98 protein-coding genes, 1 pseudogene and 2 other annotated features (2 of these 101 only partly in view) are annotated in these 115,343 nt (G+C 43.7%); of the genes and pseudogenes, 73 read left to right on the top strand and 26 right to left on the bottom strand.

What is annotated here, in order from left to right:
• The 4 genes and pseudogenes from tnpB to A8708_RS09310 form a co-directional block, all read left to right on the top strand.
• Positions 1–113 (top strand): annotated as a pseudogene (gene tnpB, locus A8708_RS09325) (IS200/IS605 family element RNA-guided endonuclease TnpB) (it extends 991 nt beyond the left edge of the window).
• Between the two features lie 91 nt (positions 114–204).
• Complete coding sequence (locus A8708_RS09320) at positions 205–1,716, top strand: sensor histidine kinase (RefSeq protein WP_239696614.1); 1,512 nt, start codon at positions 205–207, stop codon at positions 1,714–1,716.
• Positions 1,713–2,402, top strand: coding sequence for a response regulator transcription factor (locus A8708_RS09315; protein WP_068663206.1), 690 nt, complete (start codon positions 1,713–1,715; stop codon positions 2,400–2,402). Before A8708_RS09320 ends, A8708_RS09315 begins: the two co-directional genes overlap by 4 nt.
• 145 nt (positions 2,403–2,547) lie before the next feature.
• Positions 2,548–3,234, top strand: a complete 687-nt coding sequence (locus A8708_RS09310; protein WP_068663384.1) for an MgtC/SapB family protein — start codon at positions 2,548–2,550, stop codon at positions 3,232–3,234.
• A gap of 120 nt (positions 3,235–3,354) precedes the next feature.
• Here A8708_RS09310 and A8708_RS09305 read toward each other — a convergent pair whose 3' ends face one another.
• Positions 3,355–3,807 carry a flavodoxin gene (locus A8708_RS09305; protein WP_068663205.1) on the bottom strand — a complete coding sequence of 151 codons (453 nt, stop codon included), beginning with the start codon at positions 3,805–3,807 and terminating at the stop codon, positions 3,355–3,357.
• 175 nt (positions 3,808–3,982) lie between these two features.
• On the opposite strand from A8708_RS09305, the gene A8708_RS09300 reads away from it, so the two are divergent.
• The 6 genes from A8708_RS09300 (at position 3,983) to A8708_RS09275 (ending at position 10,557) form a co-directional block, all read left to right on the top strand.
• Positions 3,983–5,095 carry a helix-turn-helix domain-containing protein gene (locus tag A8708_RS09300; RefSeq protein WP_068663204.1) on the top strand — a complete coding sequence of 371 codons (1,113 nt, stop codon included), beginning with the start codon at positions 3,983–3,985 and terminating at the stop codon, positions 5,093–5,095.
• The gene (locus tag A8708_RS09295) at positions 5,092–5,742 is read left to right on the top strand and encodes an HD domain-containing protein (RefSeq protein WP_068663203.1); all 651 of its coding nucleotides are present in this window, start codon (positions 5,092–5,094) and stop codon (positions 5,740–5,742) included. Before A8708_RS09300 ends, A8708_RS09295 begins: the two co-directional genes overlap by 4 nt.
• Positions 5,743–6,613: 871 nt before the next feature.
• Positions 6,614–7,861 (top strand): DUF445 domain-containing protein, encoded by a 1,248-nt coding sequence (locus A8708_RS09290; RefSeq protein WP_068663383.1) that lies wholly within the window; start codon positions 6,614–6,616, stop codon positions 7,859–7,861.
• 120 nt (positions 7,862–7,981) lie between these two features.
• Complete coding sequence (locus tag A8708_RS09285) at positions 7,982–8,821, top strand: ABC transporter ATP-binding protein (RefSeq protein WP_068663202.1); 840 nt, start codon at positions 7,982–7,984, stop codon at positions 8,819–8,821.
• Positions 8,754–9,518, top strand: coding sequence for an ABC transporter permease (locus tag A8708_RS09280; protein WP_068663201.1), 765 nt, complete (start codon positions 8,754–8,756; stop codon positions 9,516–9,518). The genes A8708_RS09285 and A8708_RS09280 overlap by 68 nt, the downstream gene beginning before the upstream one ends.
• A 13-nt stretch (positions 9,519–9,531) precedes the next feature.
• Positions 9,532–10,557, top strand: a complete 1,026-nt coding sequence (locus tag A8708_RS09275) for an ABC transporter substrate-binding protein (protein WP_068663200.1) — start codon at positions 9,532–9,534, stop codon at positions 10,555–10,557.
• 167 nt (positions 10,558–10,724) lie between these two features.
• Here A8708_RS09275 and A8708_RS09270 read toward each other — a convergent pair whose 3' ends face one another.
• On the bottom strand, positions 10,725–12,140 hold the full coding sequence (locus A8708_RS09270; protein WP_068663199.1) for a HAMP domain-containing sensor histidine kinase: 1,416 nt from the start codon (positions 12,138–12,140) through the stop codon (positions 10,725–10,727).
• Positions 12,137–12,832, bottom strand: coding sequence for a response regulator transcription factor (locus tag A8708_RS09265; protein ID WP_068663382.1), 696 nt, complete (start codon positions 12,830–12,832; stop codon positions 12,137–12,139). The genes A8708_RS09270 and A8708_RS09265 overlap by 4 nt, the downstream gene beginning before the upstream one ends.
• Before the next feature lie 178 nt (positions 12,833–13,010).
• On the opposite strand from A8708_RS09265, the gene A8708_RS09260 reads away from it, so the two are divergent.
• Entirely contained in the window at positions 13,011–17,021 is a 4,011-nt protein-coding gene (locus A8708_RS09260) for an S-layer homology domain-containing protein (protein ID WP_068663198.1), read from the top strand.
• Between the two features lie 138 nt (positions 17,022–17,159).
• Here A8708_RS09260 and A8708_RS09255 read toward each other — a convergent pair whose 3' ends face one another.
• Both A8708_RS09255 and A8708_RS09250 read right to left on the bottom strand, forming a co-directional pair.
• On the bottom strand, positions 17,160–17,612 hold the full coding sequence (locus A8708_RS09255) for a bactofilin family protein (RefSeq protein ID WP_068663197.1): 453 nt from the start codon (positions 17,610–17,612) through the stop codon (positions 17,160–17,162).
• Positions 17,609–18,625, bottom strand: a complete 1,017-nt coding sequence (locus A8708_RS09250; protein WP_239696612.1) for a peptidoglycan DD-metalloendopeptidase family protein — start codon at positions 18,623–18,625, stop codon at positions 17,609–17,611. Before A8708_RS09250 ends, A8708_RS09255 begins: the two co-directional genes overlap by 4 nt.
• 190 nt (positions 18,626–18,815) lie before the next feature.
• Between A8708_RS09250 and A8708_RS09245 the strand changes: the two genes are divergently transcribed.
• Positions 18,816–20,018 carry a YCF48-related protein gene (locus A8708_RS09245; protein ID WP_068663380.1) on the top strand — a complete coding sequence of 401 codons (1,203 nt, stop codon included), beginning with the start codon at positions 18,816–18,818 and terminating at the stop codon, positions 20,016–20,018.
• A 489-nt stretch (positions 20,019–20,507) separates the two neighbouring features.
• Here the strand turns inward: A8708_RS09245 and A8708_RS09240 are convergent, their stop codons facing one another.
• From A8708_RS09240 to A8708_RS09225, 4 genes are read right to left on the bottom strand one after another with little or no spacing between them, the layout of a single operon-like run.
• Positions 20,508–21,002 (bottom strand): hypothetical protein, encoded by a 495-nt coding sequence (locus A8708_RS09240; protein WP_068663196.1) that lies wholly within the window; start codon positions 21,000–21,002, stop codon positions 20,508–20,510.
• Positions 21,003–21,029: 27 nt separating this feature from the next.
• Positions 21,030–22,208, bottom strand: a complete 1,179-nt coding sequence (locus A8708_RS09235) for an MGDG synthase family glycosyltransferase (RefSeq protein ID WP_068663195.1) — start codon at positions 22,206–22,208, stop codon at positions 21,030–21,032.
• Between the two features lie 36 nt (positions 22,209–22,244).
• Positions 22,245–22,820 carry a thymidine kinase gene (locus tag A8708_RS09230; protein ID WP_068663194.1) on the bottom strand — a complete coding sequence of 192 codons (576 nt, stop codon included), beginning with the start codon at positions 22,818–22,820 and terminating at the stop codon, positions 22,245–22,247.
• Positions 22,821–22,846: 26 nt separating this feature from the next.
• Positions 22,847–23,824 carry an HD domain-containing protein gene (locus A8708_RS09225; protein ID WP_082927387.1) on the bottom strand — a complete coding sequence of 326 codons (978 nt, stop codon included), beginning with the start codon at positions 23,822–23,824 and terminating at the stop codon, positions 22,847–22,849.
• A 378-nt stretch (positions 23,825–24,202) separates the two neighbouring features.
• Between A8708_RS09225 and gltB the strand changes: the two genes are divergently transcribed.
• The 3 genes from gltB (at position 24,203) to A8708_RS09210 (ending at position 31,093) form a co-directional block, all read left to right on the top strand.
• A complete protein-coding gene (gltB, locus tag A8708_RS09220; RefSeq protein ID WP_068663193.1) occupies positions 24,203–28,795 on the top strand; it encodes a glutamate synthase large subunit in 4,593 nt (1,530 codons plus the stop codon).
• Between the two features lie 25 nt (positions 28,796–28,820).
• Positions 28,821–30,305, top strand: coding sequence for a glutamate synthase subunit beta (locus A8708_RS09215; protein WP_068663192.1), 1,485 nt, complete (start codon positions 28,821–28,823; stop codon positions 30,303–30,305).
• 311 nt (positions 30,306–30,616) lie between these two features.
• Positions 30,617–31,093: a hypothetical protein gene (locus A8708_RS09210; protein ID WP_068663191.1), complete on the top strand. Its 477-nt coding sequence runs from the start codon at positions 30,617–30,619 to the stop codon at positions 31,091–31,093.
• 355 nt (positions 31,094–31,448) lie between these two features.
• Here A8708_RS09210 and A8708_RS09205 read toward each other — a convergent pair whose 3' ends face one another.
• Together A8708_RS09205 and A8708_RS09200 are read right to left on the bottom strand one after the other, a co-directional pair.
• Positions 31,449–32,132: a response regulator gene (locus tag A8708_RS09205; RefSeq protein ID WP_068663190.1), complete on the bottom strand. Its 684-nt coding sequence runs from the start codon at positions 32,130–32,132 to the stop codon at positions 31,449–31,451.
• 69 nt (positions 32,133–32,201) lie between these two features.
• Positions 32,202–33,404 (bottom strand): sensor histidine kinase, encoded by a 1,203-nt coding sequence (locus A8708_RS09200; protein ID WP_068663189.1) that lies wholly within the window; start codon positions 33,402–33,404, stop codon positions 32,202–32,204.
• A gap of 216 nt (positions 33,405–33,620) precedes the next feature.
• On the opposite strand from A8708_RS09200, the gene A8708_RS09195 reads away from it, so the two are divergent.
• Together A8708_RS09195 and A8708_RS09190 are read left to right on the top strand one after the other, a co-directional pair.
• Entirely contained in the window at positions 33,621–34,556 is a 936-nt protein-coding gene (locus tag A8708_RS09195) for an ABC transporter ATP-binding protein (protein ID WP_068663188.1), read from the top strand.
• A gap of 19 nt (positions 34,557–34,575) precedes the next feature.
• A complete protein-coding gene (locus A8708_RS09190) occupies positions 34,576–35,487 on the top strand; it encodes an ABC transporter permease (protein WP_204787497.1) in 912 nt (303 codons plus the stop codon).
• Between the two features lie 77 nt (positions 35,488–35,564).
• Here A8708_RS09190 and A8708_RS09185 read toward each other — a convergent pair whose 3' ends face one another.
• The 3 genes from A8708_RS09185 to A8708_RS09175 form a co-directional block, all read right to left on the bottom strand.
• Positions 35,565–36,299, bottom strand: a complete 735-nt coding sequence (locus A8708_RS09185) for an HAD family hydrolase (RefSeq protein WP_068663186.1) — start codon at positions 36,297–36,299, stop codon at positions 35,565–35,567.
• Between the two features lie 83 nt (positions 36,300–36,382).
• Positions 36,383–36,835: a bactofilin family protein gene (locus tag A8708_RS09180; protein WP_068663185.1), complete on the bottom strand. Its 453-nt coding sequence runs from the start codon at positions 36,833–36,835 to the stop codon at positions 36,383–36,385.
• Between the two features lies 1 nt (position 36,836).
• Positions 36,837–37,973: a peptidoglycan DD-metalloendopeptidase family protein gene (locus A8708_RS09175; RefSeq protein ID WP_167355869.1), complete on the bottom strand. Its 1,137-nt coding sequence runs from the start codon at positions 37,971–37,973 to the stop codon at positions 36,837–36,839.
• A gap of 198 nt (positions 37,974–38,171) precedes the next feature.
• Between A8708_RS09175 and A8708_RS09170 the strand changes: the two genes are divergently transcribed.
• Complete coding sequence (locus tag A8708_RS09170) at positions 38,172–39,263, top strand: ParM/StbA family protein (protein WP_068663184.1); 1,092 nt, start codon at positions 38,172–38,174, stop codon at positions 39,261–39,263.
• Between the two features lie 83 nt (positions 39,264–39,346).
• Here A8708_RS09170 and A8708_RS09165 read toward each other — a convergent pair whose 3' ends face one another.
• From A8708_RS09165 to A8708_RS09150, 4 genes are read right to left on the bottom strand one after another with little or no spacing between them, the layout of a single operon-like run.
• Entirely contained in the window at positions 39,347–40,765 is a 1,419-nt protein-coding gene (locus tag A8708_RS09165; RefSeq protein ID WP_082927385.1) for a GerAB/ArcD/ProY family transporter, read from the bottom strand.
• Entirely contained in the window at positions 40,738–40,968 is a 231-nt protein-coding gene (locus tag A8708_RS09160; protein WP_068663183.1) for a hypothetical protein, read from the bottom strand. The genes A8708_RS09165 and A8708_RS09160 overlap by 28 nt, the downstream gene beginning before the upstream one ends.
• Before the next feature lie 3 nt (positions 40,969–40,971).
• On the bottom strand, positions 40,972–42,144 hold the full coding sequence (locus A8708_RS09155; RefSeq protein WP_239696611.1) for a Ger(x)C family spore germination protein: 1,173 nt from the start codon (positions 42,142–42,144) through the stop codon (positions 40,972–40,974).
• Positions 42,131–43,702 (bottom strand): spore germination protein, encoded by a 1,572-nt coding sequence (locus tag A8708_RS09150; RefSeq protein WP_157264649.1) that lies wholly within the window; start codon positions 43,700–43,702, stop codon positions 42,131–42,133. Before A8708_RS09150 ends, A8708_RS09155 begins: the two co-directional genes overlap by 14 nt.
• Before the next feature lie 305 nt (positions 43,703–44,007).
• Here A8708_RS09150 and cls point away from each other — a divergent pair, with 305 nt between their 5' ends.
• A complete protein-coding gene (gene cls, locus A8708_RS09145) occupies positions 44,008–45,435 on the top strand; it encodes a cardiolipin synthase (RefSeq protein WP_068663182.1) in 1,428 nt (475 codons plus the stop codon).
• A gap of 26 nt (positions 45,436–45,461) precedes the next feature.
• On the opposite strand, the gene ligD is transcribed toward cls, so the two are convergent.
• From ligD to A8708_RS09125, 4 genes are all read right to left on the bottom strand, one after another.
• The gene (gene ligD / locus A8708_RS09140; RefSeq protein WP_068663181.1) at positions 45,462–46,352 is read right to left on the bottom strand and encodes a non-homologous end-joining DNA ligase; all 891 of its coding nucleotides are present in this window, start codon (positions 46,350–46,352) and stop codon (positions 45,462–45,464) included.
• 91 nt (positions 46,353–46,443) lie between these two features.
• Positions 46,444–47,736, bottom strand: coding sequence for an arsenic transporter (locus tag A8708_RS09135; protein ID WP_068663180.1), 1,293 nt, complete (start codon positions 47,734–47,736; stop codon positions 46,444–46,446).
• Positions 47,737–47,817: 81 nt separating this feature from the next.
• Entirely contained in the window at positions 47,818–49,872 is a 2,055-nt protein-coding gene (locus A8708_RS09130; RefSeq protein WP_239696610.1) for a methyl-accepting chemotaxis protein, read from the bottom strand.
• Between the two features lie 192 nt (positions 49,873–50,064).
• Positions 50,065–51,015 carry an ATP-dependent DNA ligase gene (locus A8708_RS09125; RefSeq protein WP_204787504.1) on the bottom strand — a complete coding sequence of 317 codons (951 nt, stop codon included), beginning with the start codon at positions 51,013–51,015 and terminating at the stop codon, positions 50,065–50,067.
• 173 nt (positions 51,016–51,188) lie between these two features.
• On the opposite strand from A8708_RS09125, the gene A8708_RS09120 reads away from it, so the two are divergent.
• Genes A8708_RS09120 through A8708_RS09110 form a run of 3 tightly spaced genes read left to right on the top strand, consistent with a single transcriptional unit; the run spans position 51,189 to position 55,017 of the window.
• Positions 51,189–52,715, top strand: a complete 1,527-nt coding sequence (locus A8708_RS09120; protein ID WP_068663179.1) for a spore germination protein — start codon at positions 51,189–51,191, stop codon at positions 52,713–52,715.
• A gap of 18 nt (positions 52,716–52,733) precedes the next feature.
• On the top strand, positions 52,734–53,885 hold the full coding sequence (locus tag A8708_RS09115; RefSeq protein WP_068663178.1) for a Ger(x)C family spore germination protein: 1,152 nt from the start codon (positions 52,734–52,736) through the stop codon (positions 53,883–53,885).
• Between the two features lie 22 nt (positions 53,886–53,907).
• Positions 53,908–55,017: a GerAB/ArcD/ProY family transporter gene (locus A8708_RS09110; protein WP_068663177.1), complete on the top strand. Its 1,110-nt coding sequence runs from the start codon at positions 53,908–53,910 to the stop codon at positions 55,015–55,017.
• A 619-nt stretch (positions 55,018–55,636) separates the two neighbouring features.
• Here the strand turns inward: A8708_RS09110 and ku are convergent.
• A complete protein-coding gene (gene ku / locus A8708_RS09105; protein WP_068663176.1) occupies positions 55,637–56,524 on the bottom strand; it encodes a non-homologous end joining protein Ku in 888 nt (295 codons plus the stop codon).
• 158 nt (positions 56,525–56,682) lie between these two features.
• Between ku and A8708_RS09100 the strand changes: the two genes are divergently transcribed.
• The 7 genes from A8708_RS09100 to A8708_RS09065 all read left to right on the top strand — a co-directional run bounded on the left by A8708_RS09100 (position 56,683) and on the right by A8708_RS09065 (position 62,830).
• On the top strand, positions 56,683–56,868 hold the full coding sequence (locus tag A8708_RS09100) for a hypothetical protein (RefSeq protein ID WP_057315037.1): 186 nt from the start codon (positions 56,683–56,685) through the stop codon (positions 56,866–56,868).
• On the top strand, positions 56,865–57,047 hold the full coding sequence (locus A8708_RS09095) for an H-type small acid-soluble spore protein (RefSeq protein ID WP_068663174.1): 183 nt from the start codon (positions 56,865–56,867) through the stop codon (positions 57,045–57,047). The genes A8708_RS09100 and A8708_RS09095 overlap by 4 nt, the downstream gene beginning before the upstream one ends.
• A gap of 199 nt (positions 57,048–57,246) precedes the next feature.
• Positions 57,247–57,744 (top strand): tRNA (adenosine(37)-N6)-threonylcarbamoyltransferase complex ATPase subunit type 1 TsaE, encoded by a 498-nt coding sequence (gene tsaE / locus A8708_RS09090; protein ID WP_068663173.1) that lies wholly within the window; start codon positions 57,247–57,249, stop codon positions 57,742–57,744.
• Positions 57,725–58,534 carry a tRNA (adenosine(37)-N6)-threonylcarbamoyltransferase complex dimerization subunit type 1 TsaB gene (gene tsaB, locus A8708_RS09085; protein ID WP_068663172.1) on the top strand — a complete coding sequence of 270 codons (810 nt, stop codon included), beginning with the start codon at positions 57,725–57,727 and terminating at the stop codon, positions 58,532–58,534. Before tsaE ends, tsaB begins: the two co-directional genes overlap by 20 nt.
• Before the next feature lie 2 nt (positions 58,535–58,536).
• Positions 58,537–59,040 carry a ribosomal protein S18-alanine N-acetyltransferase gene (rimI, locus tag A8708_RS09080; RefSeq protein ID WP_338044188.1) on the top strand — a complete coding sequence of 168 codons (504 nt, stop codon included), beginning with the start codon at positions 58,537–58,539 and terminating at the stop codon, positions 59,038–59,040.
• A 37-nt stretch (positions 59,041–59,077) separates the two neighbouring features.
• Complete coding sequence (gene tsaD, locus A8708_RS09075; protein WP_068663171.1) at positions 59,078–60,148, top strand: tRNA (adenosine(37)-N6)-threonylcarbamoyltransferase complex transferase subunit TsaD; 1,071 nt, start codon at positions 59,078–59,080, stop codon at positions 60,146–60,148.
• Between the two features lie 291 nt (positions 60,149–60,439).
• Positions 60,440–60,691: a binding site (T-box leader), on the top strand.
• Between the two features lie 61 nt (positions 60,692–60,752).
• Positions 60,753–61,012: a binding site (T-box leader), on the top strand.
• A gap of 240 nt (positions 61,013–61,252) precedes the next feature.
• A complete protein-coding gene (locus tag A8708_RS09065; RefSeq protein WP_068663169.1) occupies positions 61,253–62,830 on the top strand; it encodes a 2-isopropylmalate synthase in 1,578 nt (525 codons plus the stop codon).
• Between the two features lie 540 nt (positions 62,831–63,370).
• On the opposite strand, the gene A8708_RS09060 is transcribed toward A8708_RS09065, so the two are convergent.
• Positions 63,371–65,326, bottom strand: coding sequence for an ABC-F family ATP-binding cassette domain-containing protein (locus A8708_RS09060; RefSeq protein WP_068663168.1), 1,956 nt, complete (start codon positions 65,324–65,326; stop codon positions 63,371–63,373).
• A 239-nt stretch (positions 65,327–65,565) separates the two neighbouring features.
• Here A8708_RS09060 and A8708_RS09055 point away from each other — a divergent pair, with 239 nt between their 5' ends.
• From A8708_RS09055 to groL, 8 genes are all read left to right on the top strand, one after another.
• Complete coding sequence (locus A8708_RS09055) at positions 65,566–66,198, top strand: 5-formyltetrahydrofolate cyclo-ligase (RefSeq protein WP_082927383.1); 633 nt, start codon at positions 65,566–65,568, stop codon at positions 66,196–66,198.
• Between the two features lie 17 nt (positions 66,199–66,215).
• On the top strand, positions 66,216–66,710 hold the full coding sequence (moaC, locus tag A8708_RS09050; protein ID WP_274318746.1) for a cyclic pyranopterin monophosphate synthase MoaC: 495 nt from the start codon (positions 66,216–66,218) through the stop codon (positions 66,708–66,710).
• A gap of 106 nt (positions 66,711–66,816) precedes the next feature.
• Positions 66,817–67,308 (top strand): MogA/MoaB family molybdenum cofactor biosynthesis protein, encoded by a 492-nt coding sequence (locus A8708_RS09045; RefSeq protein ID WP_056608535.1) that lies wholly within the window; start codon positions 66,817–66,819, stop codon positions 67,306–67,308.
• 17 nt (positions 67,309–67,325) lie between these two features.
• Complete coding sequence (locus A8708_RS09040) at positions 67,326–68,333, top strand: molybdopterin-binding protein (RefSeq protein ID WP_068663369.1); 1,008 nt, start codon at positions 67,326–67,328, stop codon at positions 68,331–68,333.
• 58 nt (positions 68,334–68,391) lie between these two features.
• Entirely contained in the window at positions 68,392–68,925 is a 534-nt protein-coding gene (locus A8708_RS36755; protein WP_068663167.1) for a twin-arginine translocase TatA/TatE family subunit, read from the top strand.
• Between the two features lie 70 nt (positions 68,926–68,995).
• The gene (gene tatC, locus A8708_RS09030) at positions 68,996–69,751 is read left to right on the top strand and encodes a twin-arginine translocase subunit TatC (protein WP_068663166.1); all 756 of its coding nucleotides are present in this window, start codon (positions 68,996–68,998) and stop codon (positions 69,749–69,751) included.
• Positions 69,752–70,086: 335 nt separating this feature from the next.
• Positions 70,087–70,368: a co-chaperone GroES gene (gene groES, locus A8708_RS09025; protein ID WP_028553854.1), complete on the top strand. Its 282-nt coding sequence runs from the start codon at positions 70,087–70,089 to the stop codon at positions 70,366–70,368.
• 87 nt (positions 70,369–70,455) lie between these two features.
• Positions 70,456–72,084, top strand: coding sequence for a chaperonin GroEL (gene groL, locus A8708_RS09020; RefSeq protein ID WP_068663165.1), 1,629 nt, complete (start codon positions 70,456–70,458; stop codon positions 72,082–72,084).
• A gap of 105 nt (positions 72,085–72,189) precedes the next feature.
• Here the strand turns inward: groL and A8708_RS35315 are convergent, their stop codons facing one another.
• Positions 72,190–72,348: a hypothetical protein gene (locus A8708_RS35315; RefSeq protein WP_157264629.1), complete on the bottom strand. Its 159-nt coding sequence runs from the start codon at positions 72,346–72,348 to the stop codon at positions 72,190–72,192.
• Positions 72,349–72,657: 309 nt separating this feature from the next.
• Here A8708_RS35315 and A8708_RS09015 point away from each other — a divergent pair, with 309 nt between their 5' ends.
• The 3 genes from A8708_RS09015 to A8708_RS09005 all read left to right on the top strand — a co-directional run bounded on the left by A8708_RS09015 (position 72,658) and on the right by A8708_RS09005 (position 77,798).
• Entirely contained in the window at positions 72,658–72,900 is a 243-nt protein-coding gene (locus A8708_RS09015) for a hypothetical protein (RefSeq protein WP_057315025.1), read from the top strand.
• 117 nt (positions 72,901–73,017) lie between these two features.
• The gene (locus tag A8708_RS09010; protein ID WP_167355867.1) at positions 73,018–74,592 is read left to right on the top strand and encodes an SWIM zinc finger family protein; all 1,575 of its coding nucleotides are present in this window, start codon (positions 73,018–73,020) and stop codon (positions 74,590–74,592) included.
• Entirely contained in the window at positions 74,589–77,798 is a 3,210-nt protein-coding gene (locus tag A8708_RS09005) for a DEAD/DEAH box helicase (RefSeq protein WP_068663163.1), read from the top strand. The genes A8708_RS09010 and A8708_RS09005 overlap by 4 nt, the downstream gene beginning before the upstream one ends.
• A gap of 105 nt (positions 77,799–77,903) precedes the next feature.
• Here A8708_RS09005 and A8708_RS09000 read toward each other — a convergent pair whose 3' ends face one another.
• Positions 77,904–80,432, bottom strand: coding sequence for an O-antigen ligase family protein (locus tag A8708_RS09000; protein WP_082927382.1), 2,529 nt, complete (start codon positions 80,430–80,432; stop codon positions 77,904–77,906).
• Positions 80,433–80,588: 156 nt separating this feature from the next.
• Here A8708_RS09000 and A8708_RS08995 point away from each other — a divergent pair, with 156 nt between their 5' ends.
• From A8708_RS08995 to rfbC (A8708_RS08840), 33 genes are all read left to right on the top strand, one after another.
• Complete coding sequence (locus tag A8708_RS08995; RefSeq protein ID WP_068663162.1) at positions 80,589–81,863, top strand: glycosyltransferase family 4 protein; 1,275 nt, start codon at positions 80,589–80,591, stop codon at positions 81,861–81,863.
• Positions 81,864–81,889: 26 nt separating this feature from the next.
• A complete protein-coding gene (locus A8708_RS08990; protein WP_068663161.1) occupies positions 81,890–82,975 on the top strand; it encodes a mannose-1-phosphate guanylyltransferase in 1,086 nt (361 codons plus the stop codon).
• Positions 82,976–83,001: 26 nt separating this feature from the next.
• A complete protein-coding gene (gene gmd / locus A8708_RS08985) occupies positions 83,002–83,976 on the top strand; it encodes a GDP-mannose 4,6-dehydratase (RefSeq protein WP_068663160.1) in 975 nt (324 codons plus the stop codon).
• 3 nt (positions 83,977–83,979) lie between these two features.
• Positions 83,980–84,933 carry a GDP-mannose 4,6-dehydratase gene (locus A8708_RS08980; protein WP_082927381.1) on the top strand — a complete coding sequence of 318 codons (954 nt, stop codon included), beginning with the start codon at positions 83,980–83,982 and terminating at the stop codon, positions 84,931–84,933.
• Positions 84,920–85,849, top strand: a complete 930-nt coding sequence (locus A8708_RS08975; RefSeq protein ID WP_068663158.1) for a GDP-L-fucose synthase family protein — start codon at positions 84,920–84,922, stop codon at positions 85,847–85,849. The genes A8708_RS08980 and A8708_RS08975 overlap by 14 nt, the downstream gene beginning before the upstream one ends.
• A 10-nt stretch (positions 85,850–85,859) precedes the next feature.
• Complete coding sequence (locus tag A8708_RS08970; RefSeq protein ID WP_068663157.1) at positions 85,860–86,642, top strand: ABC transporter permease; 783 nt, start codon at positions 85,860–85,862, stop codon at positions 86,640–86,642.
• On the top strand, positions 86,642–87,988 hold the full coding sequence (locus A8708_RS08965) for an ABC transporter ATP-binding protein (protein WP_167355866.1): 1,347 nt from the start codon (positions 86,642–86,644) through the stop codon (positions 87,986–87,988). The genes A8708_RS08970 and A8708_RS08965 overlap by 1 nt, the downstream gene beginning before the upstream one ends.
• 40 nt (positions 87,989–88,028) lie before the next feature.
• Positions 88,029–89,261 (top strand): class I SAM-dependent methyltransferase, encoded by a 1,233-nt coding sequence (locus A8708_RS08960; RefSeq protein ID WP_204787496.1) that lies wholly within the window; start codon positions 88,029–88,031, stop codon positions 89,259–89,261.
• Position 89,262: 1 nt separating this feature from the next.
• Positions 89,263–90,861 carry a glycosyltransferase family 4 protein gene (locus A8708_RS08955; protein ID WP_068663154.1) on the top strand — a complete coding sequence of 533 codons (1,599 nt, stop codon included), beginning with the start codon at positions 89,263–89,265 and terminating at the stop codon, positions 90,859–90,861.
• 25 nt (positions 90,862–90,886) lie between these two features.
• Positions 90,887–91,786 carry a glycosyltransferase family 2 protein gene (locus A8708_RS08950; RefSeq protein WP_082927380.1) on the top strand — a complete coding sequence of 300 codons (900 nt, stop codon included), beginning with the start codon at positions 90,887–90,889 and terminating at the stop codon, positions 91,784–91,786.
• Entirely contained in the window at positions 91,787–92,953 is a 1,167-nt protein-coding gene (locus tag A8708_RS08945; protein ID WP_068663153.1) for a glycosyltransferase family 4 protein, read from the top strand.
• On the top strand, positions 92,932–93,765 hold the full coding sequence (locus A8708_RS08940; RefSeq protein WP_082927379.1) for a glycosyltransferase family 2 protein: 834 nt from the start codon (positions 92,932–92,934) through the stop codon (positions 93,763–93,765). Before A8708_RS08945 ends, A8708_RS08940 begins: the two co-directional genes overlap by 22 nt.
• Before the next feature lie 16 nt (positions 93,766–93,781).
• On the top strand, positions 93,782–94,612 hold the full coding sequence (locus A8708_RS36060; RefSeq protein ID WP_204787495.1) for a hypothetical protein: 831 nt from the start codon (positions 93,782–93,784) through the stop codon (positions 94,610–94,612).
• 25 nt (positions 94,613–94,637) lie between these two features.
• On the top strand, positions 94,638–96,851 hold the full coding sequence (locus A8708_RS08930; protein WP_068663152.1) for a hypothetical protein: 2,214 nt from the start codon (positions 94,638–94,640) through the stop codon (positions 96,849–96,851).
• Between the two features lie 165 nt (positions 96,852–97,016).
• A complete protein-coding gene (locus tag A8708_RS08925; RefSeq protein ID WP_068663151.1) occupies positions 97,017–98,024 on the top strand; it encodes a lysylphosphatidylglycerol synthase transmembrane domain-containing protein in 1,008 nt (335 codons plus the stop codon).
• On the top strand, positions 98,021–99,016 hold the full coding sequence (locus tag A8708_RS08920) for a glycosyltransferase family 2 protein (protein WP_068663150.1): 996 nt from the start codon (positions 98,021–98,023) through the stop codon (positions 99,014–99,016). Before A8708_RS08925 ends, A8708_RS08920 begins: the two co-directional genes overlap by 4 nt.
• A 13-nt stretch (positions 99,017–99,029) precedes the next feature.
• On the top strand, positions 99,030–99,812 hold the full coding sequence (gene rfbF / locus A8708_RS08915) for a glucose-1-phosphate cytidylyltransferase (RefSeq protein ID WP_068663364.1): 783 nt from the start codon (positions 99,030–99,032) through the stop codon (positions 99,810–99,812).
• Between the two features lie 10 nt (positions 99,813–99,822).
• Positions 99,823–100,935 (top strand): CDP-glucose 4,6-dehydratase, encoded by a 1,113-nt coding sequence (rfbG, locus tag A8708_RS08910; RefSeq protein ID WP_068663149.1) that lies wholly within the window; start codon positions 99,823–99,825, stop codon positions 100,933–100,935.
• Positions 100,936–100,969: 34 nt separating this feature from the next.
• Complete coding sequence (locus A8708_RS08905; protein ID WP_167355865.1) at positions 100,970–101,929, top strand: NAD-dependent epimerase/dehydratase family protein; 960 nt, start codon at positions 100,970–100,972, stop codon at positions 101,927–101,929.
• On the top strand, positions 101,926–103,236 hold the full coding sequence (locus A8708_RS08900) for an NAD(P)/FAD-dependent oxidoreductase (RefSeq protein WP_068663147.1): 1,311 nt from the start codon (positions 101,926–101,928) through the stop codon (positions 103,234–103,236). The genes A8708_RS08905 and A8708_RS08900 overlap by 4 nt, the downstream gene beginning before the upstream one ends.
• A complete protein-coding gene (locus tag A8708_RS08895; protein ID WP_068663146.1) occupies positions 103,233–104,192 on the top strand; it encodes a lysylphosphatidylglycerol synthase transmembrane domain-containing protein in 960 nt (319 codons plus the stop codon). Before A8708_RS08900 ends, A8708_RS08895 begins: the two co-directional genes overlap by 4 nt.
• 236 nt (positions 104,193–104,428) lie before the next feature.
• Positions 104,429–105,853 carry an MBOAT family O-acyltransferase gene (locus A8708_RS08890; RefSeq protein WP_157264626.1) on the top strand — a complete coding sequence of 475 codons (1,425 nt, stop codon included), beginning with the start codon at positions 104,429–104,431 and terminating at the stop codon, positions 105,851–105,853.
• A 30-nt stretch (positions 105,854–105,883) separates the two neighbouring features.
• A complete protein-coding gene (locus tag A8708_RS08885) occupies positions 105,884–107,413 on the top strand; it encodes an alginate O-acetyltransferase AlgX-related protein (protein ID WP_167355864.1) in 1,530 nt (509 codons plus the stop codon).
• 46 nt (positions 107,414–107,459) lie between these two features.
• The gene (locus A8708_RS08880; RefSeq protein WP_068663144.1) at positions 107,460–108,203 is read left to right on the top strand and encodes a sugar phosphate nucleotidyltransferase; all 744 of its coding nucleotides are present in this window, start codon (positions 107,460–107,462) and stop codon (positions 108,201–108,203) included.
• Between the two features lie 15 nt (positions 108,204–108,218).
• Positions 108,219–108,764: a dTDP-4-dehydrorhamnose 3,5-epimerase gene (rfbC, locus tag A8708_RS08875; RefSeq protein WP_068663143.1), complete on the top strand. Its 546-nt coding sequence runs from the start codon at positions 108,219–108,221 to the stop codon at positions 108,762–108,764.
• A gap of 17 nt (positions 108,765–108,781) precedes the next feature.
• A complete protein-coding gene (gene rfbB / locus A8708_RS08870; RefSeq protein ID WP_068663142.1) occupies positions 108,782–109,804 on the top strand; it encodes a dTDP-glucose 4,6-dehydratase in 1,023 nt (340 codons plus the stop codon).
• Entirely contained in the window at positions 109,801–110,646 is an 846-nt protein-coding gene (gene rfbD, locus A8708_RS08865; RefSeq protein WP_068663141.1) for a dTDP-4-dehydrorhamnose reductase, read from the top strand. The genes rfbB and rfbD overlap by 4 nt, the downstream gene beginning before the upstream one ends.
• Before the next feature lie 133 nt (positions 110,647–110,779).
• Positions 110,780–111,742, top strand: coding sequence for a glycosyltransferase family 2 protein (locus A8708_RS08860; RefSeq protein ID WP_068663140.1), 963 nt, complete (start codon positions 110,780–110,782; stop codon positions 111,740–111,742).
• A 103-nt stretch (positions 111,743–111,845) separates the two neighbouring features.
• Positions 111,846–112,712 (top strand): glycosyltransferase family 2 protein, encoded by an 867-nt coding sequence (locus A8708_RS08855; protein WP_068663139.1) that lies wholly within the window; start codon positions 111,846–111,848, stop codon positions 112,710–112,712.
• 6 nt (positions 112,713–112,718) lie between these two features.
• Positions 112,719–114,125, top strand: coding sequence for an undecaprenyl-phosphate glucose phosphotransferase (locus tag A8708_RS08850; protein WP_068663138.1), 1,407 nt, complete (start codon positions 112,719–112,721; stop codon positions 114,123–114,125).
• Positions 114,126–114,212: 87 nt separating this feature from the next.
• Positions 114,213–114,338 carry a hypothetical protein gene (locus A8708_RS36750; protein ID WP_268796177.1) on the top strand — a complete coding sequence of 42 codons (126 nt, stop codon included), beginning with the start codon at positions 114,213–114,215 and terminating at the stop codon, positions 114,336–114,338.
• Between the two features lie 222 nt (positions 114,339–114,560).
• Positions 114,561–114,857, top strand: coding sequence for a hypothetical protein (locus A8708_RS08845; protein WP_068663137.1), 297 nt, complete (start codon positions 114,561–114,563; stop codon positions 114,855–114,857).
• A gap of 197 nt (positions 114,858–115,054) precedes the next feature.
• Positions 115,055–115,343: the 5' portion of a dTDP-4-dehydrorhamnose 3,5-epimerase gene (rfbC, locus tag A8708_RS08840; RefSeq protein ID WP_068663136.1), read on the top strand. The gene runs 257 nt beyond the window's last position; the window shows 289 of its 546 coding nt (coding positions 1–289); it begins with the start codon at positions 115,055–115,057; its stop codon lies beyond the right edge, outside the window.

Below are 115,343 nucleotides of genomic sequence, written 5' to 3'. Positions count from 1 at the left end.
AAAACCTAAATTTGCGAGAGTGGAGTTGTCCCGCTTGTGGAGTGCATCATAATAGAGACTTTAATGCAAGTCTAAATATACTTGCCGAAGGTAAGAGATTGATTGCCGTATAATCCCATTAAACTAACTGTCGGAACGACAGGGTTAGCTTGGTAAATTTCTCTTCGATGGAAGAGACTACCCAAGAATTTCATGACTTTAGCCATGAGAAGTACAAAAAAAGGAGCTCTGAACCCGATGTCGATTCGCGTACGGCTAGTCCTGTCCTATATTGCCATGCTGCTTGTACCGCTTGTGCTCTTTGGGCTAGCCGTCATTCTGATCAGCATCGCCACTTTCGGAAATTTGAAGTCTGTCTTTGATGTCGATTTTTCACAGCATGGCAACCCCATTAAGCGTGTTATTGATCAGGAAGCGGAAAATATGGCTTATATCAAGGCCAAAATTGAAACAGAGCCGGATGCTTTTTTACAGGAAGAGTTTGTGAAGGATTTGAACGAGCGGTTTCACAAAATTAATATGGGCCTGATCATTCGAAAGGATCAATCCATTACGTATGTATCTTCCTATCTGAAGGATAAAGAGGCAGGAGACACCTCGCAGCTCCCACTTTACGGTACACCACCGGGGAAATACCAACGGAATCAAGGTTCCCTGTGGATAACTAGACAACAGGATTTCTTATTTTCGGATCAAAGTAAAGGAACGGTCTTCGTATTCTTAAATGGCGGTCCTTTCCAGAAATATTTGCTCCAATTCTCCAAAACGGTTTTCTTAACGTTTATATTCATTCTCATCGCTACCAACGGTGTGCTGACCTATTTCGTTTCCCGCAGTATTATTAGGCCTTTACGCGCTTTGAAGCGAGCGGCTGAAGACATTAAAGAAGGCAATTTGGACTTCGAAATCGTTCCACAGAGCAAGGATGAGCTTGGCGAGCTCAGCGTGGCATTTGAGGAAATGCGCCGCAAACTGAAGAAATCCGTGGAGCTGCAGCTCCAATATGAGGAGAATCGCAAGGAGCTCATTTCGAATATTTCCCATGATTTGAAAACACCAGTGACGGCAATCAAAGGCTATGTAGAAGGTATCATGGATGGTGTTTCGAATTCACCGGATAAGCTGGATAAGTATATTCGAACTATTTATAACAAAGCGGTGGACATGGATCGGCTGATTGATGAGCTGTTTCTATTTTCCAAGTTGGATCTGGGCAAAGTACCGTTTCAATTCGAAACCGTCGATCTAGGGAACTATGTGCAGGATTGCGCGCAGGAATTACAATTTGATATGGAGAAAAAAGGAGTTCAGTTCACGCTGACCGATCTGCCACAAGAACCGATCCTAGTTACGGCCGATCGTGATAAGCTTAGACGCGTACTTCTAAACATAATAGAAAATGCAATTAAATATAGTGAAGAAGGCAATTGCCAGATTACATTAAGCGTTGTGAGGCAAGACGAATTCGCTGTTATTCAAATCAAGGATAGGGGCCAGGGGATCTCCGAGGAGGCGCTTCCGCATATTTTTGATCGTTTCTATCGTGCTGATCCTTCGCGTAATACGTCAACAGGAGGCAGTGGACTAGGTCTGGCGATTGCAAAGCAAATCATCGAGGAGCATAGTGGGCGCATTGGCGCAACGAGCGTGCTGGGGATGGGCACTACCGTGTTTATGGCTCTGCCACTTTATCAGGGAAAGGGAAGCGAAGGATGAGTCGGATTTTGATTGTAGAAGATGAACAAAGTATCGCTGAGCTAGAACGTGATTACTTGGAAATTAGCGGTTATGTGGTTGATATTGAAACTAGCGGCGAGCGTGGGCTTGAGCGGGCACTGTCAATTGACTATGATCTCGTGATACTCGATCTTATGCTTCCAATTATGGATGGCTTTGAAATTTGCCGGCGCATTCGAAGTGTGAAGGACATTCCAATCGTCATGGTATCTGCGAAGAAGGAAGATATCGACAAGATACGTGGACTCGGACTTGGCGCCGATGACTATATGATCAAGCCGTTTAGCCCAAGTGAACTGGTGGCTAGAGTGAAAGCCCATTTGGCCCGCTACGAAAGGTTAATGGGACGTCGGGAGTCGAAGAACGATGAGGTTCGCATTCGCGGTTTGATGATTGATAAAACAGCGCGGCGCGTGTTTGTGAATGAACGCGAGGTTATGTTCACAACCAAAGAATTCGATCTGCTGACGCATCTTGCGATGAATCCCAATCGGGTGTACAGCAAGGAACAATTGTTTGACCTGTTGTGGGGCATGGATGCCATGGGGGAGATTGCCACAGTGACCGTGCATATCCGTAAGCTGCGTGAGAAAGTGGAGCAGGACCCGTCGAATCCACAATATATTGAAACGATTTGGGGAGCAGGCTATCGCTTCCGAATCTAACGAACGAAGCCTTGGTGGAGTTGCCTAACTCTTCTTGGGCTTTTTGGTTTAGGGCATAAACATTTTCCCATTTGACAAATGGTTATTTACTTCTTTACTTTGTTAAGATATTGTAAAGGTTACTTAACAAGGGGAGCAAGTGATGATGGAGTTTACAGTAGATTTGCATATTTTAATGAAACTTGGGATTTCTGCAATTTTTGGATTAATTATTGGATTGGAACGTGAAATTCGGAATAAGCCACTTGGACTGAAGACGTCACTTGTCATTTGTTTAAGCAGCTGCTTATTAACAATTGTGTCCATTGAATCCGCGAATAAATATGCCGTACAGGGCTTACACGTGATGGACCCCATGAGGTTGGCGGCGCAAGTAGTAAGCGGAATTGGATTTCTCGGCGCAGGTGTTATTCTGCGTAAGCACAATGATGTCATTATTGGTTTGACAACGGCTGCTATGATTTGGGGAGCTGCGGGACTCGGGATTGCAGTTGGAGCGGGATTTTACGTGGAAGCCTTCTTCGGACTTATGCTCATTCTCATTAGTGTAATCGTGTTACCGTATTTTATTAAAAAGACAGGGCCAAGACCGCTGATAATGAAGGATCTTCGTGTGCGTCTCATTGTTTCTCATGAGGGAAATTTAACGACCATTATTAAAGCGATTATTGCCAAAGGTTACAAAATGAAAAGTGTTCATATCAAAGAATTGAACAAAGAACTGCAGGAACTGAATTTCATCGTGTATGTGGATCGCAAATATGCGTCCGAAGTATACGATGAGATGAAGAGCATGACGTACATCGAGATTGCTGAAGTTGAGACGTTGTAAGAAAGGGACCGGATCGTGGCCGCGGAGGCTGTGATCCGGTTTTTTATACATACTAGGGAGATCCCGCTGGCAGAGGCACCTAGCGCACAAAAAATGTGCGCAGGGTGCCTCTGCTATATTTTAGGCTGAAACGTTTAGTGCTGCTGCAAATTTAAGACCTAGCTCATGGCACAATAGCTTCTCATCCTTGGACGGATTAAGTTCCACTTTGAAGCCATCGAATACTTTCTCCCCGCCAATTTCAGCTAACTTCTCTTCAAGAGTATCCACGGCTTTGCCGTAATACGTGTAAGAAGAATCAGCAGAACCGAATACGCCGAACTTCCGTCCTTCCAGATTAATGTCATCCATGTCATCATAGAAATCTTCGAACTCATCTGGTAAATCGCCATCCCCCCACGTATATGCACCGAGGAGAACACCTTCATATTGCTCAAGCTCACTCGCGTTCGTATCCATGACGTTTTTGAGAACAGGCTCGATTCCTGCTTCTTGAATTCCAGCTGCAATTGCCTCTGCGAGTTCTTCTGTATTGCCAGACATGCTTGCGAATACGATGATAATTTTGGACATAGTGGACCTCCTATAGGTTATATAAAGGTTACAAAAAAGCTGCCTATTAACTTCCATTATATTAGTTGATAATGATTATCATTGTCAATATAAAATTTTGGGGGTAACGTACTGTGAAACGATACGACTATGCTTATGATCATGCTACAATAGGGATATTGAGAGGAGATGCGCCATGGAGAATGTTCTACAGCATTTGAAAAACCTTGGCTTCACGGATCTGGAGGCTAAGTGTCTGCACGTATTAGCAGTAAGTGGCACGCAAACTGGCTATGAAATCGCTAAGGGGCTTGGCGTATCGCGTTCGAACGTATATGCAGCTCTACAAAAGCTTGCAGAGAAAGGCGCCGTGCTTACGAGTCATGGTGAACCGACCGTCTATCAAAGCGTGCCGATTGAGGAAATCGGCGAGCGAATGGAAGCGGAGCTGCAAGCCTCCATCCGCTATGTGAAAGAGCATCTGCCTAAACAAGAGACGCATATGTCTGAGTACTTTAGCTTGGAAGGTGAAATCAAGGTAATGGAGCGTATTCGCTCGGAGCTGAGGAAAGCGAAAGAGGAAGCGTTTTGTGATCTGTCCCCAGAAGAAGCGAAGCTGCTGAGAGATGATATACGCGAGGTGTCAGCGCATGGCGTACGAGTCATCGTCATGCCGACACGCGATTCGGGAGCAGGTTTCTACCCATTTGCTCGTAAACGGGGAGATGGGTTGAAGGGGCAGCAGGGGCGGAAGTTCGCGATCCTGATTGATCGCAAGTTGGCGATTATTGGCACGCGCGGCGTCGAAGATCCCACAGTGGCGATGATCACCGAGCATCCAGCGATGGTGGAGTTGTTGTATAATCATTTTTGCAGCAGTGTCGTGTTGCAGGAGCTTCAGCAGGATATGGGAACGAAGCTTGAAGATAAATACGGTAAAAATTTCAAGAAAATCATACAGAAACAGATCGATGGGAAGGTACCTGAACCGAAGAAAACGGATGAGGGTAGAGTGGCTGTGCTTAAGCTACATGCGGGGAATGAGATCGCGGGAGAACTCGGAAGTCTTGATGAGGGAGTATCTGGTGGGGATATTCTGAGTGACGAGAGTGCGAAAGAGGATAAGCTTGGACAGGGGAAGCTAGATGAAAATAGGTCTGGACAAGGGAAGCTGGAAGAAGGTAGGTCAGGGCAGGGGAAGCTGGAAGAGGGTAAGTCAGGACAGGGGAAGCTGGAAGAGGGTAAGTCAGGACAGGGGAAGCTGGAAGAAGGAAAGTCAGGACAAGGGAAGAGGAAGAAGAAGAAATGATGGAACAAGAACGGATCTTACTCGCGGCGGAGACGCTCGTGAAGGAAAAGCTAGAGCGCGATAGTAGCGGCCACGATTGGTGGCATATTTATCGCGTGGTGCAGACGACGAAGCGCATTGCCGCCCAAGAGGGCGCTGACAGCTTCGTGTGCGAGCTTGCGGCGTTGCTTCACGACGTCGTCGACGAGAAGCTTAACGCCGATCCAGCTGCGGCGCAGCGCGAGCTGGAGGCTTGGCTCGCCGCCAGCGGCACGCCGGCGGCGCAGGTCGAACACGTGCTGGAGATTATCAGCACGATGTCTTACAAAGGCGGCGCGCGGCCGCCGATGCGCACGCTTGAAGGCCAGGTCGTGCAGGATGCCGACCGGTTGGATGCCATTGGCGCGGTGGGCATCTCGCGCGTGTTTGCCTACTCGGGCTGGAAGGGCCGCCCGATTCATGATCCTTCCGTCATCGCGCGCGAGCACATGACGGAGGCGGAGTATCGCGGGGGCAATGACACCGCGATTAATCACTTTTACGAGAAGCTCCTCAAGCTGAAGGAGCTTATGAATACGGCCTACGCGAGGCAGCTCGCGGAGGAGCGGCATCGCTTCATGGAGCTATATCTGGGGCAGTTCTATGCAGAGTGGGAAGGCGAGCGTTAAGAATGCATTTAGTGGGAGCCGAGGATGGCTCCCTTTTTTGTTATTTTTTTATACGATGTACTGGATAGGGGGCGTCATTTGTCTGCTCTCCTTTAACTTGTCACTCACTACTCCACCATTCGTCACTCATCCCAGTACTCCAACACTCATTACTTCATCAGCCTACATCATCACCCAGCACTCCATCACCACGCACTCTCACCACGCACTCTCACCACGCACTCTCACCGCTCACCCTTCACCACCACCTACCACTCACTCACACTACTCACCACCCGCCACTCATCTCACGCCAACCCAATCACCCAATTGGCAAATAGATGGATTTTATCCAGTTATTCTTGGCACATTCTCCCATCTACGACAATTAACTGGATTTCCTACAGCTAATCCGAACCAATCAGAAGGAAATGAGGAAAACTGGCGAAATTACCTGTATATTTTCCATTTAAATGCCAAAATGAGCGAAAATACACAAGATTACCTACATAAAATCCAGTTATTTCGTACAAGGGAGTGTAGGATGTGAAGTAAACCAACGGTTCACCATCTGTGATAGCGCAATGTATTGCTAGCATGGAAGTAAGATGAATTTGTTTGAAACAAATGCAACACATGTGGGGGGAGTAACGGCAGCGAAAAGGCGGTAAAGCAACAGTTGTCTCTGTCTACTACTGCTCACGGTTGTTTTCGGTCTAATCTGCTACGCAACGCGCAACATTGCGTCATCGACGAGTATGTTCTCCTCAAACAAGTGGCAGTCTGTGCTCAATTCCCCCCCCTTCCAACCCCGCTACCACGTTTCTTTCCAAAATGTGATAAAATAATAAGAATGATTCATCAACCTCACGAGGAAAGAGATGTTATGACGATGAAAAAAGAAGCAAAGTATATAGCAACGGTTTCACTTGGTGTTATGGGCGCGGGCTTTCTGGCCACGATCCCAGTATCTGATACCGTATGGGGCACGTTCCTGCAAGGCGGCTTCGAAGCAGGGGTCGTCGGCGGTCTGGCCGACTGGTTCGCAGTCAGCGCCTTGTTCCGCCACCCGCTGGGCATTCCCATCCCGCACACGGCGCTGCTGCCGAACAATCGGGAGAAGATTACGAAGGCGCTCGTATCTACCGTGCAGAATGAGCTGCTCTCCAAAGAAACGATTCGTGCTCGCCTGCAGCAAATCCAGTTCTTGGAGCGCGGTCTAGAACTGGCAGACAAGCAATTGGACAATGCGTCCCTGCACAAAGGGCTCACTACGCTCGCTAAGCAAGCGCTTCAAGCAATTGACTTAGAGAAATTAACCCCTCTCTTAGCAGAGGAAATTCATAAAGCGATCCAAGATGTAGATGCAAGCCGACTTGTACGCACCCTCGTGGACAGCATCCAAGATGGCGGATACGACGGCAAGACATTCGATTTTGTCCTAGACAAAGTGGCTGCTTGGGCGATCAAAGCGGATACACGTGATCAGTTAGGCGCGATGGCGATCAAGGCGTTTGAAGGCTTACAGTCCAATGGCTTTATGGCGTTTGCTGTGAATGCCTTTATCGGGATGGTGAACGAGGAGAAAATCGGTGGTATTATCCAGAATTTCGTACTCTCCTACATCGAACAAATGCGTACGAAAAACCATCCGCGCCGAGAATCTGTACTCACGTTTATCCGTAGCGAACTGCACAAGTTAGAACGTAATCCACAGTTGCTAGCTGAACTAGAAAAACTAAAAGCCAAGCTTCCTGAGCTGTTCGATCTCGATGAGAAGCTAGCGCATTTACTCACTAAACTCAAAGAAAAAGCCGAAGCTTTCATCGACGAGCCCGACTTTGTTCCTGGGCATGTAGTGCCGATCATACGCAAAATGCTCCTATCCATCCGTGAAAACCCGGATATGCTGCATCGCGGCGAGAACTGGATTCAAGAGCAGATCGCCTCCTATGTAGAACAAAACCACAGTAAAATCGGCCAACTGGTGAAAGAGAACTTAGACAAACTCGACAACGAGAAGTTGACGGTGCTCATGGAAGAGAAGATCGGCAGCGATCTGCAGTGGATTCGAGTGAATGGTGCCATTTGTGGATTCATCATCGGGTTAGGCTTGGCAGGCTTAAAAATGTTATTCTAAGTAGATTTGAAAGTATATGGTTTATACTTTTGCTTCGCATCTACCTTGGTAAACGCGCTTGTCCTTAAAGGACAACGGATTCGTTTATCCTGGGTGCGACAACGTAGGGGATGAGAGAGCTTGATCGAGATTAAGGGAGTCAGCAAAACGTTTGTTCAGCGCATCGGCGGCAGCTATAAAGCGTTGGATGATATCACATTGACGATAAATAAAGGGGAGTTCGTCTCGCTGCTAGGTCCATCAGGCTGTGGGAAATCGACGGTTCTGAATCTTGTGGCAGGGTTTGATTCACAGTCTGAAGGCAGTATTCAAGTCAATGGGAAAAAGGTAACAGGCGCTGGCGCGGATCGCGTCGTTGTTTTTCAGGAGCATGGGTTGTTCCCGTGGCTGACGGTTCTCGACAATGTGGCCTTCGGCCTGAAGCAGAAGGGAATAGCCAAGAAAGAGCGCCATGAAATGGCTATGGAGCAGATCAAAGCCGTGCATCTAAGCCGCTTCGCGGATAGGTATCCGCATGAACTCTCAGGCGGGATGAAGCAGCGTGCAGCGATTGCCAGAGCGCTCGCGATGGATCCGGAAATACTGCTGATGGACGAGCCTTTCGCGGCACTCGATGAGCAGACACGCCTTATTTTGCATAAAGAATTGGAAGAAATATGGATGCGTACGCGCAAAACGATTCTCTTCATTACCCACAATATTCGCGAAGCGGTCATCCTGTCGGATCGGGTTCTGGTGATGTCTACACGTCCCGGCACGATCAAGAAGGAGTTCACTGTCAAAGCAGCGAGACCTCGCGATAGCGCAGATTCCGTGCTCCATCATATGGAAGCGTTGATTATGGACGCACTGGCGGATGAGCTGGAGAAAGTTGTGAGAGAGGAGACTGGCGATGAGTACAGCATTAAGAAGAACGATTTTTCTGGTACTGCTTCTGATAGCTTGGGAGGCGGGATATAGAATTTTCGACTGGGGCTGGAAATTTCCTTCGGTTTCCCAGACGTTGCAAGCTTTCTACGATGGTATCGTACACGGCGAGCTGCTGCAAGCAGCGGGTGCGAGTATGCTGCGACTCCTCATTTCCTTTGCTTTGTCACTCGTCATTGGAACGACGTTAGGGTTTCTATTCGCTAGATATCGTTGGCTCGATGACACGTTAGGTTTCCTAGTCGTTTCTTTGCAGACAATTCCGAGTATTGCTTGGTTGCCTTTTGCTATTATTTGGTTCGGTCTTAACGAAACCTCCGTTATTTTCATCACGACACTCGGGGCTACATGGACGATGGCCTTAGCCAGCCGTACAGGAATTAAGAATATTCCGCCGATTTATTTGCGCGCCGCTCAGACGATGGGGACGGGCAATGGCTTTAACCTATTTCTACAGGTGATGATTCCAGCTTCCTTTCCTCATTTGATCAACGGTGTACGTACAGCATGGGCATTCGCTTGGCGGGCACTCGTTGCAGGTGAGTTGATTGCGAAAGGGGCGGGGTTAGGGCAACTTTTGCAGGATGGACGGAATCTCGGTGACACCTCGCTCATGCTCTGTATCGTTATTATTATCGCTGTCCTAGGCACAGTTTCAGATCATTTCTGTTTCAAAAAACTAGAAGATAAAGTGCTAGAGCGCTACGGCCTCGCTGGCTCCAAGTCGTAGGGGAGTGGGCGTCATGACAAAGTGCGTCAAAGTACTTCTGCTACTACTCTTCACTATGACTCTCCTGAGCGCCTGTGACGAGAAGCTGACAGCAACAGGCAAGCCACAAGTCGTTCGAGTCGGTGTGTTCAAAAATGTGACCCATGCCGCAGCGTACATCGCGCTGGAAAAAGGTTACTTTGCCCGCGAATGGGGCGACGAAGTGAAAATCGAAGTGACACCTTTCGATAACGGTTCCGATCTGTCCATCGCGATGGCGACGGGGGATATCGACGTTGGATTCGTAGGGCCAGGACCTGCGACCACCTTTTTTCTGAAAAGCGGTAATTTCCGAGTAGTCTCTGGGTCTAACAACGGCGGTGCCGTGCTGGTAGCGAGATCGGACTCAGGTATCCAGACGACCGCAGATTTACGAGATAAAACCATCGCGATCCCAGCCAAGGGGAATACGAACGAAATTTCACTGCGTTTGCTGCTTGGGCAAGCAGGCATTGGGCTTGGCAGAGGCAAGGAAAACGCGCATCTCATTGTTCGCTCACCGGCGGATACGCTGATCTCTTTCCGCCAGAAAGAAATCGATGCTGCGTTGGTTCCAGAACCTTGGGGCCCCCAGATTGAGAAGGCTGGGCTCGGTAAAGTCGTTGCCGATTGGCAGGCGATCCCGCCAAACAATGGCGACTATCCAACTGTGATTATGGTTGCGAGTGACGTCTTTATCGCCAAGCATCGCGAGATTGTGAAGGGCGCGATCAAAGCTAATCTGGACGGGATTGCTTTCATTCAGAACAGCCCTGACCAAGCCTATGATCTAATTAACAACCAGCTGAAACAATACAGCGGTAAAGGCATGGATAAAAGCTTGATTAAAGCATCGCTCAGCCGCCTCAAATTGACCACTGACGTTGAAGTCAAAGTGATGGAAGAGATGGCGAAAGTGTCCATCGACGCGAGATACATCAAAGGCATAAAGCCGGAGGAGCTGGACTTGAGCAAGTTCGTGGACCTCTCATTGCTGGCCGAAGTGAAGGCTGGAAAATAAGAAGGCTCGTTACATCTACTTAATTTTCTAACCATGGGCAGTAAAGTATAAGAAACACCCAGTTGACCAGATGGTTAACTGGGTGTTTCTTATTGTGGGGCATTATCTTAATAAGTTGGCTATATTTCTCGATAAACGCTCCCGTCCTCCAAGGACAGCGTAGCCGTTTATTTTGGTTCTTCCCGTTTCGGCAGCTTAATTTGAAACGCGGTCTCCTCATAGGGAATACTCGTCAGTTGAACGCTCCCATGATGCGCTTCCGTGATTTCCTTCACGATAGAAAGTCCAATGCCAAGGCCTTCACCTTTTCTTCCCCGATCTATACGATAGAATCGTTCAAAGATACGTTCCTGTTCTTCCAGAGAAACTCCTTTGCCCCTGTCCTTCACCGTGATGCACACAGCTTGCTCTTCTTCAAACAACTCGATGTGGAGATAATGCCCATCTTTCCCATAACGAATGGCATTATCGAGCAGGTTGCGGATCATCCTCTCAATTAGCGATGGGTCTATATCGGCATACACTTCATTTTCCGGTAGTTCCACTTTTAGCATGAATTCGTGTTCATCTATGACGAGAAGGTAATCTGAGGCGATCTTTCGAATGAGCTCAGACAAGTTATGAGTGGAAACCTGGATCTCCAACGTATCGGCATCCTGTCGCGAGACGTCCAGTATTTGATCAAGCAATTTGTCCATGTATAGGGAACGCTGATGAATGATTTTAGCGCTGATCTGCAGTTCCTTCTCATCTTTATATTGGCGGTTTCGGATCACCTCGGCATAGCCGAGCATCATGGTTAGAGGGGTTCGCAGGTCGTGGGACAAATTAGACAGCAGAAGCTTGCGATTATTCTCCAATTGCTCAATTTGAGCGACTTGCGTCCGTATCCTTCGAGTCATGTCATTATAATGCCGAGTGAGATGACCAATTTCATCCTTTGAGTTATCCTTGAGCTCCATATCATTACTTTGGATGTTAACCTGATTCAAGGCCATATTTAACTTGTGAATACGTCGATTAATAGAGTAGAAATACCATGAAGACAGTAAGTAAGGTATTAAAAGTGCGACCAATAAAGGTAATGCAAAAATAAAAAGTACTGCGAAGGTACGAATGTAGAAATACATTTGGCCCGGCTTTAAAGCAGTAGTAGGCAATCCCATTAGTAAATAATAGGTTTCCCCATTCTGTTCTGCTGCATAGGCCAGTGTAACCTGATCCCCGTCGGTCGATAGCGTGTACCGCATGTCGAGAAAACGATCGGCCAGTTCTTTAAACTGATAATGTTTCATTATGCCGGAAGAGTCGTATATCGCTGTGCCATCAGAGGCGATCCATTCAAAGCGGATTTTCGGATGCTCCTTGGAAAAAGGTGTTAAAGCTGATTCAATTCCATGCTTACTGAATACTTGCTGCTCCTGGGCGGATTCCAGTACGGAATGTGCAATATTGTCCAAAATATGTAAGGAGTATCCGTTATTAGCAATATTTGCTATAGATTTGAAGAGAATGAGGAATACAACCAGGCTTACTAAGTAGCTGGAAATGACGGAAATCCACATTTTAGTACGAAGTTTCATAATCCATCTCCCGAAAAACGATAACCGACACTTCGGATAGTATGAATATGCTGAGGAGAAGAGGATAGAGGTTCTAGCTTTTTGCGTAGTCGATTCATAAAAACGCTTAACGTGTTATCATCATAATTTTCGTGATTCCAGATTTGCTGATAGATTTCTCTTTTGGTTAACACGCGATCGGGATTTCTCATAAACAAATGAGTGAGTTCACACTCCATCTGAGTCAAGGTATATCTTTCTCCATTATTAATAAGGAGTAGATTGTCAACATCGAGTTCCAAATTATTCAGTTTAATCACAGGGGTTCTGAGATGAGCCTTGGGACGTAGTCGTCTGAGATTGGTTTGCAAACGGGCAATAAGTTCCATCGGACTAAAGGGTTTGGTAACGAAATCTACTGCGCCAAGACCGAGTGCGGTGATCTTGTGTTCTTCGTCTCTTCTGGCACTAAGTACGATGACTAGCAGGTCCGATTCATTCTCTCGCAGATAGTTTAAGACCTCGAACCCGTTTCGGTCATCCATCATCAGATCGAGAATCATCAGACTAAAAGGAGTTCCCTTTAATTGCACTATTGCTTCCTGTCCTGATGCAGCTTCGAAAGCTTCCATTCCGGCTTGTTCGACGTGAATACGGATGAGCTGACGGATTTCGGATTCGTCGTCAACGATTAGAATTTTGTCTGGGTTCATAGTACTAGTGTCACACTCCATTGTTACGACTCTTTTGTACAGTATATCAAGTCACCAAAAGAAAGAGTAGCATACAACTCTACATTTCATTAAGAATTCATTAATAAATCTATTCCTCGCTGTTGTTATGATTTTATTGACTATATTCAGATTTCAAGAAAAGGTGAGGATAGTAATAATGATCAGACGTTGTATATTTTTATTCACGGTATTATTTATTGCAGCTGGAATTATTCCCATTTTGGCTTCGGCAGCTTCTTTTGATCAGTGGGATACTCGGAGTCCGTTGCCCACGGGTAATACTCTTGAGTATGTCACCTACGGCAACGGTACGTATGTAGCGGTGGGGGAGGATGGAACGATATTGACCTCCAGTGACGGGGCAAGTTGGACGAGCCGCACGTCGGGCACTACGCGTAATCTTGAGGGCGTTACCTACGGCAACGGCACATATGTGGCGGTGGGTTCCGGTGGGACAATATTGACCTCCAGTGACGGAGCGAGCTGGACGATGAGCACGTCGGACACCCCGTATGTTCTTAATGGTGTAACATTCGGAAATAGTTTGTTCGTGGCGGTGGGGGGCAATGGAACGATAGTGACCTCCAGTGACGGGGTGAGCTGGACGAACCGCACGTCGGACACCACAAATGCCCTTTATGGTGTCACCTACGGCAACCTCATGTATGTGGCGGTAGGGTCAAGTGGGACGATAATGACCTCCAGTGACGGAGTGGACTGGACGATTGGTACGTCGGGCACCACGAATGATCTTAAGGGCGTCTCCTACGGCAACCTCACGTATGTGGCGGTGGGGTTAAGTGGAACGATATTGACCTTCAGTGCCGGGGAGAGCTGGATGAGCCGCACGTCTGGCACCACGGATCATTTTTTTGACGTGACCTATGGCAACGGCACATATGTGGCGGTGGGTTACGGTGGGAGGATAGTGACCTCCAGTAACGGAGTGAGCTGGACGAGCCGCACGTCTGGCAACACAAATTCTCATCGCGGCGTGACCTACGGTAATCTCACGTATGTGACGGTGGGTTTTTTTGGAACGACATTGACCTCCAGTGACGGAGTGAGCTGGACGAATCGCACGTCTGGCACCACGGAGGATCTTAAGGGCGTGACCTATGGCAACGGCACGTATGTGGCGGTGGGGAACAGTGGAACGATATTGACCTCTAGTGATGGAGCGAGCTGGATGAGCCGCACGTCTGGCACCACGAGAATACTTGAGGACGTCACCTTCGGCAACGGCACGTATGTGGCGGTGGGTTTCAGCGGGACGATACTGACCTCCGGAGACGGAGCTAGCTGGACGAGCCGCACGTCAGACAGCTTTAATTTTCTTTATGGTGTGACCTACGGCAACGGCATGTATGTGGCGGTGGGGGACAGTGGAACGATATTGACCTCCAGTGACGGAGCGATCTGGACGAGCCGTACGTCAGGCACCACGCATGCTCTTTATGGCGTGACCTATGGCAACGGCATGTATGTGGCGGTGGGGGATAGTGGAACGTTATTAACCTCCAGTAATGGAACGAGTTGGACAAACCTCACGTCGGGCACCCCGAATGAACTTAATGGTGTGACCTACGGCAACGGTACTTATGTGGCGGTGGGTTACGGTGGGAGGATAGTGACCTCCAGTGACGGAGTGATCTGGACGAGCCAAACGTCAGGCACCACAAAAAATCTTTTTGACGCCACCTACAGCAACGGCACATATGTAGTGGTGGGGGGAACGATAGTGACCTCCAGTGATGGAGCGAGCTGGACGAATCGCACGCCGGGCACCACGCATCTTCTTGATGGCGTCACCTACGGCAACGGCACATATGTGGCGGCTGGGTACAGAGGAGCGATTTTGCAAAACGTTCAGGCAGCCCCGAACACAGCGCCGCCAACAGCAACCGCTGGCATTACAGGAACCGCGCAAGTAGGGGTGTCATTGATCGGTATGCATACGTTCAGTGACGCAGATGCTGGAGATTCGGAAGGCACGTCCACATACAAATGGTTGAGCAGCTCAGATGGCGTAACGTATACCGCAATTGTAGGGGCAACAAGCACAACGTATACGCCAGTGGCTGGTGACCAAGGGAAGACGATGAAATTTGAAGTGACACCCGTGGACAACCATGGATTGGCTGGAACGCCGGTGACAAGCGCAGCGACGGCGGCAGTAGCGGCTGCGGTGCCAGCCCCGAACACCGCGCCAACGACAACCGCTAGCATTACAGGAACCGCGCAAGTAGGGGTGTCATTGATCGGTATGCATACGTTCAGTGACGCAGATGCCGGAGATTCGGAAGGCACGTCCACATACAAATGGTTAAGCAGCTCAGATGGCGTAACGTATACCGCAATTGTAGGGGCAACAAGCACAACGTATACGCCAGTGGCTGGTGACCAAGGGAAGACGATGAAATTTGAAGTGACACCCGTGGACAACCATGGATTGGCTGGAACGCCAGTGACAAGCGCAGCGACGGCGGCAGTAGCAGCTGCGGTGCCAGCCCCGAACACCGCGCCAACGACAACCGTTAGCATTACAGGAACGGCTCAAGTAGGAGTGTCATTGACCGGCACGCATACGTTCAGCGACGCAGATGCTGGAGACTCGGAAGGCACATCCACATACAGATGGTTGAGCAGCTCAGATGGCGTAACGTATACCGCAATTGCAGGAGCAACAAGCACAACGTATACGCCAGTGGCCGGCGACCAAGGGAAAACGATGAAATTTGAAGTGACACCCGTGGACAACCATGGATTGGCTGGAACGCCAGTGACAAGCGCAGCGACGGCGGCAGTAGCAGCTGCGGTGCCAGCCCCGAACACCGCGCCAACGACAACCGTTAGCGTTACAGGAACGGCTCAAGTAGGAGTGTCATTGACCGGCACGCATACGTTCAGCGACGCAGATGCTGGAGACTCGGAAGGCACATCCACATACAAATGGTTGAGCAGCTCAGATGGCGTAGCGTATACCGCAATTGCAGGAGCAACAAGTGCAACGTATACGCCAGTGGCCGGCGACCAAGGGAAAACGATGAAGTTTGAAGTGACGCCCGTGGACAACCATGGATTGGCTGGAACGCCAGTGACAAGCGCAGCGACGGCGGCAGTAGCGGCGTCTGTTGTACCACAGGGAGGCGGTGGTGGTGACCTAACACCACCAGATGATAGCAAACTAATCTCAGCAAATGGTGAATTATTGCTTCCTACAGGTAAAGCAGGCGAGGTTCAATTAGGTGATGGTGAGATTAAGATTGAAATTCCGGCAAATGCAACAGACAAAGAATTAAAAATAACGATCGAAAAACTATTGGAAACGCAAAATCTACTATTGAATAAAGAGGTTCTAGTCAGCCCGATCTTTGAGGTTTTGAAAAACTTCGCAGAGAACTTTAAAAAGCCGGTCTCTCTGACTTTTACTTTTGAACCGACAAAATTGAATGCTGACCAGAAGCCATCTGTATTTTACTATGACGAAATGAAGAAGGAATGGGTGAAAGTCGGCGGCAAGGTTGACGGCGATCACATCACCGTAGATGTCAATCACTTTACGAAATATGCGGTATTCGCTGTAGACATAGCGGCAGCTGTGCCAACAGGGGACACGAAACCGACGATTAACTTTAACGATATCTCCGAACACTGGGCGGAGGCAAGCATCAAGCAAGCGGTAAGCAGCGGAGTCGTCACTGGTTATCCGGACGGCACTTTTAAGCCAGGTTCTACCGTGAGTCGCGCGGAATTCGCGGTCATGCTGATGAATGCCCTGAAGCCGCAAGAAGCAGAAGCGGAGCTGACTTTTACAGATACGGCGAAGATCGGCGCATGGGCGCAGAAAGCAGTCGCGCAAGCGGTGAAAGCTGGGGTCATTAAAGGTTATGAGGACGGTTCTTTCCGTCCGGATGAGGAAATTACACGCGCTGAGATGGTAGCGATGATCGCGAATGCGCTCAGTCTAAACGTTGAGTCGAATATCGCAACAGGTTTTGCAGACGACAAGGATATTCCGGCTTGGGCGAGAGGCGCAGTTGCAGCTGTGAAGCAACTTGGCTTTGTAGAGGGAAAAGGAGCGAACGAATTTGATGCGAATGGTAAAACAACAAGAGCAGAGGCTGTAACGGTTCTGCTGAAGATGCTGGCACACAAGAGCAAGTAAAGGTAAATCGTCAGTCCAAAATGATTGTAGATTTAAATAACAAGGGTTATCCTTTAAGCAGTAGAATAAACTGCTTAAGGGATAACCCTTGTCTTATTTCAAAAATATTAAAGCCGTCATAACTTTTTATATACCGAATTAATTCCCGCCAGAAGCAGCTTGTTGTTCGCTTTTTTGCTGTTTGTGCGCCTTGGCATCAATGACCTTGCCGCTGCCGGTTTTCTCGCCTGGCATCGTAGCTGCGTGCATCGCACTACTCCCCTGGAAGATACCGCCCTCCTCGATAATGACGGACCGCACATCAATATTCCCAATCAAAACCCCAGAGCTTGTCACGATGAGTTTGCCCTTCGTAGAAACGTTGCCTTTCACTTTGCCTGCAACAATTACATCGCGTGCATGGATATTCGATTGAACGACAGCGTTCTCACCAATAGTGATGTCACCTGCGCATTCAATGTCGCCGTTCATTTGACCCTCAATACGAAGGCTGGCTTCGGACATGATTTTGCCTTCACAGATCGTACTGGCGCCGATAAGCGTATCTGTACTTTTGGTATCAATCCGTTTCAATCTGGAACTTCCAATCATTTGCGTTCATCCTTTCGATCTGAAATGAGATAAGGTTTAGGGTCAATTTGGATACCATTTTTATGAACTTCATAATGAAGATGGGAACCCGTGCTGCGTCCTGTAGAACCAACGAGACCGATGTGCTGACCTTTTGTTACAGATTCTCCGCGTTTTACCAATATTTTATTCAAATGCATATACTCCGTCTCGATACCTCTACCGTGATCAACGACGATATAGTTGCCGAGTTCCCCATCAAAGCCCACAGCAATGACTTTCCCTGCGGCTGTTACATAGACGGGATCATTGTATTCGCCATCAATATCATATCCTGTGTGCATGGAAGGCCTTGAAGTGAAAGGATCGATGCGGATACCGAATCCAGAGGTAATACTGTGCGAGGAAATAGGCCAAAGGGTGGGCGTAATACTGCGTAAGAATTCTGCTTCTTTAATTTTGGCTTCGGACTGACTTAGGTGTTCGAGAAGTGCATGAATATCGCCGACTAACGAGGAGAGCCCCTGTTTCGTATCACTCACTAAAGATGATACATCATCCGTCGAGACAGGTACGTCACTCCCGCCAATGTCTACGTTCGTACCATGTACGGGTTTGGTGCTCGGGGTGCTTGCTACTTTTTTGCTTGTCCCGTTTACGGTTTCTGGTTGACTCATGAGCTCAATCACATGATCTATTTTCTTAATTTCTTCTAGCTTTACCTTAAATTCATCAGCCTGCTGTGCGAGGTCAATCAAATCGATTTGCAGCTGCTCAAGTTCACTCGTTTTATGTGTAATTTGATCAACCAACTGACGTTCTTGTCCATCGAAAGCTTGCTGCATGCTGTTTTGAGTTTGATGGGATTGGGTATTCATGATATAAATCGTCACGAAGAACCCGATTAGTACAAGTAGGATCACACTGGGCACAATATACAAAGAGCTGTGTGGAAGCTTGAATCTCACCGTACGGCGGTTGGCACCCGGAATGATCATGAAGGTGAGTTCCTTTTTGCCCCAAATGAATTTCAACAGATCCTCCTCCCTTTCCGTAACCTAACAATGTCCCCCTTCTTGTTTACGATTGTATTCCTCAGAGGGGTGAGTCATGCCTAATTTCTCTGAATAAGGGGATGATGGTTAGGAAGGATGTTCAACTTTTCTCTTCCAGGTAACGTCTATGAAATATTAACTACGCAAGAAAGTGAAGGGAGCATGGATGATGATAAAAAGAACGCTGATGCTGTTAGCCATAACAAGTATAGCTATAACAGGTTGTAAATCATCAGGTCAGACGAGTGGTCAAGTGACGGTTTCAGAGTCACCGATATCAAGTGCAATAGCTACTTCGGAGACAGCGACAACTCCTGCGACAACGACTACGACACCTGGAGCGGATCCTTCAACCGTGCCGACCAAAGGCAGCGAGGGATCAACGACGCTAATGAAAGGGGTAACTGCGCTAAGGCTGGCGGATGCTGGGAAAGGCTGGATTGGCGGCAAAGGGTGGATCGCTCATACCGATGACGGAGGCGGGAAGTGGAAGGTACAGTATACGGGCGTTGGAGAAGTTGGACAGCTATTTGCCTTGAATGATCAGGATGCTTGGGCAACGGAAGAAGGGACGGGCAAGCTGTTAAGTACGCATGATGGCGGTGCGCATTGGGCGGCAGTGGGTACCGTTCCGAATCAAGCGTTCCTCCACTTCGTAACGAAGCAGGAAGCTTATAGCAGCAATGCACAGACCGTGGATGGCGGTGTTACATGGGCACAATTGCCTGTACCTACGGGTATACAAGGGGATGCATACTTTCATGATGCTAAGAATGGCTGGGCCGTTCGACAGGTGAAAGATACGATCGAGGTTTTGCGGACGCAAGATGGTGGGCAAAATTGGAAAACCGCGATGTCCCGTCCAACCGTGGCGACACTGACAGGCAACGTCATTCGCTCCGCAGGCGCGGATGACGCATGGATTGAGCTGATTGGGGAATCGGGGATGACACAAACGTCGTATTCGCTGTTCCACACACGGGATGGCGGGAAGACCTGGCAAACCGTGCTGGTGAACAGCACGGCTGGCGGCGGCCCGGCCCCTGGATTCCCTGTGGGGGATACGTCGGGGCCGAAGAACACGGGCTCGAAGCCCGGCCCTCTCTACGTCGTGAACCCCGACGTAGCATTCATGGGCGGCAGCTGCCCGGCGTGCGACAAGCCGAACTCCGTCGGTTGGACGAAGGACGGCGGCAAGACTTGGGTGAACGGCACGGAGTCGTTCACGGGGTATGGCGAGCTGCTGCTGGGCATGGCAGACGCGAATAGCGGCTGGCTCATCACGAATGATAATGAGCAGCCGAGCGTCATGTACACCACCCGCAGCGGTGGTGTGAACTGGAACAAGGTGCATACGTTCGATGCACCCTAATGCAAAAGGCCACCGCGGTTGTTTTCGCGCGGTGGCGTTTTTTTACGTTTGGAGACACACCCCAAACGCCACAATCTATCTACTCTCCACAAACCTCACTCCGCCAACTGCAGAAACTTGCATCCACAACCTCCGCTCCTACACCTAACTAGCTAAGATTACTGATTAGATGGCCTTTCTCCATCTATTACAGAGGTTTTTTCTTGTTTCCGGAGATTAGCTGGATTTTCTACAGTTAATTAAGGTGGAAAGTGTTGATTTGATCGAAGTTGGTGAAAATAGCTGTACTTTTTACATGTAATCTTGATTAAAGTGAAAATTGGTCGTAAATAACTGGAGGTTTTCCAGTTATTGTAGTTCTGGTGCGATCGCCTAGAGCGCTGACAAGGGCCTTTCCATCTACACCGGCCCGTAAGCCCGAGTTAGCACCTTTCGCAGCTCTACTAGCCGAGCTAACTTCAATTTCCCTGCTCCAGCCTTATCGCTCATTCATTTCGTAGGCGTATCACTCCCGTTGCCATTCCCGTTCGTTCCATTGGTATTCTTCCCATTAAAGAATGTCGAAGTTAGGTCACGCAGCTTCTCCATGAACTTCCCGTACCCATAGCCCGTCAGGAAGGCGATGCTGATACGCGCTGACATCGAGTCATCCACTTGCAGCAGCATAATACCGCTTTCGAATAGAATAATCGTGATGATCGCAGAGCCAAAGCAAAGCACTGGCCGCATGAGATACCAGTAGATCCACTGCGTGGTCAACTCTTGGTAATGCTCGTGGAACATGCGCAAACCATATAAAGCACCACCTAGTGACCCTGCGAAGCCAAAGATGGCATACTCATGATAGATGGCGAAATCAATGCCCATGATCTTGCGTTCAAAGGTTGCGCTGCCAAGCACGGCCATCATCCATAGGCTGCCGACAAACCAGATCACTAAGTAAGCAAAGATTGCCTGCTTGCCGAATCGGTGAATGGGATTCATAGCAAAACACCGCCCTCACAATGGATACTACCATTGTATGAGCGGTGTTTTTGATGATGCCTGAATATAGGAACGTTTATCCGACTGCTCCAGGTATTCAATGATCGCTGTTGCGCAGCTTCGTTCTTCCTCATTGTAGCCCTGACGGATATCTGTTCTCCGTTTAGTCAGTTCGGGATATTGATCGAGCAGCAGCTTAAACCAATGATCAATCATGGCGAGGGATGTGATGCGCTGACCGTATCCATTTTCTTGGAAATAAGTGCAGTTTTTCTCTTCCTGTCCAGGAATCGGACTGTAGAACAACATAGGAATACCCTTGGCCATCGCCTCTGTGCAGGTCATTCCGCCTGGCTTCGTAACCAGCAAATCAGAGATATCCATCAGCTTGCTGATCTCAGTGGTATAGCCAATGAGATGGATATTGGGCTGACGGAAGATTTCTTCCTCCAGCAACTGTAGGCGTGCTTTTTCATTGGTACCGAGGCAGATCAGCAGCTGTATATCCTTGCTCCAACTTGCTAAATAAGTCAGCATTTCTTCTTTTTCCTCTTTTTTAAAAACACCCCAGCCGCCGCCCATGACCATAACGGTAGGCATAGCTTTGAGACCAAATTCTTGACGGATATGTTCTTTGCTATGCGCTTTGCGGAAATTAGGGTGAACTGGAATGCCCGTCACCTCGATACGCTTGTCCTGAACGCCGCAGTCCATTAGGCGCTCCCTGACAAGGGGAGTGGATACCAAATATTTATCTACGGCAGAGTCTATCCACGTCCCATGAACATCGTAATCGGTGATTACGGTGAAGAGAGGGATATCCAGTCCCGCGCGTTTTAACCTAGAGACAATAATACTTGGGAATGGATGTGTACAGACGATCAAATCAGGTTTCAACTGCTTGATAACGGTTTTTGTTCGTGAATAAAAGAACCGATGCAGCACGAGACTGGCTACGCGACTCGGCCTTTTATCATAATGATGTCGATAGAGCATACCGTACAGTCTAGGTTGAGATGTTACCGTGCGGCGGTATGCCGAGAAGACCCAAGGTGCAAAGGTAGGATGCAAAAAAGCGCCAAGCTCAATCACGCGTGTAATCATGTCTGAAGAGGATTGGCGTAGCTCGCCAGACAGCGCATGAGCAGCTTGTGTATGACCTTTCCCGAAGCCCTCGGATAATAGCAAAATCCGTTTTTTACGCAAGGAATTCACCTTTCTTTGTACATACCATATCAATTTTTAACCATGCGCCGCTTTCTTTTTGGAGGCATAGCATTTGCGGCATACAGGAACATAACTTTCATTCCCGCCAATCTGGATCTGCTCACCATGGAAGATAGGAACACCGTCTTTGCAGCGCATATTCATAATGGCCTTTTTATCACAATACCAACAAATGGTTTTAATTTCTTCAATCGTATCAGCCACAGCCAGAAGTGCATTGCTGCCTTCAAATAATTGTCCCATGAAATCAGCGCGAAGCCCGTAAGCGATAACAGGAATGTCAAGTTCATCGACGACTTCAATCAGCTGAGAGACTTGTGCTTTGTTCAAGAACTGAGCTTCGTCGACCAGAATGCAATTCGGACGCTCGGTCTGGGCTAAAGCGACCATATCCAAATGTTCGTCAACAACGATGGCCCCTTTTTGCATACCGATGCGGGAAGCGACCTTGCCGACACCGAAGCGATCATCCATAACGGAAGTGAGGAGAAGCACCTTTTTGCCTTGTTCCTCATAATTATGTGCTACGCGTAAGACTTCAATCGATTTACCGCTATTCATCGTGCCATAACGAAAGTACAATTTTGCCAAGCTGGGACAGTCCCTTCTGCGGATGTTTATATGGTGAAGAAATAAGTTGCGGCCATGCTATCCAGCTCAGCCAGCTTAACAGCGGCTTGAAAGCTAACTTCTGAGGCGAGTTTGTCGCCAATTAGCGGTTGTTTGTGGTGAACCTTCCCGATCTTGACTTCGATGCTGCCGGGTATGGGCTCTTGCGTAATTTGAATACGGTGAGGCTCATACATCAGGACATGAATCGTTTCTCGAGCGGTCATATTATTGCTCTGCAGCAGTTCTTGAATGAGTTCGTGATCCATGAGTGCCGGAATGCGTTCCTTCATGCCAGGATTTGCTTCGCAATGATGAGCGGTTGCTTTCGCGAGCAGCGCGTCCATAGCTAGAAACTGCGGGTGCAGGATAAGTCGGTGTTCTTCAACAATCGCGTCAATAAGTGCCACGGCGGAAGCTTCATTCGCTTCTATGTAGGGACCTCGTAAACGCAGTCCTTTTACTAATTCCGAAGGTGGCAGCGTCTGACGACCCGCATAGTAGGTATCTCTCAGGAAGCTATCCAAGTGATCGAGTCCGAGAACCGTTGAGGGGTTCGTTAGCGGTGTTTCTTGTTTCAAAAGATCAATAATGGCCCGCGGCGAAATGCCGTGTCGGATCAAAATATCCGCGATGACGCCTTGCCCGATTAACTGTTCAGTTTGGCGGTGATGATTAAACCCAAGTGTGCGCTCAACCGCATGGGAGAAAGGCAGGTGCCCGATATCATGAAGCAGTGCCGCAACGCGCAGATGAGGATCTTCTGGGCAGAAGTGAGCCATGAGTGACCAAACGCCAACCGTATGTTCGAATCGTGAATGTGTAAGTGGTGTGAATAGAGCCGATGCTCCGAAATGATGTAAAAACTTCAGGCGGCGTACAGGCTTTGAGCGGAAAAGCTCAATTTCAACCGGATGAGCTTCTTGCTGCCATTGATAAAGCGGCTCCGTAATCATGCCGTCTCCAAAAGTATGCTGTATACTCAAACAGAGCTCCTCCTAAGATGTGGAATCTGGATGTATGTTCTTGCAGCGGTATTAGTTATCATAGCATGAAACATAGAAAGTTTGCTATCACATGCCAAGCCTGTCCTACTTATATAGGAAATGAAAGTATTTATCGTGCCTATACAATATGATTTTACTAGCAATTCTATCAAAATGAAAACCTTTTCAATTTAAATATTTTTAAATTGAACTATAGGAAATCAAGTGTTAATATAATATAAAAAATATTGAGAATATTTCCTCTACTTATTGCGGATGTAGTCGAAATAAGGAGCAGTCACTCTTTACTTTTTAGCACTTTAAAGCATGCGATTAACAAAGTCCAGAGAAATAACGAGGGAAGAAAGGTTGCACAACATGACAATTAATGGATTACCTCCCAAACAGGGATTGTACGATCCGAGGAATGAGCATGATGCTTGTGGTATAGGCTTTGTAGCCAATATCAAGGGTATCAAATCTCATGCCATCGTCAAGCAAGCGCTTCGTGTACTTTGCAATTTGGATCATCGCGGCGGGCAGGGTTGTGAACAGAATACGGGAGATGGTGCAGGTATTTTAATGCAAATACCTGATGCTTATTTCCAATATGCTTGTGAAAAAGAGAACATAAAGTTGCCGGTTTCTGGTGCTTATGGGGTAGGTATGGTGTATTTGCCTCAGGAATTAGAGGCTCGTCAAGCTTGCGAAAGTGTAATTGAGGGAATAGTCAGACAAGAAGGGCAACAATTTCTTGGATGGAGAACCGTTCCAACCAACAATAGTTCGTTGGGGGATTCTGCCATATCTGCTGAACCGTATGTTCGTCAGGTGTTTATCGGCCAAAGCGCTGATATTGCGACGAATCTTGATTTTGAACGTAAGCTGTACATCATTCGTAAGTTATCTGAAAACGCTATCAAACTATCCCATCCGGGATCGCAATTCTACTATTCTAGCTTGTCTAGCAGAACGATTGTATATAAAGGGATGTTAACACCAGAGCAAGTAGATGCGTATTACGTGGAATTGCAAGATGAGAAGGTCGAATCTGCCTTAGCACTTGTTCACTCCCGTTTCAGTACTAATACATTCCCAAGCTGGGAACGCGCGCATCCGTACCGTTATTTGATTCATAATGGTGAGATCAATACGCTTCGCGGTAACGTCAACTGGATGCACGCACGTCAAGCGATGTGTGATTCCGATTTATTTGGTGAAGATTTTGGGCGTATTCTTCCTGTCATTGATTCCGATGGTTCCGATTCTCAAATGTTTGATAATACACTAGAGTTCTTGATGCTCTCAGGCCGTTCGTTGCCGCATGCGGCTATGATGATGGTACCAGAGCCTTGGTCCAAGCATGAAGGTATGGATGACGAGAAGAAAGCGTTCTACGAGTATCACAGCACTTTGATGGAGCCGTGGGATGGGCCAGCAGCGATTGCGTTCACGGATGGCAGTCAAATCGGAGCGATTCTCGATCGCAATGGTTTGCGTCCTTCGCGTTACTATGTGACAACGGATGATTTGATCGTTCTTGCTTCTGAAGTAGGCGTGCTTGATATTGAGCCTGAGCGTATTTTGTACAAAGATCGTTTGAGACCGGGTCGCATGCTGCTTGTCGATACCGTAGAAGGTCGCATCGTGACGGACGAAGAAATCAAGAGCGGCATCGCCAGCGAGCAGCCGTACCGGGAGTGGTTGAATGAACATCTCATTTCCTTAGAGGATCTCGAAGATGCGCCAATGGTACTTGGCTCTGACCATGATACGATTCTGCAGCGCCAGCAAGCATTCGGTTATACCTTTGAACAACTGCGCAAGACTCTTGAACCTATGGGCAAAACAGGTGTGGATCCCATCGGTTCCATGGGTACGGATGCGCCACTGGCGGTGCTTTCGGATCGTCCGCAGCTGATGTATAACTATTTCAAGCAATTATTCGCGCAAGTAACGAATCCGCCAATTGATGCGAACTTTGAAGAAATTATTACAGCGCAAGGCACCACGATTGGGCCAGAGCGCAACCTGATTAAGCCGGAGCCTGAGAGCTGCCGCCAAATTCGTTTGAAGTCGCCGTTCCTCTCTAACGATGAGTTGGCGAAACTGCGTCATATTAATCGTGATGGGTTCAAAACGGTCACTTTGCCAACGCTTTTCGAAGCAGCGGCAGGTACAGCTGGGCTCGAGAATGCCATGCAAGCCTTGTATACAGCTGCCGATCAAGCCATTGTCGATGGCGCAACGTTACTTATTCTATCTGATCGTGGTGTAGATAGCGTCAGTGCACCGATTCCAGCCCTGTTGGCAACGTCGGGCCTGCATCATCATCTGATTCGTCAGGGTACACGTACGAAAGTCAGCTTGCTTGTCGAGTCTGGTGAGCCGCGTGAAGTGCACCATTTTGCCTTATTGCTTGGCTATGGCGCAGGTGCGATCAACCCTTATCTAGCGTTAGAAACGTTAGATGACATGATTCAGCGTAAGCAGCTCGTTGGCGTTGATCACGAGAAAGCAATCTATAACTACATCAAAGCTGTTACGAAGGGTGTAGTTAAAGTGTTAGCGAAAATGGGGATTTCCACCATCCAAAGCTATCGCGGGGCGCAAATTTTCGAAGCGATTGGCTTGAGCCAAGAGCTCGTAGACAGTTACTTCACTTGGACGTACACGCCAGTAGGTGGTATCGGTATCGATATGGTTGCGATGGAAGCCTTGATGCGTCACAGCCGTGCGTTCTCTGAGCAAGAAGGACGCGATCGCGTGTTGGATACAGGCGGGGACTTGCAATGGCGCCGAGACGGGGAAGATCACATTTATACGCCGGAAACTGTGCATGCTTTGCAATCGGCAGTACGAAGCAATAACTATGCGATGTATAAAAATTTCTCTAAGCTCGTCAAACGGGAAGACGAGAAATATATGGCTCTGCGCGGACTGCTAAGCTTCAAAGGGGGACGCACACCGATTCCGATCGAAGAGGTGGAACCGATCGAATCGATCTTTAAGCGCTTCAAGACAGGAGCCATGTCCTATGGCTCCATCTCCAAAGAAGCGCACGAAACGATCGCGATCGCGATGAACCGCATCGGCGGCAAGAGCAACACCGGCGAAGGCGGCGAGCATCCGGAGCGCTTCACGCCGGATGCGAACGGCGATCTTCGCCGAAGTGCCATTAAGCAGGTGGCGTCCGGCCGCTTCGGCGTCACGAGCCATTATCTCGTCAATGCTGACGAGATTCAGATCAAGATGGCGCAGGGTGCGAAGCCCGGCGAAGGCGGTCAGCTCCCGGGAACCAAGGTGTACCCTTGGGTAGCCGAGGTTCGCGGTGTTACGCCAGGCGTAGGCTTGATTTCGCCGCCGCCGCATCATGATATTTATTCGATCGAGGATCTCGCAGAGCTGATCCACGATCTCAAGAATGCCAACCCGCGGGCACGGATCAGCGTTAAGCTGGTATCCGAGGTGGGTGTTGGCACGATCGCTGCCGGCGTAGCCAAAGGGAAGGCGGACGTTGTCCTCATCTCCGGCTACGACGGAGGCACAGGCGCGTCACCGCAGACGAGTATTCGTCATGCGGGGCTGCCGTGGGAGCTCGGTCTGGCGGAGACGCATCAGACACTCGTACTGAACAACCTGCGCAGCCGGATCGTCGTCGAGACGGACGGCAAGCTGATGACAGGGCGCGACGTTGTCGTAGCGGCCCTGCTCGGTGCCGAGGAGTTCGGCTTCGCAACGACACCATTAATTACGATCGGCTGCGTGATGATGCGCGTTTGCCACTTGGATACTTGTCCGGTTGGGGTTGCTACGCAGAATCCGGAGCTTCGCAAGAAATTTGCTGGAGACCCGCAGCATGTTGTGAACTTCATGACCTTCATCGCCAACGATGTGCGTGAGATGATGGCAGAGCTTGGCTTCCGCACCATTGAAGAGATGGTTGGACGTACCGATATCCTGGAGTCCAAGCCAGCTGTCGAACATTGGAAGGCCAAAGGTGTCGATCTTACGCCACTATTGCACCAACCCGATATGGGCGAAGAAGTTGGTCGCTTCTGCTCCATGCAGCAGGATCACGGCTTAGATCGCTCCTTGGATATGACGAAGCTGCTCGATATTTGTGAGCCAGCGATTGAGCGCAAAGAGTATGTGCATGCGGTTCTGCCTATTACGAACGTGAACCGTGTTGTTGGAACAATCGTGGGCAGCGAAGTGACACGCCGACACGGCGTTGAAGGCTTGCCACACGATACGATTCGTCTACATTTTGAAGGATCAGCAGGTCAAAGCTTTGGTGCCTTCGTACCGAAAGGAATCACACTCTCCCTTGAAGGAGATGCCAATGACTATGTTGGGAAAGGATTGTCTGGCGGTAAGCTGGCGATTTTCCCATCGAGTAAGTCGACTTTTGTACCTGAAGAGAACGTCATTATCGGCAATACGGCATTCTATGGAGCAACAGACGGAGATGCATACATCCGTGGTATCGCGGGCGAGCGCTTCTGTGTGAGAAACAGTGGCGTACGTGCTGTCGTTGAAGGTGTCGGCGATCATGGCTGCGAGTATATGACAGGTGGTCGCGTCGTCGTTCTGGGTCCAACAGGGCGTAACTTCGCAGCGGGTATGTCAGGCGGTATTGCCTACGTTCTGGACGTGAATGGTGATTTCCAAAGCAAAGTGAATAAAGAGATGGTGTATCTCGAGCAGTTGGAAGAAACGTATGAGATGAATGAATTAAAAACGATGATTCAACATCATGCCACATTTACGGATAGCAGCGTTGCCCACCAAGTTATTCAGCACTGGGATGAGTACGTTTGGAAGTTCGTGAAGGTTATACCGAAGGACTACAAACGGATGTTTGATGCTATCGAGAAAGTGAAACGTTCCGGTCTAAGCCAGCAAGAAGCGGTTATGGTTGCTTTCGAGGCGAATATGCGAGATGTTTCCCGTGTCGGTGGAAATTAACGAAACTCAGGAGGGATAAACGGAAATGGGTAAACCAACCGGTTTTATAGAACATGCTCGCGAAGTGGCATCCGAAGCTGCTCCCCTGGTCCGAATCGGCCATTGGAAAGAGTTTGCGACACCGCTTACGCAAGATAAATTACAAGTACAAGGCTCTCGCTGTATGGATTGCGGGATTCCTTTCTGCCACACAGGATCACTAATCAGCGGCATGGCTGCGGGTTGCCCAGTGAACAACCTCATTCCAGAGTGGAATGATCTTGTGTATCGCGGTCAATGGCGCGAAGCCTTGGATCGTCTGCACAAGACGAATAATTTCCCGGAATTCACAGGCCGTGTATGCCCGGCGCCTTGTGAAGGCTCTTGTACAGTAGGCTTGAAGGATACACCTGTTACGATCAAAAGCATTGAGAAAGCGATCATCGACAAAGGCTTCGATGAAGGCTGGATCAAGCCAGAACCGCCAGAAACGCGCACGGGAAAGAAGGTTGCGGTTGTGGGTTCAGGTCCTTCCGGGCTTGCGGCAGCAGCGCAGCTGAACAAAGCTGGACATTGGGTTACCGTATTTGAACGAGCAGACCGCGTAGGCGGCTTGCTGATGTACGGTATCCCGAACATGAAGCTGGACAAAAAGTACGTCCAGCGTCGTGTAGATCTGCTTGAAGCCGAGGGCGTAGCCTTCATAACGGGTGCTCACGTCGGCGTGAACTATCCGATTGAGAAACTGCAAGAGGAATTCGATGCAATCGTCCTATGCGGCGGAGCTACGAAAGGCCGCGATCTTCCGATCGAGGGCCGTGAGCTCGGCGGCGTGCATCTGGCGATGGAATTCCTGAGCAAGAACACGAAGAGCTTGCTCGATTCCGAGCATGCGGATCGTGAATTCATTTCCGCCGAAGGCAAAGACGTTATTGTCATCGGTGGTGGTGATACCGGAACGGACTGCGTGGGTACTTCCATTCGTCACAAATGTAAGAGCGTGACGCAGTTTGAAATTATGCCGAAGTCACCGGAAACGCGTCCAGCGAACAACCCTTGGCCGGAGTGGCCAAAGGTGCTCAAAGTGGACTACGGTCAACAAGAGGCTGCTGCACTTCAAGGCGAGGACCCACGGACGTACTTGATCAACACGAAGAAATTCGTGGGGGATGAGAACGGCAACTTGAAGGAGCTGCATACGGTTCTGATTGAGTGGCAGAAGAACGATAAAGGTGCGTTTGTGCCTGTTGAAGTGCCTGGCAGCGAGAAGGTTTACCCAGCGCAGTTGGTGTTAATCGCGATGGGTTTCACGGGCCCTGAGAACACGGTGTTGGATCAGCTTGGGGTAGCCAAAGATGAGCGCTCCAATGCCAAAGCCGATTACGGAAAATTTGCTACGAACGTAGACGGGGTTTTCGCTGCTGGCGATATGCGTCGCGGACAAAGCCTGGTTGTATGGGCGATCAACGAAGGTCGTGCTGTAGCGCGGGAAGTGGATCGCTTCTTGATGGGATCATCGAATTTACCATGAAATGAGTAGAGAGAACTGCTTGTAGGTAGAAAGTTACTTGCAAGCAGTTTTTTGTCGTTCGTTAAATATAACGTTATGGAAACAACTTATTTGGAAATGGAAGTGAGCGCATTTTGTAGGGGGAGAAATGTTCTCTGAAATCGGTCATCGGAATCGTGAGGCGATGTCACCCGTAACTCTAATAGAGGTACTCTTATTTTCAGACTTCTAGCAAAGTAAGTTGATTCGCCTCATTAGACTAATAAACGTGAACATTTCCTCATTCTCATGTACAATAAGAGAAAGTGTATGTACGGGATGGAGGAAAGCACATGAAGAGAGAAGATCTCCTTACAGCTGCTGAATTACAGGTACTACTAGCAGGGGATGAGGAATGCGCGGACGAGAGTGAGCTGGACGAGCCACTTAAGGCGAAAGATCTGCATACGTTGCAAAAGACCGTTTTGCTTCTTTCTAAGCAGGTAGAAGAGCTCCAAGCGCAACTTCATGAGCAGTTTGAACTCCAGAATAGACAACAAGAGCAATTTCTGCGACTATGTAGGCACCAGCTTGAGAACAAGCTGCATGAGCAACTGGTCAACACGATTGTTGTTCATCAGCAAGGGGCGAATCAAGAAGATAAGATGGAGCTTGAACATGCGCCAGTTGCATCAGAGGAAGTAAAATTCAGCGGGGAGCCAATCCATGATTCATCAACGGAAGATGCGTCCCTACCCTTCTCTAGGGTGAAGAGCTATACGAAGATTCGCAAAAGAAAAAAGGGTTTTTTCGAGAGGCTCTTTGAATAGCATCACGATAAGAAAGACCGCTTCTTCTAAAAAGGAAAAGCGGTCTTTCTTGCATGCCAGCATGAATACTTTTTAAACATTAACTGGAAAATATACAGCTATTTACGACAGAAATTCTTGAAAATGCGATTTAACTGTAAAACATGTAGGTAAATTAACCTCTATGTCTCAAATCGGGTGAAATAGCCCCAATTAACTGTACTTTCTCCATCTATTCTACGATTGATCAAGAAATTCCACATATTAACTACATAAAATCCATCTATTGAGTAAGAGCAGAGGATGGGCAAGGAACTTTCATCCTATTAACGCAGGATCGGACTCTACAATCGTTGCACGGGAAACTCGCCCCAGCTTACAGAATCCCTTCATCATGCGCTTTTTTTGATGCTTGAACTCGGTCTCGAACGTCCATTTTCGAGTATATATTGGAAATGTAATTTTTCACGGTCCCCTCGGACAAGAATAACTTCTCGGCGATTTCACGGTTATTGAGGCCGTCGGCAATACTGTGAAGCACCTGCAGCTCGCGCTCACTGAGACCATACGTCTCTGTGCGAACGCTGATCTCTTCTTTATCCTCGGAAGAACCACCACTACCGCCATCGCGTGCCTGCTGAACGAGCATTTTGGCGATATCATGCGGAATTAAGGTGCCGCCTCTATGAACCCATTTGATTCCCGTGGCTAACTCTTTGGGATGAATAGCTTTGAGCAAATAACCTTCTGCTCCTGCACTAAGTGCATCGACAACATAGCCAATTTCTTGGAATGTGGTCAAAATGATAACACGAATATGCGGCCAAGCAGACTTAATTCGACGTGTAGCTTCAACGCCATCCATGATCGGCATGTGAATGTCCATGAGAACGACATCGGGTTGCATGTCTTCACTTAGCTGGACAGCGACTTGCCCATTTTCGGCTAAGCCTACAACTTCTATTTCGGGGTCCATGCCCAGTACAATGTGCAAGCTTTCACGTATTAAATCTTGATCATCGACCAGTAGTAGTTTGAGCGGAGCTTGGTTAATAGTCATCGTAAATCCTCCTTGTAACAGCTATTTAAGCGGTCTGTGGGGCTTGCAGGGTTTAAGTGGTACTAAAATCTAAAACGTCGGAAAACGTTTAACAGGAATAAAACAATGAACAACGGTTCCTTTCTCAGGGAAGGAGCGTACCTGCAATGTGCCTTGCAGCGCTGTTATTCGTTCTTGCATCGCGGTAATCCCGAAGCCCATTTTCAATTGGTCGCTACCAACACCATCATCCTCTATGCGAAGAGAGACTTGGTCATCGGCATAGGTGAGTACGATTTCAATCGAACCGGCTTTGCCATGGCGCTTAGCGTTTGTCAGCGATTCCTGTAGGCAGCGAATTAATGAAAGCTTGGTTTGTTTGGGAATTTCAAACTCGTCACTGACTGTCGTGAAGTGAATCTGTGTTCCTGTATGTAAGGCAAATTCATTCGCAAGCCGTGACAGTTGCTGGGATAACAGCATATCGCCCTCTTGGGGGACCATCTGGTGAATGCTGCGGCGTACTTCTTCTAGGCCACCTCGGGTTACGTTGCGCAGGACGTCGAGTTTTTGCTTGGCTTTCTCTGGCGAAACCTCGATGAGATACGAGACCGCATCCATACCCATGATAACGGATGTAAATGTATGTCCTACGGTATCATGCAGCTCACGAGCCATCCGATTGCGCTCTTCAACTAAAGTAAGCTGCTCAATCTGATTCGCGTACTGTTCAAGGACATTATTTTGCTCATGAATCAAATGGTATTGACGTTGGTTCTCACCTAGCAGTTTCTCTGTCTTCTCGTTGGAAGTAACGGCACGTTGCAAGCTTAGCCCGATTGCAAAGAAGAGAACAGCATTCAGGATAAAGCTAAATAGTTGTCCGACGCCCATACCGCTATGCAGAAGGAAGAAATAGGTCATCGGCATGCCTAACATGAAGATAGGGGCGGTCCACCACGCATTTTTTCGATCGGTGAGGAATCCAATGACCATAATTGGGCAATTAATGGTAAGTAACGCATCCTGCTCCATCCAGGCTAAATAAATTTGCAGGGGAATGCCCGTGAGTAGAACCGCAATTGGATAACATGTCGGATTAACATAGTGGGGTCGCCAGAATATAAAAGGAACCCCGTATGAGAGTAAAATAGCAAATATGGTTAATAGGATGTGGGAGAATGGTTGTTCATAGATGTGAAGGCAGCTATATAGTAAACCAAGCAGTGCAGCGCCGGTCAGGACGATGAACAGTGACCATTCCACACCGTGCCACGGTCTTCGTTGGATCATAGAGGAACTCCTTTACTGACAGATCTTATCCTTCCATTGTACATAAAATTAGGAAAAAGCCATAGTGAGCGCAGTCATATGATTGAGTATGACCACCATGCCCTCGCAATTACTTGTGGGCTCTCGCTGAGGTTGCTTGAACCCACAGGGCATGACATTGGAAGTCAGATAGGGTAGGATTGGATTATATTGGTTAAAAATGAGAGGAGATGTCGAATGTCAACATCACAAGAAGTTGCCGCGCCTATCGTACAGGTGGATCGTATATCCAAACGGATTGGTTCTAAGACCATAATTGATAAGTTGAGTTTCGTTGTGCCGCGCGGCGAGGTGTTCGGTTTTCTCGGACCAAATGGCGCGGGTAAAACGACGACCATCCGTATGATCGTTGGATTGATGTCGATTTCCGAGGGGGATATCCGAATAGGCGGTTATTCCGTTCGCACGCATTTTGAACAGGCGATTCGCCATATTGGAGCGATTGTAGAGAATCCGGAAATGTATAAATTTTTGAGCGGATACAACAATTTGGTGCATTATGCCAGGATGATTCCAGGTATTGGCGATGAGCGAATCGAGGAGGTCATCGAGCTTGTCGGGATGACGAATCGCATTCATGACAAGGTTAAGACGTACTCCTTGGGGATGCGGCAACGCTTAGGCATCGCGCAAGCGCTTCTGCATAAGCCATCAGTTCTGATACTGGACGAGCCTACCAATGGATTGGATCCAGCAGGTATTCGTGAGCTTCGCGATCATTTGCGTAAGCTTACCCGAGAAGAAGGTATTTCTGTTATCGTTTCTTCGCATCTATTAGCAGAGATGGAACTGATGTGTGATCGTGTGGCCATTATTCAGAATGGGAAGCTAGTCGATGTTAGACTTATCAAGGAATTCGTCAGGGAAGATGGCAAACACCGGGTTGTTTACGAAGTAGATGCTGTACAGCAGGCGTTGAAAATCGTCTCTGAGCATGGTATCCAAGCTGAAGTTGTTGATAACGAACTGGTTATGCAGCTGGATAAAGAAGAAACCGCCGGATGGAATAAGCGTTTTGTTGAGGCGGGCATTGCCATTTACGGCATACGTAAATCGGCGAAGTCGCTGGAAGATCAATTTTTAGAAATGACGGGAAGTGATCCTATTGCTTAATCTCATCAAGAATGAGCATATGAAAATTTATCATCGCCTCCGGACATGGATTCTAGCGATTCTGTTAGTTGCGATTGTTGTACTAACAGGTGTGTTATCACATTCGGACTATCAGAAAGACGATAGCTGGAAGGTGCGCGCTGCAGAAACGATTCAGCATAATAAGACGGAGCTGGCCAACGCCGATATTCCAGAGAAGTTTAAGCAGCAAATGCGTGAAGATAGTGCGCTTCAGCAATACATGCTGGATCATAATTATCCGCCTATGGAGAATACGCTGTGGGGAGGAATGATGACTGCAGCAGGTTTAATTGTGCTGGTTGTGACCTTATTCGCCGTTATTATTGCCGGTGATATGGTGGCAGGGGAGTTTACTTGGGGGACCATCAAGCTGCTGCTCATTCGTCCTGCCAGCAGGGCCAAGATTCTGTTATCGAAGTATCTGACAACCTTGATATTTGCTGCTACCTTATTGATTCTCTTATTTATTACAGCCTTGATTGTTAACGGCTTCGTATATGGCTTTGGGAGATTAAATCTGCCGCATTTAACAGTCAACGATGCTGGACAAGTACTGGAGAAGAACATGCTCCTCTATGTGTTCGCAACATATGGATTTAAACTGATTGAGCTCGTCATGATCGTCACGCTGGCCTTTATGATCTCGACAGTGTTTCGCAGCGCTTCTCTAGCGATAGGTCTTAGTATTTTCATCATGTTCGCTGGTCAAATCATCACGATCGTGTTGATGCGATACACATGGGGCAAATATTACCTATTCGCGAATACGGATCTCACGCAGTATCTAGAGGGACAACCGTTGGCTGAAGGAATGACCTTGGGATTCTCCATCACTGTGCTCATTCTCCATTTCTTATTATTCAACGTGCTTTCCTGGGAAATATTTCGCAGACGCGATGTGGCAGCATAAGAGGGCTTCTGCTGTGTCGTCCATGCTAAACAAAGAACGATCCTTCCGGTTCAGCTTTCACCGGGGGATCGTTCTTGTTATTTCTTCGTATACGATTGGATAGCCTCCGGTACTTCCAGCAGGGAAGGCAACTGATAGAACGCGCCCTTCGGCGTGACGTCGATCGTCCCGTTGTTAAATACCCAATCGTCAACAACGGGAATATGAATCGCATGGATACCGGCATGGAGTGCTGGCAGAACGTCTGTTGTGATCGAGTTGCCGATCATCCACGTGTGGTCTCGGTCGAATTGTTTTTCGTTCATTAATGTATTCATAAACTCACGGGTCTTATGAACAGTGACGAAGATGCGGTCTTGGAAAAATTGGTCGAGCCCGACATCCTTGATTTTCTTCATTTGAATCGAAACATCTCCGCCTGTATACAGAAACAAGTTGTGACCAGCTTGCACGAGCTTGTGTAGGGTTTCATTCATCAGCGGATAAGGCTCCACGGTGTAACTATAGACAGTATGCCCGAGCTGCATCAGCCAGTCTACTTCTTTGCTGCTGACAGGACGGTTATAGTGCTGCGCGAACCATTGGTAGGTTTCAACAAACGATTGCGGAAACCGCTCTGGCATAAAGCCGTGAATTTGAATACCAGCAAGGTCGATTTGCAACTGTTTTTGCCGAATGTCCTGCTTCGTTAGGCCATGCCCTGAATACCAGGTCAGCATGAGATCAACGAACTGATCGATTACAAAGTCAAAATATTTATTGCAATGCACCAACGTGTCATCTAGATCAAATAGGATGGATTGTTCTCTCATAGTTCCCGTGTCTCCTACATCAGTTAGAAATGAATTTCCAACTAGTATATCATGCGGAAAGCATCAATCCTAGCGGTTAGGCGTTACATGGCCACTGTATTGCCTTTGTACATATTTTCAGGAGGAGCAGCAGGTCGACTCCCTGTTTCATTTTCATTATTTGGTACAGGTACAGGAACGGCAGATTTCGTTTCCATTTTGCTGCTGCCTTGGAAGACGCCGCCTTCCTCGATGATGAAAGAAGCAGCGCTAATATTGCCATGCAGAGCCCCTGTAGAAGTAATAGTTAGCTTGCCTTTGGTCGTAATATTCCCTTGAACGCTTCCAGCTAGAACCACATCTCGTGCGGAAATATTGGATTTCACGACACCATGCTCGCCGATAATGACGTCGCCCGCGCAATCGATATCGCCGGTAATTCCGCCTTCAATCCGAATACTCGCCTCTGATTTAATTCGGCCTTCAAAGCTTGTTCCCTCACCGATCAATGTATCGGTTGTATTTGGATTCATGAGGTTTTTTGTTTTTTTGAACATGTTAGTTGTCATCCTTTCGAATCGATTTCAGATAAGGCTTGGGATCGACGCTTTCGCCGTTTTTGAGTACTTCATAGTGGAGATGGGCCCCTGTGCTTCGGCCTGTAGATCCGACTAAGCCGATCGTACCGCCTTTTTCAACGGAATCACCTTTGTTAACTAGGATTTTATTTAAATGCATATACCAAGTGCGTAAGCCCTTGGCATGCTCAATCACAATGTTATTACCGTGGTAAATGTCCTTGCCTGTACTGACGACTTTACCAGCAGCTGTTGCATATACGGGATCATTCTCATGAGCCCCGAAATCAATCCCAGAATGATAGCTCGGTATTTTGGTAAAAGGATCGGATCGGTAGCCAAAAGGGGAAGTAACTACCTTCGTGCTAGTTGGCCATAATGTCGGTGTAATACGAAGCTGCTCCTGCTTGTCGGCCACTTTCTGTTTCGTTGCGGTTAAATTCGTTTGCAACGCTTGTACTTCACCATTCAGAGCCGTGAAGGAAGCGAGCGTATCATGACCTAGTTTAAGAATAATATCCTGTGAAACGGGATTGGGGCTTCCACCTACACCAGTTGAAGGAGGAGATTCACCGGCTATCGGCTGATTGTCATCTTTCTTAGCCTTGTCTACGGAAGAATTGCTTGCAACGGCTACGTTGCTAGGTTCGTGATCAATGCCAGCGATTGTCTTAAGATCACTCTCAAGCTTCTTCACTTCTTCGACCTGCGTTTTCATCTGTTCAGCTTGCTGGGACAGTTGAATCACTTCATTTTGCAGAAGTTCGATAGCTTCATTCTTAGAAGAAAGGGTTGCGCTCCATTGCTGATTCACTCCGCTTAGTTTCGATTGCAGGTCACTTGCCTGTTTGACCGTATGTGCGTGTACAAAGTAAATCGATATGGAAATCAGCATGAGCACGGAAAAGCATGCCGCCGCGATATAAGCCGCTAAATGGGGGATGCGAAACCTGACGACTGATTGATTAGTAGCGTCTGGTATGATAACCAGTGTCAGTTTTTTGAAACATAAGGATTTATATGTTCCACGTAATATGTTTGCTATATTTTTAGATAAACGCCCCCGTCCTGAATCGACGGTGGAGCTGTTTATTTCAGGTTTCCACTTAAGCTTCATAAGGTCTGAATTAACTCCTGTCATGGTTGATTTTGGTAAAGTGAAGTTCTGTACATGATTCGTCATATTTTGCTAAAAACCTGCCTTCTTGCCTACTAGTCCTAGTAAAATGAGTCTAAAGTAGGAAGGAATCCTGTCGTATATGATCGAATTTAACAAGACAATTACAGAAGCTGTAGATTTGGAGTGGAGGCACACATGATTAAGCTTGCAGGTATTGACATAGGGAACGATAGTATTAAGCTGGTGCTGGATGGGTCTAGAGAACCACTAGTCATTCCGAATATTATAGCGCCGGGCTACGAAAGACACATTTTGCAAGAAGAAGATTTACCTTGGAAAGCACTGGATGTTGTTATCTACAGTCCAAGTCTTTCACAGAGGAATCAGCGGTATTTCGTAGGTCAGCTCGCATTAGAGCACGAGGATAACCTAGAGCTAGAAGATACGGACAATAAAGCACTATCGGATCAATCCCTCATTGTAGCATTGACTGCACTTGCTTATCAGGGTCTCACGAATCAAGGGGTTAACCCTGGCTATGGCAATGTGGACGAAGTTGAATACACGTTGGGTACGGGTTTGCCTGTTCGTTCTTTCCCGAAATATAGTCAGACATTTGAACATCGACTTCTAGGTGAGCACGAAGTAACATTCCTTTCCACACCACAGTTCCATAACCGTAAAATTAAGGTTTCGATCCGCAAAGTAGCTGTCTCTATTGAAGGTGCTGCGGCCATGTTCCATATGGCAACACACGACAGCTTGCAGGTAAAAGATGAAGAAATATACAACGGATGCATCGGCGTCTGCGAAATCGGTGCCTTGACGACGGATTTCCCAGTCATCAAACGCATGGCGATTGATAACCATTTCAGCCATGGCGAGCAGATCGGTATTGCAACGTATTTGGATGCTATTATTCGTGACGTGGAAGATGCCTACGGTCACTTGTTCCCAAGCCGAGCGAAGCTTGCGCAACGCGTGAAGAATCGTCAATTCACGATTCAACTTCCAGGAGAAGGCCAAGTAGATATTCGGCCCATCGTAGATCTACACTTCCGCCGAGCTGCTGTACGCATGGTCGAGATGATCAAGAAGCGCTGGCGCAAATGCCCAGACATTCAATGCTTTTACGTCATTGGCGGCGGTGCAAGTGCGCTGAAGCCGTATATTCAAGACGCGGCAGGAGCAATGAAATTGCGGTTCACGAACGATAGTGAATTCCTGAACGTTAATGGCTACTTGAAGGTCGCGAAAAGCCGTTTAAATCAATCAGTTCCTGTTTAACTTACAAGGCACCTGCTGAGGCGGGTGCTTTTTCAATTCGTTATAAGCATTCCTCCAAATTGAATTTCACGTAGCGGTTCGCCCTAGTTGCTGCTATCGGCTTGCTTCAGCTTGGTGAGTTCCATATACGTGAACAAGTTCGCCAGAAGTAAGCAAGTGCCGAAGCCTACCGCGCAAATCATACCAATCATGGCGGATTTTTCGCCTAGCATAAGACCGAGCAGAACAAAAGCTACGCAGATAGCCAAAGCGAAATTTCCTCCCCACAGCCATTGCGTGTAGGTTAGGCGTTGGCTCAGTTTACCTGAATTCTGTTTCGGATCCTTCTTAACTTGAGTTCCTCCCGAAGAATCGGGAAAAGCAGTCGGATCCTTCTGCTGCTTCCGATACCCGAATGCAACAAGGAGGATCATGATGAAGGGCTGATAAGCCAGAACAATAACCGGCGAGCTGAAGTTGGAGAAGGCGAGCAGCTCGGTGGTGCTTTTGAAGGAGAGGCATGTGCTTAGTGCAATTAACAATGCGATAGGTTTGTTAATCATCGGATAATTTCGCTCATTGAAGAGAGAACTGATGCCGATTAGGAGAGCCATATATATGGCAATAATTTTAGAAGCAACCGTTGGATACCAGATCATGAGCATGACAAGATCAAGACGATCTAGGAAATCCGTGACATGAATCGTTTGAACCAGATTATAGCTAGGGTACGAGAAATTCGCAGGCATCTTGGGTCCGAGAACGGCAATAATTACAAAGAGCAGGAGTGTAAGTAGGAAAAAACCAAGCAAGGAACCATGTCGAATAGCTGAACGAACATGATTGCTATTCGACAGCATGTGAAGAAAGGCACCTAGAATGAAAATATCGCCAGCACTCCCGATGGTTAGAATGGAACTTGCCGTCAAGTTCTGAATAGGCATCGTTAGTACGGGTGTCGTGAGCCGCAAGAAAAATTCGTTTGATAAGAGCAATGGCATGATGATCGTTGTTACGACAAAAAGAGGGTAGAATAGATCGTTTACACGGGCTATGACCTCTACACTTGTTTTGCCGAAATATATGAGCAACAAGCAATTAAGCAAGATGAGAATTTCTAGCGGCGTTACTTGCAGTAAAAGTGTAGAGCTAAATCGAGATACAGAAGAAATATCCCGAACGACAATCTGCCAGAAATGAAACAAAATGAGGAGGTTGACACAAGTGCCGCCCCATCGACCTAATATACATTTGGAAATTTCAAAAATGTTCTTACTCGGGTATAACTTGGTCATGAAACTAAAGAAACCGGCAATCAGGAAGACATAAAGAATAGAAATTAAATAGCTGAACCAAGCATCCATTTGATTAATACGGATTAATTCATTTTGCAAGGTGAGGATTCCTCCGCTCGTGACGATAGAGGAAGCTAGCCATGAGAGCTGCCGTTCGTTGATGACTTGGTTAGTATCGATAATAAACACCACCTTTCTAGTTAAACGCCAAGAACTCGGATGAGCCATGGAGAAACTATTTTCACGAAAAAGTAGGAAGGCATCGGTATACTGATGTGAAAAATTTTCATAGTGAGAAATAGGAGGATGATTCCCACAGTGATACCGTACGTCATTTTGATGCCTTTCTTTTCCTGGCGCAGCATTTTGCGATCCATGAAGAAGGAGCCAATTAGTAAAAAGAGAAAACTGATGATGAAAATTCCATCCATCGATTAGATTCCTCCTTTGGTTACATTGTGGTTGATCACGCCAGTGTCAGGAATGGAGGCTTTCACGACAATATTGAATTCGGCTTCTTTGAAGTAGTGCTCCCAATCCTTACTGTATTGATCGTTCCATTGCTGAGGGTGGGTTCGCCAGATCATGAGGCCAAGTTGTGCGGAATCCGTACCTTCTTTCTGCATTTGTTTAATCGTTGCAAGTATGGACACCTTGATTTGCTCGGCGAACTTGGTTTCAAGTTTATGGAGGGTCTTCGAATTAAACAGGTTCTCATCGGACAAGTCCTCTCGCACAGCTCCGCGTGCATCTACGATGATGTCGAATTTAACTCTGTCGTCCAGAAGTTTAGGCGTGATTGCTGTCTGGCCGCCGATAACTGCAATGGTAATATTGTTACCTTCCTCGATTGGAAAAGTAAGCTGCTGCTCTTTCACTTGATTGCGTAGCCATAGGAGGCCGGAAGCTTCTTTCTTCTTATATATGCCAACCATCTTATCCCCTTTGAATTGCCCATAACCAACGAATTGAATTTCATGGGAAGGCTCTTTGGCGATTTGACTATCCCGAGGTTCCAAGTAGCTCATGACGGGATCACTGTGAAAGCTTAAAGACATCCCGACGTCCTTCATCGTTGTCGGCATAGCACTGCGAGATTTGCTTAATTCACGAATAACTTCAGCAGGAAACCGTTCGAACTTAGGATCAGCGTTCAAGAGGTCATATCCCTTGCCTTTGGTTACGATCAGGTAGCTCGTCATTCGATTCTCTGGTGAACGTGGAAGCACATCGAACAAGGAAGTGATGCCGGCTTCCGCTAGCTTCTCACCAATGACAATCGTTCTACGGTGCGAGAGGAAGATGCGTCTAGACATACGCAATTGGAGCTTGCTGACGGCATCGCGGAAGGTCGTCCCGACTTCAGAATCGATGTAATAGCTTTTGCCGCCAGCTGTGCCGCCGCCCCCCCCGCTAGCTCCACCCATGGAACCGGGAAGCGGGAACATGTACGTAACACGATATCTGCCATCATCCTCTAAATCTGCGGATGAGGTAAGTACGAATGCGACGTCATTGGTCTCCGTACGATCCCAGCAACCGGTGAGCAGCGTGGTGGAAAGCAGTAAGGTTGCCATCACCCTAACGCGTTGTTTAGGAAGTATCATTCGATTGTTCCTCCTTACTGGCTTTGTGTACATGGTCGATGTTGCTGCCGTCTAAGCCGCCTGCTTTCTTGATTTGTATCGGTAATTCATTGCTCTGACTAGTGTTGTCTTGAACTGCCATAAATTCGGGACGTTTCTGAATTTGCCACCAAGGAGCACGGATCAGTACATCCTTCAAATCTGGCGTAGATAGGGGGCCGACAGGTGATAAATAGGGAACCCCGAAGGAACGGAGATTGGCCATGTGGCCAATCAGAATCATTAATGAGAAGAAGATCCCATAGAATCCGAAGATGGATGCGGCAATTAGAATAGGAAAGCGCAGCATTCGAATCGCAATCGCACCATTGAATCGCGGAATCGTGAAGGACGCAATACCTGTAATCGAGACGACGATAACCATAGGTGCCGATACAATCCCCGCTTGGACCGCTGCTTGTCCCACGACGAGCGCCCCTAAGATGGAGACGGCAGAGCCAACCGCTTTAGGAAGTCGGATACCGGCTTCTCGCAAGGCTTCGAAGGTGATCTCCATGATGAAGGCCTCAACAACGGATGGGAAAGGAATTGCCTCCCGAGAGGCAGCTACGCTAAGCATCAAAGCAGTTGGTAGTAGTGCTTGATGGTACGTCGTTATTGCGACATAAAGCGCAGGTGTCGTTAATGACAAGAACATGAACACATATCGTAGCAATCGTAGAAGCGTGCTAATCTGGAAGCGCTCATAGTAATCTTCGCTCGTTTGCATAATTTGAACGAAGACGAAAGGTACGATGAGAGCGAAAGGGGTACCGTCCGTTAAGATAACGACTCGACCTTGAAGGATAGCGGCAGCAACGACGTCAGGACGCTCCGTATATTGCATTTGTGGAAACGGCGAATATGCATTGTCTTGAATCAGTTCTTCAATCATGCCTGATTCGAGAATGGCATCAATCTTGATCTGTTCAAGACGCTTGACGACTTCTTCAACTAAGGAAGGCATGGCTAAGTCATCCATGTAACAAAGGACAAGATTCGTATTGCTTTCTTTGCCTACACACATGGATTTCATCTTGAGTTTAGGCGTTTTTAATTTACGGCGAATCATGGATGTATTCGTTCGAATGCTCTCTACGAAACCTTCTTTCGGCCCGCGCACGACAGTTTCTGTCTCGGGTTCACCGACGGAGCGCTTCTCTGTGCCTCGGATGCCGAGTAGAATGGCTTTGGCGTTCCCCTCAACGAGCAGTGCTGCATCACCACCAAGCACAGAGGTCAGCAAATCTCCGTAATTATCAGAAATCTGCGTCTGGGACACAGGCAGAATCACATTCGCAATACGATCGATAGAGGTTTCACCGCCTCCGATCAGCATGAGTGATTTCATCGTATCGTTTAGAAGCTGTGTATTGGTTAGACCATCTACGAATAGAAGCAGAGCAGGGATATGGGGGTCAATCTCAAATTCCCTGACAACGACATCGGAGCATTCTTGGAACATGTCTTTAATAAATGTATGATTTTCATCTAGCAACAGCGAAAGTTTCGTCTGTTTAAGATCTTCAACAAATGGCATGTCGAGTGCTTGATCCAGATTAGAGGGAAGTGCAGTGCCCTCGCTGGTTGGTACCGTTTTACGTCTTTGCAGGATGCTTTTCATCAAGTAGTTAGGTGTTTTGGCCAAGCGAGAGGCACCTCCTGCCGTGATCAATTTGCAAGAAACAAGAATGCGTAGATTATGTTCTGCGAAATGAAAGGATTTTATTACGAAAGTTGGAAAATTTTATTTGTAGAAGTTTTGTTGGTAAGAAAAGGTATAGTGCCTTAGGCCTTGGCAAAAGCTATCTGAGCAAGCAGATATACGGATAGGGGCTGGTGTTATTGTTATGGATTATTCTTATTCTTTTGTTATTTATATTTCAGGCAGCTACGATTTTACTTTGTGAATATAAAAGGCCTTCAAAGTCGATAGCTTGGTTAAGTATCCTGTTTATATTTCCGATTATTGGATTTTTCATGTATTACTTTATTGCTAGGGAATATGTGCGGCGCAAGAAAGTTCATGGACATAGCGGCGAGATCTCGCTGGACCACAAGCTCCAAGGCGCTCCTTATCAAGTCATCCTAGACACGAGAAATGACGAGGGCAGTTTTTTGTCGGGAGAACAACGTTTGCGTGATTGGCTGCGTCAAGTGCCTCGTGCTCCAATTACAAAATGGAACCGCGTTGATGTACTGACGAATGCTGACGTTACGTATGAAGCGATGCTTGAAGAGATAGGTAAAGCGCAAGATCATATTCATTTCGAATTCTATACCATACGCGACGATGCAATAGGCAGGAAATTTCAAGAAGCCCTGATTGCAAAAGCGAAGGCAGGAGTGACTGTTAGGGTTATTTACGATGGGGTTGGCAGTCACTCGCTTTCTACGGCTTACATTACTTCGTTGAAACGGGCAGGTATTGCTGTAGAGCCTTTCCTAAAGCCGTTGATTGCTTTCTTTGATAAACGGTTGAATTATCGAAATCATCGTAAAATTGTGGTCGTTGATGGCTTAGTTGGTTTCGTTGGAGGCATTAATATTGGGAATGAATACGTGGGTGGGGACCCGAAGCTTGGCTTCTGGCGAGATACCCACATCATGCTCCATGGGGATGCGGTCTATGACTTGCAGCGTACCTTTCTGACAGACTGGTTTTTCGTTAGTGGGGAAAGCTTGGGGGAGAAGCGATATTATCCAGCACATTCCGAAGGGGAGCCTTCATTCGTTCAGGTTATCTCTAGTGGTCCTGATGCCAGATGGGACGCGATTCAGGAGATGTATTTTGCAGGGTTGATTGCCGCGAAGAACCGGATATGGATTACAACGCCTTATTTTATTCCTGACCCTAGCATCACGATGGCGCTCAAATCAGCCGCAATCAGTGGTGTTGATGTACGCGTTATTCTCCCGTTTAAAGCGGATTCTCTCATTGTCCAATATGCCTCAAAATCCTATCTACAGGAATTATTACAGGTAGGTGTTCGAGTCTATTTGTATCGGAAAGGGTTTATTCATGCCAAAGTGATTATTGTGGATGACCTCATGGCGACGGTTGGTACGGCCAACATGGATATGCGGAGCTTCTACAGCAACTTCGAATTAAATGCGGTGATGTTTGATCCACGTGTCATTTCCCGATTGGAGAGTGATTTTGTGATGGATTTAGAGGCATGTTCGGAAGTTGTGCTATCTGAATTTGAGATGAGGTCGTTAGGTGAAAAAAGAAAAGAGAGGATTGCGCGATTATTATCGCCTTTATTCTAATGATAAAAGAGTAGTTCTAATTAGAACTACTCTTTTAATTTAGCTAGTATGGCATTCAAATTTTGCGGTGGAACACGATCAATCAGATCCCCGTAGGTTCGTAGTCGATTCATAATCGTAAGTTGGTTGAATTCGCCAATGCTTGGGCGCAGCTCTACCTCTTTCCAAAATAGGGGCGTTGAAATCGTTGCGTCCTTTTTGGCCCGAGGCGTGTAGGGAGCAGATAACGTTTTTCCATACCAGTGCTGGAGGTAATCGATATAAATCTTGTCACCACGATTTTTCTTGAAGCGCTCGATCGTGAACAGTTTCGGGTTCATTTTAACCGCATAGGTGGCAATGAAATGTCCAATTCTTCGGAGTTCCTCGAACGTATAGCCAGGTTGGATCGGAATGTAAATTTGTACGCCTGTTGCACCCGAGGTTTTGGGAATCGACTGAATATGCAGCGAATCCAGCACTTCACCGATAATTAGAGCAGCCTCCATGATGCGAGGTTCCTCCTCCAAGGTTGGATCGATATCAATCAGCCACTCTGCCGGATTCGTCTCTCCAATGTAATGGAAGGATGGATGGAATTCCAGGCAAGTCAGATTTCCAAGCCACATGAGCGTAGATAAGGAGTCCAAATTGACATAGTTAATGCCATCTAGCGGTGCTAGCTTAACGAAGCTGGGCACAGGTTCTGGGGCGTTTTTCTGATAAAAAGATTTGTCATCATATCCATGCGGGAATCGAATCGTTGTTAGATGGCGATTACGGCAGTACCGTAGGAGGTAGGGCGAAAGTGCGCTCAATGTCGTCAAATAATCAGCTTTCGTAATGCCCAAGTCAGGCCATAGCGGCTTATTCGGATTCGTGATTGTTAACTCGTTGCCCTCCACGAGAAGTTTCGCTTTCTCTGCTTTGAACGCCATAGGCTTGGAATCGCTCCTTCTGAGCTTTTATTCACAATTATTTCCTAGGGGAGCGATTCTCAAACAGAGTCGCGCAAAGCTGAACCGCCGATTAGGATATGACCTGCAACCACAGATACAAACCGATTAACGTAATAAGTAAGGTAGGGATCGTTAGGATGACACCAGCTTTCATATAACCGCCCCACGTGATTTTAACCCCTTTCTTGGCAAGCACGTGAAGCCAGATTAGGGTGGCCAGTGAGCCGATTGGCGTCATTTTGGGCCCAAGATCGGTTCCGATGACATTAGCATAAATAAGGGCTTCTCGGAGAATTCCATCCGTTTGTGTTCCCTGAATCGCCAGGGCGTCAATCAACACAGTCGGCAAATTGTTCATGATCGAGGAAAGGATCGCGGCAAGGAACCCCATGCCAATCGTGGCTGCGAACAGACCTTCACCAGAGATGATGTCGATCAGATCCCCAAGCGCATCCGTGAGACCGACATTTTTCAGCCCATAGACCACCACATACATCCCGATGGAGAAAATGACAACAGCCCACGGGGCTTCCTTCACAATTTTCTTGGTATCCATCACGGCACTCGTTCTAGCAATGAGAAGGAAGCTAATTGCGGCAGCACCAACGAGGAAGGAAACAGGAACATGAATAAATCCGCTGCCAATATAGGCGATTAATAGAATGCCGAGAATCCACCAGGACAAACGGAATAGTCGCAGATCTTTAATCGCTTCCGAAGGGGGTCTCAGCTCTGCGATATCATAGGTTTCAGGGATTTGCTTGCGATAATACAGATAGAGAACCAGCAAGCTTGCGCCTAATGCGAATAGACTCGTTACGAACATCCGGCTTGCATAGGTGACGAAATCGATCCCGAAAAAATCCGCAGAAAGAATGTTTACCAAATTACTTATGACAAAAGGCAGTGATGTGGTGTCCGCAATAAAGCCGCTTGCCATAATGAAAGGAAGAATGGCCGCATCCGGCAATTTCATGGCTCTGACCATGGCTAGCACGATTGGCGTAAGGATCAAGGCTGCACCATCGTTGGCAAAAAAGGCCGACACCGCTGCGCCGAGCAGGATCACATAGACGAACATGAGCTTGCCGTTGCCTTTGGCCAAGCGTGCCATATGGAGAGCAGACCATTCGAAGAATCCGATCCCGTCTAGGATAATCGAGATCACTATAATACCCACGAATGCGAGCGTCGCATTCCACACGATGCCTGTAACTGTGGCGACATCTTGCAGCGAAACAACTTGGCAAGCGAGGGCAAGCAGGGCTCCTGCTGATGCTGTCCAACCAATGCTTAAGCCTTTCGGCTGCCAAATGACGAAGGTAATCGTTAGTAAAAAGATGATAATAGCTAAATAAATCATGAGAGCCTCCAAATCGACGATTAAATAAACGACGATGTAAATATCTCAAATTTATGGAGGTCTGTATATAATTAATTTTTGTTAAACCTCGAATTTAGACAATGTTTCATTTAACGATTTGGATAGTTGGTCAAGCTGTTCCGATAACCTGACCAAGCCATTGCTGATGTTAAGTTGCTCTGTGCTTAAGGAAGCGACCTCTTGGGAAGTGGCGAGCGACTCCTCGGCTACTGCGCTGACATTCATCATCGCATCAGATAATACTTCTTGGGACTGTTCCAGAGTACTGATTGAATCGCTTACCGTGCTGAGCCGGACGACAAAGCCGCCCATGTGACTCGTCACTTGTTTGAAAATGGTGTCAGCTTCATTCACAGCTTGAATTTGTTGTTTGAAAATCGGTGTCGCCGTGGATAGTACTTTCACCGTTTCGTTGATCTCGACTTGAATTTTTTCTGTGATTTGGCCAACTACATGGATAGACTGTTTCGATTGATCCGCTAGTTTGCGAATTTCATCAGCTACCACCATGAATCCTTTGCCAGCTGCACCAGCGCGCGCAGCTTCAATGGTTGCGTTCAACGACAAGATGTTCGTCTGCTTCGTCATATTGTTCAACACATCAAGAATTTGGCGGATCGACCTTGTGCTGTCTTTTAAGTTAGCCACCTTATCCACCATCGAGCGGATCATTGTTTCTGTTAGCTTCGTTTTATCAATAAGTTCAGCCATGTACTTCGTGCCTAGTTCACTAGAGCTTTGCACATCAGTTGCTGCTGTGCCCATTTCAAGGTTCGCTTCAATCACGTTCTTCATTTGCATACCAATATGATGCGTCAGCTCATTGCCGCGTTCAGACTCTGTCGCCAAACCTGCAGCTCCGCCTGAGATTTCTTCAGTAGCTATTGCAATTTCTCGGGCAGCGATTGCCGTTGTTTTCGAAGAGTTCGACAGCTCCGTCGCCGTTTCATAGACTTGCTGAGCCGAAGTGCTCGTTTGTTGAACCAAGGTTGTGATTTGCTCCATCATGCTATCGAAGCTATTGCCTAACTGACCGATTTCATCCTTCGTCGTGTAGTTCGCGCGAACGGTCAGCTTACCCTTTTCCCCTTGCTGCATCAGATTGCGTAAGTTGACTAAAGGTCTGCCGATCATGCGAACCACGAACAAGCCGATCAAGACCGCCGCAATAGCTGCAAACAGGGCAACGATTAGCGTATAGTTGAAGATCCGCTTAGCGTCCTTAACCATGGAGCTTACAGGAACGTCGCCGATCAAATTCCATCCAGATATCGGAGATCGATAATAGGCAACTAAGTGATCATCTTTTGTCGTAAAAGAATCTTGGCTCTTTTCTATTTGTTCTTTCGTTAGTTGGATAGCAGCCGTTTGTTCCAACTCTGTCTTGTCGAACGTCGCGAGGTTCTTGTTGCTGCTATTCGTGATAACGACGGAACTGTTCTCACCAAGCGTAATTCTATCTAACTCGTTGTTCAAGATATCTGTGCTAAATTCCACGATCAATAGGTTCGATGTTGCGTTGCTAATGATGCGGCCGATCCCGAATGTACTACCCGAATCATTCGAATACCCTTTCGATTTGCTATCGAGCCAAGCGGCTTTACCGCCTGCTTCGACAATTTGCTTGAACCAATCCGTATCACTGACGCTGACTTCGGATTCGTAACCTGTGCTGCCTGTCGCGACAATGAGCTTACCATCGGGTCTATAAATGCGTAATGTTTTAATTGCTTTGTTGGAAAAAGCGACAAAATTCAATTTTTCCGTCAATTGATGACTAGGATCAGCAGCGTCGTACGATAGAGGATCGATCTTGGAGAGTGTCTCCAATAATTTCTGTACATCATTGTTATACATAACTTGCAGTGTCACATCTTCAAAAGTTTGATATAAGAAATCTAGCTTTTGACCCGCTTGTGTTACCGTCTGCAGGGTGGAATCGGCCATTTTGTTCTTAATCACGTCTTTTGAAACGGAGTAAGAAAGTGCACCGACAATGATTACGAAAGATAAAATACTTGTGAAGAACATCAAGAATAGTTTCATCCCTACTGATTTCGCCGGGTTTTCAAGCAGTTTGAATGAAGGAATAACAATCTTTAGGACATCTTTCAATTCGCTCACCTACCAATTAGTTTCTTATTTGCACGCTCCATTGTTATTGGAAAAAAAAGACATGCATAATTTATTGGTTAATGATTCGACTTTATTCGACGTATTCCTGCGTTATTCTGAATTTTATTTTAAAATAATATTTTTTACTGAAATATTATTTCGATTTATTGAATTTGATTGATATGTGCGTAACTAATTTTGACTAAAGTTACAGGCTTTGCTATCCATTTGGATGAAGGATTGAATGCTCGGGTGCCTTAAGGTTTGGTTACGGGTCCATTCCATAAAGCTAACTTTCACAACGAGTTGCGGGGTTATCCAAACCGCTTCTTTCGACCTTTCGGGTTCGTTGACAAAGGGGCGCTCCTGCGTTGTTATGCTTTGAACGATCTCAGTGACATGCTGCCAATCTTTCACGGTAAGTTTGCCAGTGCCGGCGTAGCCGATACACCATAGCTGCCCCTGATCATCATATAAGCCTAATAGAAGGGAATTCACAATCTTGTCTCTATAGGTAACGCCACCTACGACGGCATAGAGGTCCTTAAAGATTTTTTTCTTCATCCATCGCTTATCCTTGCCGTTGATGACATAGGAACTGGTCAGGTCTTTGATTACAATGCCTTCTAATTCATGCTGCTTCACAATCGCAAATAGTGCTTCCATCTCATCATGATTCGTGACGAGTTGAACAAGGTGGTTCGGCTTTATTGTGGATGCTAGAGTAGCTTGTCTTTCTTTCAGGCTCAGATGTACTAACCAGTCTCCGTTCAAATAAAGAATATCAAAGACCATATAAGTGATCGGGACTTGTCCCATGACGCGAGTCACTGTGCTAGACTTCCTAGCGCTGTCACGTCTCATAATTTCGTAAAATGAAGGCTTACCATCGGAGAGGGCGATAATCTCTCCATCCAATATGACCGAATCTGCCGAGCAGAACGCTTGTGGATTCGTTAACTCCGGGTATTGCAAGGTCCGATCATTGGTTCTGCGATTAATTAGTTTGGTTGTGCTTCCATCGAAGTAGAGCAGCATTCGTACCCCATCCCATTTAATTTGACTCGTGAAATGAGTGCCAACTGGCCATTCATCTGTGCTAACTGGTTCAAATGGGAGGACTGGTTTAAAATCCACGATCATAACCCCTTTCCATAGTTGTTCTCCTACCATTCTTCACCAATTTAGGATCTTTCAAGCAAGATGGCTTGGATGCCATGTTAAAATGCTCCTGCTTTGGTAACAACTGAATAGCCGTATGATTTTGAGAGCATAACAATACGTAAATGAATGTGAGTATTAAAGGAGAGTTGTGCATGTATCAACCTTTTCCTGAGGATCCGAGTATAGACAAGGAAGTATTCCATACCCTGGTGTCGACTGACCTTTCCTCGAATATCCTTCATTTGCAAACCGCATTGACAGCTTGTGATGATGTCATTTTCGCTTCGATCCATCTGGCAAATGGCATGCAGGCCTCCATGCTCTATTTACGGGGAATGGTGAATGTAGAGCTGCTTGACAGCCAAGTCCATCAACCTCTTAAGAATGCTGGAACAGGTACAGTAGCATCCATGGATGAGGTTATAAGCCGTATTTCGGTATCCCAGTATAAAGAACTGCGCATGATTGGTGAAGTGATCGAGGGAGTGCTTGGGGGCAAGGCGGTTCTTCTGTTGGACACGATCGAAGGAGCATTGTCGATTGAGTTATCACAAATTGAAGGCAGGGCAGTGGAAGAGCCGCTAGCAGAGTCTATTGTTCGGGGGCCACGTGAAGGTTTTGTAGAATCTTTAATGGTAAATACTACGTTAATCCGTAAAAGGTTAAAGACCCCCGCATTGAAATTCGTTTCCTTTACGCTGGGCAATTATTCGAAAACAAATGTCACAATGGCTTATGTACAGGGAATTGCCAAACCAGACATTATAAGTAAGGTTTCGGAGCGACTCTCTCAAATTAAGCTTGATGGGGTGCTGGAGAGCGGCTACATCGAGGAAATGATTGAGAATAATATATATTCGCCCTTCCCTCAAGTACAAACAACGGAACGCCCTGATGTGGCTGTAGCGAGCTTGTTAGAAGGCCGCGTTGTTATTATTACGGATAATACGCCGATTGCTCTTATTGCTCCAACTACTTTTTGGTCCCTCATGCAATCGCCTGAAGATTATTATGAGCGTTTTCTGATTGGGACTCTCATTCGTTGGCTTCGATATACTTTTTTTCTAATTGCCATGTTAGCTCCGGCGATCTATGTGGCAGTGTTAACCTTTCATCATGAAATGGTTCCTACAACGCTGCTGCTTCGTGTTGCTAAATCCCGGGAGGAAATTCCTTTCCCTGCCCTAGTGGAAGCGTTGATTATGGAAGTTACGTTCGAGGCTTTGCGTGAAGCGGGAGTTCGTTTGCCTAGGCAAGTCGGTTCTGCCGTCAGTATCGTAGGCGCGCTGGTCATTGGACAAGCGGCTATCCAAGCGGGTCTAGTCTCGGCTCCTATGGTTATGGTTGTAGCGATTACGGGTATTTCCTCGTTCATGATGCCACAATATTCCGCAGGGATCTCCTTACGTATGCTGCGATTTCCCATTATGATTTTATCCGGTATTTTAGGCTTATTCGGCCTTATTCTGGGGTTGCTGTTAATCATTAGTCATCTGTGTATTCTTCGCTCTTTCGGCGTCCCTTATCTGGCTCCATATGCACCCATTTATCTCAAAGGAATCAAAGATGTTTTGTTTCGTGCTCCCATTAGCAAAATGAATACACGTCCTGCCTTTTATGCTGATAACCGTAATTTGAAAAGGCAGCGCGAACATCGAGATGAACGGAATGAGAAATAAGCGTAGGAGGTGCCTGCTATGAGGAGATTCGTATCTGTTCCTATTCTGTCTCTGTGCGTCCTTCTCTTAACAGGTTGTTGGGATCGTGTAGAGGTGAACGATATGGCGTTTATCATTGCCGCTGGAATCGATAAGATCTCGAAGGAAGAGATTGAAGTGACCGTTCAAGTCTTCATACCGAATCCTGCTGCTTCTGCGGCTGAAGGGGGGACTGGGCAGGGGAATGTATACACGGTATCGACCAAAGGAACCTCCATGCCAGATGCGTTATCGGAATTGCAAAAGAAGTTTCCGCGCTATTTCTCTTGGAGTCATGCCAAAGCCTACTTCTTTGGCGAAGAACTTGCTCGGAGTGGGATGTTTGATGATTTCGATTTCTTATTCAGGGATATTCAACCGCGGGAACAAGCTAATTTCTTCGTATGCAGAGGAATGGCTAGGGACCTGTTAGAAGCGCAGAATGATCCGAATACCTATGAAACGTTAATTAAACTTGCGCAGAAGCCATTGATTCAGTCCGCTACCATGCATGATATAGAAGAAGTGTTAAGTGGGGAATCCGGTGCTTTCCTGCTGCCGGTTGCGAATAGGAGCAAATTGATTTCGAATCAAGCTAAAAAAACGATTCTGACCGTCGAAGGAATGTCGGTGATCAAAGAGGGGAAACTGGCTTGTTTTCTATCTGACGAGCAACAAATGGGGATAAGGTTGTTCATTCATGAGGATCTGGGCCGTAATATTACGCTGACTGAACAAGAGGCTGGTGGGAAAGTTGTGATTAAAATCATTACCACAGATCTCCATCTGCATCCTTTGATTGAGAACGGCATTTGGAAAATGAATGTGCAATTGGATTTAGAAGCGGATGTTGTTCAAAATTCGACCGAGCTTCTGCTCGCTAACGGTTCTGATAATATGAGAAAGTTAGAAGAACCGTTCGATAAGAAGATTAAGGAGATTTTGCGAGAGACATTGCAACAATTACAACACAATCAGAGGGCGGACGTGCTGGGATTTGCACGGGCTTTCCATAAAAAATATCCAAGGGAATGGAAACAAGCCAAAGCAAATTGGAATGCCATCTTTCCGACGATGGATGTTCAGTTGGATGTAAAAAGCAAAATTCAGAGACCGGGTATATCGAATTTTCCTTTCATGACCGGTCAGTAAAGATAGATAGGTGGGTTCATCAATGAGTGATATGGCCTTATCGAGCCGGCAAATATTTTGGATGATGGTTAGTATGCAAATCATTATGACTATTCTTCTCACCATTGCTCCTGCAGCTCAAATCGCCAAACAGGATGCATGGATTTCCATTCTAATCGCGACAATAGCAGGGATGCTCATTGCCTGTGTATGTGGCAAGCTCAGTACGATGTTCCCTGGATTGACCGTAGTCGAATATAATCGCATTCTGCTGGGCAAATGGTTGGGGGGCATCATTTCGGCTCTCTTCATCCTTGTATGGCTTGTCATACTTACCGTGATTTTGAGGCAATTCAGCTTATTCATCACAGGAACCATTATGCCCAAAACCCCGCTCTATGTCATTCAGGTACCCATGCTTCTAGTCGTCTTGTACCCTACCTTGCATGGGGTTGGTGTGTTGGCGCGTATTTGTGAAGTTACAGGGCCGATTATCTTGCTCTGCGTGCTCGGCCCTATGTTTCTAAGTATTAATCAATTGAATTGGGATCGACTTCTTCCGATTTACTTAGATAATGACATGATGATGCTATTAAAAGGTGCGCTGCCAACTGCCGCATTCTTAGGTGATTGCATCATGATTATGATGCTGATCGCTTTTGTCGATAAGCAGCAGAAAACCGTACGATATGCCGTAACAGGTGTCCTGCTTACCGGATTACTTACCGTACTATCGATAATCGTCAGCATCTTGATGTTCGGACCGCACGTTGCAGCGGGTTATCCATATCCCATGCTCATGATCGTCCGTTCCATCTCCATTGGCGGCATTATTGAGAATTTGGATGCGATCGTTGTTACCATCTGGATCATGAGCATATTCACCAAATTAACCTTGTACTTATTTGTAGCAAGTTATGGAACAACACAACTGCTCGGTATACGTAATTGGAAAGTCGTCACCTGGATTACCGCGGTCGTTGTGATGCTCTTAACTTTCATACCGGTGAATTATGAGGAGATTACGATTATTTTCCCTCTAAAAGTAGCTGTTCCCTACATATTTCCTATTTTTATGGTTGTATTGCCTTTGCTGCTGCTCATGCTAGCCCTGTTGCGGAATAGGAAGCTGAAATTGGCATCGCGGGGATGAGTTGATGGGAGAAGACAGAAGGTAGAAAGCGGAAGACAGAAGACGGAAGGCAAAAGACAGAAGACAGAAGACAGAAGGCAGAGAGCAGAGGCTGAGGGGAATACAGAAAGCAGAAGACAGGAAGCAGATGCAGAAAGTAGATGACAGAAAGCAGATGCAGGAAGCAGAAGACAGAAAGCAAAAGGCAGATGTGATTGTTTCGGGGGGCGGGCAACTACTAGTTAGTTATAATTTAATTTAACCTGGATTTTCTGATGTTAATTTGATCCCTTTTGCCCAAAAATTGAATATAACTGGATTTCCTACAGCTAATTAGAGGGATACGCAAGGAATCTTTCCAAAAAGCCAAATTTAACATCAGGAAATCCATCTAATTTAAAAATTAGCCGGATTTGAGGGGGATTAGCTGTAGTTTTTACAGTTAGTTAATAGGAGTTAGCCAAAGTAAGCGCGAAACCTACTGGGCGCCAATCATACGAAGTCCCTATTCCTCGACTCCCAGCAATTAGAGCTAAATAGTGGTTACTTGAGCAGACTTTCAGCAACCCAACCCTAGAGCCAATCGCACTAGCTAAAAAAGCCCTACCTCGGAAACCAAGATAGGGCATTTCTTTATTATTCAAGTAACTGGCTCTTTCGACTTTCTTGCGCGAGGTTTCGCCGCGGGCTTCTTCTCTGCCGGTTTTTCTTCGGTTATAGAAGCATCTGCGCCGAGCGTTATTTTGCCATCGGACGACGGTTTGGTCGCGTTCAAGCTGGCTTGTAGGGCAGCCATGAGGTCGATGACACTCGTTTTATTTTGAACCTCAGGGGCAGTTTGGATTTCTTCGCCAGCCACTTTATGCTCAATTGCGTCGAGTAGGCGAGCGCGGTATTCATCCTTATACTTTTCAGGTTCAAACGGGGTGGAGAGCTGATTGATCAACATCTTCGCCATCTCCATCTCCCGCTCGTTCACGGTAACCTTCTCTGGAAGGTTCGGCACTTGAGAGATTGGCCGAATTTCGTCCGGATAGAAGATGGTTTCCATGGCAAGGCAATTGTCAATGACACGTATAGCGGCTAGCGAACTTTTGGAGCGGATCGACACCTTGGCGATACCGATTTTACCCGTCTGGCGCATGGAATCAAGCAGAAGCATGTAGGCGCCAGCGCCCGTATCGCCAGGGCCGAGGTAATATGTCTTTTGAAAATAAACGGGGTCAATATCAGTTAAATTTACGAAGTCCAAAATCTTAATTTCCTTGTTCGCTTCGCCGGAGATTTCCTCAAGCTCATCCTTTTCAAAAAGAATAAAACGACCAGGTTCAAACTCGTACCCTTTGGAGATTTCTTCCCACTCTACTTCTTTCTCGCAAGTCTGGCATTTTCGCACATAGGATAGCGGGGTAATACACGTCTTGTGAATATAGCGCATAGAGATGTCTTTATCCTCTGTGGCTGAGAACATTTTGACGGGAACATGAACAAGTCCGAAGCTAATAGCGCCTTTCCACACGGTATGCATAGATAGCACTCCTCCCCAACATACGTAATTGTACTAGTATTCTCTTGATACATTCCCTTTATACGGCAGTCAGTAAGAAGAATGGTTAGAGGGGAGATTGGAAAGCTTATTAATGCAACATGATAGCCCAAAAACGCGAACCTAAGGAGGGATTACGGATGGCATCAGAATCGAATTTGTCGCAAGATACGAACAATGAAGATAGAGATGATTGTTATATGGACATTGATCGTATGATTAATGAGGGGCTAGGTGGCGGGAACGTTACCATGCAGGGTGGGTTAATTGAACACTCAACCACGGATACGATGGAATATCCGGAATCCGTACTGGATGAACCATGAACGTTCACCGCGCTCAAGAGATTTTAGCTGCTCACGAGAAAATTGAGGTTGACTTGAATGGGCTAGCTGTCTGGATAGACAGTGTAGACTCTGGTAAAGGTCTCGTCAAAGTGCATGCGGAAGGCAATCCCGCAGATGCCCGTGTTGTCCCAGCTAAGGAGCTAGAAGAGGTACACTAAAGGTCCGCAAGGGCAAAACAAGCCTTCTCCGATTATTGAATCGGTGAGGGCTTTTCTAGTTTCGCCTAGTCGAAATCCGAACCCATCTAGAGAATAGTGGTCGTTCATTCGTGTTTTGTGATTGACAGGTTGATGTCATGGGCTGGCGAGGACTATAATAGAAGCAGTATGCGCACGCGGAGAGAAAGGGACGAAATCATTGACGCTATCCACATTTAAGTTTCCTTCTCATCATGAAGGAGATACAGATAAACTGGGAATCCTATTATCTACGTATCTACAGCCAGGAACGGTTTTAACCTTAGACGGAGATTTGGGTGCTGGCAAAACGAGATTCTCGCAAGGCTTCGCTAGAGCGATGGGAATTTCGGAGCACGTAAACTCGCCTACATTTACCATTATCAAAGAATATGAGGGAGCTGAACTCCCTTTCTACCATATGGATATGTATCGCATTTCACAAGAGGAAGCAGATGAGTTGGGATTAGAGGACTACTTCTATGGAGCAGGCGTTACGCTGATCGAATGGTCGAGCTTAATTGAAGATCTGCTGCCACCTGACAGACTAACCATTACGATCACCCAAGAGGCTGATCAAACCCGCGTATTTCACTTGACTCCACACGGTTCGCCGTATGAGAGTTGGTGTATACAGATGAAGGAGAACGGACATTTACATGACGGAACGGATAACTAATACGGGGCGATGCTTAGCAATCGATACCTCAACATCAGCGATGACAGTTGCTATATTAGAAAATGGACACCTGCTCGGGGAGATTAGCTCCCATGCGGAGCGGAATCATTCTTTGGGATTGCTTCCCCATATTCAAGATTTATTAACTCGTTTAGGTATGAAGCCGAGAGATCTACGCTCAGTGGCTGCTGGCCAAGGGCCAGGCTCATATACAGGTGTGCGGATTGCTGTTTCTGTAGCCAAAACCTTTGCATGGTCACTGGGACTAGACTTAATTGGTGTATCTAGTTTAGAGGCTATGGCTATTGGTGGTTCTGTACAGAACGACTATGAAGGGAACGGTGTGACATGGGTTGTTCCGCTTATGGATGGAAGGCGTAAACAAGCTTTTACAGCTGTGTATGCGTATGAAGGAGCTACGGCTATTACTGCTGCACGAGAACCTGATGCCTCTTGGCAAGAAGTGTTGCCTGACGGTATTCGAGTTATTGACGCGTGGACGGAGGAGATCCTCTCTCATGCTAGTCGTTTAGCGCCTGATCATATTCTTTTCATTGGTGAAACCACGGGATTTGCGGCGGAGTTGGCGCAGTTTACGGAGGATTTTACAGGTCATGTGAGCATTATTCCTTATGGCATTGAAGCCGAATATATCGGTCTGCTGGCTAATCCAAGATTAGCGCAAGGCGAGAAGGCAGACGTTCATTCGTTTGTACCGAATTATACAAGGCTTCCAGAAGCTGAAGCCAATCTGCTGGCAGGTCTGCAGCCGAAGAAGGGGGAACAGTAGTCGTGGAACAGAGACAGCCGCATGCCATAGAAAATTCATTGGTATTCCGCTCAATGACCATGGAAGATATTCCGTTTATTGTTGAGATCGAGCAGGAAGCCTTCACAACACCTTGGACACGAGGAGCGTTTGAGAATGAGCTGACGAACAACCAATTTGCGCATTATATGATTATGGACATTGATGGGGAAGTCGCCGGTTATGGGGGCATGTGGCTCATTATGGAGGAAGCACATGTCACGAACATTGCTGTAAAAGATACCTATCGTGGGCGCAAGCTGGGGGAAAGACTCCTGCGTGAGTTAATGAAAACGTCCGCTTTTCTAGGGGCTATTCGCATCACACTTGAAGTGAGAACTTCGAATTATGTGGCGCAAAATCTATACGAGAAACTAGGCTTCCGCTCCGTTGGTGTGCGTAGAGGCTATTATACAGATAATCGCGAGGACGCTGTCGTCATGTGGGCAGATCTGCCCAATCGTAGAAAGGATAGTCTCAACGACTGAGGCTTTCAAATAGGTGAATAGTGTGAGTAGTGAACAGATGGAACAAGATGGGCAAGTGCAAGGACAGGGACAAGGACAAAATAAAAATTCTACTGCAAAGCCCGTGTATATTCTCGCCATTGAAACGAGTTGCGACGAGACTTCAGTGGCCATCGTTGAAAATGGTAAAATCATTCGCTCGAATGTGATTTCGAGCCAAATCGAAACACATCAACGCTATGGTGGCGTTGTGCCTGAGGTAGCTTCCCGGAAGCATGTGGAGTCGATTACATGGATGCTGGAGGAAGCTGTTACAGAAGCGGGCGTCTCGCTCCATGAGCTCTCCGCCATCGCCGTAACTGAAGGCCCCGGACTGATCGGGGCCTTGCTGGTAGGCGTCGTCGCGGGCAAAGCGCTCGCTTGCGCCCTAGATCTTCCGCTGATTGGTGTTCACCATATCGCGGGACATATTTACGCCAACCAGCTCGTGCATGAGCTGGTGTATCCTTCGATTTCGCTCGTCGTGTCCGGTGGACACACCGAGCTCATTCTACTCAAAGGCCCGGGCCAGTTCCGTATCATCGGGCGTACGCGCGATGATGCGGCCGGCGAGGCCTACGATAAAATTGCCCGGGCAATGGGATTGACTTACCCGGGCGGACCGCACGTGGATCGGCTCGCACAGGAAGCCGATTCCGAGATCAAAATGCCTCGCTCCTGGCTCGAGGCAGATTCCTACGACTTCAGCTTTAGCGGATTGAAATCCGCGGTGCTGAACGTCGTTAACCAGAGCAAGATGCGCGGCGAAACCGTTCAAGTCGCGCAGATTGCCAAGGGCTTTCAAGCATCCGTCATCGACGTGCTTGTTGAGAAGGCAAGCCGCGCCGTGAAGGAATACGGCGCGAAACAGCTCTTGCTCGCGGGCGGCGTCGCCGCGAACAAGGGGCTGCGCAGCAGGCTCGGCGAGCGCTGCGAGCAGCTGGGGGTACCGCTGCTGGTGCCGCCGCACCGGCTCTGCACGGATAATGCGGCGATGATAGGCGCCGCCGCATTCTTAAAGTGGGACAAGCAGGAATTCGACTCGATGGAGTTGAAAGCCGAGCCACAGCTCAAGCTGGAAGAGTGGTAAGTTTGCCACGCCGGTTGTCTACTCTTAATTGGGATCTCAAGCGGCAGAATTCCCTACCATATGGGCAAATAAGATGTTTTCATAACGCTAAATTCCTTAGCGTGTCTTTTCTCCATGCCAAATAGGTGGAAATCATCTAGACTAGCGGCGAGTTAATGTGCCTGCAGCTCTATAGGGTTCTTGAAATCTAGTTACTTCAAGCGCCGATCTAGCGGGTAAGAGATAAAATAAATTTTCAAACAGGTGTATTGACTTTCAAAAAAGTGCATATTATAATCACAATCAATACTTTCAAACGCAACGAACGGGAATAGTAAGGCATGATCAGTTTCGCTCAGAGAGCTGTGCATTTGGTGAAAGCACAGACGAAACGTCACCTGAACTCGCCCGGGAGCGGTAGGACTGATAAGGATGCCAAGGATCCAGCACCCAAGTAGGTCTTGACGGTTGACCCCCGTGATCAGGTACATGAGTGGTTTCGAGCCTAGCAGCTCGGATCAATTAGAGTGGTACCGCGGAAGGTTCAAGCCTGTCGTCTCTTTTATAGAGATGGCAGGCTTTTTTGGTTGTTCTGAAACAAATGTTAACGAAGCAAACACATATAAATAACGCGATGAACAAGAGTAGTAAGGACTCAAGTCTCTGGTACAGAAAGCTGCGGGTTGATGCGACGCAGACCGAGGACGCCCTGAACTCGCTTGGAAGCGGTCATCTTGATCAGCTGGCAGCAGCTGTTAGGGATGGACGGATGACCTCCGTGATCGGGTGATGTAGCGAGCAACTTGCTGGCTATATCTGAGGTGGGCTCCTTCACGGAGCCAACAAGAGTGGTACCGCGCCGGGTAAAGACCCGTCGTCTCTTATGTGGAGATGACGGGTCTTTTTGTCGTCTGTGAAAAGTGCGTTGCAGCCACGATTCACAGCTGTTCATCACGTCGCATCACCACGCAGCTCCAGATAATGCGTCGAAATCGTCCACCGCGCTCGCTGTAGCGATGAAAAACACGCTTACAGCACAAAAAATCTAATCGCAGCAAGGGAATCGCACCCCTTAATTCATATCAAGCTAGCCCTAGACGGGCATACCTTAGGAGGTAAACAACCATGGAAAACAATACAAATACTAATCGCCGCATTCGCATTTTTGATACAACACTTCGTGATGGTGAGCAAGCACCTGGTGCTTCTCTGTACCCGGAGGAGAAAATCCGCATCGCGAGACAGCTTGCGATCATGGGTATCGACACGATTGAGCCGGGTTTCCCGATCTCGAGTCCTGGTGATTTCCAAGCGGTGCAGCAGATTTCTCGTGAGCTGCAAGGCATTGAGATTTGCGGCTTCGCCCGCGCCGTCAAAGCCGACATTGATGCCGCGGTCAAAGCTACGCAAGATGCAGCATCCAGACGCATCCACATGTTCCTGTCCTCGTCGGACATCCACCTGGATTTCCAGCTGCGCAAATCGCGTCAGCAGGTGGTGGAGATGGCTCGCGCGATGGTCGGTTATGCGAAGCAATTCGTCGATCGGATCGAGTTTTCGCCGATGGATGCGACGCGGACTGGAGATGAATTTCTGTTCGAGGTGTTGGAAGCGGTCATCGCGGAAGGGGCAACGATCCTGAATATCCCTGACACAGTAGGCTATGCGCTTCCTGAAGAGTATGGTGCCATGTTCCGCAGAGTGCGCCAAAGTGTAAGAGGCGGCGACACGGTTGAGTATAGCGCCCACTGCCATAACGATCTGGGGCTTGCAGTTGCCAACAGCCTTGCGGCTATCGCTGCAGGTGTCACGCATGTTGAGGTAACTGTGAACGGTGTTGGCGAGCGTGCCGGTAACTGCTCCCTTGAAGAGCTAGTCATGGCGATTGAGACGCGGAAGCATTCGATGGGCGTAGAAACGGGCATCGTGACGAGTGAGATTTTCAACACATCCAAAATGGTCAGTCGCATCATGGGCTTCCCGATTGCCTATAACAAACCGATTGTCGGCCGCAATGCTTTCCAACACGAAGCGGGCATCCATCAGGATGGACTTCTGAAAAACCGTAATACGTACGAGATTATGGACCCTGAAAAGCTAGGCATTCCACGCTCTATGATTATCCTTGGCAAGCACTCAGGCCGCCATGCGCTGAAACATCGTGCCCAGCAGTTCGGCATCGAGCTTACAGGTGAGGAACTAGATACACTATATACACGTTTCAAAGAAGTGGCGGATGAGCAAAAAATGGTCACGGATGATCAACTGATGGAGCTTGTAGGCAGCACGGTTGATGGGCAAATGGAGCCCTTCACACTGTCACATATGCAGGTGGTTTCGAGCAGTGATCGCAATCGCGTTGCTTCCGTGTCGGTTAGAAATAATCAGACGGGCATAGAAAGTGTCTACTCCGGCACGGGAGAAGGACCGATCGAGGCTATCGTGCATTGCCTACAGCAGGCCATTCCGATGGATGTAGAATTCTCCGATCTTGAGCTGCACTCGTTGTCCACAGGCGAGAAAGCAACGGGGGAAGCTGAGGTCACGATCTCCGTCGGAGGCCAGACCTACAAGAACACAGGGATTGACCAAGATGTCCTTGTCGCCGTAGCCAAAGCATTCATATCGGCCTGTAATCAGGCAATTCGGATGCAAAACACCGCAACGTCCGATGGAGCAGAGACTGCGATAACAGCTTCGTAATCAACAACTTTCGTCACATCTAGCTAAATTGTAAGAAAACTTAGATATATACACACCTTGTGAGCAAGGTTATGCACACCCCCTGTGTGTAATGTGTATAACTTGAAGAAAACCCGATAGATCAACCTTTTTTGATGGGTAGTAAGAGGGATAACTTTTTCATAAAAAAATGTGGGTAATGTGGATAACCTTGTGGAAAAATACTGAGAAGGGGGATATGGGGCGGAAAATGCCCCCTTTTTTCTGTGGATAACGTTGTGTATAACAAAACGGGCTTCCACAAAGGCCCGTTTAAATTATCGGAACAATTCGTCATTTTTTTTTAGAAATATTCACACCCTAGGAAGTAAGGATCGGAGGTTTCCGAGAGGACTTTGTGGAAAAATCAAATCAAAGTAGACGATAAGCAACTGCTACTGTGGGTAACTTTGAACATTGTGTGAATTTGTCCACAGGATAGTAGTTCGCCTCCCCAATTCTCTTTACGATATCAACAGCCCAAAAAAAGTCCACGTCAACAGACGTGGACTACTTCCATTTTTAAGCCAATAAAACTTCCCATTCTTCATAACAAGCCGCAAGTGAACTCTTTCGCTTATCAACCTCAGCCGTTTTCTCCTGAACAAGCAGGTAATCGTTATACACAGCCGGGTCCGCTAGCTCAGCTTCGAGCGCTGTCACTTCATCTTCCAGTCGAGCAATATCCAACTCAAGCTGTTCGAGCTTCCGCTGACGACTGCGTTCTTCACGCTTCGCTAGCTTGTCCGCCTCATAACTGCCACCACTGGCAGGATCAGCTTTCACCGCAGCAGCGGAAGAGGAACTTCCGGCAGATTTCTTCTCCGCCTCTTTGGCCAGACGCTGTGCTTCCATTTCTGCAAGCTCCGCTTTTTTCTCCACATAGTCGTCATAGTTGCCGAGATAGCTCGTTAAGCCATCTTTTTGCAGATCGAGCATGCTCTCCGCCATTTTATTGAGGAAGTACCGGTCATGGGAGATGAATAATAAGGTGCCCTCGTAGTCCATCAAGGCTGACTCCAGTACTTCTTTACTATATAAATCCAGATGGTTGGTAGGCTCATCGAGAATCAATACGTTGGCTTTCTGAAGCATGAGCTTGGCAAGAGAAACACGAGCTTTTTCGCCACCGCTTAGTGCAGCTACTTTCTTGAATACGTCCTCGCCGCTAAAAAGAAAGCTGCCAAGCACCGTACGAATACGCGCTTCTTCCAAATGAGGATAGGTGTTCCACACTTCCTCCAACACATTGTTGGACGGATTCAAACCTTTCTGCTCTTGATCGTAATAGCCGATCGTGACGCCAGCGCCCCATTTGAATGTGCCTGCGTCTTGCTGGTGTTGACCTATCAATGTTTTGAGGAGGGTGGATTTCCCGACCCCATTAGGCCCGATAAGCGCAGCGGTCTCGGAACGGCGAAGCTGGAACGAGACACCGTCGAGTAGACGTTTTTTGCCATCGTATGAAAGCGATAACCGGTCAACCTGTAGGACTTCCTTCCCAGAAGTCTGTTCGATTTCAAAGGAGAACGAGGCGCGTTTCAAATCGCCCATCGGTTTATCCAAACGGTCCATTTTCTCGAGTTGCTTACGGCGGGACTGAGCTCTCTTCGTCGTCGAAGCACGTACAATATTACGTTGCACGAAATCTTCTAATTTCGAGATTCCTTCCTGCTGCTTTTCGAACTGTTTCAATTCAATTTCATAATTCGCTTCTTTAATCTCGATAAAACGGGAATAATTGCCCGTATACCGTTTGGATGCATGGCGTTCAATTTCATAAATTGCCGTCACGAGTGCATCGAGGAAATAACGGTCATGGGATACGACGAGAATCGCGCCAGGGTAGCCGCGCAAATAACCTTCAAGCCACGTCAATGTGGCGATGTCGAGATGGTTGGTAGGCTCATCGAGCATGAGCAGATCGGGTTCTTCCAGCAACATTTTAGCTAGCGCCAATCTCGTCTTCTGCCCTCCGCTGAGGGTGTTGACCAAGGTGTCTGGAGCGAACTGACCGAAGCCCATCCCGTGCAAAATACCGCGAATCTTAGCCTCGATTTCATAGCCGCCATGCTCTCGAAACCATTCAGAGCGCAGCGCATACCGATTCATGGTGGACTCATACTTTTTCTCATCGGAGATAAGGTCAGGATCAGCCATTAGGGCTTCCAGCTCACGCAACTCGCGTTCTGTGTCCAATAGTGAACTGAACACGCTAAGAAGCTCGTTCCAGATGGATTTATCTGTGTTGAGACCACTGTTTTGTTTCAAATAACCGATCTTGGTTTCCTTTGCTTTGAACAGATCACCGCTGTCATACGACATTTCACCGGCGATGATTTGAAGGAGGGTAGACTTACCGGCACCATTGACACCGACGAGTCCGATGCGTTCCCTATTTTCAATTTGAAGCGTTATATTGGAGAGTACGGAGCGTACCCCGTAGCTTTTGGAAATGTTAGAAACTTGTAATAGCATGTTGCTGCTACCTCCTGCGTTTTGGATACATATTAATGTAAGAACCTAATTAAGTTGACCTTCGATCTCTGTTTCAATCCCATCAAATCATTAGTATACACGAAGAATGGGGGCAACGCCTGCTTAATTTAGACGGGAAATATAGGCCATTCGGCGGGGTCTCTGGTACGAGTATAGTTTTTTACTTTATTTATGTTAAAATGGGGGAAACCACTCCTCGCTAGGAAGGGCTGTAGCTTATGATGAACATCCGAGAGCGGAAAATAGAATTACGTAAGGAAATGGAAATACGACGTGCTTCGATTGTTGCTGAGATACGCGATGAGAAACAAGAACTCATCAACCAAAGAATGGTGAAGTTATGTGTAGATAAGCTGTATGAACAGGGGAAAATACCGCCTAATTCACAGCCTACGCTGATGAGCTATATGCCTTTTCGTTCGGAACCTGACGTTGCGCCATTGATGGAATGGTGCTGGCAGCAGGGAATTCGTGTACTAATACCGAAAGTAGTGGCAGACACGAAAACAATGAACCTGCACATCATAAGTCGTTATGAGGACCTCGAAAGTGGTGTTTATGGGATTAGAGAACCGCGGAGTGATGTTCCCATCGAACAGGATTTGGGCACGATATCCATGATTGTTGTACCAGGGCTTGCATTTGATCTGGATTTCGGTCGCTTAGGTTACGGAGGGGGCTTCTATGATCGTTTTATGCAGTTATTCGCTGCGCGCGGTTTGAAGAGACCTTTTGCCGTTGCCGCTGCTTTCGATAATCAATTGATTCCTGCTGTTCCTTCTTCTTGGCATGATTTCCGAGTGGACGGGATTGTAACTGAAAGTAAAATGGTCTTCAAAACAGAATCCTAATTATAGAGGTGATTGCAGTGCCCGATTCTTCACCATTGACGCATTTTAATGAGCAGGGACGAGCGCGAATGGTCGACATATCGGATAAAGATGAGACGAAGCGCACAGCAACAGCTCGCTCTACCTTATTAATGAAGTCAGACACGCTTGATTTAATCATTCAGGGCAAAATGAAAAAAGGCGACGTCCTCGCCGTGGCTCAAGTGGCTGGCATCATGGCGGCCAAGAAAACGTCAGACTGGATCCCAATGTGTCATCCCATAGCTTTAACTGGGGTCGATATTCAGTTTTCCAATAATGGCATCAATGAACTATACATAGAAGCAACTGTACGTACAACAGGTCCTACAGGGGTGGAAATGGAGGCCTTAACGGCTGTTTCCGCCGCGGCATTAACCGTGTATGACATGTGCAAAGCTGTAGAGAAAGATATGATCATCAACTCGACGCTGCTCGTTATGAAAACAGGTGGTAAGAACGGGGATTTTCACAGGCAAGACAATAAAGCGTGAGGGTCTAAGATCCAGCGCCAACCTACCGATAATCGGGTGAGGTTCTGCGTATCACGCCGGTTAGTGGGTTGATCTCATTCAGTGAACAAGGGAGAGGTGACGAAGGATGCACTGGAAAGTTGCGATTTTGACAGCCAGTGACCGCGGTTACCGAGGAGAACGAGAAGACACTAGCGCTCAGGTAATCCGCGAGTTGATTGAAGAAGAAATTCAAGGCGAGATCATTGAGTATCGGGTTGTACCGGACGAGATGGATGAAATTATGGCTTCGTTAATTGAAATGACGGATTATTATCAAGCTGATTTAATACTTACAACAGGTGGAACAGGCTTGGCTCCTCGGGATGTCACACCGGAAGCAACGCTCAATGTGATTGATCGGGTTGCACCTGGTTTTGCTGAAGCGATGCGCATGATCTCGATGCAAAAGACGAAGAAAGCGATGCTCTCCAGAGCCGTCTCTGGTATTCGCGGACGCACACTGATCATTAATTTGCCAGGCAGTCCCAAAGGTGTTCAAGAGAACTTGATGGCAATTATTGATCAACTTCCACATGCGCTTGGGATTCTAACAGGCAAAGAAGGCGATCACGGGTGAAATTCAAAGAGACTTCCATGCTGCGCGAAGTGAAAGTGGAAGATGCGATCGGCATGGTTCTGCCGCATGATCTGACGCAGATCTTGCCAGGTGAGTTCAAGGGCCGACTCTTCCGCAAAGGTCACCAGGTGACAGAGGCCGATATCCCTGCCCTGCTGAGCATTGGCAAGGAACATATTTATGTGATGGAGCTGCAGCCCGGCTATCTCCATGAGGACGAGGCTGCTTTGCGCATGGCGCGGGCGATTATCGGGACAGAAAAGTGTACGGATCTAAGAATGACCGAACCGCATGAGGGCAAAGTGAACGTGAAGTCGGAGATTCACGGCTTAGTGAAGATCGATAAGGCGTTCGTCGACAGCGTGAACGCCATCGATGAGGTCGTGTTGTCGACGATTCGCAGCAACACGGTCGTGCAGGGCGGCGCTTCGCTGGTCGGGACGCGGGTCATCCCGCTGATCGTCGACGAAGCGAAGGTTGTAGAGGTCGAGCGCCTTGCGGCCGCTCGACGTGCAGAGGGCTTCACCTTGCTCGAGGTGAAGCCGTTTGGGGCGCTGCGCGTCGGCGTGATCACGACGGGCAGCGAGGTCTTCAAGGGCCGAATCAAGGATAAATTCGGCCCGGTTGTGAAAGAGAAGGTCGCGCAGCTCGGCTCCCAGGTTGTCGACCAACGCTTCGTGTCGGACGACAGCGAAGCGATTGTGGGGGAGATCCACGCGCTAGCTGCGCTAGGCGTGGATTTGGTGTTGGTCACGGGCGGCATGTCCGTGGACCCGGATGATCGCACGCCGGGTGCGATCAAGGCGGCCGGCGCCCGCGTGGTCAGCTACGGCACGCCGATGCTGCCGGGTTCGATGCTGATGATCGCCTATCTAGGCGATCTGCCGATTATGGGCCTGCCGGGTTGTGTCATGCACGACCCGTACACGTCCTTTGATGTGCTGCTGCCGCGCATATGCGCAGGGGAAGAAATCGTGCGTAGTGACATCACGGAGATGGGCTACGGCGGATTTTATCAATGTTAGAAGAGCTTTAGCATACTTTATTTGATTCATAATGCATTACATAATGGAGATGAAGTCCATGTTTCAAAATATAGGATTTACGGAGCTCTTGTTGATTGCGGTCGTTGCGCTTGTCATCTTCGGTCCACAAAAGTTGCCGGAGATCGGCAGAATGCTGGGTAAGACCTTAAGAGATTTCAAGCAAGCGACGAATGAACTGATGAGCGACGAGCCGAAAGCACCGTTAGCTTCCAAAACACCAATTGTACCCGACCCAGTTACGCCTGTAGAGGTTACTAACGTGGTTGCATCCGTTGACGCTTCAGAGACTACGCTTGCACCATCACCGTCAGAACAAGGTGCGATGGACGCTGTAGCTGAGAATAAAGTGGAAACCCAATCAACTAGCTCACCTGCAGTGAAGCCTGCTGTGACGTTCGTCTCTAACAAGTCTTCAGAAGTTGTCCATGTTACTGGGACGGCCGTTCAAGCGGTTGCTCCACAAGCAGCAAACGATGTGTTGATCTCCACTCCTGCAGAAGCATCGGCCCCTACCCCGGCGCCAACGCAGCAGTCAGGCAACACAGGTAAGGCCCGGCGGTTGCCGGATTAATTTTTTGTCATGCAGATTAACAGTGATTCGGTCTTGTAGGCTGGACACTAGATTAGGTAGGTGAAATCCGATGAAGAATGAAGAAATGTCTCTTGTAGAGCACCTTGGCGAGCTTCGCAAGCGAATCATGTGGATATTAGTTGTGCTCGTTATTGGTATGGTCGGTGGGCTCGTTGCAGCGAAACCTATCATTCGGTATCTGAAAAGCATTCCACCAGCTGATGGCATTGGTTGGAACGTGTTCTCCCCGTGGGATGCCTTGCGTTTGTATATGAATTTTGGGTTAGCTGTAGGCCTTCTTATCACATTACCTGTTATTCTGTACCATATATGGGCTTTCGTTAAGCCAGGCTTGCGGGAGACGGAGCAGAAGGCTTCGCTCCTCTACGTACCGTACGCTTTTTTACTCTTTTTATTGGGACTATCCTTCGGATATTGGGTTGTTTTTCCGATGGCGTTTTATTTTACTTCATCGATTAGCAAGAGTTTAGAAATAACAGAGATGTACGGTGCTGCACAGTATTTTACCTTCATGTTTAACATCATTCTTCCGCTTGCCTGTGTTTTTGAGATGCCGATCGTAGTGATGTTTCTCACGAAGATTAAACTGCTGAACCCGAAGCGCCTGCATAAGTTTAGAAGATATGCTTACATGTTGATGGTCATTCTAGCGACCGTTATTACGCCGCCGGATGCGATCTCAGCGATTTTAGTTGCGGTTCCGCTCATTATTTTATATGAATTCAGTGTTTTCATGTCGGGCTTCATTTATCGTAAACAACTTGCGAGCGATGCAGCTTGGGAACTCGAGTTTGGTCCTAAATAAGGAACTAGTTGAACATAGTCCGCCTTCGTGGTGGGCTATTTTTTTCTAAATATTAGAATGTCTAAGTTTCACTTCATAATTCGGCTATATTTCTCCATAAAACGCGCTCTTTCCCTAAGGAAGTGATTAGCCGTCTATTTTGTTTGCAGAGGGAATATTTGGTTATCATTTGGGTAGAATGAGGGGGGTGTCCACAAGAATGAAAAATGTGTAAAAGGACTTGCAAATTACTCCCAGAATGAGTATCATAAGAGGTGTTGTTAGCACTAAACACATTCGAGTGCTAATAACGAAGAAATATAACCAGACAATTTTCTAAAGGAGGCTATTTTTCCATGATCAGACCGTTAGGTGATCGAGTTATCATTGAAGCCGTTGCGAAAGAGGAGACTACAGCAAGTGGCATCGTGCTGCCAGATACAGCTAAAGAAAAACCACAAGAAGGTAAAGTTGTAGCCGTTGGCGCTGGCGCGTTGAAAGATGGCGTACGTGTTCCGCTTGAAGTAAGCGAAGGCGACCGCATCATTTTCTCCAAATACGCTGGAACTGAAGTGAAATACGAAGGCCGCGAACTGTTGATCTTGCGCGAAAGCGACATTCTCGCTGTATTAGCCTAAGTTAGAGCAGCATATAGATCGGCTTTACGTTATTGAAGATTCTTATACGTACTATACATGTTTTTAAATTAGAGGAGGTTTCCTACCGTGGCAAAAGAAATTAAGTTCAGTGAAGACGCACGCCGCGCGATGCTTCGCGGGGTAGATGCTTTGGCGAATGCCGTTAAAGTAACACTAGGTCCTAAAGGCCGTAACGTTGTTCTTGAGAAAAAATTTGGTAGCCCGTTGATCACTAACGATGGTGTTACCATCGCGAAAGAAATCGAGCTTGAAGATGCTTTCGAAAACATGGGAGCACAACTTGTTAAAGAAGTTGCTACCAAAACAAATGATGTTGCCGGTGACGGTACAACAACTGCAACGGTTCTTGCACAAGCGATGATCCGTGAAGGTCTGAAAAACGTTACTGCAGGCGCTAACCCAATGGTTATCCGCAAAGGTATCGAGAAAGCTGTTAAAGCAGCTATCGAAGAGCTTCAAGTTATTGCGAAGCCAATCGAAGGCAAACAATCCATCGCACAAGTAGCGGCAATCTCTGCTGCTGACGATGAAGTAGGCGAATTGATCGCTGAAGCTATGGAAAAAGTAGGTAAAGACGGTGTTATCACAGTTGAAGAATCCAAAGGCTTCTTGACAGAGCTTGAGGTTGTAGAAGGTATGCAATTCGACCGTGGATACACATCCCCATACATGATCACAGATACGGATAAAATGGAAGCAGTTCTAGATAACCCGTACATCTTGATCACAGACAAGAAAATCTCGAACATTCAAGAAATCTTGCCTGTTCTTGAAAAAGTGGTTCAATCCGGTAAACAACTTCTAATCATTGCTGAAGACGTTGATGGCGAAGCACAAGCAACACTTGTTGTGAACAGACTTCGTGGCACATTCACTTGCGTAGCTGTTAAAGCTCCTGGTTTCGGTGACCGTCGTAAAGCGATGTTGGGTGATATCGCTGCTCTAACAGGTGGCCAAGTGATTACTGAAGAGCTTGGATTAGATCTGAAATCAACAACTCCTGATCAATTGGGTAGCGCTCGTCAAATCCGTGTTACCAAAGAAAACACAATCATCGTTGATGGTGCTGGTAACCCAAAAGATATCGCAGCTCGCGTTACACAAATCCGTTCCCAATTGGAAGAAACAACTTCCGAGTTCGATAAAGAAAAACTTCAAGAGCGTTTGGCTAAACTTTCTGGCGGCGTAGCTGTTATCAAAGTTGGCGCAGCGACTGAAACTGAATTGAAAGAGCGCAAACTTCGCATCGAAGATGCTTTGAACGCGACTCGTGCAGCAGTTGAAGAAGGTATCGTTTCCGGTGGTGGTACAGCCCTAGTTAACGTATACAACGCAGTAGCGAAAGTTGTAGCTTCCGGTGATGAGCAAACGGGTGTTAACATCATCCTTCGCTCCCTTGAAGAGCCAGTTCGCACAATCGCAGCTAACGCTGGTCAAGAAGGCTCTGTTATCGTTGAGCGCTTGAAAAACGAAAAAGTAGGCATCGGCTACAATGCAGCTTCCGGACAATGGGTAAACATGTTCGAAGCAGGTATCGTTGACCCTGCGAAAGTAACACGTTCCGCACTTCAAAACGCAGCTTCCGTAGCAGCTATGTTCTTGACTACTGAAGCGGTTATCGCTGATAAACCAGAAGCTAACAAACCAGGTATGCCTGATATGGGCGGCATGGGTGGTATGGGTGGAATGATGTAAGAAGCTCTAACGAGCTTCTGCACATGCAGAGAGAAAGACTCCTTCGGGGGTCTTTTTTTGTTGGCGAGCTGGCGCTAGATGGAGTGAGATAGTCGAAATAATCGACTATCTCAGGTTTGATACTAAATGTCTTTGAACAGATTCTAATTGTTTGACATCTTCTTGCGTTTCTAAGACTGCTTGTCTAATTAAGGGAATGCTCGATGCAAGAGCTTTGATTTCTTTCAATTCTTCTAGAATTTGTAGCATTAAATAATCGCTCATGGGGACAGCCTTCCTTTCCTAGCGTATTTGTTTAAGATATTTTACGAGATGATTTTCATGTAATGTTGTGGCAAGCAACTAGAAATGATTATACAGGTTAAATCCAACACTGTGAACGATAACATAAATTCACTTTTGTTTACTTATAGGCACTTTCCACATAGCCTGGCTCTCTGCCATTTGCTTGGACACCATGCGTGCTTGGCCCACGAGCATTAGCCCATTTATCGAAAAGATAGGCATTGGTACACTCTCTGGACTAGGTTAAGACGTATACTATCTCATACTAACAGAGGAGTTGACGCATTCATGGCTTTACAACCAAACCAAGGAAAACAATTTCAGTGTCCACCTGCTGACCCGATAATGACAGATCCAGAAAGAGTAGTTAGAGACTTTTACCACCCACAAAAGGTTCAAGTTATTCATCCGATTCAAATTGTGAATCGCCATCACTGCGTACCGGTATATGAGCACGTTTATACGTGTACGGAAACCGATGAGTATTGCGGAACTCACCCGCATCCACACCAAGGTATGCTCAGGAAGTAACAGATAAGCACTTCTCGCTAAGAATCATTCGATGATTCTGGCGGGGGGTGTTTTTTTGTAAGGAGGATTGATTATATAATGGTGGAAGGAAATTGTGGGGTAACGGAGGATAGGCACATGCTAGAGTTAGGAATTGATTGGCCGTACTGGATAGAACGGATTCGTCCTAAATTTGATAAAGTGATCATTGCGAGAGGATGGTCCTATTTCAATAAAGGTGTTGTAAGGGATATTGGAGTTGAGGGTACCACGATTATAAAAGCTAGAGTGGACGGAACCAAAAGGTACAAGGTCACCTTGGATCTTAAGAGCTTCACAAGGAGTGGCTGTACGTGTCCGTACGGTTATTACTGTAAGCATATGGCTGCGGTGCTGTTTGAAGTGGCGAAGCAAGCGGGATATGATCCTGAGGAATTTCGTTTTGGTAAAGTGAAGGTAGCGAGGGTAGACCCTGATAACCTGCAGAAACCTAAGCTTAAGACTAGGCTGCCAGAGCCGACGGATAGCTGCGATATGTGGTTGACTTATTTTCATAAACAATATGGCAATGCCAAGATCTATAATGCTTTCAGTCTAGAGGAAGTCTGTATGCGCACGTGGCGTGAGCTCAATAAGCTGGCTGATCCGTGGGAGCCGACCATTCGAGGTGTGTATGATATTCAAGTAGCACTTTATGTCATACAGCTATGCGATACAATGGCGGGTTCTAAGGCGATCACCTATGATTTTTATCAGAATACGAGCTACTATGTCAAACGTGTCTTGAAGAATATCCAGGAGCAGTTGGAAGCGACGCTTCACGTATTAGATGTAAGTAAGGCATTGAAGCAGTACGGTGAACATATGAAAGATATATCGGCGTATCTGGCAGACATATGCAAGAATGGATCAGGCTTGTATCTGTATGATTGGCTAGATTTGTATAAGCTGTTATGGACGCAGTTATTCCAGAATGAGGACATGCTGGAGGCAGAAAAAACTAGGCTTAGGCAGGTGCTTACGGATCCGCGAGCGAGTCAACAAGCGCACCAAGTCGCTACTCTCGGTTCTATTCATTTGGACATTAACCGAAATGAGGATGAAAATGCCTGGGATCGAGCAGACAGTGGCATGTTTGATATTGAGCCGGACTATTGGTTCGATTATTTAAATGGGTTTGTTTTTGAAAGTCAGTGGGATCGGTTGTTGACCTGGTTGTGGTGGTTAAAACCAAGGATGTCGCTGAGCAAGCAATTGTATGTGAATGAGTTTTTACATTACTGGGAGTTGGCGGCGGATCAGCGAGAGGTTGCGAAAGAGCAGCGGGACGTCATGATTTCACTTTTACCTGCAAGTTACGATCACTATGCGAAATTCTTACTGTCCCAAGGTGAGTACCAGGAATGGGCAGATCTCTGTCTTCTTTTGGATCTAACTACAGAACACATCGATGCAACGCAGCTAAAACTCGTTGAGAAGGCGAATGTTCGCTTCCTTCTTCCCATTTATCATCATGCGATTGAAGCATATATACAGGGGAAAAATCGTCTCGATTACATACAAGCTGTCAAGCTGTTGAAGAAATTATCTGCTGCTTATAAAAAGCTGAAGCTACCTCTTCGTTTCGAAGCGTACTTGGAGCAAATCGTCAAACGATACGCTAAGTATCGCGCCTTCACAGAGGAATTACAGAAAGGCGGTTTCTTAGTATGATAACCTTGTCATCGATCTATGTGAAAATCCAAATGCAGCCTGCAGGTAGCTTTGCGATTTATGGGGAAACAGAGGATGCGAACGCGGTTCCTGGATCTATGCTGCGTAAGCTGCTATTTGCCTGGCATGAACGCTCTTTCTATGGGACGCAGTTGGAAGTGATGAGGATTTCACAGGGAGACGCCGTTGTGGTTTCGCCTGCGATGGCTATGGAATATTTGTGTTCACCAGGTGTGCTGCTTCATGGCCGAGTATCTTGGGAAGATGGATTTGTAGAATTGCAAAAGGGAGCTCGCTTTCTAAATGAGGCAATTGTTGCTGGCTGGTATTTGCCTTCCTACGAGCTTTGGCGAGAAGGGCGGAACGGTTGGAAGCTTAGGGTGCCAGCAGAGCATGTTGAGAGGTTTGGGGAGCTTTGCAATGGGGCATTTCCAGAAAGCTTTTGGAAGCGGTGGTTTAGCCAAATCGTTGAAGAGTTGCTTGAGACTGATACGGATTTTGAGCTTGTGAGCGTGTGGAAGGGTGTCCTTCAAGCGAATCGTTTGCTCCAAGTTAACGATATAGGATTCGAGGCATTGCTTTCGGAATCTTCTTGGATGAAGGAAGAGGACTGGCTCCTAGCGATTGGATGGACTGATGACGATATGCCTTATCGAATCTGTGTGCAGCTAGTGGAACCCTATGCCGAGACATATGTCGATGGGACGACGACGGCTAAGGATAACGCAGCCGATTGGCGCCTGCGATTCATTGCACAGGATCGCCGGGATGCCAACCGATTCGTTGAGTTCAGTTCAACGGGCAATGTGTTAATAGGTGAAATTCCCGTTGCTTGGCAGTCAGATATTGCGGATAAGCTTCAAGAGCAAGTGAACCGCATTTTGCGAATGCTGCCAGAGCTCGAGAGTGCGTTTCAACCAGGTAAAATCATCGAGCAATTGTCGGATGATGAGGCGTGGACATTCCTAACCGAATCCAGTCTACAGCTTGTGGCAGCGGGGATTTCCGTCTTTTTACCATCCTGGTGGGAGGAGATACAGAAGATGAGTCGTCCTCAGTTGAAGGCGAAAATCAAAAGCTCCGTGGGATCTACACGTAAAGCTATGTTCGGCATGGATCAGATCATGCAGTTCGATTGGCGTGTGGCGCTAGGCGGGATAGATTTGTCTGAGGAAGAATTTGGGCAATTGGCTCTGGAAAAGAAGCGCTTGATCTATATTCGAGGTAAATGGGTGCAACTGGATCCAGTCTACTTGGAACAAATTCGCCAAGCTATGAAGCAGATTGAGAGGAAGAAGGGGCTGTCCTTTCGGGATGTGTTGGAAATGCATCTGGGAGATGGAGAGGAAGGACTCGCGGCGGATAGTGACGATCAGCGCGGAACCGTAAATGTCAAAGTAGAGTTAAATAGTTATTTGCGCGCCTTGATGAAACAACTGGGTCAGACCCAGTCAATTCCTCTCATTGAGCGGATTGAAGGCTTACAAGCTGAACTTAGGCCTTATCAGGTGCAAGGGGTGTCTTGGCTCCTTTTCCTGCGTAATTTGGGGTTAGGTGGATGTCTGGCGGATGATATGGGGCTAGGGAAGACCATACAGTTTATTGGTTATTTATTGAAGGTGAAGGAGCAGAGTGGGGAAGGTGCAAGGTCGACGGTAAATTCAAGATTAAAGTCAACGTCAGATTCAGGATTCAAAGCAGATTCCAAATCAAGACCTTCGCTACTTATTTGCCCAACCTCTGTGCTAGGCAATTGGCAGAAGGAACTCGCGCGATTCGCGCCGACGCTTCAGATTCAATTTCATTATGGTGCGCAGCGGGCAAAAGGGGAAGCTTTTGAAGCATCGCTAGGTGATGCTGATTTAGTGATTACTTCCTATACGCTCGCACAGTTGGATGAAGAGGAGCTGTCGAGTGTCACATGGGACACGCTCTGCTTGGATGAGGCGCAAAATATCAAAAATGCTTATACGAAGCAGTCGCAAGCGATACGTAAGTTAGAAGCAGGTCAGCGTATTGCTTTGACTGGTACGCCGATTGAGAATCGATTGACCGAGTTGTGGTCGATTTTTGATTTTGTAAACCCGGGGTACCTGGGCACGTTGACTCATTTTAACCGACAGTATGTGGGTCCGATTGAGAAGAATGGGGATGGTGCTAAGGAACTGACGGCTCGTGTTCAGCGCTTGATAAGGCCGTTCCTGCTGAGACGGCTTAAGAAGGATCCAGCGATTCAGCTGGACTTGCCGGATAAGTACGAGGGGAAGGCGTATGTGCGCCTCACCATGGAGCAAGGGGCGCTGTACGAGAATGTCGTACAGAGCTTGATGGAGAAGATTGAGGAGTCACATGGGATCGAGAAGAAAGGGCTCATTCTGACCTCATTGATGAGGTTGAAGCAGATTTGTGATCATCCGGGTTTGTTTTTGAGGGGGTTTGGTGGAGCAGGCGTGAGAGCAGGTGCGAAAGTAAGTGTGAAGGCAGTTGCGAAGGCAGGTGCGAAGGCAGGTGCGAAGGCAGATGAGAAAGCAGATGAGAAAGCAGATGCGAAGGCAAGTGCGAAGGCAGATGAGAAAGCAGATGCGAAGGCAAGTGTGGTAGAAAAAGATGGGCGCGGCGCACTCGCCGCCGCGGTTGATGTGAGAGCGCGCTCAGCGAAGCTGGAGCGGTTGGTGGAAATGATCGACGAACTTAGGAGCGAAGGAGGCAGCTGCCTCATCTTCACCCAGTTCGTCGAAATGGGCCACCTGCTGCAGGCTACGCTTGCGCAGGCGCTGGGAGAGCCCGTGCAGTTCTTGCACGGGGGTGTAAGTGCAGTAAAGCGCGACGCGATGATCGCGCGCTTCCAGGACGCGACGCTTCTTGCAGAGGAGCGCTGCCATATCTTCATCCTCTCGCTGAAAGCAGGAGGAACGGGATTGAACCTGACAGCGGCGAACCACGTGTTCCACTACGACCGCTGGTGGAATCCGGCCGTGGAGAATCAGGCCACGGATCGGGCTTTCCGCATCGGGCAGAAGCGCAACGTGCAGGTGCACAAGTTTATTACGCTCGGTACGCTCGAAGAGCGAATCGACGAGATGATCGAGCGCAAGCGGGGTCTCAGTGACCAAATCGTCGGCACCGGCGAGAACTGGGTCACGGAGATGTCGACAAGCGAGCTGCGCGAGCTTTTTGCGTTAAGGCGTGAATGGATGGAGAAGTGAGATTGAGATTGAGATTGAGCAAGAGAGGCTATCCATCAATAATGGTTGTAGCCTTTTTGCTTTATAGGGGCAAAAAAAAGGCGCCACATCTCTGTGGCACCCTCTCTATTTAGCTGGAAAAACAGCTGCAACAATTGCATCGATATTTTGCTTCTCAGCTGGATCCTTCGCAATTAATTTATTCATTAATGCTTGATCTGGCGTACCTTGTTTTTGTAGTATAGCCAGATACCAACGGACCAATAAGCGGTTCACTTGGTCATCCATGTTCTCAGTTATGTGTGGTTGAATCAGTGCGACAGCACCTTTATAATCGCCGCGCATATAACTGATTTGGCCAATGTTAAGAGCCATCGATGGAGTGACTGCGAATTCACGTCCTTGCATTTGTTCTTTTGGTAAGTTCTTCAGCGAATCAATGCGGGCAAGGACATCTTTGTACGTGGCAAGCGCGTTCTCTAATCTTGAATTGAATTCTTGTGCGTTGCCTTTGGAATTGGCCTCTCCTGCTAGCTCAATATTCAGTGAGATGCTCTTCTCATACATGTCCATGTACCAAGGATAGTTTGGAATTTGAGCGTTTGACCACTCCAAAGCCCCTTGTTTATTCCCTTTGATAAGAAGCATGTTTAACTGTTGCATAGCTACTACGCGGTTATGGGGCTCTTTTTTCAATAGCTGAGACATTAGGTCTTGGGCCTGAGTGAAAAATGGGTCACTCTTCGTAGGATCATTTGGATTTTCCTTCTGCATTTGGCTATAAACTTGAAGAAGGAGTCCAATTCGGCTCACTTGACCTGTTAACAAATAATCCGGATGACCAGGATGCATTGAAATTGCTTTATCGAGAGGTTTCACAATTTGATTATAATCTTTACTTGTTTTAATAACTTCTAGTGAGTCTTTGTAGGAACCGTTAGCAGAAAGAATCTGAGCTGAGATGAAGAACATCACAAGTGACAGTACCGCAATACTTGCAGGGAATATCTTGTGCATAAGGGCTGATTTCGACTTGAATCGCAGTTCACCAGTGGTGCTGTTGCTCAACATCCCACCTAATGCAAGGAAGAGAATCGCACCTAAATACACATAGCTTAAATCGAAGTCAATCATACTGTGGACCAATAGGGAAATCATGATAATGAAAAATAGGAAATGCCCATCTCTCTTTTCCTGAGTGCTTCGAATGTAACTTCGGATATAGAACCAACATACAGCAATAACAAATCCGATAAAAGCAAGGAAACCAAGAGCACCGGCTTCAACCAAATATTGCAGAGCAAAGTTATGGGCCTGACGACTTGTGTATGGATTGTTTTGATACTTTTCATACAGGGAAGCCCAAGCTCCGCCACCAGCACCAATGATGGGATAGTCCGACCATAGCTTAACAGCATCCTTATAAAATGTTCCACGCTCCAAAACGCTGTGCTGTTGGAAGTTGATATTCTCAACACGTGTTTTGACGTTCTCAGGTAGAATGTTCTTAAATCCAGTATCGCTTAGAATAAGAATCGCTCCAACCACACCAATCAAAACAGCTGCGATCGGGAGAACAAATGTTGCATATTTCTTGGAATCAAATCGAGTTGTAACGCGCTCCAACCAAGGCTCACCGAAGCGTTGTATAGCAACGGACAGTCCAGCGAAAACTAAGGAAGCGAGTAGTAGAATCCACCAACCATGCCAAGATTCTGAAGCACTAGGTTGCTTTTGCAGCCCGATGCCAATATCCGTTACCTTTTCTAAAATAATAAGGGAAGTGCCGAACGCTAGTCCCAGTTGAACTAGAGCTAGGATCTGGCGGCTCATTCGGAAGAAGAACATCATAATGAGGAATACCACTGGAATTACGACAATGGCTCCACGAGATAAAGTCAGCCAGAAAGAGACGATAGTTGGAATTAATAAAAACGCATGGATGAGAACTACATACCATTTACGAGATTTAATGATGAAGAATAAAGAACTAAGCGTTATCGTAATTAAAAAAGCAGCGTACGTGTTGGCATACTGGAAGACTGAGGTTAAACGGAGTCCGTTGGAATCTGTCATGATTGCATCACGGTATAGATTTGGATCCGCACCATCCATGAGTGCAAACCAACCAACAAGGTGTCCAGCGAAGGTTTTGTTGCCTAACCAGTACAAAAGTCCGAATAGCACGATGAAATATCCAGAGATCATGAACAATTGGGAAACAATCGACACACCGAGCTTGTTTTTTGTCAAAAATACACCTAAAATGAAGAAAGTTGCATACAGCATTTGGATGTAAACCATATTCGTTGCCAAATAGTGAGAAGACGAATTCGACAAAGAAATAACGTAAGTCAGCGGCATGATGAAGACGAGAATGGTAAGGAGATCTTTCTTTTCTTGAAGCTTAAACACAAATAACGCTAGTATCGCAACAAGCAAAAGGATGATGGAGGACCACACAGAAGCGGAGTAAATACTTCTCTCAAATTCATAGGTACCGCCATTAAACAGCGCCCTTTGAAAAGGTGCCCAGAACATAAATAAGCCCGTAAATACAGCTAATACCCAAAAAATGACAGAGCTTTTATCCGTCGTTATTGTTCCATTCGATTTTGCACGCGAAGCCGCGTAGGCATTCTTACTTGCACTCATTCCAGATAGTCTCCTTCTTCGCTAAAGTTCGACTTTATTTTAGCATACTGGAAGAGGGTTTCCAAATGGAGATTTAATAACGTTTATTCCAATCAATAATTTTCCGATAGACAAAAATAGAACCAAATTGATAGACTCTTGGTGGTGAGTGGTAACATGAAGAAAGCTATATTTAAGTTACTTTATAAATCAGCAGTTTATGGAAAGAAACACTTAAATCCTCTGCTTTCTTCTAGACTGAAGAAGTACGTTAAGAAGAATTTACTTGCCAAAGCTTATCCATTAGATGATTTATCTTCAAATAAGCAGGAGATTAATCGCTCAATTGGGACCCAAACTGGAATAAATTTAATTGGCTATTCAAGAGCAGAAATGGGGATTGGAGAATCCTGTCGGATTGCTGCAAAGAGTCTAACAGCTGTGAATCACCCATTTGGTATTATCAATTTTGAAGGAACTAACTCATCTCGGATGGGTGATCTAACTTGGAAGCATAAAGAAATGAATGAACCTCTTTATAATGTAAACATCTTTCATATAAATGCTGAGCAAATGATGGAAGTCTACTCAAACAAAGGAAACGAGATTTTTCAGAATAGATATAATATTGGTTATTGGCACTGGGAATTACCTGATTTTCCAGATGAATGGCTGGAAAATTTCCGGTTTGTCCATGAAGTTTGGGTGCCCTCAAATTTCGTTCTTGATTCAATTTCTATGAAAAGTCCTGTACCCGTTGTAAAAATACCCCACAGTATTGAAGTTCTTATTGAAGAAAAACGTTCTAGACAATACTTTGCTTTGCCTGAAGATGTCTTTTTGTTTTTGTCCATGTATGATGCCCATAGCTATCAAGATCGTAAAAACCCCGAGGCTGCTGTACATGCTTTTAAAAAAGCTTTTTCACCTGAAGATGTAAGTGTAGGATTAGTGTTAAAGGTGAACAACTCCAGATCAACGCCCGATGAGATTAAACGTCTAGAGAAATTGATTCTCGGGCATCACAATATTTATTTGATCAAAGAGACTTATAATCGGAATGATGTTAACGCACTTATAGCTGTAATTGATTGTTTCGTCTCCTTACATCGTTCAGAAGGGTTTGGACTCGGACTAGCTGAGGCAATGTATCTAGGGAAAGCCGTTATAGGAACGAATTGGTCATCTAATATTGATTTTATGAGACATGATAATTCCTGCTTGGTTAACTATGAGTTGATTCAATTAGGGAAGGATTTTGGTCCTTATCAGGCTTACCAATACTGGGCTGACCCTAGTGTGGATCATGCTGCTTCATATATGAAAAAACTTGCTTATGATACAGAATACTATAGACAGATTGCTGCAAATGGAGAAAAAACGATTAAAGAGCAGTTTTCACCTCAAGCTATAGGCAAATTAATTCAAAAAAGATTGAAATACATCAAATAAAATTTTGGAATCACGGAGGTAACCTTATGAGAACGATTACTTCTGTAATCATGGCAGGTGGAAAAGGGGAAAGATTTTGGCCCAAGAGTAGAACAAATCTTCCTAAGCAATTTTTGAATATCTCTGGAAATAAATCAATGATTCAACAGACAGTTGGAAGACTGGAATCCTTGATCGATATTAGTCAAATATTCATTGTTACTAATGAATTGTATGCTGAGCTAATAAGAGGGCAAATTCCTCATCTTCCTGCTGAGAATATTATTATTGAACCCGTAGGTAGAAATACAGCTCCATGTGTAGGTTTGGCCTCAATTATTATTGAAGAGAAATTCCCAGATAGTACGATGATTGTTTTGCCATCGGATCATATTATCGAAAATGAAGAAGGCTTTATGGAGATTTTGAAAGCGGCTGTGCAAGTGGCTGATACTGATAACAATCTTGTAACTCTGGGGATATCGCCTACTTACGCGGAAACGGGCTATGGTTATATTGAAAGTACAAGTGAGGATTTGCAGGTGGTTGACGATTTAGAAGTTTATAAAGTCAATCGTTTTGTTGAGAAGCCTGACGTTAAGACTGCTGAGGACTATCTGAAATCAGGTAATTTTTATTGGAATAGCGGGATATTTATTTGGAAGGTTTCTACGATACGGCATTACTTTCATACGTTGTTACCACAAGTTCATGATATATTAGAGACTATGAAGCAAGGGTTCCATTTGAGTAGCCGAGAAGAGACAATACAATCAGAATTTTTCAAAATGCCAGATCAATCGATTGACTACGGGATTATGGAAAAAGCAGAAAACATCTACGTTATACCGTGCACGTTTGGGTGGGATGATGTTGGTAGTTGGACTGCATTGGATCGAATTAATGATCGTGACGATGATGGCAATGTTATTCGTGGTAATATACTTAATATCGATACTAAGCGTTGTATAATTGAGAGTAACAACGGCAAATTAATTGCAACTTTGGGGATTGAAGATCTTATCGTTGTTGATACAGATGATGTAACTTTGATTTGTACCAAAGACAAGGCACAAGAAGTGAAGTTGTTGCTTAAAGCATTAAGGACACAGAAATTAGATCAATACTTATAAATCAACACATAGGAGAGAAGATAATAATGTCACAGAAAAGAGCTTTAATTACGGGAATTACAGGACAAGATGGATCGTATTTAGCTGAATTACTGATATCGAAAGGTTACAAAGTATTTGGAATTAAAAGAAGAACTAGTGCTCCAATTATGGAGAATATCATACATATTGCGAATGAAATCGAGTTCATCGATGGTGATTTACAGGATCTTGGTTCACTAATTCAAGCAGTGAAAATTTCGAATCCAGATGAAGTTTATAACCTCGCTGCGCAATCTTTTGTAGGAACTTCATGGGCGCAACCAGTGCTTACTGCTCAGTCAACTGCAATTGGTGTAACCAATATGCTAGAAGCAGTTCGATTAGTTAAGCCTGATGCTCGTTTCTATCAAGCTTCAAGTAGTGAGATGTTTGGCAAAGTTGTGGAAACACCACAAGTTGAAACAACGCCTTTTTATCCACGCAGCCCTTATGGTGTAGCTAAAGTATACGGTCATTGGATTACGGTTAACTATAGAGAGAGCTATGATATGTTTGCTTGTTCAGGGATCCTATTCAATCATGAATCACCACGTAGAGGCATTGAATTTGTGACTAGAAAAGTAACAGATGCGGTTGCGCGGATTAAGCTTGGATTGCAAAATGAACTTAGAATGGGAAATCTTGACTCTAAGCGCGACTGGGGTTTCGCAGGGGATTATGTACAAGCCATGTGGCTAATGCTGCAACAAGATGCACCTGATGATTTTGTTATTTCAACTGGAGAGACTCACACCGTTGAAGAGCTTGTTGAGATCGCTTTTAGCCATGCTGGACTAAATTGGAGAGATTATATTGTGATTGATCCGAAATTCGTTAGACCGGCAGAAGTAGATCTACTACTGGGGGATTGCACGAAAGCGAAAGAAAAATTGGGTTGGAAGTTAGATGTAGGATTTGAAGAGTTAGTTAAAATGATGGTTGATAGTGATCTCGAGAGAGTGCGAAAAGAAATACGATAAGGTGTGATTTTTCTGAAAGCACTTGTAACTGGAGCTAGTGGTTTTGTTGGGACCGTGTTGTCTCAATCGATGATGAAACAAAATATGGAAGTATTAGGGATAGCTAGGTCGGAAGCATTTTATAATGAGCGTAAGAACGATGATTTCAAATGTGATATTTTGGATAAAGCTAAATTAAAGGAAATATTAACATCCTACAGTCCTGACTACATTGTTCATCTCGCAGGCCCGGCCTTTATACCTGATTCATTCATTAATCCATTAAAAACATATGAAATTATTTTTAATGGGACATTAAACTTACTTGAGTGTGTAAAAGAATTAAAATTAAACTCAAAAATATTATATGTTAGTTCGGCTGATGTGTATGGAGGAAATAACAATAGTGTGTTGGTTGAGACTGAACACTATGATCCTAAAAGTCCCTATTCAGCAGCTAAAGCTTGTTCAGAACTGTTATGTAGACAATTTACAAATTCTTATGGTTTAAACACCGTAATTGCACGTCCTTTCAATCATACAGGACCAGGGCAATCAATAGACTTTGTTTGTTCGAGTTTCGCTCACCAAGTAGCAACCATGGTGGGTCAAAATGAGAAAATACTTCGTACAGGGAACATTGATGTTAAAAGAGATTTTCTTGATGTTAGAGATGTAGTTGAAGCTTATATCCGATTATTGATGCTTGGAGTTAATGGGGAAACATACAATGTTAGCTCTGGTAAGGCTATCTCTTTAAGAGATATAATTGAAATATTGTTCCGAGAAGCAAATATCAATAAGTATGAAATTTATATTGATCCCCAAAAAGTAAGAAATAATGATATTCCGGTCAGGATTGGAGAAAGTAGTAAACTTAGACAATTAACTGGTTGGTTTCCCAAATACAGTATAGAACAAACTTTAGCTGACATTTTCCATTATTGGAAGGAGAAAAGCCTGCATGCTGACAGATAAAAGAATTGTGGTTACAGGTGGTGCTGGTTTTTTAGGTCATCATGTTGTAGAAAAACTAAAGGAAAAAGGTTATAATCATATATTTGTTCCAAGAAGCAAGGATTATAATCTAATAACAGAAGCTGGTATTACTAAAATGTTTCATGATATGAAACCTGATTATATTATCCATCTTGCAGCAGTTGTTGGTGGAATTGGTGCTAACAGAGAGAACCCAGGGAAATACTTCTATGATAATTTGATGATGGGTACTCAATTAATCGAGCAATCGCGAGTCTTTGGTGTGGAGAAGTTTGTTGCAATTGGTACGATTTGTGCTTATCCAAAGCACACACCCGTGCCATTCTCTGAGCAGGATCTCTGGTTGGGTTATCCTGAAGAAACTAATGCGCCCTACGGACTTGCAAAAAAAATGATGCTAGTTCAATCCCAAGCATATAGAGAGCAATATAATTTTAATTCAGTATATCTTCTACCTGTTAATCTTTACGGGCCTAGAGATAACTTTGATCCCAACACATCTCATGTTATTCCTGCATTGGTAAAGAAATGTATTGATGCTATTAAGAATGGTGACAATTCGATCACTGTTTGGGGAACAGGGAATGCCACTAGAGAATTCTTATACGTTGAAGACGCTGCAGAAGGGATTGTTGCAGCAATGGAATCTTACAACAAAAGTGACCCGATAAATCTGGGGGCAGGCTACGAAATCTCCATAAAAAACTTAGTAGAAAAGATCGCAGAAATGACTGGATTTACTGGAGAAATAATTTGGGATAGTACTAAACCGGACGGTCAACCTCGGAGAAGTTTAGACACGACCCGAGCTTATGAGGAATTTGGCTTTAAATCGAAAACTGATTTTGATAATGGTTTAAAGAACACAATTGAATGGTATAAAACGAAGAGCTAGGTGGTAAGGTATGGATAGTATTTGGAAATATCGAAAGTATATTTGGGACAACTCAATTTCAGAACTGAAAAATCGTTACGCTGGATCATCACTAGGAGCTGTCTGGAACGTATTGCAGCCTTTATTCCAAATACTAATTTTTACCTATATTTTCTCGCAAGTTATGATTGCCAAAATACCGAACATGGAATCATCCAGCGCTTTTGCAATATATTTATGTGCTGGATTAATTCCATGGATTTCATTTTCGGATATTGTTGTAAGAGGAAGTAACGTATTTCTTGTTAATTCAACGTATCTGAAGAAATTAGCTATTCCAGAGTATATATTCATGCTGCAAGTATCTTTAACCTCGACAATCATATTATTCATTTCAATGGTACTGCTCTTTCTTATTGTGCTCATTTTAGGACAAATAGTAACATTATTATGGCTGATTATCCCAATTGTTTTGTTTATGCTTGTAGTTTTTGCCACTGGAATTGCCTTCGTGGTTGCGACAGTTAATGTTTTCTTTAAAGATGTAGGTCAGTTTTTGGTTAGTTTTATACAAATTTGGATGTGGCTAACCCCTATTGTATATATTAAGGAGCTTTTACCTACTTCTTTCGCAAGTTTAATAAATTACAATCCAGTTTATTATTTTATTGATTCCTTACAGCAAATTATTGTATACGCCAAGCCGCCTACTACTTCAAACTGGGTACTTATGATTATATTCACTTGTGTTTCAGTTTTCATTGGCATTTTTGTATTGAAAATTTTGCGTTCTGAAATAAGGGATGTCATATGATGCTAAAAAATAATATTGTTGTTGATATTAAAGAGTTATCTAAAAAGTATAAAATCTATGCAAAACCACATCATCGTTTGTTAGAGTGGATTACACTTGGTAACTTGAAAAAGCATACTGATTTCTGGGCCCTCAGAGATGTTAGTTTTTCTGTATCAGAAGGAGAATGTATAGGCATAATTGGACACAATGGTGCTGGGAAAAGTACTCTTTTGAAAATATTATCAAAAGCTCTTTATCCATCTCATGGTAGCATGAAGGTCAAAGGAAATATGGTTTCATTGCTTGAATTGGGAACTGGTTTCAACCCAGAACTTACAGGTTTACAGAATATTTTTACAAGTGGGAAGCTGCTAGGTTTTTCTGATGAATATCTAAATGCTAAATTAACATCAATTCTTGAATTTTCGGAACTAGGCGACTTTATACATCAACCTGTGAAATCCTATTCTTCAGGGATGTATGTTCGGTTAGCTTTTTCACTATATGCAAGTCTAGATCCTGATATATATGTTGTTGATGAAGCATTATCTGTAGGAGATATCTTCTTTCAACAAAAGTGTTTTGATTTTTTGCAAAAATTAAAGGCTAACGGTGCAGCAATTATTCTTGTTACTCATGATATGCAAAGCGTAAAAAAATATTGTGATCGTGTCATTATTCTCAATAATGGCAAAGTTACAAATGAGGGTAGTCCTTTAGAGATGGTTAATCTTTTTTATTCTTCGAATGGGAAAAATTTAGCTGGCCAGCAATTAGAAGGAGAGTTAATTGAAATTAGTAGTAATGGAATAGTTGGAATTGATATTCCAGAAGAAAGCAAACATAATATTCAAAATGCAGTTGGAATTCGTCGAGGAGACGGTAAGGTTAGAATTATTGGAGCAATATTTTGCGATAGCGATGGTAAAGAGGCTAGAACAGCAAATACTGGTGATAATTTAACTTTAAGTATATACTCTGAGATTATAGAAAATGTAGATGACTTAGCATTTACGTTTCAAATGTCTGACAGACACAACACTGTCGTGTTTGGACAAAACTCATATATGATAAATAAAAATATTCTAAGCGCAAGGAAAGGGAATATCATTAAAGCTTCTTTCAAAATAGAGATGAATCTTTTTCAAGGATTATATACGGTTATGGTTGGAGCTACAGATTGTCAAACTGAAGTAAGCAATAAGATTTATGATACAATTGAAGGTTGTATGACCCTAGAAATAATGAAACCTGAATGGAGATCATTTCATGGAGTGGCATTTATGAAATCTACTTTCGAAATCGAAGGCACAAATAGAACTGAAGGAATTCATAGAAATGAGGTAAAGTATGCAAGACAATAACTCGATTGAAATAGTAGAATGCTGGTGCGGTTGTAGGCAAATGGATAACTTCAGTGAGAAATATAAAAAATGTAGAGAATGTCAAACATTAATAAATACACCAAGAAAGAATGAAGTTTTTTATGAAGTGGAAAATGATGAAGATGATTTCTATGGAAAAAAATACTGGACAGGTCATCAGGTAGATAATTATGGTTACCCAAACATATTTCAGCGATCCAGGCAGGATTTAACTGGAAGATGTTTATATTGGTTGCGTAAGGTTATGGAATACAAAGGTACTCCGGGCAAGACATTAGAGATTGGTAGCGGACCAGGGGCGTTTGTACAGATGCTAAAGAGTGTTGGTTTTGAAGCAAAAGGACTAGAATTAAGTCCATGGGTCGCTAATTATGGTAGAAATTACCATGGAGTCGAGATTATTAACAGTAAAATTGAGGACGTATCGGAAAATATGGAATTAAAAGATATTGTTGTTATGATGGACGTTCTCGAACACTTCACTGACCCAGTAGAGTCAATGAGGCATACTCTCAGTGTAATAAAAAATGATGGGATAATCGTTATTCAAACACCATGTTATAACCATATGAGTTATGAAGAGATGATAGCAACAAACGATCCTTTTCTAATTCAACTTAAGGACCAGGAACATTTATATTTATTCAGCACTAAAGCAGTCACTATGCTTCTCGAATCTTATGGATTTAAATACATTAATTTTATAGACCCATTATTTCCTTATGATATGTTTTTAATTGCAAGTGCTGAGGAATTAGTACAAGTAGGTAACGATCAAGTTACAGCGCATTTGCAATCGAAACCAGAAACAAGACTCATACTAGCGTTACTTGATTTATACGATGAAGTGAATAGAGTTAGTAACGAGGCAGAGATTAGGCTGGCCAATAACAAAAAATTAGAACAATTGCTTAGTGAATGTGAATATGATAGAGAAGTGAGAATACAAACAATTCATAAACTAGAAAGTTTACTGAAGGAATCAGAAGCAGATAGAGAAGCAAGATTACAGTCAATTCAAAAGTTAGAAGAGCTTCTTAAGGAATCAGAAGCAGATAGAGAAGCAAGATTACAGTCAATTCAAAAGTTAGAAGAGCTTCTTAAGGAATCAGAAGCAGACAGAGAAGCCAGATTAATTGCTATCCAAAAATTAGAGAGTTTATTAAAGGAATCCGAAATAGATCGAGAAGCAAGATTGGAATCGATTCAAAAATTAGAGAAACTCTTGCAAGAAAAACAAGGTCAGGTGTGAGATGAAAGTAGCGATTGATGTTGTCCCAATAAGAAATACCGGTGAAATGGGAGGGGCTTTTCAATTAGTCATCGAGCTAATTAAAGGCTTAGCTCAACACAATAGCAATGATCAATATTATTTGTTAACAGCTGAATGGAATCATCAGTACTTCGAGGCATTCGAGCAATACGGAATTGAGAGGATATTAGTTCAAGCTTCTAGCAAGCCACAACAACCGGTCAAAACCACCTTTTTTTATAAAGTTAAAAGAAAAATATTCAATAAGATTAAAAAGTTTTCGAAAAAAATATTCAAATCAGTGAATCTGACTAGAACTTCAATTCTAAGATCTAGATCAATTGATGTTTTGTTTTGTCCAATGAGTGCGGTTAATTATTCAGAACCGGGCATACCAACTCTCAGCTTGATTTATGATTTGCAACATAAATATTATCCGCAATTTTTTACTGAAGAAGAGATAGCTGTACGTGATAATTATTATAAAGGTATATCCGAATTGGCGGATTATGTAGTTTGTATCTCAGACTTCACCAAGAATACATTGGTAGAGAAACTAAATTATCCGCAAGATAGAGCTGAAGTTATTTATATCAGTATCCAGGATCGATTAAACGGAATTAGTTCTATCGACACAGCTGAAATTAATCAAAAGCTCGGTCTAAAGGGTAAGAATTATGCTTATTACCCAGCAAACTTTTGGTCACACAAAAATCATCGTGTACTTCTCACGGCTATGTCAATATTCATTAATAAATATCCTGAATTAGATTTGCATCTATGCTTGACAGGAAGCTTATTAAATCAAGAAGCATATTTTAACGAAATCATTAGTCAAATGAACCTGCAAGATCGAGTACTTCATTTAGGATATGTTACTGAACATGAGGTATCTGTAATAATGGAGAACGCTAGTTTTTTAATATTTCCTAGCCTATTCGAAGGATTTGGAATACCCGTAGCGGAAGCGTTGTCGATGGGGACTCCTGTTATTTGCAGTCAAAATACAAGTCTTCCTGAGGTGGGCGGAGATGCTGTATTGTATTTTGATCCTCGAAAACCGGAAGAAATTGCTGAAGTTATGAAAAACATTGTAACCGACAAACCTTTGAGAGATAGGTTAGTACTAAAGGGTTATGAACAAATTAAGAAATTTGATAATAGTATTATGATTAAGCAATACCATGAATTACTAAGTAAAGTAGCAAGCGTTGAGTCGTTTAATAAATATTCAATTAGTGGGATATACGGAGACAATTGGAGTGGAGAAGCTGTTGATATTTCAATTAGTGATGAATCGATAGATCGTTATTTATATGTGGAATTGATTCTTCCATCTGTTTCACCTCATAAAAGAGGTCAATTGCACCTGACTATCAATGGAAAAATAAAGAAATATACTTTTACCACAGATTCACTTTTAGTAATAACTGAAGATTTACCCAAGGTAACTGGTGAGATTTCAATAGTAATTCGGACTACTTTTAAACCTAGTGAAATCGGTATTCCTGATGAACGTAAATTAGGTGTGCAAATCCCGAAAGTTGATATTAGAGAAAAGCACTCAGGTAAATCATTAAAATCGCTTCATGGAGCGTAAAATAATTTAAAGGGTTGAAACAAAAATGACAATAAAGATTTCAATCGTCACCCCGTCTTATAACCAGGGTGTTTTTCTGAAAAGAACTTTAGATAGTATTCTTGATCAAAAAATAGAGGGTTTAGAATTAATCGTATTTGATGGTGGGAGCAAAGATAGTTCTGTAGCAGTTCTTCAAAGTTACGGAGAGTTACTATCCTATGTTTCTCAAAAGGATGAAGGTCAATCGGACGCTGTAAATAAAGGGTTGACTCAAGCTAAAGGTGAGATAATTGGCTGGTTAAACTCGGATGATGTTTATTATCCTGGATCATTAAATAAAGTTATTGAGATATTCGATAACAATCCTGATATTGATGTCATTTATGGTAAAGCAGACCACATCGACGAAAATGATAATTATATGGAAGACTACTACACAGAAAAATGGGATTATGAGAAATTAAAGGAAATATGTTATATTTGTCAGCCGGCTGTATTTTTCAGAAAATCTGTTGTTGACAAGTATGGGATATTAAATAAAGATCTAAGATATTGTATGGACTATGAATTTTGGCTTAGAATAGGACGCGAAAAGCCTTTTTATTTTCTAGAACAGAAGCTAGCTGGATCAAGGCTTTATTCTGATAACAAGACATTAGGAAGTCGCAGAGCGGTTCATGAAGAAATAATATTAATGCTAAAAGAGAAGTGTGGGTCAGCTCCAGAAAAATGGATATATAATCTTGCTCATGTAATTACTGAGGAAGCAGGATATACCCGTGGAACTGAAAAAGAGAATTATGAATTCGTGAAGGAGCTTGTCAAGAAATCTGCTCTATCTTTTATGAAATATCAAAGATATATAAAGCTTTCTCAGGTTAGAGTAATGATGTCTTGGTTGAAGAGTTCTAGAAAGGCTATGTTGGAGGCGGAGGCTAAGTAAGTGAAAATTGGATTTGATGTTAGTCAGACTGCAGAAGAAATGGCTGGATGTGGCTTTTTCTCTAAACAAATGATTTCTCATTTGCTTGAAATTGATAGAGAAAATAAATATATGTTGTATCCATTGTTTTACGGTTATCGGCATCCAGATTATAAAAAGGCATACCAGAGCACCCAACCTAATGTTATGAATCATTTCATAAATAACTCGTTAAATCATTTTAATCAAAAATGGCAGGATAGCGTTGATAAGAGTGAAATACTGGGGAATCCTGATATTGTTCATTCGAATAATTTTAGTTTTCCAAGCAATGTGAATGCCAAGAGGGTAATGACGATCTACGATATGGGATATTTAGATTGTCCGGAATATACGACTGAGGCGAATCGTTTAGTATGTTTTGATGGTGCATTTGAAGCAAGTTTATATGCAGACCATATTTTAACAATTTCTGAGTTCTCCAAACGAAGCTTTATGAAGTATTTCCCTTATTACCCGGAAGAGAGAATTTCTGTTGTATATTTAGGTTCTAGACCGACATTAACTAAAGTGACAAATGTAACAATCATACAAGAAGTTCAAAAAAAGTTTGGTTTAACTGATTCGTTTTGGTTAGGTGTTGGAACTATTGAGCCTAGAAAAAACTATCGACTTCTGCTGGAAGCATACGCACAATTAGTTGAAGAGCAAGCTGAACCGAAGCCGCTGTATATTGCTGGGGGAAAAGGTTGGATGGAACAAGATATTCAAGATAGAATTAACGAGTTGGGGGTAGCCGATAAGATCAAATTTCTTGGTTATGTATCCGATGAGGAACTATCAGTCTTGTATTCAAAATGTTTTGCTTTTATATATCCTTCTCTCTATGAAGGATTTGGGTTGCCCGTACTAGAGGCCATGAGTTGCGGTGCACCAGTAATAACAAGTAATACTTCGAGCATTCCAGAAGTAATAGGCAGGGCAGGGATCTTAATCGATCCAACAGATGTTAACAGCTTATTAATAGCAATGCGCAATCTCGAAAGTAATAATGAGCTTAGATCTGAGCTTATCGAGAAATCTGTAGGCCAAGCACAAAAGTTCTCATGGCGTACAGCCGCTCAACAAATGTTAGATATTTATCATAAGGTGAGGATTACTGAATCATGGTACAAGAAGAAAGTATGACAAGGTCGCTTCCATCTGTGTCGGTAGTTGTCCCAAATTTGAACCAAGGACACTTTCTAGAAGAAGCACTTCTAAGTATTATAAGTCAACCCAACTTGGATATTAGAATTGCGGTAATGGATGCAGGATCTACTGATGGTTCTCTCTCAATAATAAAAAAGTATGAACAACATATTACACACTGGAGATCGCATCCTGATAATGGGCAAGCCGCGGCAATCAATGAGGGAGTTAAGATATTACCTCCCTCAGATTATGTGTGTTGGCTTAATGCCGATGACACATATTTAGAGCATGGCTTAATCAAAATGGTGGAATATTTAGAAATTAACAAACAATGTGCTGCCGTGTACTCGCAAGCTTATATAACTGATTCAAATAATCATATCTTATCTGAGTATCCCACAGTTAACTTTTCAGTAAAACAACTTTCAAGATCATGTATTATTTGCCAACCCGCGACTTTAATAAGACAAAGTGCCTGGGAAAATAGTAATGGAATAAATGCATCATTACATATGTGCATGGATTATGATTTATGGTGGAGATTACTTAAGCAAGGGGAAATCGGCTATTTAGATGTGTTTACAGCTTGTTCACGTGATCATGAAGGAACTAAAACAAGAAATAATAAGGAGCAACACTACAAGGAAGCATTTAACTTACTCAAAAAACATAATGGTTATGTACCTTGGAGTTGGTGTATGAGTAGGGTAATAGAAACACAAATAGAGAGAAGAAACATATTCTCTAAAATTGGAATTAAATTGAAGGCTGCTTATTATTTCTTGGGATTTAAATACATAAAGTGAGAATGGAGAATTTCCAGTGGAAAACCTAATGTTTCTGCAAAGAATTAATATTGCACTTTCCAGGGGGGCAGTTACATCACAGCTTAGAGATATCGATGAGACAAACCCGATAAGTTGGGAATTTTCAGTATTTAGTCAGAATGGTGAAGATGGAATTATCGACTATTTAACTAGAAAAATAATTAATCCGAACTATTATTTTATAGAAGTCGGCGCATCAGAAGGGCTTGAAAATAATACTTCATGGCTAGCGCTAGGTAGAAAATATGAAGGTGTTATGTACGAAGGTAATTTGGAAGCGGTCTCGAGATTAAGAGAATATATATTACCATTAGCTTTGGGTGTGGAAGCTTACCCTTTGTTTGTTAACTTAGAAAATACAGAAGAGATAATCTCTTGTTCACTATATAAAAATCCCGATGTCGTTTCACTTGATATTGATGGCAATGATTATTACATTGTAAGAAAAATGTTAGAGAGTGGATTGAGACCGAAGATATTTGTTGTTGAATATAACTCCGCATATGGACCTGAGCAGAGAATGACAATTGTATATCATAAAGATTTTGTGTGGGATTATAGTAGTTACGAAAACTATTTATATTTTGGTGTTTCTATATCAGCCTGGAGAAAACTATTTGAAGAACATGGCTATAAATTTGTTACTGTAGAAAGAAGAGGCGTGAATGCGTTTTTCGTGGATCCAGCATGCTTTGAAACTTGTTTTCTTGATAATATAAAAGGATTACATTTTGCAGAGAATTTTTATCAGCTACAAAAGTATAGAGTTACATGGGAAGAACAATTTCAACTAATGAAAAATAGAATGTTTGTTATTATTAATTAAAATGTATAATTAGGGAGTTTGAAATATGTTAAATTTTGACCTTGGATCACTATTATTATATACGTGCAGTTTAACTATCATATTTTTCTCCGGTATTTGGCTTAGTATATTATTAATCCCTACTGTAAATCACAAATACATTATTGAATTTAGTTTTTTGTTAGGAATCTGTTGGTTAATACTTTCAAGCTCTATTTTGAGTTATATTGGATTATCAGTGAAGCAGTTTGCATATTACTTACTAGCTTTTTCGGTATTAATTAGTAGTTTTGCTATATATTTTGCCTATAAGCGCGGTATTATAGTAAAAAGGTTAATTCCATCCAAAGGACAATTGGTTACATATTTAATAGCATTTTCGTCGGGTATAGTAATTTTACTGCCTATCCTTCTTTTCAATGCATTCAATGCATTTATTGACGGATTCACATATGTCTCTATTGCAGATTATTTGCAAAATTTCAGTTATTTTGAAAAGGCAGATCCAAATCCATATTTCCCATCGCTTACACAAATGAGTCTTTATCAGCATTTTGGGTTTAGAATGGGATTCCAATTTATTCTTTCTTTTTTTACAGTACTTTTCAATGAACATTTCTCAATTGCTTTATTTATGCCAGTTTTAGCAGTAGGTCAATTCTGTCTGGTAATTACAATATATTTATTTTGTAGAGTGGGACTAAAGCTTCCCAACTTAGCGGCGATTATTGCTGTAATTTTCACTGCCTTCCATGCAAGCATCCCAATTACTTATTCTTATTTAGGGTTTTCTCCACAAGCATATGGGATTTTTATCGCTTTGTTTTTATTTGTATTATTCTTGAATGTGATTAGTTGGAAAAATAGCTACTCTTTTGTATTAATCACTTCGATTTCACTTTCAACACTGATCGTTACATACAGTGAATTACTCCCATTTATTACATTATCAGTTCTGTTTTTAATGATAAAGTTTGGTATTCAAGTTAAAGAAAAAATAAAATTTATAGTATTTAGATTATTATCAATAATTATTGTGACAACTGGATTATCTAATATTTCGTTGTACAATGCATATAGAGCTATAAAAACTCAATTAAATGCTGTAGTTGGTTGGAACATACCATATACGTTGTGGGATTACATCCTAATCGTGTTTTCTGTTCCAATCGAACTAAAAATTAGGATATCAAATAGCTATCCTCTTTTATATGCTATTCTAACTCTATTTGTTTTTTTAGGGCTTTATTTGATTTTGAAAAATTTCATTAAATCTGTGGAATGGAAAGAACAAATTGGTAACATATTAGTATTGGTAACACCGTTTTTATTGATTATATGCTATTTCTTGTTTTTTGTTAAAAATCCATGGATACCAAATGAAAGAGGACAAACATGGAGCATATATAAGACAGTACAATATTCGTTTGTATTAATTCCACCGATTATAGGTATGACTTTTTACTATGTATACAAACAAGGCAAGCTATATAAATATGCAATGTTATTATCGGGTATTATTTTTGTAATATTCGGGTTATCTACTAGTTATTTTTCCTCTAAGTCTAATGTTCAAGAGATGAGACAATATACTGGTAACACTAATAATCCTTTAGGCCAATATTACTTGCTTTATGATCAATTAAAAGCTAACAATAAACCAATCAACTTAGTAGCCCCAGAAAATCTAGCGAAACATAAACAACTTATCGCTTATTTTTTAAGAGATCATGAGATAATAAGTGATTGGTCAAATGATGGGTATATTTATCCACATTTATTGCCAGAAAACCGATCTCCAAAGATGAAGACAGATGGAGTTATGCTAACATATAGCCCTAGTTCTCCAAATAGAATTGCTAATATGGAAGTTTCCTCATCTAATGTAGTAATTGATTTTAAGTCAGGTGTGTATGATCTAGAAAAAAATGATCTAAGGACCTGGAGATGGGCTTCTGGAACAGTTGATTTGTCACTATTAAATTTTTCAGATGATAAAAAAGAAGTGAAAATATTTTTCGAAATTACTTTACCACCTAGTGTTTCTAAGAGTGAAATTATAGAATTGTGGTATAAAGAGCGATTGATAGAAAAAGTTAATATAGAACCAAACGTTTCACAAAAAATTGATGTTAGTGTTCCAATTGATATAGGTGAAAGTGATATTAATATTAAATTTAGTGGAACCCCCATCAAAGTTGGCTCTGACCCACGTAATTTGGCATTCAATATTATCAATTTTGATTATAATATTGAATAAATATTAGAATTTTTAATAATCAAATGTCAATCTAAGTTATATCTCAAAGGAAATCCAACTTGGTATTTACAAAATCTAAATATAATGGATTGTAATAACCGTAAAATAATTTTCATCAAAATAAGAATATCTAGTTTTTAAAAATATGTAAGTAAGGATATGAAAATGAAAAAAATTCAACTGTTTATTGGTATGTTAATCAGCTTGCTCTTTTTATTTGTATTGTTGCGTAATATTGAGTTCAAACAGGTAGGTCAAATACTTCAAAATATTAATTATCTGATTCTAGTACCTGCCGTTTTTATTCAGTTAATGAGTTATTGGGTTAGGAGTTTACGTTGGTCATTAATGTTAAGGGGTATTAAATATGTAAAATCATCAAATTTATTTCCTATAATATGTATTAGTTATATGGCTAATAATACATTACCTCTTAGACTTGGAGAATTTGTTAGAGCCTACTTAATTGGGCGGAAGGAGGAAATTAGCAAAACTGCAGCGTTCTCAACAGTTATTCTAGAAAGAATTTATGATGGATTAACTTTACTATTATTATTAGGGGTAACATCTATGTTGTTTCCTTTTCCTGATTGGGTAAAACTTATTGGGTATCTAACGGCTATTCTGTTCTTATGTGCTTTAATTTTTGTAATATCAATGGTGATTTTTAAAGAGCACACTCAAAGATTAATTCATTTATGTTGTCGACCTTTAAAGCCGAAAATGGGCGAGAAGATTATCAGTATTTTTGAACAGTTTACAACAGGTTTTGATGTTATTAAAAATAAACGTAATTTATTGCCAATAGCATTCTATTCTATTTTAATTTGGAGTATGGAAGGGTACTTGTTTTATGCGATTGCTGAAGCTTTTGACTTTTCAAGTACTATTTATATAGGAATGTTTGTATTAGTAGTTGTGAATCTTGGAATCATGATTCCTTCATCTCCTGGATATGTGGGAACACTAGAATATTTTTGTTCTAAGGCACTTGAAATATTTAACGTTTCAAAAGAACTATCACTAAGTTATGCACTTGTGTTGAGGATGTTCCAGTATATTCCAATAACCGTTTTAGGTTTTTATTTCCTCCTTCGTGAGGGAATTAGCATCTCACAAATGATAAAAATGAATAATTCCAATAATAGAGAAATGAGGGAGAGCCAAAAGTGAGTAAAAGATTAATATCAATTGTTGTACCTGTTTATAACGAAGAGTTGAATATTCGACGTATGTATGATCGTGTTACTGATGTGTTCAAGAATTTAAAGAATTACAATTATGAATTAGTTTATGTTGATAACTGCAGCACAGATAGAACAATTGAAGAAATTAAATTATTGACTGAAATAGACATTAATGTGTGTGGGTTATCTATGGCTCGGAATTTTGGCAGTTCTCAGCCCAGTACAATAGCTGGTATCCATTATGCTAAAGGTGATGCGGTCGTATTAATTGATGGTGACATCCAAGACCCCCCAGAGATGATTCTAGATTTTGTTGCAAAATGGGAAGAAGGATACGATGTTATCTACGGCATCAGAACAAAGCGAAAAGGCTCTATATTGCGAAGAATAGGTTATAAAGCATTCTATAGAATATTTAAAAAAATGTCGTACATTGATATGCCATTAGATGCTGGCGATTTTGGTCTGATGGATCGTGTTGTCGTCGAAGAAATAAAGAAATTAAAAGAAGTAGAGATTTTCTTTAGAGGCATTAGAGCATGGATTGGATTTAGACAGACAGGTATTGAATATACTAGAGATGATAGAGAACTTGGACAAACCTCAATACCATTTTTCGCTAATCTAAAGTGGGCCAAGATGGGGATTTTTAATTTCTCTTATAAACCCTTAGAGTGGATATCTAATTTTGCTTTTATTGTAACTCTTATATCTTTAATAGGTATAGTGTATTATGTATTTCTTCATTTCTTCAAACCAGATACTCCATATGGATTTTCAACGATTATAGTGCTTGTTTTATTTTTAGGAGCTGCTCAATTATTATCTCTAAGTATTATAGGAGAGTATGTCGCTCGAATATTTAATGAAACTAAGGGAAGACCGCGGTATATTGTTAGAGAAGTAATACGCCAAAATGATCAACATCCATATGTGTATACTAATGAAGTAGCAGCCGGACTAGGGGAGCAGAACTAATATGATGAAAGATATTCCAGTAGTTTTATTGTGTGGGGGAAAAGGGACAAGAATAAAGGAAATGACAGAGACAATTCCTAAGCCATTAGTTGAAATTGGCGGGAAGCCAATATTGTGGCATATTATGAAAATATATTCATCATATGGATTTGTTAATTTCAACCTATGTTTAGGTTATAAAGGGCAAAAGATAAAGGAATATTTTTTGAATTACGATTTACTGAATAGTGATATTACATTAGATTTAGGTAATAAGAACAATTTAAATATTCACAATCTTCACAACGAGAAGGATTGGAAAGTTACGCTGGCAAATACTGGTGAAGATAATATGACTGGCTCAAGAATAAAGCAAATTGAAAAATATATAAAAGGTGATGTCTTTATGTTGACGTATGGTGATGGGGTATGCAACGTAGATATTAATCGCTTATTAGATTTCCATTATTCTCATGGAAAGATTGGGACAGTAACTGGTGTGAGACCGCCTTCAAGATTCGGTGAACTATTGTTGGACGGAGAAAAAGTAGAGAGTTTTAGTGAAAAACCACAAACCTCTGAAGGCCGCATCAATGGAGGATTCTTTATTTTTAATAGAGAAATTTTCAACTATGTAAGTGAGGATGAAGATTGCATCTTTGAAAGAGAACCATTAGAGCGGTTGTCAGAAGACAATGAGCTCATGATGTACAGACATGATGGATTCTGGCAATGTATGGATACACTTAGGGATATGCAATATCTTGAAAAGTTATGGCAAGAAAAGAATACTCCTTGGAATGTATGGGATAAGTAAGGGGAACGTTATGTTTAATAATTTCTATAGTGGTAAACGCATATTAGTTACAGGACATACTGGCTTTAAAGGCTCATGGCTTACCATATGGCTTCAAAAGCTTGGAGCTGAGATCATTGGTTACTCGCTTGCCCCATACAGTGAACTAGACAATTTTGTGGTATCAGGGCTAGAAGATCGTATGACAGATATTCGTGGTAATATCTTAGATTTTGCAAAACTTCAAGAAGCATTTGAAATTCACAAACCGGACATGGTATTTCATTTAGCAGCACAACCTCTCGTTCGAATGTCATATGATATCCCAAGACAAACTTTTGAAGAAAATGTAATGGGAACAATCAATGTTCTCGAGTGTGTTAGAACGAGTTCAAGTGTTACAAGTTGTATATGCATTACGAGTGATAAATGCTATGACAATAAAGAGTGGGTATGGGGTTATCGCGAGAATGATTCTATGGGAGGATACGACCCCTATAGTGCTTCCAAAGGGTGTGCTGAACTTGTGATAAGTTCATATATAAATTCCTTTTTTAATCCTAATCAATTTTCAGTTCACGGTAAGGTTGTAGCATCAGTTAGAGCTGGTAATGTTATTGGAGGAGGAGACTGGTCCAAGGATCGAATCATTCCAGATTGTATGAGGGCTTTGGATGGTAATGTTCCAATAGAAGTGAGGAGTCCTCAATCAATTCGCCCATGGCAACATGTATTGGAGCCAATTAGTGGATATTTATTAATTGGTTCGAGATTGCATGCAAATCCAAAAAAATATTCAGGTGGTTGGAATTTTGGACCAGATAATGAATCAATCATTACTGTGGGTCAAGTTGTAAAGAAGATTCTCAATCACTTTCCTAATGGATCTTGGGTTGATAAGTCCAATCAGAATGAACTTCATGAAGCTAAGTTACTTAACTTAGATTGCAGCAAGGCAAATTTCCTTCTAGGTTGGAAGCCTTCATTAAATATTGAAGAGTGTATAGCTCTTACTTGTGAATGGTACAGAGAATATCATCAAACAGACTCATACAAATTATGTTCGAATCAAATCGATTATTTTGTAGATAAATTCATTCAAAAAAATGATGATTGGTCACATTATGTTTCTGTAAAGACTTAAACCTTGGTGTTTAAGTCTTAGGTTACTTATTGAGGTGAATAATTTGATTTTAGTAGCAAAAAAAGACAAACGGATTCTAATTACGGGTGCCAGCGGGTTTGTAGGTAAGAGACTAATATCTTTTTTTGTGAATAACAACTATTCTCAAATTTATGCGATTTCAAGAGACTTGCATAATGAAAAACAAAAAAAAGATAATGTGAGCTATATTTCCTGTGATTTAGAAGACAGTGAGCAAATTAGTTGTTTGTTAACTGAAATAAGGCCTCATTATATATATCATCTCGCCGCAGATACGAGACCAAGTCGAGAACTTAAGGATTTACATAGTATGATTCAATCCAATATAATGGGCACCACGAATTTATTATCAAGTATTGTAAAAGTTTCTTTAAATATTGAATGCGTAATCTTGGCAGGCACTTGTGAAGAATATGGTTTGAATAATCAGCCTTTCGATGAGAATATGGTAGTAAGCCCAATTTCCATGTACTCAGGAACAAAAGCTGCAGCAAACGCAATTACGAAAATGTTTCACAATCTATTTCAGGTCCCTATTGTGATCGTGAGGCCATCACTTATTTATGGTCCTGGACAAAGTGAACGATTTTTTATCCCACAGGCAATAGGAAAGTTATTAAATCATCAGGATTTTCACATGACTCTAGGTGAGCAAACGCGAGATTTTATATATATTGATGATGTTGTAGAGGGACTAGTAAGAATAAGTGAATGCAAGACTCTTATTGGTGAAACTGTAAATTTAGCTTACGGCAGCAGTTACAGTTTGAAGAAAATAGTTGATAAATTGTTTAGTTTCGTCAACTCAAATAGCAAAGTATATTATGGTTCTGTCCCATATCGGCCAAGTGAGATCATGAGTTTTGATGTTAGTAATCAAAAATTATTTACTCATACAGGTTGGAAGCCTCAAATTACCATTGAGGAAGGAATTGATAAAACCGTTGCCTACTCGAAAGGAGAATCGTTTTGAAGATAGCAATTATTGGTGGAGGAATAGCTGGAATGTCTTCAGCTTATTATCTCAATAAATTTTACCCTAATGCACAAATTGAAATTTATGAGAGGAGTAGTGAAATAGGAGGATTGGCAGGAGCAATAGTAATAGGCAATACACATATTGAGAAGTATTATCACCATCTTTTTACGCATGATAAATACTATCTCGAATTGGTCAAAGAATTAGGATTAGAAGATAAGTTGATTTGGAAAGAATCCAAAGTAGGATTTTATTATAAAGGTGTTAGTTATCCGTTTACTACAGCAATTGATTTAATTAAGTTCAAACCATTAAGTTTCTTTAACAGAATACAGGTAGGATTATCGTCACTTCTGATTTCGAAGTACAAAAATGTTGATAAATTAGAAACGATGACTACGGAGCAATTTCTTACAAAATATGTTGGTAGACAAGGCTGGGAAATTATATGGAAGCCAATGTTGAAAATTAAATTTGGGGATAATTACAATAAAATCCCAGCAGTATGGATTTGGGAACGAATCGTTCAAAGATTTAGATCTAGATCTGGTGGAGGACAAAAGGAACTGCTTGGTTATATGAAAGGGAGTTTCCATACTTTAAATCAAAAGTTGTTAGAAACATTAGAAAGTAAAAAAATAAAGTTACACGTAAATGCTAATGTTGAAGAAATTGTTATTGAAAATGGAGTTAGTAAAGGTTTAAAAGTTGATGGAAACTTTCATGAGTTCGATTTAGTTGTTTGTACTGCTGCGTTGCCAGTATTTGTGAATCTAATTAAGGAAGCACCGCAAGCATATATTGAGCCTTTGAAACAAATTAAATATGACTGTGCATTAGTTGTAATGATGACTTTGGAAAAGAAGTTAAGTGATTTATATTGGCTTAATATTGCAGATAATGAAATTCCATTTGGTGGACTTATTGAGCATACAAATTTTATTCCAAGTGAAGAGTATGGTGGAAAGACAATTTTATATTTCTCAAAATATTTAAGTATAGATCATCCCCTATTATCAGCGAAGAATGAGGATATCATTAAGCAGTACGTTGAACAATTGCTCAAAATATACCCTGATTTTGATCCATCAAGTATAGAAAGTTATGTAGTATCAAGAGATCGTTATGCTCAACCTATTTGGCCTATGAAATATTCGAAGTTCAAGCCAACGTATCAAACTCCGATTAGTAAATTGTTTTTGTCAAATACATCACAGATATATCCAAATGATCGTGGAATGAATTTTAGTGTCAAGCTAGGAAAAGAAGTGGCTGAGGCAATTAAAAAAGCAGAATCATGAAACTAGCTAACCTCATTTCAAAAGCGATTATCATGTTCTCTGTCTGTATGGTTTTGTACTTAATGTTTATATTTTGGGGAGATTATCAAAGCATAAAAAACATTATTTGCCAAATCCATTTTCATGAATATTTTCTAGCTATTTTAGCTTCGTTATGTGGTATCCTCATTCGAATTATTAAATGGGACTTTATGATAAAGCAATTAGAAATTCGTATTCCCAAAACAGAAAGTAGTCATGTATTTTTGTTTGGTTTAGGATTTAGCATTACTCCTGGAAGAATAGGTGAACTGATAAAATCCTATATTCTATTTCGTAAACATAACGTGGATGTTAGAGTTAGTGCACCAGTTATTGTGGTGGATCACCTTACAAATTTTATATCGTTAAGTTTAATTGTTACAAGTGGTATTGGTTATATTGCATTAGGAGCAAAGTCAGCTTCAATAATAATTGGTGTTTTTTTGTTAAGTATCTTTGTATTACAAAAAAAAACTCTAATTATGCCCTTAATTAAGAAGATTACATCCGTTGGTAAACTTACCAAATTTCAATTAACTTTGAGTAAGTTATATAGAAGCTCTCACTCACTTTTGAGAGTTTGGCCTCTAATTGTTACGATTGTACTTACATTAATTGGTTGTATATTTGAAGCAGTCCCACTATGGATTTTTATTAAGGCACTAGATTTAAGTTTATCCTATCGAGATATATTGTTTGTATTATCGACAGGTACAATAGCTGGTACCCTTTCTATGTTTCCAGGAGGTATAGGAGTTGCAGATACTAGTGTAATTGGTTTACTGATGCAATTGGATATTCCTAAATCTATGGCGGTATCAATTTCACTGCTCGAGCGACTGATAGTTGTCTGGTTGGGAGTGCTGATTGGTTTAATAACTGTGATTTCCTTGAAGAGTCGTTACTTGGCAAGTAACAATAATGATAATAGTTAGAGATATGGCAAATATAAGATATATAATAAGATTCAGATCATCATGTGATGTATTTTATAAAAATTATTCCATTAACCAAAAAGACTTTATTGCATTAAACCCGATGTCTTGATGATAATCGGGGCTTTGTATTGCTCAAGAAAAAAGTTAGAAGTAAAGCAAGCACATATGTTAAGTGAGGCTAAATTATATTCCCATTTCAAATTATCTTACGATGAAAGGGCGGAAGTTAACGCGTGGTTTTTTCTTCACCCATATTTTTATTTCTTTTTGCTCCTATTTTTTTTATTGCATATTTTTTAACTGTGAGAAAATATCGTAATTTAGTAGCATTAATTGGTAGTGTTTTATTTTATTCATGGGGGGGACCAGCATTTCTATCAACTTTACTTATTTCTTTGTTGATTGATTGGCATATTGTTAACTCCATGAACAAAGAAAAAGATAAGAGTATTAGAATGTTCTATTTTTTGTCTGCTTTAATAATGAACATTGGACTACTTTTATATTTTAAATATAGTAATTTCTTTGTTGAAAATATAAATTCAATCTTAATTGACTTACACATTGAGCCTATCAAATGGGCTGTAGTCTTGTTACCAATTGGAATTTCATTTATTGTTTTTCACAAAATCAGTTATATTATTGAGGTATTTAGAGATGAAAAAAAACCAACTGATAAAATGGTTGATTACTTCCTTTACATTCTCTTTTTTCCTATGTCGATTGCAGGACCAATTATTAAGTATCAGGATATCTCAGATCAAATAAAATACAGAGAATACCGATTTGAAGATATCATGTATGGATCTTACAGATTTTCAATTGGGCTTTTTAAAAAGGTCTGGATAGCGGATAATGTAGCAATTATTGCTGATGAGTTATTTAAAGTTCCACCTGATAGTTTAAGTATAGGATATGCATGGATTGGTGTTATATGTTACGCAGTTCAAATATATTTTGATTTTTCTGGATATGCTGATATGGCAATTGGATTAAGTAGAATCATGGGGTTCAAGGTAATGGAGAATTTTAACATGCCTTATTTATCTCAAAATATCTCTGAATTTTGGAGAAGGTGGCATATTTCTCTTTCGTCTTGGATGAGGAATTATATTTATATTCCACTAGGCGGGAATAGACGCTCTAAAATCAGAAGTTTTTTTAATTTATGGGTTGTCTTCTTTATTTCTGGAATTTGGCATGGGGCAAACTGGACATTTGTAGTGTGGGGAGTACTCCATGGAATACTCATTATATCGGATAAATTATTTTGGTTGAATTTTTCCAAAAAAATCCCTAAGCTATTGAATATTTTAATTACATTTGTATTTGTATTAATCACTTGGGTATTCTTCAGAGCTGATAGTATCGGACATGCTTTAGGATATTTGAAATCAATGTTTAATATTTTTTCAAAACAATCGGTTTTTCTTACACCGACTTTATATACAGATCGCAGTATTGTTTTAATAATAATTTTTTCGCTTGTCATAACATTTTTACCTGCACTTAATTTTTATACTTATTTAGAGAATAAATCCAGTAGGCTGCTGTTTTCAAAATATTTTATGATGCCTTTTTCAATTTTTATATTACTAATTTCAATCATTAAATGTGTTACTAACTCATTCAGTCCTTTTATTTATTTTCGATTTTAAGAAAACAGGTGAACAATGAAATTTTTTACGATGAAAATATCTTATATTCTTTTGCTCTTAGTAATGAGTTTACTTCCATTATTACAAATGAAATATGATATATTTACTAAGATGACGCTAAATGGAGTTACTCAACGAGTAGAATTTCCTAAGCTTTCATATAATAGTTTTATTTCAGGAGAATATCAAAAGAAATTTGAGATGTGGTTTAACCAAAATTTTGGATTAAGAGAGTATTACGTAAAAATAAATAATCAAATATACTACAGTTTGTTTAATCAGACACCTCCAAATAGTCAAGTAATGATTGGGAAGGAAAAACAATTATTTGAAAAAGCCTATATAAATGAATATTTGAATATCATTCAACCAATTACTCCGGAATTGCTTGAGAAAAAAGTGATTGAATTGAAAAAGCTTCAAGATTTATTGCAATTGAGAGGGAAACCTTTTTTGCTGTTTATTACGCCAAGTAAAGCTGCGATTTATCCTGAATACATCCCTGATCAATTGAAAGTACTTCAGAAGAATAAATCAAGAAATTATGATACCATCATTCCTTTACTCAACAAGTACGGTGTAAACTATGTCGATGGTCATAAAATCACAATTGCGCATAAAAACTCTGGAAAATATCCTATGTTTCCGCAAGGTGGTACGCATTGGAATCTACTTGCGAGTTATTATTCGTCTAAAGCAGTATTAGATAAACTAGAACAAATCACTCAGAAAAAATTTATTAGTCTTGAAAGTAGCAGTGTAACAGAAACGATACCAACTGGTTTTGATCGTGACTTAGCTAATTTAATAAACGTATGGAATACTCCATTGGAGTATAAGACTGTTGTCCCCAAGCTAGTCGATAATAGAACTGGGAATGAATTTATACCAAATATCTTGATGGAAGGTGGGAGTTTTTCTTTTCAGTTTGTTGATATTTTGCATCAGGTCAATGCGTTCAAACAATTAGACTTCTACTATTATTACCATACATCTTATCAATATAAAGAAGGTACAGAAGCAAGAATACTAGGAGATTTAAATGGAGTAGACTGGAAAGATGTTATGAACCATGATGTTTTTATAATTGAGATGAATGAACAAAATATTCCCAAATTATTGCAGAAAGATGGCTTCTTTCAAGATGCAATAAATTATTTAGAACCAATTAATTTGAGTTTCTCAAAAGTAAACAATGAATATGTTGAGATTACAACAATTAATGGTATGAATGGATTTATATTTAAGAAAGGAGCTAATGGTAATAGTACATTATTCATTGAGAGTGATAAAATCAAGCTGATCCCAGGTACCGAATATACATTGAGTTATAAAGCTAGTGGGTTTAATAGCTTGAAAGTTGATTTATATCCTGATGATTTACCTCAAAAATTTCAGAATGATATTTCAGAATATCCAAAAGAATTTAAGTTTGATTTTAAATCGGATAGTCTTAATATGAGATCAGCATCGTTACGGTATTTCATCGATGGTTTACCTGGTACAACTGATAAAGACACTGTTGTGTATGATATTAAGCTTGAGATTAAAAATAAATAAATGCTTGAGCTTTGATTTTAAAAATAATGTAATACGGAGATAAAAGATGAAAGGTATCATACTTGCAGGCGGCACCGGATCCCGTTTATTCCCATTAACTAAAGTTACAAACAAACACCTATTACCCGTAGGTAAATATCCAATGATTTTCCACTCAATTTATAAACTAAAAGAAGCGGGAATCCAAAACTTCCTAGTTGTAACCGGAATCGAACACATGGGTGATGTGGTTAGCCTATTGGGTAGTGGTCGTGATTTTGGGGTTAATTTTACTTTTAAAGTCCAAGACGAAGCAGGTGGAATTGCTCAGGCACTTGGACTTGCAGAGCAATTTGTTGGAGATGACCAAATGGTAGTTATACTTGGTGATAATGTTTTTGAAGATAGCATTGTACCTTATGTGAATAATTTTCGTGATCAACAACAAGGTGCCAAAATCCTCATTCAACAAGTTGAAGATCCCCAACGTTATGGTGTTCCTGAGTTACATGGAGATAAGATTATTTCAATTGAAGAAAAACCAAAACACTCCAAAAGTAGTTATGCTGTAACAGGTATATATATGTACGACAGTTCCGTGTTTGAAATAATCAAGACTTTGAAACCTTCAAATAGAGGAGAACTCGAAATCACTGATGTGAACAACGCATATATAAAAAAAAATCAACTCACCTATGATATCCTTCAAGGTTGGTGGACAGATGCGGGTACACATGCCTCTTTAGCCAAAGCGAATGAATTGGCGAAAGATCTGTTGTTTGGTGAAGAGTTTGGAAAACTTAAATGTTAAGAGGTGCTCTAGCTTATGAAAAAGATTTCTACAAAGCTACAGGGACTTTATCTCGTTGAACCCGATGTCTTTGGAGACCATCGGGGTTTTTTTATGGAGAGCTACAGCAGCTCGAAGTTTGCTGAGGTGGGCGTGGATCATCTTTTTGTTCAAGATAATCATTCCCTGTCCGTTGAAGCTGGTGTACTGCGTGGACTTCACTATCAGTTAAATCCAAAAGCACAAACAAAGCTCGTTCGTGTAGCTGCAGGTGCCATTTACGACGTAGTAGTGGATATCCGTAAGAACTCACCTACATTCGGACAATGGTTAGGTGTCATTCTTAGCGAAGCCAATAAACGACAGCTATTAGTTCCTCAAGGCTTCGCCCATGGCTTCTGTACGATTGTTCCAAATACCCAGGTCCTCTACAAAGTGGACGAGTATTACTCTACTGAACATGATCGAGGTATTCTCTGGAGTGATCCTTCCTTAGGAATTGAGTGGCCAATATCAAATCCGATTCTATCGGATAAGGATCAGAAGCATCCACTGCTTCAAGATGCGGAAATTAACTTTTAAATAGGAGTTTTATGTACATGAATATTCTTGTAACAGGCGGAGCCGGATTCATCGGCAGCAACTTCGTGCACTACATGTTGGGTCGCTATCCTAGTTATGAAATCATCAATTTGGATGCCCTAACGTATGCAGGCAATTTAGAAAATTTAACTTCGATTCAAGATAGTTCCCACTATACATTTGTAAAAGGGGACATTGCGAATTCCGAACTAGTAAACAGTTTGTTCGAAAATGGAATCGACACGGTTGTTCATTTCGCCGCGGAGTCGCATGTCGATCGAAGTATTCTTGAACCAGACATTTTTGTGAAAACGAATGTGCTGGGTACTCAGGTCTTGTTGGAAGCTGCGCGTAAAAATGCTGTGAAGAAATTTGTTCATGTTTCAACAGATGAAGTGTACGGATCTCTTGGTGAGACAGGTCTCTTTACAGAAGATACACCACTTACACCGAATAGTCCCTATTCAGCCAGTAAAGCAGGATCTGATCTATTGGTACGTTCTTATCATGAAACATTTGGACTTGATGTGAATATCACGCGTTGCTCCAACAACTATGGTCCCTACCAATTCCCTGAAAAGTTAGTTCCTTTGATGATTGCCAATGCTTTAAGTGACAAGTCTCTACCTGTATATGGTGACGGACTTAACATTAGAGATTGGCTTTATGTTGAGGATCACTGCACCGCGATCGATTTGGTTCTACATAAGGGAGTTAGTGGTGAGGTTTATAATATCGGTGGAAATAACGAACGTACAAACATTCAAATTATTCAAACGATTCTTCGCGAGCTAGGCAAGTCTGAGTCTCTGATGCAATTCGTCAAAGATCGCCCGGGACATGATCGACGTTATGGGATTGACGCTACCAAAATTACAACTGAACTTGGCTGGAAGCCAAAACATAATTTTGAGACGGGTATTCATGAGACGATTCATTGGTATCTGAACAATCAAGACTGGTGGAAACGAATTCAGACGGGTGAATATCAAAAGTATTTTAATGAGCAATACAGTTCTCGTTTAGGTCAACAAGTATGAGGATCGTCGTAACGGGTGCGAATGGGCAGCTTGGACAAGATATTGTTAGGTTGTTAGAAGCTCAGCATGAGGTTTATGGGTTAGCGAGAGAACAACTCGATATTACGAATGAGGGTCAATGTTTAGAGGTAATTCAGCGTCTAAAGCCAGAAGTTGTTATCCATAGTGCTGCTTATACGGCAGTTGATCTTGCGGAGTCTAATGAAGAGGATGCCTTTCGAGTAAATTCAGATGGAACCAGAAATCTAGCAATTGCTGCTGAGAAAATCTGGGCCAAGTTTGTATACATTAGTACGGATTATGTATTCGATGGGAAGGCTACGCAATCCTACATTGAGGGCGACACCACAAATCCACAGAGTGTATACGGGAAGTCCAAAAGAGCTGGAGAACTCCATGTTCAAGACATCTCGTCAAAATATTTTATTGTAAGAACGTCTTGGGTCTATGGCATGTACGGTAAGAACTTCGTGAAAACAATGTTAGAATTATCTAGAACTCGTGATTCAATAAAGGTTGTAAGTGATCAATTTGGATCACCAACATACACAGTCGATCTTGCCCTTTTTCTTGAGGAACTCATCCAGACAGATCGTTATGGCATTTATCACGCATCTAATACCGGTTTCTGTTCATGGTATGACTTTGCTTGTGCCATTTTTGAAGAAAGAGGTATAACGATGAAGGTCGAGCCGTGCACCACGGAAGAATTTCCGCGACCCGCTCCGCGACCACGATATTCAGCTATGGAGCATAAGGCGATCCGAGCAAATGGATTTGAAGATTTACGTGCATGGCGGGAAGGTCTTAAGGCTTTTTTACAAGAACTTGAGGAAGTTTAATTAGGTGTGTGAGCTATCATTATGCTTAGGTGCATACTGATAGCTTTTTTGTTTCAAATTTCTTGCTGGAATATGTCGTTTTGTTTTGGCAATCAATTCCGTATAATGAATAGGTAGAGGAGGCTGATTTAGTTTGGAAGCCAGCAACAAACGGACAGTCAGTGTCCATATTGTAACCTATAACAGCGCTGAACATATTGAAGATTGCTTGGAATCCGTAATGAGACAATCTCATTCCATTGACCAAATCATTGTCATAGATAACGCATCCAGAGATTACACCTTACATACGCTGGCAAAATGGCAAGAGAAATGCTCAATCATTAAAAACAATCAAAACAACGGCTTCGCCGGCGCTCACAATCAAGCTATCCGTCTAACGGAAACGGATTATTGCTTAATCCTCAATCCAGACGTCATCCTTGAACCAGATTATGTGCTCAACACTATCCTGGCACTACAGAATAACCCACAAGCAGGAAGTGCAACTGGTAAACTACTTTTCAAAGCATCACCTCACCACATAGACAGTACCGGACTCATCATCAATAAAGCGCGAAGAGCCTTCGACCGCGGTGCTCACCAGTCTAGTGATCATTTTCAACTCCCCGAAGAAGTATTCGGTGTCTCAGGTGCCGCGGCCATGTACTCACGCGAAATGATCAATGACATTAGCATCAATGGAGAGTTTTTTGACGAGGATTTCTTCGCCTACAAAGAAGATGTAGATGTAGCATGGCGAGCGCAATTGTTAGGTTGGAAGGCACTCTATGAGCCAACAGCGATCGCCTATCACGAACGTGGCTGGAAAGAGGGCGGGAGGAGCAGCAAGCCACTTTTTGTAAGAAGGCTTTCCTACATTAATCGTTATAAAATGATGGTGAAGAACGATGACATCAAGACCGTTATGAAGCAGTTCTTCCCGCTATTCGTTTATGAATGCCTTAGTCTCGTATATTCACTCATCCGTGAACCCAAATTACTAGGGGCTTGGATGGATTTTTATCGCAAGTACCCTGAGCTGAAAAACAAGAGAAGCTTAATTCGTTCGAAACAAATACAAGCATCATCCGAAGTGAATAAATGGTTTGAATAAAATAGTTACTTAAGATTAGCAGCCGCTAGTCTTATTTTTTTAGGCGTAATTTAATATTCACGTGCTATACTAAGTATAATCAATTAATAAATGAGGTCATCCCTTGGATTTATCCATTATCATCGTAAACTACAAAACGAAGAATCTAACTCTAGCCTGTATCGAATCAGTTTTCTCATCAATTACATCATATAACTATGAAATTATTCTTATTGATAATGCATCTAACGATGGCACTATTCAATCTGTGAATGAGCAGTACCCTGAAGTGGTTACTATCGCTAATAAAGAGAACGTAGGCTTCTCCCGCGCCAACAACCAAGGCATTCGCATTGCCAAAGGTCGTTACGTCCTGCTCCTGAACTCCGATACCATTGTTCAACAAGATACTATCCAAACAATGCTGCATTTCATGGACGAGAACCCTATTGTAGGGGCCAGTGGCTGCAAAATCGTGCTACCGGATGGTACACTCGATAAAGCCTGCAAGAGGGGATTCCCAACGCCTTCAGCATCGTTCTACTATGCTTTCGGATTTGCCAAACTATTTCCGAGAATCCGCAGATTTAATCAATATCAGCTTGGTTATTTAGATCCTGACCAACAGTATCCGATCGACTCACTAGTTGGAGCGTTCATGCTTGTACGCCGGGAGACGATCGAGCATGTCGGGATGTTGGATGAGGAATTTTTTATGTATGGTGAAGATATCGACTGGTGTTACAGAATTAAGGAAGCGGGTTGGGTGAATTATTATTACCCTAGAACTCAGATTGTTCATCATAAAGGGGCTAGCAGCCGAAGAAAGCCTTATAAGATCATCTATGAATTTCATAGAGCGATGATTTTGTTCCATAATAAGCACTATCGTAAAAAGTATTCTTGGCTGACAAATGCCATGGTATACATAGGTGTAGGCGTGAAGTTCGGCCTGTCGCTTGCTCGAAATAAATTACGTCCAACGAGGTGATCCTGTTTGATTCGTCAGAGTCAAGGTTTCTTAACCCAACTATACGCTTTGGCTGATTTCATATGCATCCAGCTCGTGTTTCTCTTTTCTTGGTGGCTTAAGTTTAAAAGTGGATGGATTCCATACGGCTCGCCGCTGCCTTTTAAACACTATGTGATGTGGAGTTTAACTTACGCGATTATCGCTATTTTTATCAGTTATGTGGTGAATTTCTACACTCCGAAGAGAAGAAAACGGTTTTCTTTTGAGGTTTTGAAAATCATTCAAGTACATGCGTTCAGTTTACTGATGCTGCTTAGTGTGCTTTTTATCCTCAAAGAAGTCGATGTATCTAGAGCATATCTCTTGCTATTCCTGGTCAATAACATCCTTGTCATTAGCTTTTACCGCTATATGATCAAGATTTCACTGAAGCGTGCTCGGCAAAAAGGTTATAACAAACAATTCATCCTCATTCTCGGTGCTGGCTCGCTTGGCCGCAAGTTCTATACGAAGCTGAAGCAGCATCCGGAGCTGGGGTATGAAGTGGTTGGATTCCTTGACGATTACCAAGAGAAGCATGAGGTGACGTATCAGGGTTATAAACCGATCATTGGGAAAATTGATGAGTTGGAGTCGATTCTGAATGATCGCATCGTGGATGAGGTCATTATTGCGCTTCCCCTGGATGCCCATCAGAAGTTCGGCAGTATTATTAATGTTTGTGAAAAAATTGGCGTCAAAACGCTGATTATCCCTGATTTTTATGACTTCCTGCCTTCGCGGCCGTACTTTGATAATTTTGCGGATATGCCACTAATTAATGTGCGTGATATTCCTTTGGATGAATTCCGTAATCGATTGTTCAAGCGTGCATTTGATATCGTTTTTGCCATTATAGCAATCCTAATCACATCTCCTGTTATGCTAGCAGCAGCTATCTCGATCAAACTCACTTCCGAAGGCCCGATCATTTTCAAGCAAGAGCGAGTTGGCCTGAACCGCAGGCGCTTTATGATGTATAAGTTTCGCAGTATGAAGAACCTTGGAGACAAGGTTTCTAATACGGAGTGGACGGTGGAGAACGATCCGCGGCGAACGAAGGTCGGTACATTTTTACGTAAAACGAGTCTGGATGAGCTGCCGCAGTTTTTCAATGTACTTTTTGGACATATGAGTGTGGTTGGGCCAAGGCCAGAGCGTCCTTATTTCGTGGAACAATTTAAAGAGGAAGTACCGAAGTATATGGTGAAGCATCATATCAGGCCTGGAATTACGGGATGGGCGCAGAGCAACGGTTTGCGTGGCGATACATCGATCGAGGAACGAATTAAGCATGATATTTTTTACATCGAAAATTGGACTTTTTTATTTGATATTAAAATAATTTGGAGAACTGTCGTTAAGGGTTTTATTAATAAGAATGCCTATTAGCTAAAAAAATATTGAAACGACCGCATGATTCGCCAACATTTTCCCCATACTAGTGCATATACTGTGTAGGCGGGGGAGGTTGTGGGTATGATTGATCATGAAGACGCTTATCAGGATGAGCATGTGTCTATCGGCAAAGGATTGATTGTCGGTGTGGTCTTCGGTTCCCTGATTTGGGCAGGTATCATTGCAGGTATCGTATATATATGGTAAATGCATCTCATACAAGGAAAAGGCTGCTGGGGCTGTGAAGCTCTTGGCGGCCTTTTTAGGCTTGTATAGAACCCAACCGATGAAGGAAGAGGTCACCTGCGTATAAATGGGTTTCAGGGGCACGGTGAGTTAAAATGGTTTAGCTTGTGGCAGGATTACATTGATCAAAAGGTGTTTTCGCTGGTATAATGAGTCTAAAGGTCATGAGGGGAGGAACACTTAATGGATGAATTGTTGAGGCAAATATTAAGTGAACTTCAATCTCTCAAAGCAGGACAAGACAGTCTACAAGCAGGACAAGATGCTCTCCGAGCTGAGCTTAAAGCATTTCGAGAATCACAAGAAATTTCGAATAAGTTGCTTTCAGGTGATTCGGCTGGACTCAAGAATCAACTGCGAGATCTGAGAGACGATATGAAAGAGTTCCGTCGTGAGGTCCGAGATTGGACACGAACTACGGATCGCAAGATCGACAACTTAGAAGACAGGTTAGATGGCGTTAGAGACGCATTGAATTAAATAGAAGTTGGTATCGTATATATATGGTATATACATATCATACAAGGAAAAGGCTGCTCGAGCTGTGAAGCTCTTGGCGGCCTTTTTACGCTTATATAGAGCCCAAACGATATCCAAACAGGCTACCCGTCTATAAACGGTTGTCGGAGGCTTTCTACGACTCTCTTGCATATGCTAGCAAAGAGGTGAGAGGACGTATGAAAATAACGCCAACAGCTTTAGCTGGGCTTGTGATGATTGAACCTGAGGTCCATGCGGACCATCGGGGATTTTTTATGGAAAGCTATCATGCGGCAAAATTGGCCGTGCAGGGGATTACGATAGATTTTGTGCAAGATAATCATTCACTATCGGAAGAAATAGGCGTACTGCGTGGGTTGCATTATCAATTACATCCGCATGCGCAAACGAAGTTAGTACGCGTGGTCGCGGGCTCGATCTTCGATGTGGCTGTCGATATACGTCCCAACTCACCGACATTTGGTC

This window comes from Paenibacillus oryzisoli, from assembly GCF_001653565.1.
Lineage (GTDB): Bacteria > Bacillota > Bacilli > Paenibacillales > NBRC-103111 > Paenibacillus_E > Paenibacillus_E oryzisoli.
The sequence above is the reverse complement of the archived record's forward strand: the minus strand, read 5'-3'. Positions and strand labels throughout refer to the sequence as shown.

Coding starts and splice junctions, on each gene's coding strand:
- A8708_RS09320 (WP_239696614.1), top strand. CDS start 205: ATGAGAAGTACAAAAAAAGGAGCTCTGAACCCGATGTCGATTCGCGTA.
- A8708_RS09315 (WP_068663206.1), top strand. CDS start 1,713: ATGAGTCGGATTTTGATTGTAGAAGATGAACAAAGTATCGCTGAGCTA.
- A8708_RS09310 (WP_068663384.1), top strand. CDS start 2,548: ATGGAGTTTACAGTAGATTTGCATATTTTAATGAAACTTGGGATTTCT.
- A8708_RS09305 (WP_068663205.1), bottom strand. CDS start 3,807: ATGTCCAAAATTATCATCGTATTCGCAAGCATGTCTGGCAATACAGAA.
- A8708_RS09300 (WP_068663204.1), top strand. CDS start 3,983: ATGGAGAATGTTCTACAGCATTTGAAAAACCTTGGCTTCACGGATCTG.
- A8708_RS09295 (WP_068663203.1), top strand. CDS start 5,092: ATGATGGAACAAGAACGGATCTTACTCGCGGCGGAGACGCTCGTGAAG.
- A8708_RS09290 (WP_068663383.1), top strand. CDS start 6,614: ATGAAAAAAGAAGCAAAGTATATAGCAACGGTTTCACTTGGTGTTATG.
- A8708_RS09280 (WP_068663201.1), top strand. CDS start 8,754: ATGAGTACAGCATTAAGAAGAACGATTTTTCTGGTACTGCTTCTGATA.
- A8708_RS09275 (WP_068663200.1), top strand. CDS start 9,532: ATGACAAAGTGCGTCAAAGTACTTCTGCTACTACTCTTCACTATGACT.
- A8708_RS09270 (WP_068663199.1), bottom strand. CDS start 12,140: ATGAAACTTCGTACTAAAATGTGGATTTCCGTCATTTCCAGCTACTTA.
- A8708_RS09265 (WP_068663382.1), bottom strand. CDS start 12,832: ATGAACCCAGACAAAATTCTAATCGTTGACGACGAATCCGAAATCCGT.
- A8708_RS09260 (WP_068663198.1), top strand. CDS start 13,011: ATGATCAGACGTTGTATATTTTTATTCACGGTATTATTTATTGCAGCT.
- A8708_RS09255 (WP_068663197.1), bottom strand. CDS start 17,612: ATGATTGGAAGTTCCAGATTGAAACGGATTGATACCAAAAGTACAGAT.
- A8708_RS09245 (WP_068663380.1), top strand. CDS start 18,816: ATGATAAAAAGAACGCTGATGCTGTTAGCCATAACAAGTATAGCTATA.
- A8708_RS09240 (WP_068663196.1), bottom strand. CDS start 21,002: ATGAATCCCATTCACCGATTCGGCAAGCAGGCAATCTTTGCTTACTTA.
- gltB (WP_068663193.1), top strand. CDS start 24,203: ATGACAATTAATGGATTACCTCCCAAACAGGGATTGTACGATCCGAGG.
- A8708_RS09215 (WP_068663192.1), top strand. CDS start 28,821: ATGGGTAAACCAACCGGTTTTATAGAACATGCTCGCGAAGTGGCATCC.
- A8708_RS09210 (WP_068663191.1), top strand. CDS start 30,617: ATGAAGAGAGAAGATCTCCTTACAGCTGCTGAATTACAGGTACTACTA.
- A8708_RS09205 (WP_068663190.1), bottom strand. CDS start 32,132: ATGACTATTAACCAAGCTCCGCTCAAACTACTACTGGTCGATGATCAA.
- A8708_RS09200 (WP_068663189.1), bottom strand. CDS start 33,404: ATGATCCAACGAAGACCGTGGCACGGTGTGGAATGGTCACTGTTCATC.
- A8708_RS09195 (WP_068663188.1), top strand. CDS start 33,621: ATGTCAACATCACAAGAAGTTGCCGCGCCTATCGTACAGGTGGATCGT.
- A8708_RS09190 (WP_204787497.1), top strand. CDS start 34,576: ATGAAAATTTATCATCGCCTCCGGACATGGATTCTAGCGATTCTGTTA.
- A8708_RS09185 (WP_068663186.1), bottom strand. CDS start 36,299: ATGAGAGAACAATCCATCCTATTTGATCTAGATGACACGTTGGTGCAT.
- A8708_RS09180 (WP_068663185.1), bottom strand. CDS start 36,835: ATGTTCAAAAAAACAAAAAACCTCATGAATCCAAATACAACCGATACA.
- A8708_RS09175 (WP_167355869.1), bottom strand. CDS start 37,973: ATGAAGCTTAAGTGGAAACCTGAAATAAACAGCTCCACCGTCGATTCA.
- A8708_RS09170 (WP_068663184.1), top strand. CDS start 38,172: ATGATTAAGCTTGCAGGTATTGACATAGGGAACGATAGTATTAAGCTG.
- A8708_RS09165 (WP_082927385.1), bottom strand. CDS start 40,765: ATGGCTCATCCGAGTTCTTGGCGTTTAACTAGAAAGGTGGTGTTTATT.
- A8708_RS09160 (WP_068663183.1), bottom strand. CDS start 40,968: ATGGATGGAATTTTCATCATCAGTTTTCTCTTTTTACTAATTGGCTCC.
- A8708_RS09155 (WP_239696611.1), bottom strand. CDS start 42,144: ATGATACTTCCTAAACAACGCGTTAGGGTGATGGCAACCTTACTGCTT.
- A8708_RS09150 (WP_157264649.1), bottom strand. CDS start 43,702: ATGCCATTTGTTGAAGATCTTAAACAGACGAAACTTTCGCTGTTGCTA.
- ligD (WP_068663181.1), bottom strand. CDS start 46,352: ATGGCGTTCAAAGCAGAGAAAGCGAAACTTCTCGTGGAGGGCAACGAG.
- A8708_RS09135 (WP_068663180.1), bottom strand. CDS start 47,736: ATGATTTATTTAGCTATTATCATCTTTTTACTAACGATTACCTTCGTC.
- A8708_RS09125 (WP_204787504.1), bottom strand. CDS start 51,015: ATGATCGTGGATTTTAAACCAGTCCTCCCATTTGAACCAGTTAGCACA.
- A8708_RS09120 (WP_068663179.1), top strand. CDS start 51,189: ATGTATCAACCTTTTCCTGAGGATCCGAGTATAGACAAGGAAGTATTC.
- A8708_RS09115 (WP_068663178.1), top strand. CDS start 52,734: ATGAGGAGATTCGTATCTGTTCCTATTCTGTCTCTGTGCGTCCTTCTC.
- A8708_RS09110 (WP_068663177.1), top strand. CDS start 53,908: ATGAGTGATATGGCCTTATCGAGCCGGCAAATATTTTGGATGATGGTT.
- ku (WP_068663176.1), bottom strand. CDS start 56,524: ATGCATACCGTGTGGAAAGGCGCTATTAGCTTCGGACTTGTTCATGTT.
- A8708_RS09100 (WP_057315037.1), top strand. CDS start 56,683: ATGGCATCAGAATCGAATTTGTCGCAAGATACGAACAATGAAGATAGA.
- A8708_RS09095 (WP_068663174.1), top strand. CDS start 56,865: ATGAACGTTCACCGCGCTCAAGAGATTTTAGCTGCTCACGAGAAAATT.
- tsaB (WP_068663172.1), top strand. CDS start 57,725: ATGACGGAACGGATAACTAATACGGGGCGATGCTTAGCAATCGATACC.
- tsaD (WP_068663171.1), top strand. CDS start 59,078: ATGGAACAAGATGGGCAAGTGCAAGGACAGGGACAAGGACAAAATAAA.
- A8708_RS09065 (WP_068663169.1), top strand. CDS start 61,253: ATGGAAAACAATACAAATACTAATCGCCGCATTCGCATTTTTGATACA.
- A8708_RS09060 (WP_068663168.1), bottom strand. CDS start 65,326: ATGCTATTACAAGTTTCTAACATTTCCAAAAGCTACGGGGTACGCTCC.
- A8708_RS09055 (WP_082927383.1), top strand. CDS start 65,566: ATGATGAACATCCGAGAGCGGAAAATAGAATTACGTAAGGAAATGGAA.
- A8708_RS09045 (WP_056608535.1), top strand. CDS start 66,817: ATGCACTGGAAAGTTGCGATTTTGACAGCCAGTGACCGCGGTTACCGA.
- A8708_RS09040 (WP_068663369.1), top strand. CDS start 67,326: ATGCTGCGCGAAGTGAAAGTGGAAGATGCGATCGGCATGGTTCTGCCG.
- A8708_RS36755 (WP_068663167.1), top strand. CDS start 68,392: ATGTTTCAAAATATAGGATTTACGGAGCTCTTGTTGATTGCGGTCGTT.
- tatC (WP_068663166.1), top strand. CDS start 68,996: ATGAAGAATGAAGAAATGTCTCTTGTAGAGCACCTTGGCGAGCTTCGC.
- groES (WP_028553854.1), top strand. CDS start 70,087: ATGATCAGACCGTTAGGTGATCGAGTTATCATTGAAGCCGTTGCGAAA.
- A8708_RS35315 (WP_157264629.1), bottom strand. CDS start 72,348: ATGAGCGATTATTTAATGCTACAAATTCTAGAAGAATTGAAAGAAATC.
- A8708_RS09015 (WP_057315025.1), top strand. CDS start 72,658: ATGGCTTTACAACCAAACCAAGGAAAACAATTTCAGTGTCCACCTGCT.
- A8708_RS09010 (WP_167355867.1), top strand. CDS start 73,018: ATGCTAGAGTTAGGAATTGATTGGCCGTACTGGATAGAACGGATTCGT.
- A8708_RS09005 (WP_068663163.1), top strand. CDS start 74,589: ATGATAACCTTGTCATCGATCTATGTGAAAATCCAAATGCAGCCTGCA.
- A8708_RS09000 (WP_082927382.1), bottom strand. CDS start 80,432: ATGAGTGCAAGTAAGAATGCCTACGCGGCTTCGCGTGCAAAATCGAAT.
- A8708_RS08995 (WP_068663162.1), top strand. CDS start 80,589: ATGAAGAAAGCTATATTTAAGTTACTTTATAAATCAGCAGTTTATGGA.
- A8708_RS08990 (WP_068663161.1), top strand. CDS start 81,890: ATGAGAACGATTACTTCTGTAATCATGGCAGGTGGAAAAGGGGAAAGA.
- gmd (WP_068663160.1), top strand. CDS start 83,002: ATGTCACAGAAAAGAGCTTTAATTACGGGAATTACAGGACAAGATGGA.
- A8708_RS08975 (WP_068663158.1), top strand. CDS start 84,920: ATGCTGACAGATAAAAGAATTGTGGTTACAGGTGGTGCTGGTTTTTTA.
- A8708_RS08970 (WP_068663157.1), top strand. CDS start 85,860: ATGGATAGTATTTGGAAATATCGAAAGTATATTTGGGACAACTCAATT.
- A8708_RS08965 (WP_167355866.1), top strand. CDS start 86,642: ATGCTAAAAAATAATATTGTTGTTGATATTAAAGAGTTATCTAAAAAG.
- A8708_RS08960 (WP_204787496.1), top strand. CDS start 88,029: ATGGATAACTTCAGTGAGAAATATAAAAAATGTAGAGAATGTCAAACA.
- A8708_RS08955 (WP_068663154.1), top strand. CDS start 89,263: ATGAAAGTAGCGATTGATGTTGTCCCAATAAGAAATACCGGTGAAATG.
- A8708_RS08950 (WP_082927380.1), top strand. CDS start 90,887: ATGACAATAAAGATTTCAATCGTCACCCCGTCTTATAACCAGGGTGTT.
- A8708_RS08940 (WP_082927379.1), top strand. CDS start 92,932: ATGGTACAAGAAGAAAGTATGACAAGGTCGCTTCCATCTGTGTCGGTA.
- A8708_RS08930 (WP_068663152.1), top strand. CDS start 94,638: ATGTTAAATTTTGACCTTGGATCACTATTATTATATACGTGCAGTTTA.
- A8708_RS08925 (WP_068663151.1), top strand. CDS start 97,017: ATGAAAAAAATTCAACTGTTTATTGGTATGTTAATCAGCTTGCTCTTT.
- rfbG (WP_068663149.1), top strand. CDS start 99,823: ATGTTTAATAATTTCTATAGTGGTAAACGCATATTAGTTACAGGACAT.
- A8708_RS08895 (WP_068663146.1), top strand. CDS start 103,233: ATGAAACTAGCTAACCTCATTTCAAAAGCGATTATCATGTTCTCTGTC.
- A8708_RS08885 (WP_167355864.1), top strand. CDS start 105,884: ATGAAAATATCTTATATTCTTTTGCTCTTAGTAATGAGTTTACTTCCA.
- A8708_RS08880 (WP_068663144.1), top strand. CDS start 107,460: ATGAAAGGTATCATACTTGCAGGCGGCACCGGATCCCGTTTATTCCCA.
- rfbC (WP_068663143.1), top strand. CDS start 108,219: ATGAAAAAGATTTCTACAAAGCTACAGGGACTTTATCTCGTTGAACCC.
- rfbB (WP_068663142.1), top strand. CDS start 108,782: ATGAATATTCTTGTAACAGGCGGAGCCGGATTCATCGGCAGCAACTTC.
- rfbD (WP_068663141.1), top strand. CDS start 109,801: ATGAGGATCGTCGTAACGGGTGCGAATGGGCAGCTTGGACAAGATATT.
- A8708_RS36750 (WP_268796177.1), top strand. CDS start 114,213: ATGATTGATCATGAAGACGCTTATCAGGATGAGCATGTGTCTATCGGC.
- A8708_RS08845 (WP_068663137.1), top strand. CDS start 114,561: ATGGATGAATTGTTGAGGCAAATATTAAGTGAACTTCAATCTCTCAAA.